This window comes from Mycobacteroides franklinii, assembly GCF_002013895.1.
Taxonomy (GTDB): Bacteria; Actinomycetota; Actinomycetes; order Mycobacteriales; family Mycobacteriaceae; genus Mycobacterium; species Mycobacterium franklinii.
The window spans coordinates 1-115343 of the sequence record NZ_MAFQ01000011.1; the positions used below are offsets into that span (position 1 = coordinate 1).

At 64.4% G+C, this 115343-nt stretch carries 111 protein-coding genes, 2 pseudogenes and 1 riboswitch (1 of these 114 running past the window's edge); of the genes and pseudogenes, 35 read left to right on the forward strand and 78 right to left on the reverse strand.

Translation table 11 applies throughout. The features are described 5' to 3' along the window. Positions 1-280 (forward strand): annotated as a pseudogene (locus B4393_RS18905) (DUF6498-containing protein); the annotation flags it as partial. 7 nt (positions 281-287) lie between these two features. Here the strand turns inward: B4393_RS18905 and B4393_RS18910 are convergent. Continuing rightward, a pseudogene (locus B4393_RS18910) lies at positions 288-705 on the reverse strand (DUF5313 domain-containing protein). Between the two features lie 171 nt (positions 706-876). Between B4393_RS18910 and B4393_RS18915 the strand changes: the two are divergent. Then, on the forward strand, positions 877-1212 hold the full coding sequence (locus B4393_RS18915; protein ID WP_078335549.1) for an ArsR/SmtB family transcription factor: 336 nt from the start codon (positions 877-879) through the stop codon (positions 1210-1212). Here the strand turns inward: B4393_RS18915 and dnaE are convergent. From dnaE to lspA, 5 genes are all read right to left on the reverse strand, one after another. Further along, positions 1209-4760, reverse strand: coding sequence for a DNA polymerase III subunit alpha (gene dnaE, locus B4393_RS18920; protein ID WP_070939646.1), 3552 nt, complete (start codon positions 4758-4760; stop codon positions 1209-1211). The genes B4393_RS18915 and dnaE overlap by 4 nt on opposite strands. 155 nt (positions 4761-4915) lie before the next feature. Next, positions 4916-5464 (reverse strand): lipoprotein LpqH, encoded by a 549-nt coding sequence (locus B4393_RS18925; RefSeq protein ID WP_078335403.1) that lies wholly within the window; start codon positions 5462-5464, stop codon positions 4916-4918. A gap of 12 nt (positions 5465-5476) precedes the next feature. After that, positions 5477-6442 carry an EamA family transporter RarD gene (gene rarD / locus B4393_RS18930; RefSeq protein WP_078335404.1) on the reverse strand — a complete coding sequence of 322 codons (966 nt, stop codon included), beginning with the start codon at positions 6440-6442 and terminating at the stop codon, positions 5477-5479. Next, positions 6439-7356, reverse strand: coding sequence for an RluA family pseudouridine synthase (locus tag B4393_RS18935; protein ID WP_078335405.1), 918 nt, complete (start codon positions 7354-7356; stop codon positions 6439-6441). The genes rarD and B4393_RS18935 overlap by 4 nt, the downstream gene beginning before the upstream one ends. Beyond that, positions 7353-7985: a signal peptidase II gene (gene lspA / locus B4393_RS18940; RefSeq protein WP_078335406.1), complete on the reverse strand. Its 633-nt coding sequence runs from the start codon at positions 7983-7985 to the stop codon at positions 7353-7355. Before lspA ends, B4393_RS18935 begins: the two co-directional genes overlap by 4 nt. A gap of 98 nt (positions 7986-8083) precedes the next feature. Here lspA and B4393_RS18945 point away from each other — a divergent pair, with 98 nt between their 5' ends. Beyond that, a complete protein-coding gene (locus B4393_RS18945; protein ID WP_191986952.1) occupies positions 8084-9001 on the forward strand; it encodes an asparaginase in 918 nt (305 codons plus the stop codon). Here B4393_RS18945 and B4393_RS18950 read toward each other — a convergent pair. Further along, entirely contained in the window at positions 8954-10333 is a 1380-nt protein-coding gene (locus B4393_RS18950; protein WP_078335408.1) for a DNA polymerase IV, read from the reverse strand. The genes B4393_RS18945 and B4393_RS18950 overlap by 48 nt on opposite strands. Positions 10334-10492: 159 nt before the next feature. On the opposite strand from B4393_RS18950, the gene B4393_RS18955 reads away from it, so the two are divergent. Next, a complete protein-coding gene (locus tag B4393_RS18955) occupies positions 10493-11062 on the forward strand; it encodes a class I SAM-dependent methyltransferase (protein ID WP_191986953.1) in 570 nt (189 codons plus the stop codon). A gap of 114 nt (positions 11063-11176) precedes the next feature. Here the strand turns inward: B4393_RS18955 and ileS are convergent, their stop codons facing one another. Next, positions 11177-14395 (reverse strand): isoleucine--tRNA ligase, encoded by a 3219-nt coding sequence (ileS, locus tag B4393_RS18960; protein ID WP_078335410.1) that lies wholly within the window; start codon positions 14393-14395, stop codon positions 11177-11179. Between the two features lie 218 nt (positions 14396-14613). Then, the gene (locus tag B4393_RS18965) at positions 14614-15870 is read right to left on the reverse strand and encodes an MFS transporter (protein WP_078335411.1); all 1257 of its coding nucleotides are present in this window, start codon (positions 15868-15870) and stop codon (positions 14614-14616) included. Positions 15871-15961: 91 nt separating this feature from the next. Between B4393_RS18965 and B4393_RS18970 the strand changes: the two genes are divergently transcribed. Then, on the forward strand, positions 15962-16834 hold the full coding sequence (locus B4393_RS18970; protein WP_078335412.1) for a LysR family transcriptional regulator: 873 nt from the start codon (positions 15962-15964) through the stop codon (positions 16832-16834). A 15-nt stretch (positions 16835-16849) separates the two neighbouring features. Next, positions 16850-17899: a putative nucleotidyltransferase substrate binding domain-containing protein gene (locus B4393_RS18975; protein ID WP_078335413.1), complete on the forward strand. Its 1050-nt coding sequence runs from the start codon at positions 16850-16852 to the stop codon at positions 17897-17899. On the opposite strand, the gene B4393_RS18980 is transcribed toward B4393_RS18975, so the two are convergent. The 4 genes from B4393_RS18980 to mutA form a co-directional block, all read right to left on the reverse strand. Next, positions 17888-18436 (reverse strand): 3'-5' exonuclease family protein, encoded by a 549-nt coding sequence (locus B4393_RS18980; protein WP_078335414.1) that lies wholly within the window; start codon positions 18434-18436, stop codon positions 17888-17890. The two genes, B4393_RS18975 and B4393_RS18980, sit on opposite strands and share 12 nt — an antisense overlap. Positions 18437-18512: 76 nt before the next feature. Further along, positions 18513-19493, reverse strand: coding sequence for a methylmalonyl Co-A mutase-associated GTPase MeaB (gene meaB, locus B4393_RS18985; RefSeq protein ID WP_078335415.1), 981 nt, complete (start codon positions 19491-19493; stop codon positions 18513-18515). Further along, positions 19493-21772: a methylmalonyl-CoA mutase gene (scpA, locus tag B4393_RS18990; protein ID WP_078335416.1), complete on the reverse strand. Its 2280-nt coding sequence runs from the start codon at positions 21770-21772 to the stop codon at positions 19493-19495. Before scpA ends, meaB begins: the two co-directional genes overlap by 1 nt. A gap of 1 nt (position 21773) precedes the next feature. After that, positions 21774-23597, reverse strand: coding sequence for a methylmalonyl-CoA mutase small subunit (gene mutA, locus B4393_RS18995; RefSeq protein WP_078335417.1), 1824 nt, complete (start codon positions 23595-23597; stop codon positions 21774-21776). Between the two features lie 182 nt (positions 23598-23779). Here mutA and B4393_RS19000 point away from each other — a divergent pair, with 182 nt between their 5' ends. Then, positions 23780-24511 (forward strand): TVP38/TMEM64 family protein, encoded by a 732-nt coding sequence (locus B4393_RS19000; RefSeq protein ID WP_078335418.1) that lies wholly within the window; start codon positions 23780-23782, stop codon positions 24509-24511. 2 nt (positions 24512-24513) lie between these two features. On the opposite strand, the gene B4393_RS19005 is transcribed toward B4393_RS19000, so the two are convergent. The 7 genes from B4393_RS19005 to B4393_RS19025 all read right to left on the reverse strand — a co-directional run bounded on the left by B4393_RS19005 (position 24514) and on the right by B4393_RS19025 (position 30532). Further along, positions 24514-24903 (reverse strand): DoxX family protein, encoded by a 390-nt coding sequence (locus B4393_RS19005; protein ID WP_078335419.1) that lies wholly within the window; start codon positions 24901-24903, stop codon positions 24514-24516. Positions 24904-24956: 53 nt separating this feature from the next. Next, positions 24957-25088, reverse strand: a complete 132-nt coding sequence (locus tag B4393_RS28295) for a hypothetical protein (protein WP_269087571.1) — start codon at positions 25086-25088, stop codon at positions 24957-24959. A 100-nt stretch (positions 25089-25188) separates the two neighbouring features. Further along, positions 25189-26907: an Nramp family divalent metal transporter gene (locus B4393_RS19010; RefSeq protein WP_078335420.1), complete on the reverse strand. Its 1719-nt coding sequence runs from the start codon at positions 26905-26907 to the stop codon at positions 25189-25191. Then, positions 26904-28208: a magnesium transporter MgtE N-terminal domain-containing protein gene (locus tag B4393_RS19015; protein WP_078335421.1), complete on the reverse strand. Its 1305-nt coding sequence runs from the start codon at positions 28206-28208 to the stop codon at positions 26904-26906. Before B4393_RS19015 ends, B4393_RS19010 begins: the two co-directional genes overlap by 4 nt. Before the next feature lie 136 nt (positions 28209-28344). Next, positions 28345-28482 (reverse strand): hypothetical protein, encoded by a 138-nt coding sequence (locus B4393_RS27860; protein ID WP_164911120.1) that lies wholly within the window; start codon positions 28480-28482, stop codon positions 28345-28347. A 233-nt stretch (positions 28483-28715) separates the two neighbouring features. Next, positions 28716-28884, reverse strand: a riboswitch (M-box (ykoK) riboswitch). Positions 28885-28939: 55 nt separating this feature from the next. Further along, complete coding sequence (locus tag B4393_RS19020; protein WP_078277847.1) at positions 28940-30082, reverse strand: SPFH domain-containing protein; 1143 nt, start codon at positions 30080-30082, stop codon at positions 28940-28942. A gap of 24 nt (positions 30083-30106) precedes the next feature. Next, complete coding sequence (locus B4393_RS19025; RefSeq protein WP_078277848.1) at positions 30107-30532, reverse strand: NfeD family protein; 426 nt, start codon at positions 30530-30532, stop codon at positions 30107-30109. Positions 30533-30597: 65 nt separating this feature from the next. On the opposite strand from B4393_RS19025, the gene B4393_RS19030 reads away from it, so the two are divergent. Continuing rightward, positions 30598-31425: a hypothetical protein gene (locus B4393_RS19030; RefSeq protein ID WP_078335550.1), complete on the forward strand. Its 828-nt coding sequence runs from the start codon at positions 30598-30600 to the stop codon at positions 31423-31425. On the opposite strand, the gene B4393_RS19035 is transcribed toward B4393_RS19030, so the two are convergent. The 9 genes from B4393_RS19035 to B4393_RS19075 form a co-directional block, all read right to left on the reverse strand. After that, a complete protein-coding gene (locus B4393_RS19035; RefSeq protein ID WP_078335422.1) occupies positions 31422-32444 on the reverse strand; it encodes a ferrochelatase in 1023 nt (340 codons plus the stop codon). The two genes, B4393_RS19030 and B4393_RS19035, sit on opposite strands and share 4 nt — an antisense overlap. A gap of 9 nt (positions 32445-32453) precedes the next feature. Beyond that, positions 32454-33263, reverse strand: a complete 810-nt coding sequence (gene inhA, locus B4393_RS19040) for an NADH-dependent enoyl-ACP reductase InhA (RefSeq protein WP_078277850.1) — start codon at positions 33261-33263, stop codon at positions 32454-32456. A 74-nt stretch (positions 33264-33337) separates the two neighbouring features. Then, complete coding sequence (gene fabG1, locus B4393_RS19045; protein ID WP_078335423.1) at positions 33338-34084, reverse strand: 3-oxoacyl-ACP reductase FabG1; 747 nt, start codon at positions 34082-34084, stop codon at positions 33338-33340. 88 nt (positions 34085-34172) lie between these two features. Beyond that, positions 34173-35183: a VWA domain-containing protein gene (locus tag B4393_RS19050; protein WP_070939622.1), complete on the reverse strand. Its 1011-nt coding sequence runs from the start codon at positions 35181-35183 to the stop codon at positions 34173-34175. Further along, on the reverse strand, positions 35180-36151 hold the full coding sequence (locus B4393_RS19055; RefSeq protein ID WP_070939621.1) for a DUF58 domain-containing protein: 972 nt from the start codon (positions 36149-36151) through the stop codon (positions 35180-35182). The genes B4393_RS19050 and B4393_RS19055 overlap by 4 nt, the downstream gene beginning before the upstream one ends. Continuing rightward, positions 36148-37293, reverse strand: coding sequence for a chaperone MoxR1 (gene moxR1, locus B4393_RS19060; protein ID WP_078335424.1), 1146 nt, complete (start codon positions 37291-37293; stop codon positions 36148-36150). Before moxR1 ends, B4393_RS19055 begins: the two co-directional genes overlap by 4 nt. A 174-nt stretch (positions 37294-37467) precedes the next feature. After that, positions 37468-38220 (reverse strand): NlpC/P60 family protein, encoded by a 753-nt coding sequence (locus B4393_RS19065; RefSeq protein ID WP_078335425.1) that lies wholly within the window; start codon positions 38218-38220, stop codon positions 37468-37470. After that, positions 38214-39647, reverse strand: a complete 1434-nt coding sequence (locus B4393_RS19070) for an NlpC/P60 family protein (protein WP_078335426.1) — start codon at positions 39645-39647, stop codon at positions 38214-38216. The genes B4393_RS19065 and B4393_RS19070 overlap by 7 nt, the downstream gene beginning before the upstream one ends. A 317-nt stretch (positions 39648-39964) precedes the next feature. Then, positions 39965-40522 carry an Rv1476 family membrane protein gene (locus B4393_RS19075; protein ID WP_078335427.1) on the reverse strand — a complete coding sequence of 186 codons (558 nt, stop codon included), beginning with the start codon at positions 40520-40522 and terminating at the stop codon, positions 39965-39967. 281 nt (positions 40523-40803) lie between these two features. On the opposite strand from B4393_RS19075, the gene acnA reads away from it, so the two are divergent. From acnA to B4393_RS19090, 3 genes are read left to right on the forward strand one after another with little or no spacing between them, the layout of a single operon-like run. After that, positions 40804-43593, forward strand: a complete 2790-nt coding sequence (acnA, locus tag B4393_RS19080; RefSeq protein WP_078335428.1) for an aconitate hydratase AcnA — start codon at positions 40804-40806, stop codon at positions 43591-43593. A 26-nt stretch (positions 43594-43619) separates the two neighbouring features. Next, positions 43620-44192 (forward strand): TetR/AcrR family transcriptional regulator, encoded by a 573-nt coding sequence (locus tag B4393_RS19085; protein WP_064633723.1) that lies wholly within the window; start codon positions 43620-43622, stop codon positions 44190-44192. Next, the gene (locus B4393_RS19090) at positions 44176-44706 is read left to right on the forward strand and encodes a DinB family protein (protein WP_078335429.1); all 531 of its coding nucleotides are present in this window, start codon (positions 44176-44178) and stop codon (positions 44704-44706) included. Before B4393_RS19085 ends, B4393_RS19090 begins: the two co-directional genes overlap by 17 nt. Here B4393_RS19090 and B4393_RS19095 read toward each other — a convergent pair. From B4393_RS19095 to B4393_RS19130, 8 genes are all read right to left on the reverse strand, one after another. Then, positions 44703-45314 carry a hypothetical protein gene (locus B4393_RS19095; RefSeq protein ID WP_078335430.1) on the reverse strand — a complete coding sequence of 204 codons (612 nt, stop codon included), beginning with the start codon at positions 45312-45314 and terminating at the stop codon, positions 44703-44705. The two genes, B4393_RS19090 and B4393_RS19095, sit on opposite strands and share 4 nt — an antisense overlap. A 37-nt stretch (positions 45315-45351) precedes the next feature. Further along, positions 45352-45996, reverse strand: coding sequence for an AMIN-like domain-containing (lipo)protein (locus tag B4393_RS19100; RefSeq protein ID WP_078335431.1), 645 nt, complete (start codon positions 45994-45996; stop codon positions 45352-45354). A 61-nt stretch (positions 45997-46057) separates the two neighbouring features. After that, positions 46058-46243: a helix-turn-helix domain-containing protein gene (locus B4393_RS19105; protein WP_070939612.1), complete on the reverse strand. Its 186-nt coding sequence runs from the start codon at positions 46241-46243 to the stop codon at positions 46058-46060. 116 nt (positions 46244-46359) lie between these two features. Then, complete coding sequence (locus B4393_RS19110; RefSeq protein WP_078335432.1) at positions 46360-47988, reverse strand: ABC-F family ATP-binding cassette domain-containing protein; 1629 nt, start codon at positions 47986-47988, stop codon at positions 46360-46362. A 38-nt stretch (positions 47989-48026) separates the two neighbouring features. After that, positions 48027-48836, reverse strand: a complete 810-nt coding sequence (locus B4393_RS19115) for an enoyl-CoA hydratase (RefSeq protein ID WP_078335433.1) — start codon at positions 48834-48836, stop codon at positions 48027-48029. A 76-nt stretch (positions 48837-48912) separates the two neighbouring features. Next, positions 48913-49659, reverse strand: a complete 747-nt coding sequence (locus B4393_RS19120) for a VC0807 family protein (protein WP_078335434.1) — start codon at positions 49657-49659, stop codon at positions 48913-48915. A gap of 51 nt (positions 49660-49710) precedes the next feature. Further along, complete coding sequence (gene trxA, locus B4393_RS19125) at positions 49711-50064, reverse strand: thioredoxin (protein WP_070939608.1); 354 nt, start codon at positions 50062-50064, stop codon at positions 49711-49713. Between the two features lie 43 nt (positions 50065-50107). Continuing rightward, a complete protein-coding gene (locus tag B4393_RS19130) occupies positions 50108-51235 on the reverse strand; it encodes an NADH:flavin oxidoreductase (protein ID WP_078335435.1) in 1128 nt (375 codons plus the stop codon). A gap of 181 nt (positions 51236-51416) precedes the next feature. Between B4393_RS19130 and B4393_RS19135 the strand changes: the two genes are divergently transcribed. After that, positions 51417-52046, forward strand: coding sequence for a DUF5666 domain-containing protein (locus tag B4393_RS19135; RefSeq protein ID WP_078335436.1), 630 nt, complete (start codon positions 51417-51419; stop codon positions 52044-52046). Between the two features lie 122 nt (positions 52047-52168). Next, positions 52169-52945 (forward strand): DUF5666 domain-containing protein, encoded by a 777-nt coding sequence (locus B4393_RS19140; RefSeq protein WP_078335437.1) that lies wholly within the window; start codon positions 52169-52171, stop codon positions 52943-52945. On the opposite strand, the gene B4393_RS19145 is transcribed toward B4393_RS19140, so the two are convergent. The 7 genes from B4393_RS19145 to B4393_RS19175 are packed head-to-tail and all read right to left on the reverse strand — an operon-like array spanning position 52942 to position 59207. Beyond that, positions 52942-53286, reverse strand: a complete 345-nt coding sequence (locus B4393_RS19145; protein ID WP_070939604.1) for a metal-sulfur cluster assembly factor — start codon at positions 53284-53286, stop codon at positions 52942-52944. The two genes, B4393_RS19140 and B4393_RS19145, sit on opposite strands and share 4 nt — an antisense overlap. After that, positions 53283-53735, reverse strand: coding sequence for a Fe-S cluster assembly sulfur transfer protein SufU (sufU, locus tag B4393_RS19150; protein WP_078335438.1), 453 nt, complete (start codon positions 53733-53735; stop codon positions 53283-53285). The genes B4393_RS19145 and sufU overlap by 4 nt, the downstream gene beginning before the upstream one ends. Further along, on the reverse strand, positions 53732-54985 hold the full coding sequence (locus tag B4393_RS19155) for a cysteine desulfurase (protein ID WP_078335439.1): 1254 nt from the start codon (positions 54983-54985) through the stop codon (positions 53732-53734). Before B4393_RS19155 ends, sufU begins: the two co-directional genes overlap by 4 nt. A gap of 2 nt (positions 54986-54987) precedes the next feature. Further along, a complete protein-coding gene (gene sufC / locus B4393_RS19160; RefSeq protein WP_070939601.1) occupies positions 54988-55752 on the reverse strand; it encodes a Fe-S cluster assembly ATPase SufC in 765 nt (254 codons plus the stop codon). A gap of 16 nt (positions 55753-55768) precedes the next feature. Further along, positions 55769-56929 carry a Fe-S cluster assembly protein SufD gene (gene sufD / locus B4393_RS19165; RefSeq protein WP_078335440.1) on the reverse strand — a complete coding sequence of 387 codons (1161 nt, stop codon included), beginning with the start codon at positions 56927-56929 and terminating at the stop codon, positions 55769-55771. Positions 56930-56931: 2 nt separating this feature from the next. Further along, the gene (gene sufB, locus B4393_RS19170) at positions 56932-58338 is read right to left on the reverse strand and encodes a Fe-S cluster assembly protein SufB (protein ID WP_070940034.1); all 1407 of its coding nucleotides are present in this window, start codon (positions 58336-58338) and stop codon (positions 56932-56934) included. Between the two features lie 32 nt (positions 58339-58370). Further along, complete coding sequence (locus B4393_RS19175) at positions 58371-59207, reverse strand: helix-turn-helix transcriptional regulator (RefSeq protein ID WP_078335441.1); 837 nt, start codon at positions 59205-59207, stop codon at positions 58371-58373. Positions 59208-59340: 133 nt separating this feature from the next. Here B4393_RS19175 and mptB point away from each other — a divergent pair, with 133 nt between their 5' ends. The 4 genes from mptB (at position 59341) to B4393_RS19195 (ending at position 63855) form a co-directional block, all read left to right on the forward strand. Next, positions 59341-61158 carry a polyprenol phosphomannose-dependent alpha 1,6 mannosyltransferase MptB gene (gene mptB, locus B4393_RS19180; RefSeq protein WP_078335551.1) on the forward strand — a complete coding sequence of 606 codons (1818 nt, stop codon included), beginning with the start codon at positions 59341-59343 and terminating at the stop codon, positions 61156-61158. Continuing rightward, positions 61088-61999 carry an ABC transporter ATP-binding protein gene (locus B4393_RS19185; RefSeq protein WP_078335442.1) on the forward strand — a complete coding sequence of 304 codons (912 nt, stop codon included), beginning with the start codon at positions 61088-61090 and terminating at the stop codon, positions 61997-61999. Before mptB ends, B4393_RS19185 begins: the two co-directional genes overlap by 71 nt. Next, a complete protein-coding gene (locus B4393_RS19190; RefSeq protein WP_070939597.1) occupies positions 61996-62793 on the forward strand; it encodes an ABC transporter permease in 798 nt (265 codons plus the stop codon). The genes B4393_RS19185 and B4393_RS19190 overlap by 4 nt, the downstream gene beginning before the upstream one ends. 75 nt (positions 62794-62868) lie before the next feature. Further along, positions 62869-63855, forward strand: a complete 987-nt coding sequence (locus B4393_RS19195) for a COX15/CtaA family protein (RefSeq protein WP_078335443.1) — start codon at positions 62869-62871, stop codon at positions 63853-63855. Here the strand turns inward: B4393_RS19195 and B4393_RS19200 are convergent. Both B4393_RS19200 and B4393_RS19205 read right to left on the reverse strand, forming a co-directional pair. Continuing rightward, positions 63808-64773, reverse strand: coding sequence for an ATP-grasp domain-containing protein (locus B4393_RS19200; protein ID WP_078335444.1), 966 nt, complete (start codon positions 64771-64773; stop codon positions 63808-63810). The two genes, B4393_RS19195 and B4393_RS19200, sit on opposite strands and share 48 nt — an antisense overlap. Next, positions 64755-65087, reverse strand: a complete 333-nt coding sequence (locus B4393_RS19205) for a hypothetical protein (RefSeq protein ID WP_070939591.1) — start codon at positions 65085-65087, stop codon at positions 64755-64757. Before B4393_RS19205 ends, B4393_RS19200 begins: the two co-directional genes overlap by 19 nt. Before the next feature lie 34 nt (positions 65088-65121). Here B4393_RS19205 and B4393_RS19210 point away from each other — a divergent pair, with 34 nt between their 5' ends. Then, a complete protein-coding gene (locus B4393_RS19210) occupies positions 65122-66108 on the forward strand; it encodes a quinone oxidoreductase family protein (protein WP_078335445.1) in 987 nt (328 codons plus the stop codon). A 29-nt stretch (positions 66109-66137) separates the two neighbouring features. Here the strand turns inward: B4393_RS19210 and B4393_RS19215 are convergent, their stop codons facing one another. Beyond that, complete coding sequence (locus B4393_RS19215; protein WP_078335446.1) at positions 66138-67073, reverse strand: heme o synthase; 936 nt, start codon at positions 67071-67073, stop codon at positions 66138-66140. Between the two features lie 227 nt (positions 67074-67300). On the opposite strand from B4393_RS19215, the gene tkt reads away from it, so the two are divergent. From tkt to B4393_RS19255, 8 genes are all read left to right on the forward strand, one after another. After that, on the forward strand, positions 67301-69418 hold the full coding sequence (tkt, locus tag B4393_RS19220) for a transketolase (RefSeq protein ID WP_078335447.1): 2118 nt from the start codon (positions 67301-67303) through the stop codon (positions 69416-69418). A 26-nt stretch (positions 69419-69444) separates the two neighbouring features. Beyond that, positions 69445-70590: a transaldolase gene (gene tal / locus B4393_RS19225; protein ID WP_078335552.1), complete on the forward strand. Its 1146-nt coding sequence runs from the start codon at positions 69445-69447 to the stop codon at positions 70588-70590. Between the two features lie 35 nt (positions 70591-70625). Next, on the forward strand, positions 70626-72176 hold the full coding sequence (zwf, locus tag B4393_RS19230; RefSeq protein WP_078335553.1) for a glucose-6-phosphate dehydrogenase: 1551 nt from the start codon (positions 70626-70628) through the stop codon (positions 72174-72176). After that, complete coding sequence (gene opcA, locus B4393_RS19235) at positions 72173-73081, forward strand: glucose-6-phosphate dehydrogenase assembly protein OpcA (RefSeq protein ID WP_078335554.1); 909 nt, start codon at positions 72173-72175, stop codon at positions 73079-73081. Before zwf ends, opcA begins: the two co-directional genes overlap by 4 nt. Then, positions 73078-73821 (forward strand): 6-phosphogluconolactonase, encoded by a 744-nt coding sequence (gene pgl / locus B4393_RS19240; RefSeq protein ID WP_078335448.1) that lies wholly within the window; start codon positions 73078-73080, stop codon positions 73819-73821. Before opcA ends, pgl begins: the two co-directional genes overlap by 4 nt. A gap of 439 nt (positions 73822-74260) precedes the next feature. Continuing rightward, positions 74261-74827 (forward strand): hypothetical protein, encoded by a 567-nt coding sequence (locus tag B4393_RS19245; protein WP_078335555.1) that lies wholly within the window; start codon positions 74261-74263, stop codon positions 74825-74827. Beyond that, positions 74824-75423 (forward strand): cytochrome c oxidase subunit 3, encoded by a 600-nt coding sequence (locus B4393_RS19250; protein WP_078335449.1) that lies wholly within the window; start codon positions 74824-74826, stop codon positions 75421-75423. Before B4393_RS19245 ends, B4393_RS19250 begins: the two co-directional genes overlap by 4 nt. 14 nt (positions 75424-75437) lie before the next feature. After that, positions 75438-75719, forward strand: coding sequence for a cytochrome C oxidase subunit IV family protein (locus tag B4393_RS19255; RefSeq protein ID WP_078335450.1), 282 nt, complete (start codon positions 75438-75440; stop codon positions 75717-75719). Here the strand turns inward: B4393_RS19255 and B4393_RS19260 are convergent. The 5 genes from B4393_RS19260 to B4393_RS19280 form a co-directional block, all read right to left on the reverse strand. Continuing rightward, positions 75716-76468, reverse strand: a complete 753-nt coding sequence (locus tag B4393_RS19260; protein ID WP_078335451.1) for a hypothetical protein — start codon at positions 76466-76468, stop codon at positions 75716-75718. The two genes, B4393_RS19255 and B4393_RS19260, sit on opposite strands and share 4 nt — an antisense overlap. Continuing rightward, complete coding sequence (locus B4393_RS19265; protein ID WP_070939583.1) at positions 76455-76790, reverse strand: hypothetical protein; 336 nt, start codon at positions 76788-76790, stop codon at positions 76455-76457. The genes B4393_RS19260 and B4393_RS19265 overlap by 14 nt, the downstream gene beginning before the upstream one ends. Beyond that, positions 76787-77173: a hypothetical protein gene (locus tag B4393_RS19270; protein ID WP_078335452.1), complete on the reverse strand. Its 387-nt coding sequence runs from the start codon at positions 77171-77173 to the stop codon at positions 76787-76789. Before B4393_RS19270 ends, B4393_RS19265 begins: the two co-directional genes overlap by 4 nt. 264 nt (positions 77174-77437) lie before the next feature. After that, a complete protein-coding gene (secG, locus tag B4393_RS19275) occupies positions 77438-77674 on the reverse strand; it encodes a preprotein translocase subunit SecG (RefSeq protein WP_005076011.1) in 237 nt (78 codons plus the stop codon). Between the two features lie 58 nt (positions 77675-77732). Next, entirely contained in the window at positions 77733-78881 is a 1149-nt protein-coding gene (locus B4393_RS19280; protein ID WP_078335556.1) for a neutral zinc metallopeptidase, read from the reverse strand. Positions 78882-78959: 78 nt separating this feature from the next. Between B4393_RS19280 and B4393_RS19285 the strand changes: the two genes are divergently transcribed. Beyond that, positions 78960-80636: a DUF2207 family protein gene (locus tag B4393_RS19285; protein ID WP_078335453.1), complete on the forward strand. Its 1677-nt coding sequence runs from the start codon at positions 78960-78962 to the stop codon at positions 80634-80636. A gap of 1 nt (position 80637) precedes the next feature. Here B4393_RS19285 and tpiA read toward each other — a convergent pair whose 3' ends face one another. The 11 genes from tpiA to B4393_RS19340 all read right to left on the reverse strand — a co-directional run bounded on the left by tpiA (position 80638) and on the right by B4393_RS19340 (position 93337). Continuing rightward, positions 80638-81423 carry a triose-phosphate isomerase gene (tpiA, locus tag B4393_RS19290; protein ID WP_070939580.1) on the reverse strand — a complete coding sequence of 262 codons (786 nt, stop codon included), beginning with the start codon at positions 81421-81423 and terminating at the stop codon, positions 80638-80640. A gap of 11 nt (positions 81424-81434) precedes the next feature. Next, positions 81435-82673: a phosphoglycerate kinase gene (locus tag B4393_RS19295; protein WP_078335454.1), complete on the reverse strand. Its 1239-nt coding sequence runs from the start codon at positions 82671-82673 to the stop codon at positions 81435-81437. Between the two features lie 4 nt (positions 82674-82677). Beyond that, the gene (gene gap, locus B4393_RS19300) at positions 82678-83700 is read right to left on the reverse strand and encodes a type I glyceraldehyde-3-phosphate dehydrogenase (protein ID WP_078277882.1); all 1023 of its coding nucleotides are present in this window, start codon (positions 83698-83700) and stop codon (positions 82678-82680) included. A 56-nt stretch (positions 83701-83756) separates the two neighbouring features. Continuing rightward, on the reverse strand, positions 83757-84980 hold the full coding sequence (locus B4393_RS19305) for an MFS transporter (protein WP_078335455.1): 1224 nt from the start codon (positions 84978-84980) through the stop codon (positions 83757-83759). Between the two features lie 167 nt (positions 84981-85147). Continuing rightward, positions 85148-86146 (reverse strand): phospholipase D-like domain-containing protein, encoded by a 999-nt coding sequence (locus B4393_RS19310; protein WP_078335456.1) that lies wholly within the window; start codon positions 86144-86146, stop codon positions 85148-85150. Continuing rightward, positions 86143-87966, reverse strand: a complete 1824-nt coding sequence (locus B4393_RS19315; protein WP_236743194.1) for an ABC transporter ATP-binding protein — start codon at positions 87964-87966, stop codon at positions 86143-86145. Before B4393_RS19315 ends, B4393_RS19310 begins: the two co-directional genes overlap by 4 nt. Before the next feature lie 47 nt (positions 87967-88013). After that, the gene (gene whiA, locus B4393_RS19320) at positions 88014-88991 is read right to left on the reverse strand and encodes a DNA-binding protein WhiA (RefSeq protein WP_109420967.1); all 978 of its coding nucleotides are present in this window, start codon (positions 88989-88991) and stop codon (positions 88014-88016) included. Next, positions 88988-90082 carry a gluconeogenesis factor YvcK family protein gene (locus B4393_RS19325; protein WP_078335457.1) on the reverse strand — a complete coding sequence of 365 codons (1095 nt, stop codon included), beginning with the start codon at positions 90080-90082 and terminating at the stop codon, positions 88988-88990. Before B4393_RS19325 ends, whiA begins: the two co-directional genes overlap by 4 nt. Next, on the reverse strand, positions 90079-90993 hold the full coding sequence (gene rapZ, locus B4393_RS19330; RefSeq protein WP_078335458.1) for an RNase adapter RapZ: 915 nt from the start codon (positions 90991-90993) through the stop codon (positions 90079-90081). The genes B4393_RS19325 and rapZ overlap by 4 nt, the downstream gene beginning before the upstream one ends. Continuing rightward, on the reverse strand, positions 90965-92995 hold the full coding sequence (uvrC, locus tag B4393_RS19335; RefSeq protein WP_078335459.1) for an excinuclease ABC subunit UvrC: 2031 nt from the start codon (positions 92993-92995) through the stop codon (positions 90965-90967). The genes rapZ and uvrC overlap by 29 nt, the downstream gene beginning before the upstream one ends. Positions 92996-93088: 93 nt before the next feature. Then, complete coding sequence (locus B4393_RS19340; protein WP_133052573.1) at positions 93089-93337, reverse strand: hypothetical protein; 249 nt, start codon at positions 93335-93337, stop codon at positions 93089-93091. 471 nt (positions 93338-93808) lie between these two features. Here B4393_RS19340 and B4393_RS19345 point away from each other — a divergent pair, with 471 nt between their 5' ends. Both B4393_RS19345 and B4393_RS19350 read left to right on the forward strand, forming a co-directional pair. Then, positions 93809-94123, forward strand: coding sequence for a hypothetical protein (locus B4393_RS19345; RefSeq protein ID WP_109558448.1), 315 nt, complete (start codon positions 93809-93811; stop codon positions 94121-94123). Positions 94124-94141: 18 nt separating this feature from the next. Continuing rightward, on the forward strand, positions 94142-94774 hold the full coding sequence (locus tag B4393_RS19350) for a hypothetical protein (RefSeq protein WP_078335461.1): 633 nt from the start codon (positions 94142-94144) through the stop codon (positions 94772-94774). 24 nt (positions 94775-94798) lie between these two features. On the opposite strand, the gene B4393_RS19355 is transcribed toward B4393_RS19350, so the two are convergent. After that, positions 94799-95635 (reverse strand): extracellular solute-binding protein, encoded by an 837-nt coding sequence (locus tag B4393_RS19355; RefSeq protein WP_078335462.1) that lies wholly within the window; start codon positions 95633-95635, stop codon positions 94799-94801. Between the two features lie 60 nt (positions 95636-95695). Here B4393_RS19355 and B4393_RS19360 point away from each other — a divergent pair, with 60 nt between their 5' ends. Further along, entirely contained in the window at positions 95696-97639 is a 1944-nt protein-coding gene (locus tag B4393_RS19360) for a gamma-glutamyltransferase family protein (protein WP_078335463.1), read from the forward strand. Between the two features lie 8 nt (positions 97640-97647). Here B4393_RS19360 and eutC read toward each other — a convergent pair whose 3' ends face one another. The 10 genes from eutC to B4393_RS19415 form a co-directional block, all read right to left on the reverse strand. Continuing rightward, positions 97648-98421 (reverse strand): ethanolamine ammonia-lyase subunit EutC, encoded by a 774-nt coding sequence (eutC, locus tag B4393_RS19365; protein WP_078335464.1) that lies wholly within the window; start codon positions 98419-98421, stop codon positions 97648-97650. Next, on the reverse strand, positions 98418-99833 hold the full coding sequence (locus B4393_RS19370) for an ethanolamine ammonia-lyase subunit EutB (protein WP_078335465.1): 1416 nt from the start codon (positions 99831-99833) through the stop codon (positions 98418-98420). The genes eutC and B4393_RS19370 overlap by 4 nt, the downstream gene beginning before the upstream one ends. Continuing rightward, positions 99830-101257 carry an ethanolamine permease gene (gene eat, locus B4393_RS19375; RefSeq protein WP_078335466.1) on the reverse strand — a complete coding sequence of 476 codons (1428 nt, stop codon included), beginning with the start codon at positions 101255-101257 and terminating at the stop codon, positions 99830-99832. Before eat ends, B4393_RS19370 begins: the two co-directional genes overlap by 4 nt. 74 nt (positions 101258-101331) lie before the next feature. Beyond that, complete coding sequence (gene exaC, locus B4393_RS19380) at positions 101332-102855, reverse strand: acetaldehyde dehydrogenase ExaC (RefSeq protein WP_078335467.1); 1524 nt, start codon at positions 102853-102855, stop codon at positions 101332-101334. A gap of 106 nt (positions 102856-102961) precedes the next feature. Next, positions 102962-104245, reverse strand: a complete 1284-nt coding sequence (locus B4393_RS19385) for a helix-turn-helix domain-containing protein (RefSeq protein ID WP_078335468.1) — start codon at positions 104243-104245, stop codon at positions 102962-102964. 145 nt (positions 104246-104390) lie between these two features. Continuing rightward, entirely contained in the window at positions 104391-104834 is a 444-nt protein-coding gene (locus tag B4393_RS19395) for a PH domain-containing protein (protein WP_078335470.1), read from the reverse strand. 3 nt (positions 104835-104837) lie between these two features. Beyond that, the gene (ribH, locus tag B4393_RS19400; protein ID WP_078277897.1) at positions 104838-105320 is read right to left on the reverse strand and encodes a 6,7-dimethyl-8-ribityllumazine synthase; all 483 of its coding nucleotides are present in this window, start codon (positions 105318-105320) and stop codon (positions 104838-104840) included. Next, the gene (locus B4393_RS19405; protein WP_070939561.1) at positions 105317-106570 is read right to left on the reverse strand and encodes a bifunctional 3,4-dihydroxy-2-butanone-4-phosphate synthase/GTP cyclohydrolase II; all 1254 of its coding nucleotides are present in this window, start codon (positions 106568-106570) and stop codon (positions 105317-105319) included. Before B4393_RS19405 ends, ribH begins: the two co-directional genes overlap by 4 nt. 134 nt (positions 106571-106704) lie before the next feature. Beyond that, on the reverse strand, positions 106705-107298 hold the full coding sequence (locus B4393_RS19410; RefSeq protein WP_078335471.1) for a riboflavin synthase: 594 nt from the start codon (positions 107296-107298) through the stop codon (positions 106705-106707). A 57-nt stretch (positions 107299-107355) separates the two neighbouring features. Next, positions 107356-107958, reverse strand: a complete 603-nt coding sequence (locus tag B4393_RS19415; RefSeq protein WP_078335472.1) for a hypothetical protein — start codon at positions 107956-107958, stop codon at positions 107356-107358. 483 nt (positions 107959-108441) lie between these two features. On the opposite strand from B4393_RS19415, the gene B4393_RS19420 reads away from it, so the two are divergent. The 3 genes from B4393_RS19420 (at position 108442) to B4393_RS19430 (ending at position 110692) form a co-directional block, all read left to right on the forward strand. Beyond that, the gene (locus B4393_RS19420; RefSeq protein ID WP_078335473.1) at positions 108442-109116 is read left to right on the forward strand and encodes an MspA family porin; all 675 of its coding nucleotides are present in this window, start codon (positions 108442-108444) and stop codon (positions 109114-109116) included. A gap of 57 nt (positions 109117-109173) precedes the next feature. Then, on the forward strand, positions 109174-109857 hold the full coding sequence (locus B4393_RS19425; protein ID WP_078335558.1) for an MspA family porin: 684 nt from the start codon (positions 109174-109176) through the stop codon (positions 109855-109857). Positions 109858-109972: 115 nt separating this feature from the next. Next, positions 109973-110692 carry a hypothetical protein gene (locus B4393_RS19430; RefSeq protein ID WP_078335474.1) on the forward strand — a complete coding sequence of 240 codons (720 nt, stop codon included), beginning with the start codon at positions 109973-109975 and terminating at the stop codon, positions 110690-110692. Here the strand turns inward: B4393_RS19430 and B4393_RS19435 are convergent, their stop codons facing one another. The 4 genes from B4393_RS19435 to B4393_RS19450 form a co-directional block, all read right to left on the reverse strand. Further along, on the reverse strand, positions 110693-111355 hold the full coding sequence (locus tag B4393_RS19435) for a methionine ABC transporter permease (protein ID WP_078335475.1): 663 nt from the start codon (positions 111353-111355) through the stop codon (positions 110693-110695). Beyond that, on the reverse strand, positions 111352-112383 hold the full coding sequence (locus B4393_RS19440) for a methionine ABC transporter ATP-binding protein (protein ID WP_078335476.1): 1032 nt from the start codon (positions 112381-112383) through the stop codon (positions 111352-111354). The genes B4393_RS19435 and B4393_RS19440 overlap by 4 nt, the downstream gene beginning before the upstream one ends. Before the next feature lie 8 nt (positions 112384-112391). After that, positions 112392-113258: a MetQ/NlpA family ABC transporter substrate-binding protein gene (locus B4393_RS19445; RefSeq protein ID WP_078335477.1), complete on the reverse strand. Its 867-nt coding sequence runs from the start codon at positions 113256-113258 to the stop codon at positions 112392-112394. Positions 113259-113414: 156 nt separating this feature from the next. Continuing rightward, positions 113415-114146 (reverse strand): Rv1815 family serine proteinase, encoded by a 732-nt coding sequence (locus B4393_RS19450; protein ID WP_078335559.1) that lies wholly within the window; start codon positions 114144-114146, stop codon positions 113415-113417. Between the two features lie 171 nt (positions 114147-114317). Between B4393_RS19450 and B4393_RS19455 the strand changes: the two genes are divergently transcribed. Together B4393_RS19455 and B4393_RS19460 are read left to right on the forward strand one after the other, a co-directional pair. After that, a complete protein-coding gene (locus B4393_RS19455) occupies positions 114318-114992 on the forward strand; it encodes an LppX_LprAFG lipoprotein (protein ID WP_078335478.1) in 675 nt (224 codons plus the stop codon). After that, on the forward strand, positions 114989-115343 hold the 5' portion of the coding sequence (locus B4393_RS19460; RefSeq protein WP_078335479.1) for an MFS transporter. The gene runs 1184 nt beyond the window's last position; 355 of the gene's 1539 nt are visible here — the first part of the coding sequence; the start codon lies at positions 114989-114991; the stop codon falls past the right edge of the window. The genes B4393_RS19455 and B4393_RS19460 overlap by 4 nt, the downstream gene beginning before the upstream one ends.

Sequence of the window (115343 nt, forward strand, 5' to 3'; positions counted from 1 at the left end):
GCACCTCACCCTGATCTTGGGGATGTTCGCGGTCGCGGTCACCGATGCGCCCTCCGCCCTATTCGGAGTGTTCGTTGCCCTGAAGACCATGTACTCGTTGAGCGCCACCTTCCCGCAATGGGAGCCGGCCACCCCGCCGCGCTGGCTCAGTCGAGCGATGAATCGCATTCCCGGCGCACGCCCCGGGCTGACCTTCGAGGAGCAGTGGGCCAAGGATCGGCGCGATGAAGCCGCGCGACGCAAGAAAAACGAAGAACCGTGGTCTGCGGTGAGGCGTTAACCGTCTATCAGATGGGATCGCTACTGGAGTAGGTGTCGTTCGACTCAGGACGGGCACCGTAGCGCTGGGCGTACGCCTCGTGCTTGCGCGCGTGCTTCTCGCGGTTGCCGATGTCCGCGAGTTTCGGATCCAGATCGTGCTGGGCCAACCGGTAACGGCGCCAGATCTTGTTGAGGGCGTGGGTCATCAGAATTGCCCAGACGTAGATGGGCAGGGTAATCGCCACGTGCAGGAGCCATTCCCCCGGGCAGAAGCCAGAAGGGCGCCAGGATGAAGTGCGGCGGGATCACGTACCGGATCATGTGCCGGCGGACGGCGCCCGGCCCGGACAGATCGTTGGCCACCCAATCCCGCATCGAGTCCGGTAAGCGCCGTCCATAGGCGTAGGTGATGAACTGCCCGATGCTGGGCCGGTCGGTCGTCATACAAAGCTCCTGGGCGCTAGACGGCTCTCGCCGGAGTGGGCAGCAGACAGCCCTGCTGAATACAGGTAAGGCCCCGGCGAGAGCCGTCAGGAACTATAGACGTGCCCCTGTCCAGCACTGTTGCCGGGTTGCTAATCTTTGCAAGTTGTCATGTGGTGGGATGGACTCGATATGGATGCACGTCAGCCGCTGTATCGGATGAAGGCGGATTTCTTCAAGACGCTGGGCCATCCGGTGCGCATACGCGTACTGGAACTGCTCAGCGAGCGCGATCAGGCCGTGTCGGAGATGCTGCCCGAAGTCGGCATCGAGGCAGCCAACCTCTCACAACAGCTGGCCGTGCTGCGCCGCGCAGGCCTGGTGACTGCCCGGCGCGAGGGGCAGTCGGTGCTCTATACCTTGACCTCGCCCCGTGTGGCAGAACTGCTGGTGACCGCGCGCAAGATCCTCACCGGTGTCGTGGCCGATCAAGCCGAATGGCTCGACGGCACCGACGCAGCGAGCTAACCCCCGAGACAGCCAGGCCCGAGTAGGGCCTTGAGGTCCCCCATCAGTGCCGAGGACGGGGTCACCCGGAGCGACTGATCGAGCTCCAGCGTGGTGACGCGTTCGCCGCTGATCAACCGTAGATGCACCTGATTGGTACCGGGATGGCGTGCCAACACCTGCTTGAGTGCCGTCACCTTATCGATGGTGCACTGCCGCGTGGGCAGTGTCACGGCAACGGGACGGTCATCGGATGCCTGCGAAAAATCAGGCACCACAAGGTCATTGGCGATCAGGGAGATCCGGTCATCACGGATCGCCACCTTCGCGTTGACCAAAACTACGGCATCATCCGCTATCTCGGCGCCGTACACCGAGTAGGCCTGCGGAAAGAACAGCACCTCGATACCACCCGTGAGGTCCTCGAGCTGAGCCGAGGCCCAGGGCATGCCGTTCTTGTTGACGCGGCGGTTGACCGAGGCCAGGATGCCGCCCACCCGCACCTGGGTGTCGTTGGCGATATCGCCCTCGAGGATCGTGGGAATCTGCGTGTCCGTCTGACGGCCCAGCAGGTGCGCCACCCCATTGAGCGGATGCCCGGACACGTACAGGCCCAGCATCTCTCGCTCCAGGGCGAGTTTGTGCTTTTCTTCCCACTCGTCGTCGGGAACCTTGATGGCGAAGACTTCCGAGGTGGCCGGGTCGTCCCCGCCCCCGAACAGATCGAATTGCCCCATGGCTTCGGCCTTCTTGGTGCCGAGCACCGAATCGACCGCGTCGGACTGCACAAGGAAAAGCCCCTTGCGGGGATGCCCGAGTGAGTCGAAGGCACCCGCCTTCACCAGCGATTCAGTGACCTTCTTGTTGCAGGCCGCGATATCGATCTTGTGCAGGTAATCCGAGAAGTCGGTGAAGGCACCCTTTTCCTCGCGCGTGGCGATGAGCGATTGCACCACGTTGGCACCGACATTTCGCACACCGCCGAGTCCGTAGCGGATGTCCTCCCCCACAGAGGCAAAGTTATGCACGGATTCGTTGACATCCGGAGGCAGCACGGTGATGCCCAGACGACGGCAATCGGCCAGGTAGACGGCGGCCTTGTCCTTATCGTCGCCGACAGACGTGAGTAGGCCCGCCATGTATTCGCCCGGGTAGTTGGCCTTGAGGTAGGCCGTCCAGAAAGACACCAGACCATAACCGGCGGCGTGCGATTTGTTGAACGCGTAACCGGCGAACGGAAGAATGGTGTCCCACAACGCCTTCACGGCCTTCTCGGAGAAACCGTTGTTGGTCATGCCCTCATAGAAACCCTTGTACTCGGCCTCCAGCACTTCGAGCTTCTTTTTACCCATGGCCTTACGGAGCGCGTCGGCCTTACCCATCGAGTACGAGGCGACCTTCTGGGCGATGAACATGATCTGCTCTTGGTAAACGATCAAGCCGTAGGTTTCGGACAAGATCTCCTTGAGCGGCTCCTCAAGCTCCGGGTGGATGGGCTTGATCGGCTGGCGACCGTTCTTACGGTCGGCGTAGTCGTTGTGCGCATTCATGCCCATCGGGCCCGGGCGATACAGGGCCAGCACGGCGACGATGTCGTTGAACCCGGTGGGCTGCATGCGCCGCAGCAAGTCTCGCATCGGCCCGCCATCGAGCTGGAACACGCCGAGAGTGTCACCCCGAGAAAGCAATTCGTAGGTTGCCGGGTCGTCGAGCGGCAGATGATCCAGGTCCAGATCGATGCCGCGATTGGCCTTGATGTTGTCCAGTGCGTCCCCGATGACGGTGAGGTTGCGCAGGCCCAGAAAGTCCATCTTCAGCAGGCCGATGGCCTCACACGAGGGATAGTCCCAGCCGGTGATGATGGCGCCGTCCTGGGCGCGCTTCCAGAGCGGGATGGCCTCGGTCAGCGGCTCCGAGCTCATGATGACCGCGCAGGCGTGCACGCCGGCGTTGCGGATCAAGCCCTCGAGGCCGAGCGCTGTCTGGTAGATGTTGCGCACATCCGGATCGGTATCGATCAGGGTGCGGACCTCGGCGGCCTCCTTGTACCGCTCGTGCTCGGGGTTGGTGATACCCCACACCGGGATGTCCTTGGCCATGATCGGCGGCGGAAGTGCCTTGGTGATGCGGTCCGCGATCGCGAAACCAGGCTGCCCGTAGTGGATTCGCGCCGAATCCTTCAGGGCCGCCTTGGTCTTGATGGTGCCGAAAGTGATGACCTGCGCGACCCGGTCGCTACCCCACTTATCCGTGGCGTAGCGCACCATCTCACCGCGGCGGCGGTCGTCGAAGTCGATATCGATATCGGGAGCCGACGGCCGCTCCGGGTTGAGGAATCGCTCGAACAGCAGGCCGTGTGGAATGGGGTCGATATTGGTGATACCCAGCGCGTAGGCCACGAGCGAACCCGCGGCCGAACCACGGCCCGGGCCGACACGGATGCCGACCTCCTTCGCATGCGAGACGAGGTCACCGACGACGAGAAAGTATGCGGGGAAGCCCTTTTGCTTGATGACATCCAGCTCGTAATGAGCACGGGTGAAGTACTCATCGGGCACTCCCCCCGGAACCCCCTCGAAACGGCGCTCCAGTCCACGGTCCACTTCCTTGCGCAGCCAGGAATCTTGATCCTCGCCCTCGGGTACCGGGAAGACCGGCATCCGGTCCTTGAAGTTCCAGACATCCTCGTACGACTGCACGCGTTCGGCGATCAGCAACGTGTTATCGCAGGCTCCGGGGACCGCGTCATCCCACAGCTCCCGCATCTCGGACGCGGGTTTGAGGAAGTAGCCGTCGCCGTCGAACTTGAAACGGGTGGGATCCGACAGCGTCTTGCCGGTCTGCACACACAACAACGCCTCGTGGTTGTGTGCATGGTCCTTGGTGACGTAGTGACAGTCGTTGGTGGCCAGTGGCGGGATGCCGAGTTTCTTGCCGACCTCCAGCAGACCCTCGCGCACCCGGCGTTCGATGGACAGCCCGTGGTCCATCAACTCCAGGAAAAAGTTGTCCTTGCCGAAGATCTCCTGCCACTTGGCCGCCGCGGCCACTGCCTCGTTCTCCTGCCCGAGGCGAAGCCTGGTCTGCACCTCACCGGACGGACATCCCGTGGTGGCGATGACACCGCTGGCGTGTTCGGCGATGAGCTCGGCGTCCATGCGCGCCCACTTGCCCAGCTGACCCTCGAAGGAGGCCAGCGAAGACAGCTTGAACAGGTTGCGCAAGCCCGTCGCGTTCTCGGCCACCATCGTCATGTGGGTGTAGGAGCCCGAACCGGACACGTCATCGGATTTCTGGCCGGGATCACCCCAAAACACGCGCTTGGTGTCGAACCGCGACGCCGGGGCGATGTAGGCCTCGATACCGATGATCGGTTTGACCCCGGTGGCGGTGGCGACGTTGTAGAACTCGCTGGCGCCGTACATGTTGCCGTGGTCGGTCATACCGACCGCCGTCATGCCCAGGCGCTCCACCTCGGCAAGCATCGGCTTGATCTTCGCCGCACCGTCGAGCATCGAGTACTCGGTGTGGTTGTGCAGGTGCACGAACGAAGAATTCGAGGAGCTCACACGTGCCTTTCGTACCGACCCACGATGGGGGCGTCAATCGCTAGAGGGGTCAGTTTATTGCGAGGGTCCGACAGACCCGGGCGTGTCGGGGGTGTGTCGTCGCGCTCATCCAGCAACCCGATTCACAGCGGTCACAAAAGCCCCGCCAGCAACGGTTATGCCGAGGCCCAGCCCGGCGCGCAGTCGACGTCGACCACGTAGGTCATGGTCTTCTCGACACCGCTGTCGTGGCCGGAGCCTTCCCCCTCGATATGAAAGCTGTCGTCGCTCCTGGTCGCCGTGATCTGCTCACCGACGTTGTCTTCCTGGTTAAGCAGAATGATGAGTTCGGCTGTCTGAATATCGAACATCTGGACCGCCAGCGAATTCGAATCAAGCTTCACCATCGCGTGCCCCCCGGAGACCTTCTTCGGTCCGACGTTGATGAGCAGCTGGGTCACACCTTGGTGGGTAAAGCAGTAGACCGGGCCCGGCATGTCCAATAACGTGCCGTCGACCGTGACCCTGGCCGTGCCCGACTGGATGATGTTCGGGTGCCCGCCGCCGGTCCTCAGCGCTTTCACCGTTCTCTGCGGCGGCATCGCGCCCGCGGCGGCAACGGCGATGTTCGCGTCCGCGGCCCTCAATTCCTCTGCGCTCGGCTGCCCCGTGGCCGAAGCACAGCCGGCCAGCGCCATGCCGATCGCTGCCGCCCCGATGATCATGTGTCGCAACACTCAATCCCTCCCGTTGATCGATGCCATATCGCTCTGCGAAACGGTAGCCTGCCGGCCCGCCGGGCGCCGCGAGATCAGCGAGCCGCGCACGGTGTCGACCGTGAAGATCGCCAGCGCCACCCAAATCAGGACGAAGCCTGCCCAGCGCTCCGGCGACATCGCCTCATGCTTGACCAACACACCCCACAGCATCTGCAACGTCGGCGTCAGGTACTGCAGTAGCCCGAGGGTCACCAGCGGAATGCGTTGTGCCGCTAGGCCGAATAACAGTAACGGGAGAGCCGTCACCACGCCGCTGAGCACCATCAGCGCGGTATGACCGTGGGTGTAGCCGAGGAAGTGCTGCTGCCCGGTCGCGCCCAGGAACACCAGGTAGGAGATCGCGAACGGTGCGGCGACGATCCCCTCGGCGGTCAGACTCACCCGCGGGTCGACGGTGACGGTTTTCTTGATGGCGCCGTATCCCGCGAACGAAACAGCAAGTATCAAGGTGATGACGGGTAGCTGCCCGTAATTGACGGTCAGCACCGCAACCGCGGTGAAGGCCAGCACGAGAGCCACCATCTGCCATCGGCTCAATGGCTCCCGGAAAATCAGCACACCCAACAACACGGTCACCAGCGGATTGATGAAGTACCCGAGTGCGGCGTCCAGCACATGCCCGGAGTTGACGGCGTAGATGTAGACACCCCAGTTGAGGGCGATCAGCACCGAGGCACCGACAAGTAGCCCCCCGTTGCGTGTGCCCATGGTGACCAGATCACGCAGCCGCCGAGAAACGGCAACGACAATCACCATCAGCAGCAGGGTCCAGATCATGCGATGCGCCAGGATCTCCACCGCGCTCGCCGGTTGCAACAGAGGGAAGAACGCCGGGAACAATCCCCACATCAAGTAGGCCGCAGCGCCGAACAGATAGCCCGACTTCAGACGACGGTTCTGCTCAGGAGTGGTAGCCCCACTCATCGCAAAACGTCGAGCGCGTGGGCCAGATCCTCCGGGTATTCGCTGGTGATCTCCATCCAGCGCCCGTCTGTCGGGTGGGCGAAAGCCAACGATTTGGCATGCAGCCATTGACGTTCCAACCCGAGCTTGGCGGCCAGCGTTGGATCCGCACCGTAGGTCAGGTCCCCGCAGCAGGGATGTTTGATGGCCGAGAAGTGCACCCGGATCTGGTGGGTGCGACCGGTTTCCAGGTGTACATCGAGCAAGCTGGCCGCGACAAACGCCTCGAGCGTGTCGTAGTGGGTAATGGAGTGCCGACCGTCTTCGACGACGGCGAATTTCCAGTCGTGCCCGCGATGCCTGCCAATGGGGGCGTCGATAGTGCCGCTGGATGGATCCGGATGTCCTTGCACGAGAGCGTGATACCGCTTCTCGACGCGCCGGTACTTGAAGGCGCGCTTGAGCTCGGTGTACGCCTTCTCCGACAGCGCCACGACCATCACCCCGGATGTTCCGACATCCAGACGGTGCACGATCCCCTTGCGTTCGGGAACACCGGAGGTGGTCATCCGGAACCCGGCGGCGGCGAGCCCACCGAGCACAGTGGGGCCGGTCCAGCCGACCGAGGCGTGGGCGGCGACACCTGCCGGCTTGTCGACGGCAACCAGGTCGTCATCGGCGTAGAGGATCTTCATGCCCTCGATGGCCTCGACCCGGTTCTCCGGAGGGGCCTTGGGTTCGGGCAGCGTGACCTCCAGCCAGGTGCCCGCGGTCAGCTTCTCGGATTTGGCGACAACGACGCCGTCCAGGAGCACGGCACCTTCCTCGGCGAGGGTCGCCGCGGCGGTCCGTGAAAGTCCCAGGAGCCTAGCCAATCCTGCGTCGACGCGCATACCGGACAAGCCATCGGGAACGGGCAGGGAACGCGAGGTCATGACGGCTTGGTCTGGGAAGACTGCGCGTCCGCGCTCTCGGCATCCTTATGGTCCGGATTCACGTCGTGGTCCGGAGTCGCGTCCTCGCTGCTCGATCCCTGCGGCTGCGAGCGTCCTTCCCGGTCGTAGTCGTAGCCGAATAGCGACAGCGCCACCAGCAGGATCGCTCCACCCACCACCGACGGGTCGGCGACGTTGAAGACCGGCCACCAGCCCACCGACAGAAAATCGACCACATGGCCGCGCAGCGGCCCGGGTCCGCGGAAGAACCGGTCGACCAGATTGCCCAACGCCCCGCCAAGAATCATGCCCAAGCCGATCGCCCACCACGTCGAGACCAACCGGCGACCGATGAACAGGATTCCCGCCACAACCGAAATGGCGATGAGGGTCAGAACCCAGGTGTAGCCCGTCGCGAACGAGAACGCCGCACCCGAATTGCGCACCAGAGTCCAGCTGACGGTGTCGCCGAAGATGGGCACGGGTTTGCCCGGTTGTAACAGCCTGACGGCAATCACCTTGGAGACGACATCCAGCACAAGCACCACCGCCGCCACGATGAGCAGCAGTTTTATCCGCCGCTTGGGCTTCGGGGCGGTCTCGGGCTCATCACTCACGTCCCCCATCATCCCTTACTCGGCCGGGCGCTTTGCGCAGCGTGTCTGCGATGATCGCGGCTGTGTCCCCTGCTCTTGGCCCAAAAGCCTCATCACCGACTCTCGTGCTGTTGACGACTGGCGGAACCATCGCGACCGAGGTGGACGGTGACGGCATCGCCCGGCACGCCAGTTCCGGGGACGATCTGCTGGCGGCGAGCGGTTACGGGGAGGTCCTGGTCGATGACCTGATGACGATCGACAGCGCAGAGATGACACCGCAGCGCTGGCAGCAGATCGCCGCTTCCGTTCGTGGGCATGTGGCGCGCGGCGCGACCGGAATCGTCATCGCGCACGGCACCGACACCCTCGAGGAAACAGCTTTGTGGCTCGCGCTGACGTGCGCGGTGCCGGTACCCGTGGTGCTCACCGGGGCGCAGCGCAGCGGCGACCACCCCGAATCCGACGGTCCGGGCAATCTGCGTGATGCCTTGACGGTGGCCGCGAGCGGCGAGGCGCTGGGCGTCGTGGTGTGCTTCGCCGGACAGGTGTACCCGGCCGTGGGCATCCGCAAGGTCGATCTGACCGCCCCGAACGGGTTCGCCGGCGTGTCCCCCGTCGGGCAGGTACGCGACGGCCAGTTCGTACGTCTCGCCGACTCGCCCTCGGCATTTCTGGGCACCGTGACCCGCCCGGCCCTGCCACGCGTTGATGTCGTGAGCCTCTATCCCGGCACCGATGGCGTGGCGCTGGACGCCTACGCACGGGCCGGCGCGCAGGGCCTGGTGTTGGAGTCCATGGGGGCAGGAAATGCCAATGACGTTGTCATCGAATCGGTTTCCCGCCACATCGAGAATGGCATCCGCGTCGTGGTGACTACCCGTGTACCGGGTGGCGCACTGGCTGCAGGCTACGCACCGGGGCAGAAACTGGTCGATTCCGGCGCGGTGATGGTGCCTCACCTACGCGCCGGGCAGGCACGCGTGCTGTTGATGGCGGCGCTAGCCACCGGCTCCGATCTCGTCTCCGTCATCGAGCGGCTCGGCTGACTCCCCCGGCCAATCCAGACTCGCCACCGGGTCGGCGCGGGTGACACCGGGATCGTCTACCGCGAAGGTACGTGCGATACCCGGCCCACTACTGCGTGTCTCGAATCTCACCGTCATCACGCCATGGCCAGTGCCCTGTATCCAGCCGTGGCCAAATTCGTGATGATCCACATCGTCGCCTACGCCCCAACTGGCTTTGCCTGGAGCAGATTTCGCCATAGACGGCGCCTCGTCGGTTTCGGCAACGGGCTCGGTCTGATCCAAATCGGGGAACAGCGAAGTCTGCTGCACATCCGAGAATCCCGAAAATCCGACGCCGACAAGACGGATGGGACCGATCTCTACGGGGTCGAGCAGCAGCCTGCGGGCCGCCGACATCAGCACAGCGCGTTCCGTGGTGGCGTACGGCATGGTCGCCGACCTGGTGAGGATGCTCATATCCGAGCGCCGCAGTTTCACGGTGACGGTGCGTACAGCACGACCGTGCTTGATGAGGCGCTGATGGGCGTGCAGACCGATCGGTTCGATGGCCTCGCGCAGTTGATCCAGGGTCGTCAGATCATCCGGGAAGGTGGACTCCGCGCTGATCTGTTTGGTTTCGGCACGTTCGGCCACCGGACGTTCGTCGATACCGCGCGCAAGCTGGTGCAGCGCAGGGCCGATCGTGCCGCCCAATACCGAGGCGGCCTCGCTGGTCTGCAATGCGGCAAACTGACCAATGGTGTTGATTCCCAGCCTGCTCAGGCGCTCTTCGGCAACTGGACCGATGCCCCACAACTTACGCACCGGAAGGTCATCGAGCAGCGACCGTTCCTCATCCGGTGCGATGATCCGCATGCCGTCAGGTTTGGCCAGTCCCGAGGCGATCTTGGCGATCTGTTTCCCCGAACCCGCTCCAACCGATGCGGTGAGCCCGGTCTCGCTGAGCACACGCGAGCGAAGCTCCTCGATGTATTCCGCAACTGAACTTGTTGCGGCACCGGCCAATTCGGCAGGCTCTCCGAACGCCTCGTCGAAGGAAAGCTGCTCCAGAATGGGGATCATCGACCGCACCGTCGCGAATACCCGCCTGCTGGCCACTCCGTATACCGAGCCCCGGGGCGGCAAGACAACGGCGTTGATGCCCACCAGGCGACGCGCCTGGTGCATCGGCATGGCCGACCGGGCCCCGAACACCCGGGCCTCATAGCTCGCGCCGGCGACAACGCCGCGGCCTCCGGCACCGCCGACGAGAACCGGCCGGTCACGCAGGGTGGGCCTGGTCAACTGCTCGACAGAGGCGAAGAAGGCATCCATGTCGAGGTGCAGAACCCATCGACCGGCAGCACACACGCGATCATCGTATTGCGGGCTACTGACCGGTCAGAACTCTCCGTGAACGGGATACGGCGGCACGATCGCGGATGCCGTTCCATCCAGTCTGTCGGAAGCTCGATATGGATTGGCCGAATCCCAGTAGTCGCACACCTGCAAGCCTCTTAGCCTGGGGTTATGGCAATGAATTTGGTGCACCGGTGGTGTTGTAGCTCGGATATGTGGGCACGCAAGACCGAGTCGCAGCTCCTCCCGTGGGCGCTGCAGGGGGTTGAGCTCGGTGCGGACACTCTGGAGATCGGTCCCGGTTATGGCGCGAATCTGCGGGTGCTGACGAAGCGCACTCCGCAGCTCACCGCGGTGGAGATCGATGAAACCATGGCGTCGCGGCTCCAGCGGCTCTACGGCGGCCAGGCGACCGTGATCCAAGGCGATGGCACCCGGCTGGGGTTCGATAACGACCGCTTCAGCTCCGTGGTGTGTTTCACCATGTTGCATCATGTGCCGACGTCTGATCTGCAGGATCAGCTGTTTGCACAGGCGCATAGGGTGCTGGCCCCGGGCGGTGTCTTCGCCGGTAGCGATGGCGTGCACTCCACGTTCTTCCGGCTGCTGCACATCGGCGACACCTACAATCCGGTGCCGACCACATCGTTGCCGGATCGCCTGCGCGCCGCGGGCTTCACCGATATCGAGCATCATCTCGACGGCGGCAATCAGCGCTGGCGCGCGGTCAAGGCCGCATAGAACCGGGGGCTTGGCGCAGAGGTTGCCAGGGTGCCCGGCTGGGAGCGACCAACGCGTTGGCGTCGCATCGTTGTCGCTCCCAGCCGGGCACAGGAGGCATCAACCGGAGCGGGCCTAACCCGCCGCCTTCTTCAAGGACACCCGGACCCCGTCACCGAGATCGGTAGCGGGCGTCCGCACATTCTGAGCGGCTTCACCGATTTCCAGTGTGGTGGCCAAGATTTCGCCCGCGATCAGATCGCGGTGGCGTTCCGCCCAGGCGCGATGCTCGGCAGGCACGTCGAGGACGACCTCGATGCGGTCCGACACCTCCAGGCCGGTGGACTTGCGTAGGTCCTGCAGCTCGCGGATGAGATCGCGCGCCCAGCCCTCTGCTTCCAATTCCTCGGTGACGGTGTCATCGAGGATGACCAGTCCCCCGCCTTCGGGAAGCGCTGCTGTCGAATCCGGCTCAGCGGCAACCAGTTTTGAATCGAACTCGCCTTCCTGCAGGGTGATACCCGCAGCGACAACGGTGCCGTCGCTGCGTTGTTCCCAGTCGCCGGACTTGACCGCGCGAATGACCGTCTGCACGTCCTTGCCCAACCGCGGGCCTGCGGCGCGTGCGTTGACCGTCAGCTCGAACTTGCCGTAGGCAGCGATGTCATCGGTCAGCTCAACGGATTTCACATTGAGCTCGTCGGCGATGAGTGCGGTGTACGGCTCCAAACGCTTCGGATCGGGTACCGCCACCGTGAGCTTGCGCAGTGGCAGCCGAACCCGCAACTTCTTGGCCTTACGCAAGGAAGACCCGGTGGAGGCGACCTTTCTCACCTCGTCCATGGCTGCCACCAGATCCGGATCAGCGGGCAGTACGGATTCGGGCACCCAATCGGTCAGATGCACCGACCGCTCCCCCGTCAATCCCCGCCAGATGACCTCGGTGGTCAGCGGCAACAGCGGCGCGGCCAGGCGGCAGATCGTCTCCAGCACGGTGTGCAGGGTGTCGATTGCATCGGCATCCTCATCCCAGAACCGCGATCGCGACCGTCGCACATACCAATTGGTGAGGGCGTCGGTGAATTGCCGTAAATGTTCGCAGGCGCCCGAGACATCGCAGTCATCCATGGCCTTGGTCAGGTCATCACGCAGCTGAGCCAACTTGGCCAGAATGTACTTATCGAGGACCTGCGTCGAATCGGTACGCCAGGTCCCGGGTTTGGGTGCGTACAACTGCAGGAAGCTCCACGCGTTCCACAGCGGCAGCAGGACCTGCCGTACGCCTTCTCGGATGCCCTGCTCGGTGACGATCAGATTGCCGCCGCGCAGGATGGGCGAGGCCATGAGGAACCAGCGCATCGCATCGGATCCGTCACGGTCGAACACCTCGTTGACGTCTGGATAGTTGCGTAGCGACTTGCTCATCTTCTGGCCGTCGTTGCCCAGGACAATGCCATGGGACACACAGGTTCTGAACGCCGGACGGTCGAAGATCGCGGTCGCCAACACATGCATGACGTAGAACCAGCCACGAGTCTGGCCGATGTACTCCACGATGAAATCGGCCGGGAAATGATTCTCGAACCACTCGGCGTTCTCGAATGGGTAGTGCACCTGCGCGTAAGGCATTGAACCCGAGTCGAACCAGACGTCGAAGATGTCCGGGATGCGGCGCATGACGGACTTGCCGGTCGGGTCATCGGGATTGGGCCGGGTCAGCTCGTCGATGTACGGCCGGTGCAGGTTGGTCGGCCGAACCCCGAAGTCGCGTTCCAGTTCATCGAGGCTGCCGTAGACGTCGATCCGCGGATACGCCGGATCGTCGGACTTCCACACCGGAATGGGGCTGCCCCAGTAGCGGTTACGAGAGACCGACCAGTCGCGCGCGCCTTCTAGCCACTTACCGAACTGGCCGTGCTTGACGTGCTCCGGATACCAGGTGATCTGCTCATTGAGCTCGACCATCCGATCCCGGAACTCCGTCACCTTGATGAACCAGGATGACACCGCCCGGTAGATCAGCGGGTTGCGGCAGCGCCAGCAGTGCGGATACGAGTGGTCATAGGTCTCATGGCGCAACAGCACCGCGCCATTGGCGGCAGCGGCCCCGGTCCCCTGCTTGAGGTCCTTGATGATCTGCGCATTGGCATCGAATACCTGTTGCCCCTGGTAGTCGGGCACTGTGGCATCGAATCGGCCCTTGGAGTCCACGGGGGTGACCGGAGTGATCCCCGCCTTGTCGGTGACGTTCTTGTCCTCTTCACCGTAGGCGGGCGCCATGTGCACAATGCCCGTGCCATCGTCCGTGGTGACGTAGTCGGCGGGCAACACGGTAAAAGCCGTGGGCGCGTTGCCTTCCTGGAAGTACGGAAACGGCGGAAGGTACCGCAGACCCAGTAGGTCCTCACCGGTATAGGTGTCCAACACGGTGGGCTCCTCGCCCAGTTCCCGCGCGTACGCGCCAACCCGTGCCTGCGCCAACACGTAACGGTCCGTAGTGCCATCACGACCCTCGGTCGCCACGACCACGTAGGTCACCTCGGGGTTCACCGCGACCGCCAAGTTGGATGGCAGCGTCCAGGGCGTTGTGGTCCAAATCAGCAGCCGCGCCCCGTCGAGGGGGGCCCACCGTGTGCCCTCGTTGCCGGCAATCCGGTAGCCGACGGTGACGGCGGGATCCTGACGACTCTGGTACACATCGTCGTCCATGCGCAGTTCGTGGTTGGACAGCGGCGTCTCATCGCGCCAGCAGTACGGCAACACGCGGTAGCCCTCGTAGGCCAAGCCCTTGTCCCACAACTGTTTGAACGCCCAGATGACCGATTCCATGAAGGTCGGGTCCAGCGTCTTGTAATCATTGTCGAAGTCCACCCAGCGCGCCTGCCGAGTCACATACTCGCGCCATTCCTTGGTGTAGCGCAGCACCGATTCGCGGCAGGCCTCGTTGAACTCGGCGATACCCATCGAATCGATCTGGGACTTGTCGGTGATGCCCAGTTGTCGTTCGACTTCCAGTTCGGCGGGCAAACCATGTGTGTCCCAACCGAATCGGCGATCCACCTGATATCCGCGCATGGTCTGGTAGCGCGGGACGATGTCTTTGACGTAGCCGGTGAGCAGGTGCCCGTAATGTGGCAGCCCGTTGGCGAACGGCGGCCCGTCGTAGAAGACGTATTCCAGGGATCCGTCCCGGTTCTCGATGCTGGCGCGGAACGTGTCGTCCTCGTCCCAGTAGCGCAACACCTGCTTTTCCAGCTCGGGAAGATTCGGCGATCCGCTGCGCTGATCAGCGCCTAGCTCGGTCCGCGGGTACGCGTCTGTGGATGAGCCGCTTGCGCGAAGACCATCAGACATATCGGTACATCTCCCTGTGCTCGCTGGCACGGGGACGATGGGACGCCGTCGGCGTACCTCCGCGGTACCACCCCGCTTGCCCCGACCTGCGCGGGGCCTCTCGCAACGGCTGTGACGGGCCTACCCGTCCGGTTCTACTGGGTTATCCGCGCTCGGCGCGGAACTTTTCTTCCGGAGACTCCCCGGTGATGGCCGGATCGGTGTCTGTGACGGCAATTCTATTCGGGTGCGCTGATATGGACAAACCGGTTTCGAAGCATCATCACGGCGGCCAAGACCAGGGCCATTGCCAACAGCGCGCCCACGAAGAGCACCGTGAGCCCCCACCCACCAGCCTGGTACGCCAGTCCACCCGCCGCGCCTGCCACCGAGCTGCCCAGGTAGTAGCTGAACAAGTACAGGGCCGACGCCTCGGCCCGGTCACGCTGCGCAACGGCGCCAACCCATCCACTCGCGACGGTATGGGCGGCGAAGAAGCCGGCGGTGAACACACCCACGCCGATGATCACGGTGACCAGTGAATCCGGGATGGTCAGCGCGAGCCCGACGGCAGTGATGACGACCGCGCAAATGAGGACCAGTCCCCGGCCACGGCGGTCCGCCAGCCGACCGGCCACCGCCGACGACGCGGTTCCGGCCAGGTAGAGCAGGAAGAGCAGCCCGGCTATGGCCGTCGGTAACCCGAAGGGCGGCGCGACGAGGCGATAGCCCAGGTAGTTGTACACGGTGACGAACCCACCCATGAGCACGAATGCCAGTCCGAACATGATGAGCAGGACCGGGTTTCGCAGGTGTACGCCGAGGATCCGCATCGTGGTGCCGACCCTGACCTTTTTCGGCACGAAGAACTGCGACTTCGGAAGCAGCACCGCGAACAGCACAGTGCACACCAAAGTCATTGCACCGCTGCCCAGTAATGCGATCCGCCAGTTGCTCACATCGAGCACCGAGGACGCCACCAGCCGTCCGGCGAGCCCACCCACCGTCGTGCCCGCGATGTATCTGCCCATCGCCGAGCCGAGCGATCCAGGGTGGACCTCCTCGGCCAGGAATGCCATCGCCACTGCCGGAATTCCGGCCAGGGCAACACCTTCGGCCGCGCGGCCGATCAGCAGCACCGCGAAAGTGGGGCTGGCCGGAAGCAGCAGCCCGATGATGGTGGTGGCGATAGCCGAAACCAGCATGACGCGGGTGCGGCCGAACCGCTCCGAGAGCGCGCTGGCCGGAATGATGGACAGCGCGAGCATTCCGGTGGTCACCGAGACCGTCAAGGCAGCGGCCGCGGGGCTGACCCCCATGTCCGCGGAGAGCGCCGGCAGCACTGCCTGCGTTCCGTAGAGCGCCGCGAACGTCGCAAGCCCCGCGGCGAAGAGCGCACCGGTCAGACGGCGATATCCGGCAGTGCCCGTCTGGTGCGGCACCGGGTCTGCGCCGCAGATCGCCGGAGTGCCCTGGGTAATCGGAGCCATCGCCATGGGTCTCAATGTTGCTCCGAACCCTGCATATTGCGGAAATGAGCAATTTATCGCTTTATAATTCATAAAAGACATAAATGGAGGTGACGGCATGGCAGACGGAGACTACGAGTGGTACATCACACTCGCCGAGCTACAAAACGTCACCACCGCCGCCCACCAGCTCCAGATCGCACAACCGACGCTCACCCGAATGCTGGCCCGTCTGGAACACCGCCTCAACGTGCAGCTCTTCGACCGACACGGCAAGCGGATCACCTTGAATCCGTTTGGGCGGATCTTCTATCAGCACGCCCGGCGCGCCCAAATGGAGCTGGACTCCGCGCGCCGCACCATCGACGACCTCGCGAACCCCGCAGAGGGTGAGATCCGCCTCGGGTTCCTGCACACCTTCGGCCCCACGCTGGTCGCTGGGTTGATCGCGGGATTCGCGGCGACGTCACCGCATGTGCGGTTCGTACTGGAGCAGGGCGCCGCGGGCAGCCTCGATGATCTCGTCGCGAACGGCGATCTTGACGTCGCGATCGTCTCTCCTCGCCCTCGTCGCGCAAATCTTGGGTGGCGCAACCTCTTCCGGCAGCGTCTCGGTGTCGCCGTACCCACCGATCATCGTCTGGCGCAGGCCGAAGACGTGTCCATGGCCGATCTTGCCGACGAACCGTTTGTCGCGATGCCTCCGGGATTCGGTATGCGCCGCCTACTCGAAGAGCTCTGCGCCGCTGTGCAATTCCAGCCACGCATCGTGCTCGAATCAAGCAATTTGACGACGGTCGCGGGCCTGGTGGCGGCGGGCCTGGGCATCACCGTGCTCCCTGTCGATGCCACCACGTACCCGTCGGACCTGCAGATGTTGCGTCTCGTCGATGCCGACGCGCACCGGGATGTCGGCATCATCTGGAGCTCCGGGCAGCCGCTGTCACGGCCCGTCCGAGATTTCATATCCCACGCCGTTGCGTCCACGTAGGCAACAATCATCTGCATGTCTGCCGAGGTGCCGCCCGAGAATGGGATAGCCCATGCCATCGGGCAGATCGACACCGCCGCCGATGAATCGGCGTTCCACGCGGCGGTGGGGGCGGCCCGGACGGTGATAGCGCGCGAGGCCAGGGCACGCACCCCTGAGGCGGCACTTGCCGCCGCATGGTCGGAGGCATTGCGGCACAGCGTCCGGACGGCGGCACAACTACTCACCGATGAGGTGAACCCGGGCTGGACCTGGTTCGTTTCGGGAAGTGTGGCCCGCGGCGAGGCCGCACCTGGTTCCGATATCGAAACCCTGCTCGCCGTTGACGACGAGGTCGACGGCGACGGGAAAGCTCGCCTCATGGAACTGGCGGCCCAGGTCCACGCGATGCTCGAACGCGCCGGCATCGGCAGCGATTCCAACGGGGTCCTGGCAAGTCGTGGCCGATTCTGTCGCCGAACCACCAACTGGTACGAGGGAATCGAACGCTGGTGCGCCAATCCGCCGGAAGACCGGGGAGTCGTCATGACGGGGTTGCTGGCCGATTCTCAAGGAGTGGGAACAGGGGCGTTGTTACCTGACAACGCCCTTCGCCACGAGAACGCCCGCTGCGCACAGCGCCACTACCCCATCCGGCTGGCCATGTTGCAGGACGCGGTGGCGGTGCGCGCCGGATTCCCTTCGCGATTAAGGATATTCGCCACACAATCCGACACCGTGGATCTCAAGGTCGCCGCGATCGACCCGGTGGTCAAGATCGCGCGCTGGGCTGCGTTGTCGGCCGGTTCGGACGCGCTCGCCACACCGGCTCGGCTGGATGCGGCGGCAGCAGCCGACGTTCTGGATCCGGATGACGCCTCGACGCTGCACGATTGTTTCGACTGGCTACTGCGATTTCGGTGGCGCTCTGGTGCGGCGTCATTACACGGACAGCAGACGTCCGACACTGTCTCGCTGTCTGCCCTGGCCCCGCAGGAACGTGCGGTGTTGCGGGGTATCGCGCGCGAGATCGCCGGCATCAGGCGCAAACTCATCTACCTGTCGTCGACATCCTCATTCCGATAGGCGGTCGTACCACCGCATCGCCCACTGAGCATCTCCCAGGGCCGTATGCCGCTGGCCGGCACTCGGGGTTTTCACACCGAATTGCAATGAGAGATTGGAATAGTCGGCATCCGGTATCAACCCGCGTTCCCGGATCCGTGCCGCGGTGGCAGTGACGACATCGACGAGCTCCGGATTCCATGCCGGACTGACGCCATGGGACAGAAACATCTGGGTCAAACACTCGGTATCGAACGTTGGGATCACCCCGACAATGGTGGCCCCGGATGTCCATTCCTCGATGAGTGAAACAGCCTCGACGGCACGGAAAACACGTGGGAATTGCAATGGCCTCAGGCGAACCTGCGGATGACGCTTGTGAAAGCCGCTGATTTCCAGCCCCGCCGGATCGGCCGAATCCAGATCCAGGTCTTGGACGTCGATACACAGGTGCAGTTGCCGCTGCCCCTCATCGGTCCGCCGGATGATCGCGATTTCCCACGGCTGGCGCTCGCGATGAAGCCCGGTGGTCTCGGTATCGAGAAAAACCAGCGCCATGAAGACATCCTCTCGCGCCCGACACCTTACCTACCCACATACCGGTGGGTGTGCATACGCAACCTGGCGTTCGGGCCTATCGGCTGAGGTCGAGTAGCCGCTCGGCAGCCAGCGCCGGAGTCAGGGTGCCCTCGCGCACCTGCTGCTCGATATCCGCCCGCGACGCCTTCACATCGGGTGCGTTGAGCACCCGATCCAGGACGGCATCGCGCACCATCGCCCACATCCAGTCCACTTGCTGACGGCGGCGCTTGGCCTCAAACTCCCCCGCCTCGGTCAGCACCGCGCGATGCTTCAGCACCGTGCCCCACATCTCGGAGACCCCGCTGTTCTCCAACGCACTCATGGTGAGAACCGGTGGGCGCCATAGGGTGTCGTGCGGGTAGATCAGGCGCAGCGCACCCGACAACTCTCGCGCCGCCTTCTGCGCCTCGATGGCATGCGCACCATCGGCCTTGTTCACCACCACGATGTCGGCGAGCTCAAGCACACCCTTCTTGATGCCCTGCAGCTGATCTCCGGTGCGCGCCAGCGTCAAGAAGACAAAGGTGTCGACCATGTTCGCGACGGTGACCTCTGACTGCCCCACTCCGACGGTCTCGATCAGGATGACGTCGAACCCGGCCGATTCCAGCAGCACCACCGTCTCCCGGGTCGCCCTGGCCACCCCGCCCAACGTGCCCGACGTCGGCGATGGCCGGATGTACGCGTCGGGATGTACCGAGAGCCGGCCCATTCGCGTCTTGTCGCCCAGGATCGATCCGCCGGTGCGCGTCGATGAGGGGTCCACCGCCAGCACGGCCACCCGATGCCCCTGCTCGATGAGATACATCCCGAGTGCCTCGATGGTGGTCGACTTGCCCACCCCAGGCACGCCGGTGATCCCCACGCGCAGCGCGTTTCCGCCCTCGGGCGACAGTTCCAGCAGCAACTGCTGGGCCTGCGCTCGGTGGTCTTGGCGCGTCGACTCGACCAGCGTGATCGCTCGGGCGAGCGCCGAACGATCCCCCGATCGAATCAGAGCCGCCGAATCATCAGATGACTGTTTTTCCGGCATCAGGATAGGTCGTAGCCGAGCCGCTCAGCCAACTTGTGCAACAAGCCAATGGCGGCCTCCGAAATCACCGTTCCCGGAGGGAAGATGGCCGCGGCGCCCGCCTCATACAGCTCATCGAAATCGCCGGGCGGAATCACGCCACCCACCACGATCATGATGTCCGGGCGGCCCACCCCGGTCAGCGCCTCGCGCAGCGCCGGCACCAAGGTGAGGTGACCCGCCGCCAGCGAGGACACCCCGACCACGTGCACATCGTTGTCGGCAGCCTGCCGCGCGACTTCCTCGGGTGTCTGGAACAGTGGACCCACATCAACGTCGAAACCGATGTCGGCGAAGGCCGTTGCGATCACTTTCTGTCCGCGGTCGTGTCCGTCCTGACCCATCTTGGCGACCAGCACACGGGGCCGGCGGCCATCGGCGTCGGCGAACTTCTGCACGAGCTCGGTAGCTTGAACGACAGCTCCGACAGGACCGTCACGCCCTACCTCGTCCCGATACACCCCGCTGATGGTACGGATTTCGGCCTGATGCCGCCCGTAGACCTTCTCCAACGCGTCGGAGATCTCTCCCACGGTGGCTTTGTGCCGCGCGGCGTCGATGGCCAGCGCCATCAGGTTGTTACCCAAGCCGTCTTCTCCGACGCGACTCGAATCGGCTGCCGCCCGGGTCAATTCATCGAGTGCGCGCTGCACTGCTTGGTTGTCGCGTTCGGCACGCAGTTGCTGCAACTTGGCCAGCTGCTCGGCGCGCACGCGGGAATTCTCGACCTTGAGGACTTCGATCTGCTGGTCCTCAGTGACCTGATACTTGTTGACGCCGATCACCGGCTGACGGCCCGAGTCGATCCGTGCCTGGGTGCGTGCGGCGGCCTCTTCGATGCGAAGCTTCGGAATGCCCTGATCGATGGCCTGCGCCATCCCGCCGGCCTCGGTGACCTCACGGATGTGTTCGCGGGCGCGGGAAGCGAGCTGGTGGGTAAGCCATTCCACGTAATAGGAGCCACCCCACGGATCAATCGGGCGGCAGGTACCCGACTCCTGCTGGATGAGCAGCTGGGTGTTACGAGCGATGCGTGCCGAGAAGTCTGTGGGCAGCGCCAACGCTTCGTCGAGGGCGTTGGTATGCAGCGATTGGGTGTGTCCCTGGGTCGCGGCCATCGCCTCGATGCAGGTGCGGGCCACGTTGTTGAAGACATCCTGCGCCGTCAGTGACCACCCGGAGGTCTGCGAATGCGTGCGCAGGGACTGCGATTTGGAGCTCTTCGGGTCGAACTGCGCGACGAGCTCGCTCCACAGCAGACGCCCGGCCCGCAGCTTCGCGACCTCCATGAAGAAGTTCATCCCGATGGCCCAGAAGAACGACAGACGGGGGGCGAATACGTCGATGTCCAGGCCACCCTCCAGGCCTGCCTTGATGTACTCGACTCCGTCGGCCAGGGTGTACGCGAGCTCCAAATCGGCTGTGGCACCGGCCTCTTGGATGTGGTAACCGGAGATCGAGATGGAGTTGAACTTCGGCATCTTGGCACTGGTGTAGGAGAAGATGTCCGAGATGATCCGCATCGACGGCTTCGGCGGATAGATGTAGGTGTTGCGGACCATGAACTCTTTGAGGATGTCGTTCTGGATGGTCCCCGCCAACTGCTGTGGCGAGACGCCCTGCTCCTCGGCGGCCACCACATACAAGGCCAAGATCGGGAGCACCGCGCCGTTCATGGTCATCGATACCGACACCGAGCCCAGGTCGATACCGTCGAACAGCTGACGCATGTCGAGGATGGAGTCGATGGCCACGCCGGCCATTCCCACATCACCCTGCACCCGCGGGTGGTCCGAGTCGTACCCACGGTGAGTCGCCAGGTCGAAGGCGACCGACAGACCCTTCTGGCCGGCAGCGAGGTTGCGGCGGTAGAACGCATTGGATTCGGCGGCCGTGGAGAAGCCGGCGTACTGGCGAATGGTCCACGGTTGGTTCACGTACATCGTCGGGTACGGCCCGCGCAGGAAAGGCACCTGGCCCGGGAACGTATCCAACGGATATCCCTGCGCCCGCACCGCTTCACGGTCGGCGGCGGTGTAGATCGGCTTGACGGTGATCGCCTCCGGCGTCTCCCAGTCAAGCTGCTCGGGGGTGTATCCGTGGGCGTCCGCTGCCTCACTCACCGCCGCCGCCACGGCTGCGGCATCCGGTGTGACTGATGCGCGGTCACCATGGAGCGGCACGTCGGCGAAGCTGCCCAGAACAGCCTCGGATACCGAAAGATCCGTGAGGTCAGTCATGTCACGCCCCCAACTTGGTCAGCATGGCCGAAAGCGTTTCGACTGCATTGATTTTCATGGTCAGGTAGCCGTCGGGCCGTGAAGCCTCCGCGACCTCGGCAACGGCCTTCTCCGGCCCGGCGAGGTAGATATCGGTGACGCCTGCCGCCCGAGCCGCGTCCACGACGGCACCCACTTCGGCGGCGTACCGGGCATCGGTGCCGCAGATCACGGCGATGCGTGCCCCCGCATCCGCCACCGCGCCGGCGACGGTGCCGGCATCCAGCACACCGGGATTGACGGTCTCGATACCGCCGGAGGCCAACAGGTTCGAGGCGAAGGTGGTGCGCACATTGTGCTCGGACAGCGGGCCCAATGGAAGGAGCAATGCTGCCGGACGCGCACCCGAGGAAGCCAAGTAGGCGTCCGAGCGGTCCCGTAGCGCCTCGAAATCGGCGGCGTACCGGTAGCCCGTGCTGGGATGCGGCGGCAGCGGCTCCTCCCCCAAGTTCGGGAACTCGTTCACCCCCGTCACCGAGGTGCGCCGATGGGCGATGTCATCGGCGCGCGAGGCACGGGTCGCGGCAACGCGTTCCCGGATCAGCGCGCCGGCGGATTCGAATCCACCCGCGCCCTCGATCTCCGTGAACAGAGACCACGCTTGCTGCGCAAGGGTTTCCGTCAGGTCCTCGATGAACCATGAGCCGCCGCCGGGATCGAGCACCCGCCCCACATGCGACTCCTCGATGAGCAGCAGCTGCGTGTTGCGTGCGATACGGGCAGAGAACGCAGGCGACACCGAACTCAGACCGCCGGGAATCGCGTCATCGAACTGGCGAACCCGAACGCTGTCCGCGCCACCGACTCCGGCGCCGAAGGCAGCCAAGGTGGTACGTAGCATGTTCACCCACGGATCACGCTGAGCCATCATCGGTTCGGAGGTCACCGCGTGCACCACGGCGCCACCAGCATCCGGCACGCCCGCCACCTCGGCCACCCGTGCCCACAGCACCCGCGCGGCCCGGAACTTGGCGATGGACAGGAACTGATCATCGGTTGCGGCGAATCGGAAGCTGATCTGCTGCAGCGCTTCCGCCACGCTCAGGCCCGCGTTCTGCAACACCCGCAGATACGCGACTCCGGCGGCCACCGCCACCCCGAGTTCCTGGCTGTCACTGGCACCCAAATCGTGCGCAACCGTACCGTCGACGGTAATGGCGCGGATCCGCTCGGTGCGCGCCATCGCCTGCCGTGCCAACGCAACAGCCTCGTCAACCGAAACGCCGGCGCGGTCGGCGAAGGCATCACCCAGCGGGTCGGCACCGAGGTCGACCACAACCCCGGCGGCGTTTCCTTCATAGTCATCAAGGGTCGCCAGAATGGCCGCGGCCACCGCGGTCAGCTCGGCGCCGGCCTCCACCTGGATGGGCGCCAAGTCCAAGTAGACACCCTGCAGGGCCCGTTCCACCGCCGCCGGCTGCACGCCGGCCAGCACGATGGCGCTGGTCCCCTGCCCCAGCGCGTCCAGGATGCTCTCATTCACCAGCGCGGCGTCGGCCGCGCCGCCGAACACCTCCGCCACCTTCCACCCGCTGTTCACGTCGCGGCGCGGATCTCCACCACGTACGAACGGCCACTGCCCGGGCAGCGAGGGTTCGGGAAGCTCATCGAGTGCCGTGTACAACGGGCGAATCGCGATCCCGTCGTATGTGGGCGAGTCGAGCAGGCGCTCCGGGGCAGCGGGCAGATCCTCGACCGCCTTGCGGGAGGACTTCGCCAGCACGCCGGCTACACCCTGCTGCCATCGCGCGAAGTCACGCCGAATTTCGGGTACCTCAACAGTCACAGAACTGCTCCCAGCTGCTCGTCATCGAGCGACACATATGGCACTCCATGCCGAAATGCCTATCACACTTACTCATCAGGCTAAATGACGCCGTCTACTACTGCCCAGTACGGGGGCGGCGCCACCGCGGCCTCCGCGTCCTGATGTCCACCATTCACGCAGGCTCCGTAGGCTTGCGCACCATGGGGATCCGGCAGATAGGGAGAACGGGAGCCGCGGCACTGCGACGGCTCCCGCGCCGTCAGCTGCTGTGGACCGGTGTGGCCGTTCTTATTGTGACTGCGGCCCTGCTGTTCCTGCCGCTGCCGACCGCCCTCCAGATGCGGGATTGGGCCGGTGACCTCGGTCCGTGGTTCCCACTTGCTTTCCTGGCGGCACACACGATCGTGACGGTGCTGCCCTTCCCGCGGACCGCGTTCACCCTCGCCGCCGGATTGCTGTTCGGAACCCAGCTCGGCGTGCTGCTGGCCGTCGTCGCGAGCACCGCGAGCGCCGTGTTGGCCCTGTGGGGCGTGCGGGCGTTGGGATGGAAACTCAGCACGCTGCACCACCGCCCCGGTGTGAAAAATGTCGACGATCAATTGCGCCGCCGCGGGTGGATCGCGGTGATGTCGATGAGGCTCATCCCGGCGGTGCCGTTCTCGGTTCTCAACTACGCGGCAGGAGCCTCCGCGGTGCGCGTCGTGCCGTACACGTTGGCCACCTTCGCGGGTCTGCTTCCGGGCACGCTGGCGGTCGTCGTACTCGGCGATGCACTCACCGGACACATCAGTGGCACGCTCTTCGCGGTCTCCCTGACCACCTCGGCGCTCGGAGTGCTGGGAATCCTTTACGAGATCCGGCGCTACAAACGTACCCACACCGAGATCGCGGGCCCGGAAATCTCCGACGAGCCCGAACGCGTCGGCAGCTAGGCCTACGAGGGGTTCCGTTCGTCGAATCCCTTGCTCGCCAGCACGGCGAACAGGGTGAGCAGACCCGCCGCCGGCAGGGCATGCAGCACCTTGTCGTGTACCCGCACATGCGCACCGACCGCCAAGGTGAAGTAGACGGCCAACATGAATGTCGTCAGCCGACCCAATGCCGACCACCGGATTCCACCGAGGAGTCCCACTGCTGACGCCGTTTTCACGACGGGAAGCACCCACCAGATGCGTTGTGGCAGACCGACTGTCTCCAGCGATTCTTTGACAGGCTTGATCGGACCGACGCATGCCGCCGCGTCGGCGACCTGCATGGCTGCCAGCGCCGCCAGGACCTTAGGGTTGGCCAAAACTCGGGGAGATACCAAAGCGTCATTGCTCATCACTCCAGTGAACCACTACTGCGCCGGGCCGACGATGGCACGACCGATTCCCGCTAGTGCGGCGCGTGCGCACCCAAAGACGCAGAGATGACGGCCAACGGTGACAGAGCCAGCTGCATGTTGGCGCGCTCTTGTGGGGTAAGCCGACGACGTTCCCAGAAACGTCGCAACGCGCGAATACTCATGTCTCCATTGGACGCGGCCGCGCCGACATTAACCAGCGCGGCCGCGATATCCCAACGAATTCAATACGCATTCTCATCACGGCCATCCGGAGAGGTTCGATCAACTCCCGTGTGCGAGTTGAATTGCCTTCACCACCAACAGAATGGCACCGACAACCAGATAGCCGCGAAGAGCGAGCATGCCCAGTTTGGTTCCCGGACTCCATTTGACCGGTTCGAGCAAGGCGAGGGGCGGCATGCGCCAGGTGCGCGCATCGACGCCTTCGAGAGCCTTGTTCAGTGCGGCGACCGCCGGATCCGTGCGTTGCCTGCTCGAAACCCACCACAGGCCGATCCCGATCAGTATCGCGAGAATTGTGACAACCACCGCCAGATAACCGGAGACCTCCACGACATCCAAATCCGGGAACAACGTGGTGGCCATCAGGATGCCGGAAAGAAAGAGCAGCACACCGACGATGAGCCCGGCGACGATGTTGAGCCAGGTCTTGTTGACCCACGGGCCCAACACCGCTTTGTCGTTGCACAGCAACAGCAGGAACACACTGGCGCTGGGCAACAGCAGACCCGCCAGTGCCTGCACCGCTGTGGTCATGAGCCCCAGCGGCGCATTCGGGATCAGCACGATGGCGGCGCCTACTCCGACCATCACGGTGTAGGACAGATAGAACGGCTTGGCGTCCTTGAAGCTGCGGTGCAAGGAGTGCTTGAGCCCGAAGGTGTCACCGAACGCATAGCTGGTGGCCAGGGTGACGGCAGCAGCGCCGATGATCGACGCGTCCAGCAGGACGATTGCGAAGACCTTGCCCAGCAGCGGCTCAACCTGTCCCAGCCAATGGGCGATCATGCCGGCGTCGCCATCGTCGCCCCACTTGTCCGGCCCGGAGTTGCCCGTCGCACGTGCGGCGTAGTCGGCGGTCATCACCAATGCAGCGGCACCGATCACCACGACGAGCGAACCGATGACGGTGTCGGCGCGTTCGTACCCGATGAACCGCGGCGTGATGCGCTTGTCGACGATATTGGACTGCTGGAAGAACAGTTGCCACGGCGCGACGGTGGTTCCCACCATGGCGATAATCAGCAACACCGCACCCGAGGTGATGCCGCCGTCGATGCCCGGAATCACGAAATCATGTGCGGCCCTGCCCCACTGTGGATCTGACATCAAGAACATCGGGATCTGCAGCAGCGTGATCGCAATGAACACGAACATGGCGCGCTCCCAGCGCCGGAAGCTCCCGGTGGCCATGATCAAAATCAGCGCGATCGCCGCGAAGGGCACCGTGTAGTACTTCGAGATTCCCAGATACTCGGAAGCCAGTGCGACACCGATGAACTCGGTGACCAGAGTCAGGAAGTTCAGGATGAACAAGTCGCCGACGGAGAACCAGCCCCAGCCGCGGCCGAACCGCTCGTTGATCAACCGGGCATGCCCAACCCCGGTGACGGCGCCGAGCCGAACCACCATCTCCTGGTTCACGATCAGAACGGGAATGAGTAGCAACAACACCCACAGCAGGCTGTACCCGTAGCTCTGACCGGCTTGAGCGTAGGTGGCGACACCACCCGCATCGTTGTCGCCGACCATGACGATGATGCCCGGCCCAAGAATGGCGGCCATCGTCGCCATCCGCGTCTTGAAAGTGCGCGCCTGGCCGGGATCGCTCACGCTGATCTTGCCGAATGCACCTTCGATGTCACCCAGATGCGCCGAATCAAGTACAGCGCTCTTTGGTGGTGGGGGTGCCGCTTTAAGCGGCGTGGCCACAGTTTCCGTCCCGTTCACGGGACCGCCGGCGATTCCGTTTTCACTCATGGCGTGACCCCGTCTGGGCCCGACGCGACCTGGCGCACCGGACGAGGCGCCGGCTCACGACGGCGCCAATCCTCGGGAATGAGCGCAGCCAGCACATCGTCGTAGGTCACTACGCCAAGTACCTTTTCGCCTTCGTCGACGACCGGAATGAGAGCCAGGTTGTAGTCGGCCATCAGCAGGGCGACGTCGGTGAGATCGGCCTCCGGCGCTACCCGCACCGGGTCGTCATCCATGATCGATTCCACAACGGCGGCCTGGTCGGCCTGCAGCAGCCGGATCACCGACACCACACCCACCAGTTCGCCATTGTCAGCGAGCACATGCACCTTCAGCAGCGCCTCCGGTTGCAGGGACTTCGCCGCCGAAATCACCCCAATCGCATCGCCAACGGTGCTGCCGAGCACACAGGACACGATGTCGACATTCATCAGGCCGCCGGCCGATTCGGGGCTGAACCCCATCAAGGTGACCACCTTGGTGCGTTGCGGTGCCGGCATCAGGTCCAGCACCGCACGGCGACGAGACTGCCGCAGGTCGAAGATGGCATCTGCCGCGTCATCCGCACGCATGCGGCCCAGGAGGGCCGCGACATCTGCGTCCGACATGTCTTCGAACAACTTGCTGGCCTTCTCCGAGTCGAGTTCCTCGAACACATCGGCCTCAAGCTCGGGGTTGGCGCGAACGCGATCGAGGATCTCGCCGCCCTCTTCCTTGGTGGCCTCCTCCAGCAGATCCGCGATCTCGGCGGGCTTGAGCGTGTTCACTCGTCCCCCGACACGGCGCGCCAACAGCGACCCGCCATGACCGATCATCGGCTCGAATGCCTTCCAGTCCCTGCCTGCCTGGCCCGCGCCGGCCTTGATCAGACCGAAAAACCTTGCGGGACGCCGGGTATCGAGGCGGGCCAGAACCCACCCCTCAGCCGATTCCACCAGCTCGATGTCATAGGCATGCACCAATTCGGCGTTGTCCACATCGATGAACCGGTGGTCGAGCACGTCCTCGTCGAGCAGGTACTCGCCATCCCGACGCTCGAAGCCCCGGAGGTCAACCTTGTTCTTGCTCAACTCAATACGATGCGGCCCCACCGCGGACACCACATCGGAGGAGACAAAGACGGTGCGCCCACCCATGTCCACCACGTATCCCGTGACGATCGGATACTCATCCGATCCACGGAGCCGAACGATCACATCCTCCAACCGGCCAATGGTGTCGCCGGAACGCGCGACGACCGGAGCTTTCAATAGATCCGAGAATTGAATTACTCGCGGCTTAGCCGCCTTATTGGAAGTAGCCATGCCGACTCCTCAGCGTTTGAACCAATACGCTCCGTCCGCCCGGTTGGGCGGGCGAAGCGTATTGGCCTCGAATGAATTCCGAATGACCACCCACTGTGAATCAGCTGTGCGTGGTCGCGATGGTGAATCCGCCGGATTACCGCGGCGGGTGCGCCCCGAGCGATGCCGAAACAACGGCAAGCGGTGAGTACGCCAGTTGCAGATTGGCGCGCTCTTGCGGGGTCAGCCGGTGCCGAATCCACATCCGGCGGACTGCGTTAAATGTTGTGGTCATGATGAGGCTCCTTCTGGGGAGAGCCGCATACCCGAGCGCAGGTGTCAAAAACGTTGACTAGAGCGAGGATTCACCCTCGAACAAACGACAAGGTATGCGGCAGCTGTTGTCTATGCGGACTTTCGCCGGATATCACGGGGGTGCCTCACCTCCTTGCCGTCGGGGCGCACGCGGGCGCCAGCTGTAGGAGCAGCGACCACGAGAAGGAATTGCCGGACAGCGACACTGACCGGAGCGCACCCCTCTCGTCAGGGCTTCGGCACTACGTGACGTGTCCGCGGGCGGAAGCCACTTCGGGTCATCCCTTAGTCCGGGAAGACCTGTCCTAACCTTGGGCGTCTCTCGACGTCGTCAGATCAGTGGCCTGTATTCACGTAGGAGCCTCACCTAGCAAGGTGCTGAACCGGTACCCATGATGGGCCTGGGGAATCGCCTTGTCAAGCGGGCAATGCCCGTGTCACGCGTCGGGCAGCTGATGGCGGCTCGCCGGATCGAACTGGCCGATCTCCTGGGCGGCCGACTGTGCCTCGGCGACCGCCGCGGCGACCTCGGGAGTGGTCTTCGTCTCGAACCATCCAGCGACATCCGCAGAGTCGTCCTCTGGACGCTCCGCCGGTTCGTCGGCCGGAGACGGTTGGTAGCGGAATACACCGTCTTCCCCTGGCGCGCCCAGCAGCTTGGTGAATCCCTGCAGAGCAGAACCGAAGTCACTCGGAATAAGCCAGACCTTGTTCGCCTCACCCTGGGCCATCTTGGGCAACGTCTGCAAATACTGATAGGCCAACAACTCTGGCGTGGGTTTACCGGATTTCACTGCGGCGAAGACCTTTTCGATGGCCTTCGCCTGACCCTGTGCTTGCAGATACTGTGCGGCCCGCTCGCCCTCAGCACGCAGGATGCGGGACTGGCGTTCACCTTCGGCAGCCAAGATCGCAGATTGTCTGGAACCTTCCGCGGCGAGGATCTGCGCCTGCTTCTGCCCCTGAGCCGAGAGAATCGCCGCCTGCCTGGCACCTTCGGCCGACAGAATCATGGCGCGCTTCTCACGGTCGGCCTTCATCTGCTTCTCCATCGACTCCTGCACCGAGGGCGGTGGATCGATCGACCGCAGCTCCACGCGAGCCACCCGCAGCCCCCAGCGGCCGGTGGCCTCGTCGAGCACCCCACGCAGCTGACCGTTGATCTGATCACGCGACGTGAGGGTCTGCTCCAGGGTCATGCCACCCACGACGTTGCGCAGCGTGGTGGTGGTGAGCTGCTCGACACCCACGATGTAGTTGCTGATCTCATACACCGCCGCCTGCGGGCTGGTGACCTGGAAATAGACAACGGTGTCGATGTTGACCGTCAGGTTGTCCTCGGTGATCACCGGTTGCGGCGGAAAAGACACGACGCGTTCACGCAGATCAACCTTGGCCCGGATGCGGTCGACGAACGGCACCAGAATGGTCAATTGCCCACTCACGGTCTTGGAATACCGGCCCAACCGCTCGATGACCGCAGCCTCTGCCTGCGGAACGAGTGCCACAGATTTCAGCACAATGGTGACGCCCAGGATGATCAATACGATCAGCACGAAGGCTCCGGCCGCTACTCCCATATCCGTACTCCCTTGGTGAGATTCTCAGATCTTCTCGACAACCGCCGTGGCGCCGTCGATTTGGACAACTGTCACCGTCTCGCCCTGTTCGAATCGACCCGACTTCTCCAGGCTGCGGGCAGACCACATCTCCCCTCCCAGCCGAATCAGCCCGTGGATATCGTCGACGGGTTCAATCACAATGGCGCTCTTACCCTCCAACGCCCTGGCGTTGGTATGCAGAATCGGGCCGGATGTCAGCCGCTTGCGCAGCGCGGGCCGCACACCGACCAGCAAAACCACCGAGCTGATGACGAAGACCAGCCCCTCGGCCCACAGCGGCATGCCGAAGACCCACCCGACACCCGCCGTAACCAGGGCCGATCCGCCCAGCATCAAGAGGAACATGTCCCCTGTCATCAGCTCGGCAGCCGCGAGCAAGATGCCTGCCACGAGCCACACAATCGGCATGTATCCACACTAGCCCGCGTGGGCAACTGGTGGGGGCGGATGCGGCGCCTTACACTGCGATCATCATGGCGAATCCGAGTGTGTCCCTGGCAGTGTGGGCAAGCGCGTGGCTGGCGGGCCGCGCGGCGCCCGATGATGTCATTGACGCGCTCATTGCCTGGGCACCAAGGCATTTAGTCACGGCCTATGATGCGGTCGCGGCGGGCCACACCGGACTCTCCTGGCCGGATATGGACGACAACGGCCCCATCGGCCTACTTCAGACCATCCGCACCGCAACCGGTCAACCACACGGTATACCCGATATCCATGTGATCCTGCCCGCACCCGGTGACCCCCGGGGCTTGCCCGCCGGAACCCAGTTCCAGCGCGACGCGCTCGAGGCCAGCGAGGCGATTGTGCTCAGCGATCGCCAGAATGATTCCACAGCAATAGGATTGGTTCCCGCGGTAGAGTACGACGAGGACCGTGATGAAACCGTCGGACTGTCCTGGACGGTGTATTCGCTGCCCGCACAGATCCCCTTACAACCCGGGCCGGACCTCGGTGAGGCAGAGTTCCAACTGCGTCAAGCGGTTCGTTCGGCTACCTCAACGCTCAATCGCCTGGACCGGGCCGTGGGCGCAATCGAGGCCGATCCCCGCGCGTTGGTCGAAGAGGTGCTGTCCACGCTGCGCGGACACTGCCTGCCGGATTACGCACCGCACCGGGCCATCAGGGTGCTCGACTCGGCCAATCAGGTGGAAGCGATAGCGACGGCGGCAGCCGAGATCATGGAGCTACCCGGCGCCCTCGACGATGGCGCCGTAAGCGACGCGTTGCGGCCCCTCGTCGTCGTGGTACGTGAGGCACGGATGGCGGCCGCGGCCGCCATCATCGAGGCCGCGCGCTAAATCTCCAGCCGACCGCAGCACAGGGGTGAACACGGAGCGCCGTTCACGCTGAATCCGTACCCGGGGACCGGATTTACCCCGTCGGCCCGTAGCGGGGATCTACCTTCCACGACCTCTGCGATCAGGTCCACCGCGAGGCGCGCGAAGCGCTCATCGGCACCAGGGGTTGCCGCGCGCGTGAACTCGATATCGTGCTCGGCCGCGAACTCACGAGCCTCGTTGTCCAAGTCCCACACCACCTCCAGGTGGTCCGCGACGAACCCGATGGGGGCAACTACCACAGATCGGATACCCCGATCCCGCAGAGCAGCAAGATGGTCCACGATGTCCGGTTCGAGCCACGGAACCTGGGGCGGGCCCGAGCGCGACTGCCACACCATGTCGTAATCCTGGTGACCGATTGCGGCGGCGACCAATTGCGCAAGATAGTGCACCTGACGGCTATAGAGCTCCGGACCGTGTCTCCGGTCCGCCGCGATGGGAATGGAGTGTGCGGTGAACACCAGTCGCGGCTCCCCCCGCAGGCCAGACATTGCGGCCAACACGGCGTCGGCGTACAGCTGCACCAGTGCCGGATGGTCGAAGTACTGGCGAAGCTTCACCAGCTCCGGCGCGCCGTCACCCACCGCAGCGCGCGCACGGGCAATGTCCTCCACGTACTGTGTACAGCCCGAGTAGCCACCCCACGCCGAGGTGGTGAACACGGCAGCACGCCGAATTCCCTTGTCCCGCATGTCGGCGACGGTATCTTCCACCATGGGGTACCAGTTTCGGTTGCCGAAGAACACCGGCAGCGGATGCCCGGTCAATTCGAGCTGGCGCGAGATCTGATCGACCAGCGCCCGGTTGATGCCGTTGATCGGAGAGACTCCGCCGAAATGGAAATAGTGTCCGGCGACCTCATCGAGCCGTTCGGGCGGAATCCCGCGGCCACGCGTCACATTCTCCAGAAACGGCCGAACCTCCTGCGGCCCTTCGGGTCCACCGAAGGACAGCAGGAGCACCGCGTCAAATAACACAGAAGTCCGCTAGAGGAGCTGGGTGTGCGCGCCGCCGTCGGCGAAGATGATGTCGCCGGTGGTGGCGGGCAGCCAATCGGAAAGCAGCGCGCACACCGTCTTGGCGACCGGAGTCGGATCCTTCATATCCCAGCCGATCGGGGCACGCTGATCCCAGCCATCCTCCAGCACACTCATCTGCTGGCCGGCTTCTTCGCCCAGTGCACCACCGACGATGGCGCTCATCGCCAGCGTCCGGATGGGACCGGCCGCAACGAGGTTCGAACGAACACCGGCAGCACCCGCCTCACGCGCCACGAACCGGTTGACCGACTCGAGTGCGCTCTTGGCCACCGTCATCCAGTTGTAGAACGGCATCGCCCGGGTCGGGTCGAAGTCCATGCCCACGATGCTGCCGCCCGGATTCATGATGGGCAGCAATGCCTTGGCCAGCGACGCATACGAGAACGCCGAGATGTGGAAGCCCTTGGCCACATCCTCAAAGGGGGCCTCGAAGAACGGGTTGAGCCCCATACCGGTCTGCGGCATGAAGCCGATCGAGTGGACGACCCCGTCGAGCTTGTTGCCCTCCCCGATCACCTCGGAGACCCGACCGGCCAGGCTGGCCAGGTGCTCCTCGTCCTGCACGTTCAGCTCCAGCAGCGGCGCCGGCTGCGGCAGGCGCTGGGTGATGCGCTCGATCAGGCGCAACCGGTCGAACCCGGTGAGTACCAGCTGCGCGCCCTGCTCCTGCGCGACCTTCGCGATGTGGAAGGCGATGGACGAATCGGTGATGATGCCCGTCACCAGGATGCGCTTGCCCTCAAGTAGTCCTGCCACGATTCTCCTTAGGTAATTCGCCTGCGCTCGTGCGCACGCTGGGGGACGTTCGACAAAGTTCCTAGTGGGGGGTTCTAGTGGCCCATGCCCATGCCGCCATCAACCGGGATCACTGCACCGGAGATGTAACTGGCATCTTCGGAAGCCAGGAAGCTGACCACCCCGGCGACCTCGGCGGCCGTGCCCACCCGCTTCGCCGGGATGAACTCCAGCGCGCCCTCCTGGACCCTCTCGTCGAGCGCGCGAGTCATCTCGGTGTCGATGAAACCCGGAGCGACCACGTTGGCGGTGACACCCGCCTTGGAGAGCTCGCGGGCAATCGAGCGCGCCAAGCCGATGACCCCGGCCTTGGAGGCCGCGTAGTTGGCCTGGTTGCCGATTCCCCAGGTACCGGAGACCGAACCGATGAATATCATCCGGCCGAAACGCTTGCGCTGCATGCTGCGCGAGGCCCGCTGAGCCACCCGGAACGCCCCGGTCAGGTTGGCATTGATGACTTGCTCGAACTTCTCCTCCGTCATGCGCATCAGGAACGCGTCCTGCGCGATGCCGGCATTGGACACCAACACCTCGACGGCGCCCTGGTGCTCCTCGACCTCTTTGAAGGCCCGGTCGACGGCGTCGTTATCGGTGACATCGCACTCCACGCCGAACAAGCCCTCCGGCACACCGGACCCACGGTGGGTGACTGCCACCTTGTGCCCGTCGGCGGCAAGACGTTGCGCGATCGCAAGGCCAATACCCCGGTTGCCACCGGTGACCAGAACAGAGCGAGAGACAAAGTCGGGACGGGCGACGCTAGCGCCCAGAGCATCAGACATAGGAGTCAACTTATCGTCTTCTTAGACTTTGGCCTAACCGACTGGCCCAAACATAAAGGCTCAACGAACCCGCCGACCAGGTACCGAATCAGTTGGGCAGGCGCCGGTTGATGACCAGGCCGACGAAGGCCGCCGCCAACACCAACAGCGCACCCAGGCGCAGCCACCCGACGCTTGCGTCACCGCGGATCGTCTCGTATCCGATCTGCTGCTGCAGATTGGCGTACACCTCTTTGAGCTGCCCCAAAGTAGACGCCGTGTACGTCTCCCCGCCCGAGAGCTTGGCCACCTTCTCCATCATGTCGGGGGCATACGGAACGTTCTGACGCTGCCCGTTGATCTCGACGTACCCGTCCTTGGTGCCGAACGCGATCGTCGAAATGGGCACCTGCTGATCCTTGGCCGTGCGCGCCGCGGTGTAGGCACCCTTCGGGTTATCAGGGTTCGACGGCACCGTCTCCTTACCGTCGGACATCAAGACGATGCGCGCCGGAGGCGGCTTGTCACCGCCCCCGATGACCGCACCCACCGTGGCGATGGCCTGCAGCGCCGTGAAGATGCCCTCACCGGTGGCGGTGCGATCCGCAAGCTGCAGGTTATCCAGGGCATTGACGGTGGCGTCCCGGTTCGTGGTCGGCGAGACCAGCACCGTCGCGGTGCCCGCGTAGGCGATGAGACCCAGGTTGATACCCGGCGTGAGATTGCGCGCGAACTCCTTACCGGCTTCCTTCGCGGCGCCCAATCGGCTGGGCGCCACATCGGTCGACTCCATGGACCGCGAGACGTCGACGACGAGCATCACGACGGCACGGTTACGCGGAATCCGCACGTCATGTGTCGGGCCGGCCAAGGCGATGGTCAAAACCATGAGACCCACCACCAGCAATGCCGTCGCGGCATGGCGCCACGTGCGGGGCCGTGTCGGGGCCACCGAGTCCAGCAGTTCGGTGTTCGCGAACCGCAGTACCCGCTTCTGGCGCAGATACTGAGCCACCACGTAGAGGGCGACCAGGCCCACCACCAGCAGTAGCACCAGGAAGAACCACGGGTGGGCGAAGCCCGTCAGAGTCATCGGCCCGAAGAATGGCACGTCGTTCATCGCGTCGCCGCCCCTGTTCCAGCCACCGCACCGCGGCGCTGTTGAGAGACGAATCTCACGATGTCACTGATCCAGTCACGGTCGGTCCGCAAGCTCAAAATCGGTGCACCGCAACGACGTAATGTGCGTGCCACCTCTTCATGATGCCTTGCCGCCGCTTGTTCGAAATCACGGCGCAGGTTCTCGTCGATCCGGTACTCCTTGGTGACGCCGGTCTCGGCATCCTGTAACAGCACCTCGCCGACGTCCGGAAGTTCCACATCGCGCGGATCGAGCACCTCGATACCCAGCACCTCGTGCCGGCCGCCGATCGCACGCAACGGCCGCATCCAGTTGATGGGGCCAAGAAAGTCACTGATGATCACGGCCATGCCACGACGGCGTTCCGGTCGGCGCAACGCGTCGATGGCTACCGACAGATCGCCGCGCACCCCCTGGGGCGCCTTGGGCATGGTCGCGATGCTGCGCAGAATGTCCTGCTCATGGGCGCGACCCGAGCGAGCAGGCAACCGAACAATCTTGTCCCCGTTGGCGATGATCGCACCAAGCCGGTTTCCGCCACCGCTGTTGAGGAAGATGATCGCCGCTGCCGCCGCCACCGCGAGATCACGCTTCTCACAGTTGGTGGTGCCGAAGTCCAGGCTCGCCGACATGTCGACCACCAGCCACGTCTCCAGCTCGCGATCGGCGATCATCTGTCGGACGTGCGGACTGGTCGTCCGCGCCGTCACCGACCAGTCCATCCGGCGCACATCGTCGCCGGGCTGATACAGCCGCGACTCCCCCGGCTCCGATCCCGGTCCAGGTATCAAGCCGAGGTGGTTGCCGTGCAGCACCCCGTCAAGCTTGCGTCGGATCTTCAGTTCCAGCGTCCGCAGTGCCGCCGACAGCTGCGGATCACGGATCTCGCCACGACGCAGTGACGGGATGTCCACCGGCCGGCCGTTGGCCGGACTTGGCGTGCTCACCTGGGTGCGGCGTTATGGGCGGCCGGGACCGGATTGTTGGTCCCAACCATCGCAGGCGGCACCGAATTTCCTTGTTGCGGAACAGCATTCACCTGCGGTAGGCCTACTGTCTGCAGAATCCGGTTGATCGCGGTGTCGGCGGAAACCTCGTCCGCCAGGGCGTCGTAGCTCATCACCAGACGGTGCCGAAGCACATCCGGAATGACCTCGATGACGTCCTGAGGAATCACGTAATCACGCCCGCGCACCAGAGCCAGCGCACGCGCCGACGCGATGATGCCCAGCGACGCGCGGGGGCTGGCTCCGTAGGAGATCCAGTTCGCAACGTCGCCGAGGCCGAACTGAGCCGGATTACGGGTCGCCGAGATGACCCGGACCACGTAGTCGACGAGTGCGTGGTGCACGAAGTTGTTGGCAGCCAGGTCCTGCAGGCGCAGCAGTGCTTCGGCCGACAGAATCTGCTTGGGCTCCGGCGGCGTGACACCCATGCGGTAAATGATCTCCCGCTCTTCTTCGACCGTCGGGTAGTCCACATTGATCTTGAACAGGAAGCGGTCGCGCTGCGCTTCCGGCAGCGGGTACACGCCCTCGTTCTCGATGGGGTTCTGGGTCGCCATCACCAGGAACGGCTTGGGCATCGGGTACGTCTTGCCGCCGATGGAGACATGCCGTTCGGCCATGACTTCGAGCAATGCGGACTGCACCTTGGCCGGCGCACGGTTGATCTCGTCGGCCAGCAGGAAGTTCGCGACCACCGGACCGAGCTCGATATCGAACTCTTCCTTGCCCTGGCGGTAGATGCGGGTACCGATGATGTCGGTGGGCACCAGGTCAGGGGTGAACTGGACACGCGAGAACGAGCCACCCACGACCTTGGCGAAGGTCTCGACCGCCAGCGTCTTGGCGACACCGGGCACACCTTCGAGCAACACGTGCCCCTTGGCGAGCAGGCCGACCAGAATTCGCTCGACGAGCCGGTCCTGGCCCACGATGACGCGCTTGACTTCGAAGATGGCGCGCTCAAGGTTCTGTACCTCTGCGGCCAGGGCCGGTGACGTCGCACCCTGCGGGGCGTGCGGCACGGGGCCGGCGCTTCCGCCGGAGTACCCGGCACCTCCCCCTGGTTGCCCTGGTGATGACATCAACTTCCCTCCGGCTCTGCCTGACGATTTCATGCCATGTTGGTGGCGCGGTTCATACGAGCGGCACCCAACCCTGGGCGGCGCCTTCGGTCCACTATTCCAGCATCCCGGGATTTGGTCCACGTACCCGTTCGCTGGCGCGCCGCTTCTAGCTGACCCGCAGGATCAGAAGAGCTACCACGCGATGATACGAACCGCGTAAGGAGTCATACCGCCCGTGCGCACCGGAGACACCGTCACCTTCGCCGCACTGCCGCTGGCTTCCAGCATCTGACCATTGCCGAGGTAGATCACCACGTGCTGCGAACCACCAGGCCCGTAGAAGAGAAGGTCTCCGCGTTTGGCCTGCGAGACCGGAACCTTCTGGCCGGAGTTGTATTGGTCACCGGAGTACTTCGGCAGCTTCACGCCCGCGGCCGCATAGGAGAACATCGTGAAACCCGAGCAGTCGAAGCCGACCTTGCCAGAGTCGTAGTCCACGCCACCGCTCGGTCCGCGCACCGTGCCACCACCCCAGGAGTACGGCACACCCAGTTGGGTGCCGCCGCGCTGGATCACGCGTTCCACGGCAGCGCGGCCGTACACCAGCGGACGCCCCGCACCCGCGGACGCACCGCCGATTCCTAACGCACCCAGCGCGGTCTGGCCGACCCCCATGACACCGTTCATGATCTTCGTGGGATCCGCACCCTGGCTCGGGCCGGAGAACGGCAACGTGTTGTCGTATTGGCCGCCCGTCGGGTTCAGACCGAGCGCGTTGAGGAAGGCCGTTCCGACATTGGGTCCAAGCGGGTTGTCATCGGCGGTGGCCCGCGGGACACCCATGAACAAGACCAACGCGATCGCGATGGTCACTGCGATGGCCGACCGTAATAGGAAGAGCCCCTGCGCTTTTAGCACCTTTGCCGCTTTCACCACTTCTACCACTCAATCATCCGGGTTACATAGGGCGTCATGCCGCTGGTGCGGACCGGCGACACCTTGACCACGTCGCCGGTGTTCGGCGCTTCGAGCATCTGGCCGTTGCCCAGGTACAGCGCAACGTGCTGGCTTGCGTTGGGGCCGTAGAAGATCATGTCGCCGCGCTTCATCTCGGCACTGGGTACCTTGCGCCCGGAGTTGTACTGGTAACCGGTGTAGTGCCGCAGCCTGATGCCGACCGCGGCGAAGCCGTACATCATCAGCCCGGAGCAGTCGTAGCCGACAGTTCCTGCGCCGGAATCGATTCCGCGCGTCGGGCCATTGTATGAACCACCGCCCCAGGAGTACGGCGTGCCCATCGCGCTGCCGGCACGGGCGATGACTCGCTCCACGTTCTCCCGGCCGTAGACCTTCGGGAGGTACTCGCCACCTTCGCCGGAAGATGCCGCCGCCGGGGCAGCCTTGGGGCAGAAGATGCCGATCACACCACACACCGCGGACTGGCCGACATTGGCCGCGGTGTTGCCGATGCCCAACACCATATTGATCGTCTGCGTCGGGTCGGTAGGAACGTTGGCGCTGGCGATCATCGGAAGGGTCGTGTCCCATTCGCCGCCGGCCGACGCCACCGGCGCCGGGCCCTCGGTCCATTCATTGCCGTTACCCGCGATGGCGGCACTGGGGTTGATCACCCGCGCCGTCGCTGTCGAGGCGGCGTAGGCGGGGCCGCGTGCCGCGGCGAGCTGCGCCTCCGCGCTCTTCTTCTTGGCAGCCAGATCCGAGGCCATACCGCGCTGCGACTCCAGCTTCGTCTGCACGTCCTTCATCGCCGACACCAAGTCGTCCTGCTGCCGCTGCGCATCCGCGGCGGCCTGGTCGGCCTTGTCCTTGATGGCGCGCGCCTGCGACTCCTTGTTGACCTGCTCGGTACGGGCCCGGCGCAAGTTATCCATGACGGTCTGCGAGCTCGCCTCGACGCTCTTGGTCACGGAGGCCAGCCGCACGACGTCGTCGGGGTTGGTCGCGGTCAGGTATGAGGTCGACGGGCCTGCCATATAGGTTGCCGCGGCCATCCGGTCGAACTTGCCCTGCGCTTCAGTGATGGCACCGTTGGCGATATCGACAGCGCGCTGCCCCTCGTCCACCGCCGCGGCGGCGCTGGACGCGTTGTCGCGGGCGGCCTGCAGATCGACCAATCCCTTATTGATGGACTCCTGCTGGGTCTGGACATCGGCGGTGAGCTGCTCGATCTGCTGATTGGTATCGGCCAGCTGGGTGATCAACGAGGCCATGTCGTTCGGCTCGGCAGACGTGACGGCAATGGTCGGGGGCACCATCATCAGGCTGGCGGCCAGCAGCGGCGGCACCACCAGCGCGGCCACCATGGTTCGTTTGCCAGCGACCGCGAAACTCTGCGGGAATGTCCGCTTCATCGCTTCTGCCGCCTCCTCAATCCTCGGCGCTCGTCGAGCCTTCTCGGTCATCAGCGGCCCTTCCCCGACGCGCTCCCAGTAGTCACATCAGACGCACTAACAACATTGGCGCCACTTGCACCGTACGTCACTTTTGCACCTAATGAAACTTTAGTCACAAATTACATATGTGTAATTAATTGCCCTCTGACAGACAATTCCACAGACGTCTTCTGGCGGTTAATTGACCTGAATTGAATACCGGCAGTTCATCCGGGTTCTATAGTGCGCGCGGCTATTTCGCGGTGGAACGGGATGTGCGAATGGTTTGCAAAACGTTACTTAACCGAGTCATTCGCGAACCGGCCGCGAACGAGGGTAATTCCGGCGCAAACGGCCGCGACGAGCAAGACGAGTGCAATGGTCAGCGTGGTCCACGAGAAGTGCTCACGCCCTAGTTCGTCCACGAAGTTATTGGCCGAGAGCACGGGGTTTCCCGTCTTTGCGACGTCCTGACCCGCCTCCAGCGTCACCCTGTCGTATGTGGCGCTGTAGGTACCCGCGTACGACGGGCTGATGACAAGGATGGTCGAGTCCGGGTGATCCTTGCCGATCTCGGTGGCGATATCGCGCAGCGGGGTGTCAATCCAGGGATTGCCGGGAAGTGCGATGACCTTCAGATCGATGTTCTTGGCGTGCGCCTTCGCGACGACGTCCTTCAGGCCGGGGACGTCGGCCGGCTGAGCTGCGATCCCGTCTTTGTTGACATCCGCGCGCGCCATCTCCAGACACTTGGCCGACCACCCCATGGGATCGGTTCCCGCCGTCTGGATTGACACACCCACCGCCTGGCACAACTCAGCGGGGATGAAGGTCGGCAGGTGCTGCGGCGTCACGCGATCAATCTAACCCGCCCCGAGCGCCGCGTTGTGCACCCGGACACGCCCTATTTGACGTGCATAACGCCGCCTTCTCCGAGAGTGGCGAATGCCACCGTGGAAATGGCGAGTGAAATTTGGACATCCCCCTTATTACGGGACAAGCGTACTGTTAGACTAGCGATGGAAGGCAGCCATCTGCGGTGGCGCCTCCGGAACCCCGCCTGGCACAGCCCGCCGGCGGGTGACCTTCGAGCTTTGGAGCTGATGTGACTAGCAGTCCTAACAAGACAGAATCGGTGAATTCCTTCGGCGCGCGCGGCACTCTGCAGGTTGGCGATGAGTCGTACGAGATCTTCCGCCTCAACGCCGTGCCGGGTACCGAGAAACTGCCCTACAGCCTGAAGGTGTTGGCGGAGAACCTATTACGCACCGAAGACGGTGCGAACATCACCAAGGACCATGTCCTGGCGCTCGCCAACTGGGACCCTTCGGCCGAGCCGAGTGTCGAGATCCAGTTCACCCCGGCCCGCGTGGTGATGCAGGACTTCACGGGTGTGCCCTGTGTGGTCGACCTGGCCACCATGCGCGAAGCGGTCGCGGCCCTCGGTGGCGACCCCGACAAGGTGAACCCGCTGTCCCCCGCCGAAATGGTCATCGACCACTCAGTGATTCTCGACGTCTTCGGCACCGCCGACGCGTTCGAGCGCAACGTCGAGCTCGAGTACGAGCGCAACGCCGAGCGCTACCAGTTCTTGCGTTGGGGCCAAGGCGCTTTCGACGACTTCAAGGTGGTCCCCCCGGGCACCGGCATCGTGCACCAGGTCAACATCGAGTACCTGGCCCGCACCATCTTCACCCGGAACGGCCAGGCGTACCCCGACACGTGCGTGGGCACCGACTCGCACACCACGATGGTCAACGGCCTCGGCGTCCTCGGTTGGGGTGTCGGCGGTATCGAGGCGGAGGCCGCCATGCTCGGCCAGCCGGTGTCGATGCTGATCCCTCGCGTCGTCGGCTTCAAGCTCACCGGTGAGATCCAGCCCGGCGTCACCGCCACAGACGTGGTGTTGACCGTCACCGACATGCTGCGCAAGCACGGTGTGGTGGGCAAGTTCGTCGAGTTCTACGGCAAGGGCGTCGCCGAGGTGCCACTGGCAAACCGCGCCACGCTGGGCAACATGAGCCCCGAATTCGGTTCTACCGCAGCGATTTTCCCGATCGATGACGAGACCATCAACTACCTGCGCCTGACCGGTCGCGACGACCAGCAGCTGGCGCTTGTCGAGGCCTACGCCAAGGAACAGGGCATGTGGCACGACGCTGACCACGAGCCCGCCTTCTCGGAGTACCTGGAACTCGACCTCTCCACCGTCGTGCCGTCGATCGCCGGGCCCAAGCGGCCCCAGGATCGCATCGAGCTGTCGGACGCGAAGAACGCCTTCCGCAAGGACATCCACAACTACGTGGAAGAGAACCACCCGGCACCGCACACGAACCTCGATGAGGCCGTTGAGGAGTCGTTCCCGGCCAGCGATTCCGCCGTGCTGTCTTTCGCCGAGGATGACGCCGTCATCCCGTCCGCGGCCAACGGTGGCGAGGGTCGCCCGTCCAAGCCGGTCAAGGTGCAGTCCGCCGAGCGTGGCAACTTTGTTCTGGACCACGGCGCGGTCGTGGTCGCGGGTATCACCTCCTGCACCAACACCTCCAACCCGTCGGTGATGCTGGGTGCTGCCCTGCTGGCCAAGAAGGCCGTCGAGAAGGGCCTGACCACCAAGCCGTGGGTCAAGACCAACATGGCCCCCGGGTCGCAGGTCGTCACCGACTACTACAACAAGGCCGCACTGTGGCCGTACCTGGAGAAGCTGGGGTACTACCTGGGCGGCTACGGCTGCACCACGTGCATCGGCAACACCGGCCCGCTGCCGGACGAGATCTCCAAGGCCATCAACGACAACGACCTGTCGGTGACCGCGGTGCTCTCCGGTAACCGCAACTTCGAAGGCCGCATCTCCCCCGACGTCAAGATGAACTACCTGGCGTCCCCGCCGCTGGTCATCGCGTACGGCATCGCGGGCACCATGGACTTCGACTTCGACACCGACCCGCTGGGCAAGGACCACGACGGCAACGACGTGTTCCTCAAGGACATCTGGCCCACGGCGTCCGAGATCGAGGAGACCATCGCGTCGTCGATCAACCGCCAGATGTTCACCGACTCCTACGCCGATGTCTTCAAGGGCGACGAGCGCTGGCGCGGCCTGCCCACTCCGGAGGGCAATACCTTCGAGTGGGTCGACACGTCCACCTACGTGCGTAAGGCTCCGTACTTCGACGGGATGCCGCTGGAGCCGACGGCCGTCACCGATATCAAGGGTGCCCGCGTGCTGGCGCTGCTCGGGGACTCGGTGACCACCGACCACATCTCGCCGGCCGGTTCCATCAAGTCCGGCACGCCCGCCGCGCAGTACCTCGACGAGCACGGTGTGGCCCGCAAGGACTACAACTCGCTGGGCTCGCGTCGCGGTAACCATGAGGTGATGGTGCGCGGCACCTTCGCGAACATCCGGCTGCGCAACCAGCTGCTGGACGACGTGTCGGGCGGTTACACCCGCGACTTCACCCAGGAGGGTGGCCCCCAGTCGTTCATCTACGACGCCTCGGTCAACTACCAGAAGGCCGGCATCCCGCTGGTGGTGCTGGGCGGCAAGGAGTACGGCTCCGGCTCATCCCGCGACTGGGCCGCCAAGGGCACACGTCTGCTGGGCGTGAAGGCCGTCATCACCGAGTCCTTCGAGCGCATCCACCGGTCGAATCTGATTGGTATGGGCGTCATTCCGCTGCAGTTCCCGGCCGGGGAGTCGGCGGCCTCGCTCAAGCTCGACGGCACCGAGACCTTCGACATCAGTGGTATCGAGAAGCTCAACGAGGGCACGACGCCGAAGACCGTGCACGTGACGGCCACCAAGCAGGACGGGTCTCGTACCGAGTTCGACGCGGTGGTCCGGATCGACACCCCCGGTGAAGCCGACTACTACCGCAATGGCGGCATCCTGCAGTACGTGCTGCGGAACATGCTGGCCGGCTAACTCCGCCAGGACTAGGGGCCAACACAGTGCCGCGCGTTAGCGAGGACCACCTCGCGGCTCGTCGCCGCCAGATCCTCGATGGCGCGCGGCGCTGTTTTGCCGAATACGGGTACGACGGCGCCACCGTGCGCCGCCTGGAGCACACCATCGGCATGTCGCGGGGAGCCATCTTCCACCATTTCCGCGACAAGGACACCCTGTTCTTCGCGCTGGCGCGCGAGGATGCCGAGCGGATGGCCAATGTCGCCAGCCGCGAGGGTCTGGTGCAGGTGATGCGCGACATGCTCGCCGATCCCAATCAATTCGATTGGCTGGCAACCCGTTTGGAGATCGCCCGCAAGCTGCGCAACGATCCGGAGTTCCGGCGGGGCTGGAATCAGCGTTCCGAAGAGCTCAACACCGCCACCCTGGCCCGGCTGCAACGCCAGAAGAAGGCCGGCCGGTTGCGTGAGGACGTGCCCAGCGAGGTCATCCTGGGATATCTGGATTTGGTCCTCGATGGCCTGGTGGCCCGCTTGGCCGCCGGTGAGTCGACCGAAAGCCTCAGCCGCGTGCTTGATCTCGTGGAGGACTCGGTGCGCCGTGCCGATCACGCCTGATACCAAAGACTGGACCTGGGTTCTTGACAACCGGTGCGGCGAATGCGGATTTGATCCCGCCGCAACATCATTCGATCAGATACCGCACATCGTGCGGCAGAATCTAGCGGCCTGGCAGCCGGTGCTGGCCCGCCCCGAGGTGCGCTCGCGCCCCGATGAGCAGACCTGGTCGCCACTGGAATACGGCGCGCACGTCCGCGATGTGTTTCGCCTCTTCCGGACCCGACTACACCTGATGCTCGACGAGGACGACCCCCTGTTCGAAAACTGGGACCAGGACAAGACGGCCGATGAGGATCACTACGGCCAGCAAGACCCCGCGACGGTTGCCGCCGAACTCGCGTCGGCCGGCGAAGCCATTGCCAACGACTTCGCCCAGGTGCCGCGGAGCGCGCTAGAACGTCGCGGAAGGCGAAGTAACGATTCGGTTTTCACCGTCGCCACGCTCGGGCTGTACTTCGTGCACGACCCGGTGCACCATCTGCACGATGTTTCGCGCCAGCCGGCCGATTAGTGCGGGAAGTCGATCACGGCCCGTGAGGGCGTGTCGTCGACATAGGCCACCGGGCACTTGGACGCTTGCGCGGCGACCTTCCACGCCATCACGCCATTCTTGTCTTTGAAAATATCGGGGTCCTGCAGAAGACGGGCCGATCGCACCACCGGGGAGCCGGCCGGTGCCCCGAATTCGTCGGGCTGCGGAAACGACTTCACCAGCTTGTTCTCCGGGCGATCGAAGGTCCCCATCACGGTGTTGTGTGCCGCGGCGCCGCGGAAGGCCACCGCGTATCCCCCGTCCACCGGTGTTACCGAGAAGGGCGGTGCCTGCCAGTAGGTCACCGGCCCCACCGGCGGTGCCAGCCTGTCGGGCCCGAAGGTGAACGTGACCCTGTCGAGGTCATCGAAGGATTCGATGCGCACATCATGCAGGATGTTGGCGTAATTCTCGGCGCCGCCATCGGTCAACATGGGACACGTCGGCGCGGCCGCCACCTGCGGCACGGGGACCAACGAGCCGACTACTAGTACAAGCGGTACCAGGTATCGATGCATGGTTAGCGAATGTACGGCCTCCGACACCCACCCGCTGGCGTTCGACCAGGGATTGTCTCCGGTGGTCAACCACGTACCGATGCATGGTGATCGGTCACAAGTGTGGCTAGTGCGGTAGATCCACCACAAGACGCGGCGGGTTGGTCAGCGTGCTCACCTGAGGACAGCGCTGCTTATTCAGCCCCAGCGCCCACCGCACCTTTCCTTCGAAATCCTCGCCCTGCTTGGCTTCCGCGAGAATCGGGAAATCCTTCGGCGTGATCTCATTGGGCCCCGGGTAGGACCGGATCGGCTTATCACTCTCGTGCGCAGAGGCGCCGGTGAAGAGCACTCCCAGTAACGCGGTACCGGCAACTACGACGTTGTCCCCCTTGGGACCCGCGGAAACACTCGCCGGGCTGTCCACCGAGTACTTGGGAACGACCAGCTCATCCAGCGGCACCTTGTTCTTGGGGTCGATCTTCGGGTCCGCCCCGAATTCGAAGGTAACCCTGTCGTAGTCGTCCTGCTTTCCCACCCGGACATCGCGCAGCAGTGTGGCCACATTCTTGCCACCACCTCCGCTACTCGTCTCGCAGGCGGTGACACGGAAGGTTTCCGGGGCAGGTGTCGATGTTTGCGGTAGCGCCGTCGTCGTCGCCACCGGCGACACCAACTCACCCAACTGGCGTGCCTCACCGCCACATCCGGATGCCGTCAACGCTGCCAGCGCCAGCACGCCGATGTTCCGGATACCGCCTTGTCCTCGCATCGCACCACGGTAGCAACAATTGTCGCCCGAAAGCTCAACGCGCACACTGCGTGTCGAACGCCTACTCGGCCTTGCGGCTCCGCCGGTTCGGCCCGCCTCGGCCGCGCAGGGCCACACCCGATTCCACGAGAGCGCGATGCACATAGCCATACGAGCGGCCCGTTGCCGCGGCGAGCGTGCGAATGCTCGCACCCTTCTCGTATCCGGCCTTCAGCTCGGCACGCTCCTCGTCGCGCGTTTTGGCCATCGCGACCTCTCTCCCGACTCCACTCCACAGCCCCTATGGGCAACTCGACCCGGTTGCACCATAGCGCAAATGTGATCACGCATGTACACGAGACGCGGAAGGCGGGATAGAAAAGGTTAGGCCAGCTCGATGAGGTCCCGATACTCGTCCGACCAGTAGTCCTCGGTGCCGTCCGGCAACAACACGACGCGTTGCGGATTCAAGGCTTCGGCGGCGCCGGGATCGTGCGTCACGAGAACAACCGCCCCGAGGTAACTACGCAGCGCGTCCAATACCTGCTCACGCGAGGCCGGATCCAAGTTGTTGGTGGGCTCGTCGAGCAGCAACACATTCGCGGTCGAGGCGACCAGTCCGGCAAGGGCCAGGCGGGTCTTTTCACCACCGGATAGCGTCCCTGCCGGCTGCTCCAACTGTGGGCCACTGAACATGAACGCGCCCAGGATTCCGCGCAACTCCTGCTCCCCCGTGTCCGGGGCGGCGTGGCGGATGTTCTCCCAGACCGTCGCGTGATCGTCCAGGGTGTCGTGCTCCTGGGCGAAGTATCCGAGTTTGAGACCGTGGCCCGGTTCCAGCTCTCCGGAGTCTGGAGTCTCCGCGCCCGCCAGTAGCCGCAGCAGCGTCGTCTTGCCCGCACCGTTGAGCCCCAGGACCACGACGCGTGAACCACGATCGATGGCCAGGTCCACCCCGGTGAAAATCTCCAGCGATCCGTAGTTCTTGGTCAATCCCTTGGCCACCAACGGCACTCGCCCACACGCGGCGGGTGTCGGGAACTTGATGCGGGCCACCTTGTCGGCCACGCGTTCCTCATCGAGCCCGGACAACATCTTCTCGGCGCGGCGCAACATATTCTGCGCAGCAACAGCTTTGGTTGCCTTGGCGCCCATCTTGGCCGCCTGAGTGCGCAGGGCCGAGGCCTTTTTCTCCGCGTTGGCACGCTCGCGGCGGCGGCGCTGTTCGTCGAGCGACCGCGCGTCCAAGTACTTCTGCCAACCCATGTTGTAGACGTCGACCTCGCCACGCACCGCGTCCAGGAACCACACCTTGTTCACGACATCGGCCAGCAGATCGACGTTGTGACTGATCACTACCAGTCCGCCGTCATGGTTCTGCAGGAAGCCGCGCAACCAACCGATCGAGTCGGCATCGAGGTGGTTGGTCGGCTCGTCGAGCAGCAACGTCATGCTCGATCCCGCACCCCCCTCGGCCGCACCGAACAGAATCCGCGCCAACTCCACACGTCTGCGCTGACCACCCGACAGTGTCCGCAGCGGTTGGATCAGTACGCGCTCGGGCAAACCGAGGCTCGAACAGATCCGGGCGGCCTCGCTTTCCGCCACGTACCCGCCCAGTGACGAGAAACGCTCCTCCAGCTGTCCGTAGCGGCGCACGGCCTTATCGCGCTGCTCCTCGTCGGCCAGCTCGGCCATCAGCGTCTGCTGCTTCTCCATCTCGCTGATGATGGTGTCGAGGCCGCGGGCCGACAGCACCCGATCGCGGGCCAACAGATCCAAGTTACCTTCCTTGGGATCCTGTGGCAGATAACCGATTTCACCGATCCGAGAAACCGATCCGGCGTATGGCTCACCCTCCCCCGCCAAAATTCTCATCGAGGTGGTCTTGCCTGCCCCGTTACGGCCCACCAACCCGATGCGGTCGCCGGGCTGGATACGTAACGCGGGGCCCGGCGCATAGACGAGCGTGCGGGCGCCGGCGCGGACCTCGAGGTCCGTCGCGGTAATCACTACTTACTCCTTGGATGCTGTGTGCGTGTCTCGCACTTTCAGCGCTTGTCTCTAAAGGTCGCTTTGCGCCGCTCCTTGCGGGCGGCGGTGGCTTCTTCGAAGTTGTCGGTGAGCAGCCGGACATACAGCTGGCCCAGACCCTCTTGGTGCATGTGACTTTCCAGGCTAGCGGCGTCCAGCCCACTCCAAATGGTGCGCTTGGTCAACTCGATTCCTGGACGGGAGAACCCGGCGATGCGTTCCCCGATCGCGTAACACTCTTCCAGCAGCGACTCGGAGGACACCTTCCGGGATACCAAACCGATGCGCTCGGCCTCGTCGGCATCGACGTCGCGGCCGGTCAGCATGATGTCAGAGGCGCGCGAGGTGCCAATGGCGCGCGGCAGCAGATAGCTCAGGCCCAGCTCGCTGGCCGTCAATCCGTTGTTGATGCCGGCCGCCCGGAAGTAGGCGTCATCCGATGCCACCCGGACATCGCATGCCAGCGCCAGGCACAGACCGCCACCGATGGCCGCGCCGTTGATGGCGGCGATCACCGGCTGATGCATCCGGCGCAGGGTGAGGATGACCTCATCGAGCAACTCCATCGACCGCAATGCGATCGTCGGCTGAGTCAGTCCCCCAATATGCGGAATGGGCCCGGCGGATTTCTGATCGGCACCCGAGCAGAAACCCTTACCTGCCCCGGTGATGACGACAGCGCGCACCTCGTTGTCATTGCTGATATCAACGAGCAGCTGCTTGAAGGGCAGCATCACATCGAATGCCATGGCGTTCATCCGCTCGGGCCGGTTCAAAGTGACCAGGGCAATTTCCGGACGCGGACGGTCCACCAGGACGAAACTCATGTGTCCATATAACCGACCGCACGGGGCTGCACCAAATCGTTGCGCCTGGGAGCGTTCAGCCGCCCGATCCGCGTGGTTAGCCTGCCCCCACCGCATGCTCAGCGCCGTCCTCGAGCGCCGCAGCACGCTCGGCCGCCGATTGATCGCGGCGGCGGACGAACTGTTGCAGCAGCGTCACGGCGCTCGCGATCGACACGACCAACAGTGTGGGGCCGATAGCGACTATCAGAATCTGCGAGACATCGACCGACAGCGTGAAGATCAGAAAGATCGCCAGGGCCGGAAACATCCCGCAGAGCAGCCCCAGCCATAGGCAGATCCGGGTGTGCAGCGTGTGCCAGTCCGTGACGTCCTGCTCGGTCCACCCGCGCCGGGGCAATGCCCCATCCGCGAGATTCGGCGAGATCGCGCTCGCGAACTTCTTCGAGGCGGGCCTGCGCAGAAGCGCACTCACCACCAGGGACCACACAATCAAGGACACCGGGATGAGCTCGGTGACCTGCACTATGCGGGGATTCTTTGTGGTGAACGCGACGGTCAGCGAACAGGCCGCGGCGACGATCACCACGCCGTTCACGGGCTCGAACTTGCGCTTGATCACCATGTTCAAGATCCCCTGCACGACGGCCGTGATGATCGCGCCGGCCAGGGCCAGGTAGGGCGTCACCCCGAACGCGCGAAGCGCGTAGTACGCGATAAGCGGGGGCAGCGTATTTATCGCGGTGGTCCTGACGTACTCCCTCAGGCTGGTCGGCGCCTCAACACCTTCGTCAACACCTTCGCCCAAGGAGTCAGCGCCATCGACAGGAATATGCTCAGCCACGACACCTAAGCCTAGCCTAGGCTTACCTGCCACGTGCCCCTCGGGTGCGGGCTAGACCTCTTGTTCGCGCAGTGCCGCTTCGACGTCGAGATCGCGGACCTGCTGCAGTAAGTCCGCCAATGAGGCCGGGGGCAGCGCACCGGCCTGGTTGAACACCAGCTGGCCTTGCTTGAAGACCATCAACGTAGGAATCGAGCGGACATTGGCCGCCGATGCCAGAGCCTGCTCCGCCTCGGTGTCCACCTTGGCGTGAACCACATCGGGGTTCGCTTCCGAGGACGCCTCGAAGACCGGACCGAACTGACGGCACGGCCCGCACCACGACGCCCAGAAGTCGACCAGCACGATGTCGTTGTCGTGGATCAAGTCATTGAATGCGTCTGCACTGATGTCACGTGTAGCCATGTCGTCCTCAACGTTGCCGGGATGCGCGATGTTCCGTTGGTTCTCAGTAGAGCGCGGACAGCGCCTTGCCCATATTGAATCCGACGAACTCGTCCTGCCGGCCAAACCGCAGCTTATTGACCCATTCGGGATCAGACAGCAGGGCACGACCTACCGCGATGACGTCGAATTCGCTGTTGGCGAACTGGCGCAACACCGCTTCCACCGGCGCGGGCTCGATATCGCGAACCTCGGAGGGCTTGAACTCGGTCTGCAACCCCACCGAACCGACGGCGATGGCCGGCAGCCCCGTGACACGTTTGGTCCAACCCGCCAGGCTCAGTTGCCCGTCGGCTCCCTCCAGATCCGGGAACGCCGGCACATAGTGCCGCCGCGTGGACGGATGGAAGACGTCCACACCCGCCTCGACAAGAGGCGCGAGCAGATCTTCCAACTCCGCTGGAGTATTGGCGAGCGTGGCCGCGTAATCGGCCTGCTTCCACTGCGAGAACCGGTACAAGATAGGGAAATCCGGCCCGACAGCGGCGCGTACCGCGCGCACCACCTCGACCGGGAACCGCACCCGATCGGTCGCCGAGCCTCCGTAGCCATCGGCCCGAACATTGGTGCGCTCCCACAAGAACTGGTCGAGCAGGTAGCCGTGGGCGCCGTGCAACTCGACGGCATCGAAGCCCGCATTCCGCGCGTTGAGGGCCGCCGTCCCGTACTGCTCGGCAAGCGGGGCCAGCTCACCGGTCTGCAACGCGCGGCCGCGCGGAGATGCGTCACCGGCCAAACCCGAAGGGCTCACCGACTCCACGTCTGGATTGAATTCCGGATCGACGCCGCGCTCCACACCCTGATGCCAGAGCTGCGCGGCGATCGCCGATCCTTCCTGGTGCACCGCGTCGGTGACCGAGGACCAACCTGCCAGCGAATCATCGCCGGTCAACCGGGGAACACTGGACTGTCCACCGGCGGCATCATGAGGAATGAAGATGCCCTCGGTGATGATCAGCCCCACGCCTCCGGCCGCGCGGCGGCGGTAGTACGCCGCCACATTCTCACCGGGCACCCCACCGGGCGAGGCCGACCGCGTCATCGGCGCCATCGCGAACCGATTGGGAGCCGTCAGCGATTTGACGGTGAAGGGCTCGAAGAGCGGTGCTACGTCTGGTCTCACGTCGGTCACGAGGTGTCAAACTACGCCGAGGCCGCATCCATTCCGGATAACGTGGTCAACCATGTCACCAAATCTCTGGCCCCGGCCCGCGTTACTGGTGATCGCCGGTGCAGTCGTCCTGGCCGGTACGGCATGCGGAGGATCCGCGGACAAACCCACGGCATCATCGCCCGGCCCCGCATCGACGACCGTGACACGGCACGCCGGTGGTAAGGACCGGGCCGGAGGGCTGATCTCCTCGGTGACCGGACACACGGTTCAGGTAAACACCCCGGAAGGCACCGCCGATATCGACTTCAACACCATGACCAAGCTCACCGAGGTGCAGCCCGCGGAGCTTTCGGACGTGATTGTGGGCAGTTGCGTGAGCGTGCTCGCGGCACCGGGTGCGGAGGCATCGGATCAGACCACGGCACAACGCGTGCTGATCAGCGCCGCCGAGAACAACACGTGCGCGGTGGATACGCCCGCCGGGGGCGCACCACCACCGGCCGGTCCCGACGGCCCGCCGCCGCCCGCTGAACCCGGCGCGCCGCCTCCCTTCGGCGGGCCGAACGCGCATGGCGCGGTTGCCTCCGTGAACGGCAACACCATCGTCATCGCCAACACCGACCCCAGCGGCGCAGCGGAGATTCAGACCAATGTGACCGTGACCGCCGACACCAAGTACGACAAGCGCCAGCCCGCAGAGGCCATCGCGATCACCACCGGAAAATGCGCGGATGCCCGCGGCACCAAGGATGCCCAGGGAGTGCTGCAGGCCACCAAGATCGACCTCGGTCCCGCCACTGATGACAAGTGCGGACCGCCGCTACGGTGAGCCTGGATGGACTTGGCGTGAACTTTGCGCAACACACAGCAACTTCGCACACACGCCGGAGCACAACCTCAGCCAACGCGAGCACGCTGAGGTGTCCTATTCGTCGACCATGGAGAACATTGATGTCCCCAACTCAGACACCTGCCCAACCACGATTCGCCCGCGGGGCACTGTTGGCACTCGCCGGACTGACCGCGCTCTCGGTCGCCGCGTGCGGCTCGCACAACGACACCAACGGTGCCTCCACAAGCTCGGCCGCGCCAACGACTTCGGCAGCCCACAACGGCGAGCACGACGGACACGACGGAAAGGACCGGGTCGCGGGACTTATCGCGTCCGTATCGGGTAACACCGTCCAGGTGACCAAGAAGGACGGCAACGCGACCGTCGGCTTCAGCCAGTCCACGAAGGTCTCCGAGATCACGGCCGGACAATTGTCGGATGTCACCGCAGGCAGCTGTATTGCCGCGATGGCGCAACAAGACTCGAACCCACCGACCGCCCGGCGAGTGATGATCTGGCCGGCCAAGGACGGTAACTGCGCGAAGCAACACCCAAAGGAGCAACAGCAGTCCGCATCCCCCACGCCGTCATCCGGTAAACGGCCCGAGCACGAGGCCATTCACGGAACGGTCGCCTCGGTCAGTGGTAACTCCATCACCGTGAGCAGTACCGATCCGAACGGCGGGACGACCGCCCCCATAACCGTGACGGTGAACAACGAGACCGCCTACGCCAAGCGCGCACCGGCGGATCAGAGCGCCATCGTCGCAGGCAAGTGCATCGCCGCTCACGGTGCCAATGACGCATCGGGAAACCTTCAGGCCGCGACAATCACCTTGCGCGCCGCAAAGGATGGCTCATGTGAAGGCGGCCACGAAGGCCATCACCAGCGCTAGACGGTGAAGCCGAGGGCCCGGAGTTGCTCCCGACCATCGTCGGTGATCTTGTCCGGGCCCCACGGCGGCACCCACACCCAATTGATCTTGATTTCTTTGACCAGTCCCGCGCCGACGAGGGCGTTGCGCGACTGATCCTCGATGACATCGGTGAGCGGACACGCCGCCGAGGTGAGCGTCATGTCGATGATGGCGACCTTGCCGCTCTCGCTCTCCTCGACATTGAGCCCGTACACCAGGCCCAGGTCGACCACGTTGATACCGAGCTCGGGGTCAACGACATCGCGCATGGCCTCCTCGAGATCCTCGAGGAGCTTTACTTCTTCTGTTACCTCGGTCATCGGTTCACCTCGTGATGTTCGGTTGCCTGTACCAACGCGTCCTTGAACGCCATCCATCCTAGGAGCGCGCACTTGACGCGGGCGGGATAGCGTGAAACCCCCGCGAAGGCTATGCCGTCGCCGATGATGTCCTCGTCTCCGTCGATGGTGCCGCGCGAAGAGATCATCTCGTTGAACGAGGCCACCGTCTTGAGCGCCTCATCCACCGTCAGCCCGATCACCTGATCCGTCAGCACCGAGGTCGCGGCCTGACTGATGGAACATCCCTGCCCGTCATAGGACACATCGGCAATCGTGTTGTCTTCCAAAGAAATCCGCAGTGTGACCTCATCGCCACAGGTGGGGTTCACATGGTGCACCTCGGCCGCGAACGGCTCACGCAGCCCGCGATGATGCGGATGCTTGTAGTGATCCAGGATGACTTCCTGGTACATCTGCTCGAGCCTCACAAGAAGAACTCCTGTGCATGACGGACGCCGGCCACCAATCGGTCGACTTCGTCCAGGGTGTTGTAGACCGCGAAGGACGCGCGGGCGCTCGCCGCGATACCGAAGCGTCGGTGCAGGGGCCACGCGCAGTGATGCCCGACCCGTATCGCCACACCCCCGTCGTCGAGCACCTGGCCCAGGTCGTGTGCGTGAATGCCGTCCACCACGAAGGAGACTGCGCCTCCACGGTCGATGTTCTCCGTGGGGCCGACGATGCGAACGCCTTCGATACTTCCGAGCCCGCCGAGCGCCGCCTCAACCAACTGATGTTCGTGTGCGGCAACAGCTTCCATACCAATTGCGTTCAGGTAATCCACCGCGGCGCCGAGCCCCACCACCTGGGAGGTCATCGGGACACCAGCCTCGAAACGCTGCGGGGGCGGCGCATAGGTACTGATCTCCATGGTGACGGTCTCGATCATGGAGCCGCCGGTGATGAACGGGGGCATGGCCTCCAGCAGCTCGCGACGGCCATACAGCACGCCGACGCCCGAGGGGCCGAGCATCTTGTGTCCGGAGAACGCCGCGTAATCCACGCCCAGTTCCCGAAAGTTCACCGCCATGTGTGGAACGGACTGGCAGGCATCCAAGACCACCAGAGCACCAACGGATTTAGCGCGACGCACCAGCTCCGCGACGGGAGCTACCGCACCCGTCACATTGGATTGATGGGTGAAGGAAACAACCTTCACGGCCTCGGTGAGATCAAGCGAATCGAGATCGATACGGCCGTCGGCGGTGACGCCATACCAACGCAAAGTGGCACCCGTGCGGCGGCACAGCTCTTGCCAGGGCACCAGATTCGCGTGGTGTTCCAGCTCCGTGATGACGATCTCATCGCCGGGCCCCACCGCACGGTCGAACCGCTCGTCGCCAAGGGTATAGGCCACGAGGTTCAGCGATTCGGTGGCGTTCTTGGTGAAGACGATCTCGCCGTCGTCGACACCCACGAAGCGGGCGATCGCATTGCGCGCGCCCTCGTAGGCGTCGGTGGCTTCCTCTGCCAACTGGTGGGCGCCGCGATGCACCGCAGCGTTGTGCTCGGTGAGGAAACGGCGCTCGGCTTCGAGTACCTGCACGGGGCGCTGCGAAGTGGCCCCGGAATCCAAATACGCCAACGGCTTACCGCCGCGCACCGTCCGGCTCAGGATCGGGAAGTCATCCCTGATCTCCGAGATCCGAGTGGTGTTCAGCGGCACAGTGGCCGTCACGGTCAGGCTCCCACCGTTTGGGTAAAGCGCTCGTAGCCGTTCTCTTCCAGCTCGTCGGCCAGCTCGGGGCCGCCCGACTCGACGATGCGCCCGCCCACGAAGACGTGCACGAACTGCGGCTGGATGTAACGGAGAATCCGGGTGTAGTGGGTGATGAGCAGCACGCCACCGTGCTCACGCTCGGCGTACCGATTCACTCCCTCGGACACGATCCGCAGGGCGTCCACATCAAGACCGGAGTCCGTCTCATCCAGAATGGCGATCTTCGGCTTGAGCAGGCCCAGCTGCAGAATCTCGTGGCGCTTCTTCTCGCCGCCCGAGAATCCCTCGTTGACGCTGCGTTCGGCGAAGGCGGAGTCGATCTCCAACTCCCCCATGGCTTCCTTGACTTCCTTGACCCAGTGGCGCAGCTTGGGAGCCTCACCGCGCACGGCGGTTGCCGCGGTGCGCAGGAAGTTCGACATCGATACCCCGGGCACCTCGATCGGGTACTGCATGGCCAGGAAGAGGCCGGCACGTGCGCGCTCATCGACAGACAGCTCCAGCACATCTTGTCCGTCCAGGGTGATCGACCCGGAGGTCACCTCGTACTTGGGATGGCCGGCGATGGCGTACGACAGCGTGGACTTGCCAGAGCCATTGGGGCCCATTACGGCATGGGTCTCCCCCGAGTTCACGGTGAGGTTGACGCCCTTGAGGATCTCGATGGATTCGCCCTCGTTCGGCGAGATGCTGACGTGCAGATCCTTGATTTCTAGCGTGGTCATGAGTTGCTTTCTCTATCTACGAATTGGTCTGGGCGAGTTCGTGTTCGATGGCTTCGGTGAGCCGGTCGCGTACCGACTCGATCCCGATCCGGCCAATGATGTCCTGGAAGAAACCACGCACCACCAGGCGGCGGGCGTCCTCCTCCGGAATACCGCGCGAGCGCAGGTAGAACAGCTGCTCGTCATCGAATCGACCGGTGGCACTGGCGTGTCCGGCACCGGCGATCTCGCCGGTCTCAATCTCCAGGTTGGGCACCGAGTCCGCCCGTGCCCCGTCGGTGAGGATGAGGTTGCGGTTCAGTTCGAAGGTATCGGTTCCCGTGGCCTCGGCACGGATGAGCACGTCGCCGATCCAGACGGTGTGCGCGTCTGCTCGACCAGATTCGGGGTCTCCCTGCAGCGCACCCTTGTACGTGACGTGCGAACGGCAGTTGGGTTGCGCGTGATCGACCAGCAGCCGATGCTCAAAGAACTGACCGTCATCGGCGTAGTAGAGACCCAGCAGCTCGGCGTCGCCTCCTGGTGCCTCGAACCGGACAGTGCCGGTGAGGCGAACCAGATCGCCACCGAGTGTGACGGCGATATGCCGCAACACCGCATCCTTGCCGAGCTTGGCGTGGTGCGCACTGACATGCACAGCGTCGTCGGCCCAGTCGGCGATCGAGACGACAGTCAAACACGATGCGTCTTCGAGTAGGAATTCCACATTCTCGGCGTATGTTCCGCTGCCGCGGTAGTCGATGACCACCACCGACTCCGATAATTCAGCGGCTCGTACCTGTAGATGTCCGTAGGCAACCGCTCCCTCGCCGGGGCCGGTCACGGCGATCTCGATCGGCTCTGCGACCACTGCCTGCTTACCGACCGAAACCACGGTGGCGGATCCGAACGCGGAGTATGCCTGTGCGGCAACGCGATCCGACGGAACGCCACCCTTTCCGAGCCGTTCGTCGGCGCGATCAACCGTCTCGACCGTGACGCCATCACCAGCGGTGACTCCCACGGCCGGATCTGCCGTGGCGACAGCGGATCCGTCGTGCAGACCGCGCAGGCGGCGCAGCGGGGTGAACCGCCACAACTCGTCACGGCCGCCGGGAACCTCGAAGGCCTCGACGTCGTAGGAGCTGAACAGTTCGCCCTTGTTGGAGCCTTCGACAGCTTGAGTCAACTGCGTCATTACTAACCGACCGCGCCTTCCATTTGCAGTTCGATGAGACGGTTGAGCTCGAGCGCGTACTCCATCGGCAGTTCCTTGGCGATGGGCTCGACGAACCCGCGCACCACCATGGCCATGGCCTCGTCTTCGGTCATGCCGCGGCTCATCAGATAGAACAACTGATCGTCACTGACCTTCGAGACCGTCGCCTCGTGCCCCATCGTGACGTCGTCTTCGCGGATGTCGACGTAGGGATAGGTGTCGCTGCGACTGATCGAGTCGACAAGCAGCGCGTCGCATTTCACCGTCGAGCGGGAGCCGTGTGCCCCCTTGTTGACCTGGACCAGGCCACGGTAAGAGGCACGACCGCCACCACGCGCCACCGACTTGGAAACGATGTTGCTCGACGTGTTCGGCGCCAGGTGCAGCATCTTGGCACCGGTGTCCTGGTGCTGGCCCTCGCCGGCGAACGCCACCGAAAGCACCTCGCCCTTGGCGTGCTCGCCGGTCATCCACACGGCCGGGTACTTCATGGTGACCTTGGAGCCGATGTTGCCGTCGACCCACTCCATGGTGGCCCCCGCTTCGGCGCGGGCCCGCTTGGTCACCAGGTTGAACACGTTGTTCGACCAGTTCTGGATGGTCGTGTAGCGGCAGCGCCCGCCCGGCTTGACGATGATTTCCACCACGGCCGAGTGCAGCGAATCGGACTTGTAGATCGGTGCGGTACATCCCTCGACGTAGTGCACGTAGGCGCCCTCGTCGACGATGATGAGCGTCCGCTCGAACTGTCCCATGTTCTCGGTGTTGATGCGGAAGTAAGCCTGCAGCGGGATATCGACCTTGACGCCCGGCGGCACGTAGATAAACGAGCCACCCGACCACACCGCGGTGTTGAGCGCGGAGAACTTGTTGTCGCCGGCGGGGATGACGCTGCCGAAGTACTCCTTGAAGATCTCCGGGTGCTCACGCAGGCCGGAGTCGGTGTCCAGGAAGATCACGCCCTGGGCCTCAAGGTCCTCGCGGATCGAGTGATAGACGACTTCGGACTCGTACTGTGCGGCGACACCGGACACCAGGCGCTGCTTCTCGGCTTCGGGGATACCGAGGCGATCGTAGGTGTTCTTGATGTCGGCGGGCAGATCGTCCCACGTGGCTGCCTGCTTCTCGCTGGACCGCACGAAGTACTTGATGTTGTCGAAATCGATGCCCTCAAGGTTCGAGCCCCAGTTCGGCATCGGCTTCTTGTCGAAGGTGCGCAGCGCCTTGAGACGGATATCGAGCATCCACTCGGGCTCGCTCTTCTTGGCCGAGATGTCACGGACCACAGCCTCGGACAGACCACGCTGTGCGCTGGCCCCCGCGACGTCGGAGTCCGACCAGCCATAGCCGTACGTGCCCAAAGACGCAATGGTTTCGTCCTGGGTCATGACCTCACGTTCGAGGGTCATCGTGACTCCTTCTACTCGTTAGACATCTGGTGCGGGCTGGGCACCGGGACGGGGCTGCCGTGCAGGGGGGATGTTTCGGGGCTGCCGTGCAGGGGGGATGGATCTGGGCTGCTGTCCGGGGAGGATGTCTGCAGCGGGACGTGGGTGGTGCAGGCGCAGTCGCCGTTGGCGATGGTCGCCAAACGCTGCACATGTGTTCCCAACACCGCGGCGAAGGCTTCCTGTTCCGCCTCGCACAATTCCGGGAACTCGGCGGCGACATGCGACACCGGGCAATGATGTTGGCAGATCTGCACGCCCTGTAAAAACCCAGCGGATCCGCCTACCTTTTGGGTAGAGGCGGCATATCCCGCACGGGTGAGCGCCTCGGCCACCTGGCCGACGGCCGCCGGCAGGTCTTCATCGGCAGCTCCGATCGTCAGATCTCCCAGGATCGCGTCGATGCGGCGCCGCGCGAACGTGCGCACCGCGTCGTCGCCGCCGATCTCGCGCAGTTGGCGCATGGCCGCGGAGGCCAGATCGTCGTAAGCGTGGTTGAGCTTGGCCCGGCCAGCGGCAGTGAGCTGAAAGCGTTTAGCCGGACGTCCCCGTCCGTTGTGCTGCCAAGCCGCCGCGGGATTGGCCACCGCGTCACCGGCATCGATCAGTGCGTCCAGGTGCCGGCGCACACCCGCGGCCGACAGCCCGAGCCGCTCACCGATCTCACCTGCGGTAACGGGCCCGGATTCGAGCAGCAGACGAACCACCGCGGCCCGGGTCTGCCCCTCCGCGGATGCGGCCGGGGCAGCGTCCAGCGGCGGCACTGCCGTGGCGGCAGCCCCAGCTGAGACACCCGAACCGAATTTCACAACACCAGTGTGACGCAATTCGGAATGCCGCGTCTAGCAAGGGTTACCTATGTTGAGCGGCGCCGTGCCGGCCGGACAGGCCCTGCCCGGCCGGTTCCACGGAGCGGGCACGACGGGCCGATACGCTGCTGGCGTGTCGGTACGTGGGCAATGGCTGAGCTCGTCGCTCTCGCATCTGCATGACGACGAGCGTTCGTCGGCTCCCCTCAATGAGCGCGAGCTCACGGCCATGAACCGAACGCGACTGTTCGGTGCCACCGGAACCGCCCTGATGGCCATCGGCGCGCTCGGGGCCGGAGCACGCCCCGTCATCCAGGATCCGATCTTCGGGGTCCGGCTGCTGAACCTGCCGTCGCGGATTCAAACGGTGTCGCTGACGATGACAACCACCGGCGCCGTAATGATGACGCTGGCCTGGCTCATGTTGGGCCGCTTCGCGATCGGCAGCCTGCGCAACAAAGGTCCGGACGGGCGTCCGGATGGGCCCAGAGGTCCGGTACGCAGGATGTCGCGGGGCCAGCTCGACCGGACCCTGCTGCTGTGGATCCTGCCGCTGCTCATCGCGCCGCCGATGTACTCCAAAGACGTGTACTCGTATCTGGCGCAGAGCCAGATCGCGAGGCTGGGCAAGGACCCGTATACCGAGGGGCCTGCGGTCGCCCTTGGCCTTGACCACGTGTTCACGCTGTCGGTGCCGAGCCTGTGGCGAGAAACACCCGCCCCCTACGGTCCGTTGTTCCTGTGGATCGGCAAGGGCATCTCGCGGCTCACCGGCGACGACATCGTCGCGGGGGCGCTCGGTCATCGACTCGTCGAGCTTCTCGGCGTGCTGCTGATCATCTGGGCCACGCCGCGGCTGGCTCAGCGCTGTGGCGTCGCGGAGGTCAGTGCGCTGTGGCTCGGAGCCGCCAATCCGCTGTTGTTGATGCACCTGGTCGCCGGGATTCACAACGAGGCCCTCATGTTGGGCCTGATGCTGGCCGGCACCGAACTGGCCATGCGGGGTATCGATTCCACCCGCTCACTCGCCGGCGTCACGCCCAGGTTGAACCCGCTGCAGCCACGCACCCGCGCGCAGTGGGCCAGCTGGGCGCCAATGGGCAATCTCCTCGCCGGAGCCGTGCTGATCACCGCGTCATCACAGGTCAAACTGCCGTCCCTGTTGGCGCTGGGGTTCGTGGGGATGGCCCTGGCACGCAGGTGGGGTGGCGGGGTTCGCGGCCTCTTCCAAGCCGGAGCGTTGCTGGGCATCATCACCGGTGCCTGCACGGTGCTGATCGGGTGGGCCAGTGGCCTGGGCTTCGGCTGGATTTACACGCTCGGCACCGCCAACGCGGTGCGTAGCTGGATGTCACCGCCGACACTCGTCGCCCTGGGCACCGGACAGGTCGGCATCCTGCTCGGGCTGGGCGATCACACCACCGCCATCCTGTCGCTGACCCGTGGCATCGGCATCGGCATCATCGCCATCGCGGTCTCGTGGCTGCTGTTCGCCGTGTTGCGTGGACGGCTGCACCCCGTCGGCGGGCTGGGCGTCGCCCTCGGCATCACGGTGCTGCTGTTCCCGGTGGTACAGCCCTGGTACCTGCTGTGGGCGATCATCCCGCTGGCAGCCTGGGCCACCCGGCCCGCCTTCCGCGGCACCGCGATCGGGATCACCCTGCTCGTGGGCATTTTCGGGCCCACCGCCAACGGCGACAGGTTCGCTCTGTTCCAGATCATCGACGCCACCGTGGCCAGCGCGATCATCGCCGTCATGCTCATCGCTATCACGCACGACTATCTGCCATGGCGTCGGCTGCCTAACGGTCACCAAGACGCGCCGCTTACTCTGACTGACCGTGACGCAACCACCGACCAGGACAGCACCACCAGTGCGAATGCGGTCAGTGACGAAGCGATACGGGACGGCCACGGCCCCGATCACAGCGTTGGACAACCTCGATCTTGAGGTCCAGGAGGCGCAGGTCTTCGCGCTGCTCGGCCCCAACGGCGCCGGAAAAACCACGACCGTCGAGTTGTGCGAGGGGTTCCTGCATCCCGACGAGGGCACCGTCGAAGTATTGGGGATGGATCCTGTCGCCAAGAACTCAGCGGTGCGCGCACGCATCGGGGTGATGCTGCAGGGCGGCGGCGCCTACCCCACCGCCCGAGCCAGCGAAATGCTCGGACTGGTGGCCTCCTACTCCGCCAATCCCCTTGACCCACAGTGGCTTCTGAACACTCTGGGGCTGACTGACGCTGCCCGCACCCCGTACCGGCGGCTCTCCGGAGGGCAACAACAGCGCCTCGCGCTGGCCTGCGCGCTGGTGGGGCGACCCGAGCTGGTTTTCCTCGACGAGCCGACCGCCGGGATGGACGCACACGCGCGGCTGGTGGTGTGGGAGCTGATCGACTGCCTGCGCCGTGACGGCGTGTCCGTGGTGCTGACCACGCACCACATGAAGGAGGCCGAGGAGTTGGCCGACCAGCTGATGATCATCGACCACGGATCGGTGGTCGCCGCCGGCACACCCGCAGAGCTGATGCAATCCGGCGCGGAGAACCAACTACGCTTCTCCGCGCCACCGCGACTGGACCTGACCCTGCTCACTTCCGCGCTGCCCGAGGGCTACAAGGTTGCCGAGGTGACTCCGGGTGAGTATCGGGTCGAGGGAGTCGTCGACCCACAGGTGCTGGCCACCGTCACCGCGTGGTGCGCACGGATGGATGTGCTGACCACCGATCTGCGCGTGGAAAAGCGCAGCCTTGAGGATGTGTTCCTCGATCTGACCGGCAGGGAATTGCGATGACCGACACCACCACACCCCGCTTCGATCCGGGCACCTTCGCCCCCGATCCCCGGCCAAGCGCCGTGCACACCATGCTCTTCGCGCAGTTCTGGCTGGAACTCAAGCTGCTGCTGCGCAACGGTGAGCAGCTGCTGTTGACCATGTTCATTCCGATAACACTGCTCATCGGATTGACGCTGCTGCCGCTGGGGCAATTTCCCGGCTCGCGCACCGATATCTTCGTGCCCGCCATCATGGCGCTGGCGGTCATTTCCACCGCCTTCACCGGACAGGCCATCGCGGTCGGGTTTGACCGTCGATACGGTGCGCTGAAGCGTTTGGGGGCCACCGCCTTACCGGTGTGGGGAATCATCGCCGGCAAGGCACTGGCCGTGGTCACGGTCGTGGTGTTGCAGGCCGCCGTCATCGGCGCAATCGGTGGCGCACTGGGCTGGCGCCCGCCCCCGGTCGGGCTGCTGCTCGGCGCGGTGGTCATCGCCATCGGCACCGCGACATTCGTCGCGATGGGCCTACTCCTGGGCGGCACGCTGCGTGCGGAAATCGTGCTGGCGCTGGCGAATCTGCTGTGGTTCATCTTCGCCGGGCTGGGCGCTCTGACGCTCGAAGACGGTCGCACCACCGATGCCATTCCGCACGCCGTGGTGCTGTTGGCACGACTGTCCCCCTCCGGCGCCCTCTCTGAGGCGCTGGCCGCCGCGATGACCCTGTCGGTGGACTGGTTCGCCATCGCTGTGCTCGCGGTATGGGGTGCGCTCGCGAGTTACGGCGCACTGCGCTGGTTCAAATTCACCTGAGCCGGGCATCCATTGCCCGCATGTGCCATCGATAACTACTACAGCACGTAGTTGGGCGTGGCATAGACTCAGCACGTGCTATATCGAGCGTTCCTGCGGGTGGTCGATCTGCTGCCGATGCCGAGCCTGCGGACGCAGCGACTCATTGCCGCCGCGGTGGTGCTCACACAAGGTGGCATTGCCGTCACCGGCGCCGTCGTGCGTGTGACCGCATCCGGCCTTGGTTGCCCCACCTGGCCCCAATGCTTCCCGGGGAGCTTCACCCCCGTCGCCGTCGCGGAGGTGCCACGTATCCATCAGGCCGTGGAGTTCGGCAATCGGATGATCAGCTTCCTGGTCGTTATCACCGCGGCGCTGGCGGTGCTCGCGGTCACCCGTGCGCGTCGCCGTCACGAGGTCCTGGTGTACGCCTGGCTGATGCCGGCCTCTACCGTGTTGCAGGCGGTCATCGGCGGTATCACGGTGCGCACCGGACTGCTGTGGTGGACTGTCGCGATCCACCTGCTCGTCTCGATGGGCATGGTGTGGTTGGCAACGCTGCTGTACGTGAAAGTCGGTGAGCCCGATGTTGTTTCCGATCTACCCACCGTGCCACCGCCTCCCGCACCGCTGAGTCGGCTCACCGCGTTGATCGGCGTGACGCTGGCCGGGGTCCTGGTGGCCGGAACGCTGGTCACCGGCGCCGGACCGCATGCCGGAGACAAGAGCATCACCCGCGTGGTTCCGCGGCTGCAGGTCGAGATCACCACGTTGGTGCACCTGCACGGCACCCTGCTCGTCGCCTACCTGGCGCTGCTGCTGGGCCTGGGATTCGGTCTGGCGGCCGTTGGCGTGACCCGAAATGTGTGGGCGCGCTTCACGGTAGTGCTGGCGCTCACCGCGGCGCAGGCGCTGATCGGAATCGTGCAGTTCTACACCGGGGTGCCCGCCGTGCTCGTCGCGGTTCACGTCGCGGGTGCCGCAGCCTGCACCGCCGCCACCGCCGCGCTCTGGGCCGCGCTCACCACTCCGGAGCTAGCCGCGACCGCCCTGCCCCAGCGGGCCGAGACCCAAACGCTCTAACGCCTCCTCGACACCGATCACGAACTTTCGCTGCGCGAGGTCACGTTCCTCGGTCTCCAACTGGCGCCAGCCCAGGGACGGCTCGACCAGCTCGAGCTCCAACAGTCGCGGATCGTTGTCATGCACCCCACCGATCACATCAACGCGTGCGTAGAGCAACTCGCTCATGGCCACACCGGATTTCGTCGCCGCCGCCGCCAGCGCGGTAGCACCAAACTTCCACAGCGCCGACGACGGCTTCACCGGCGCCAACTGTTCGGAATGGAACAGCCCAGAGTCATCGACCTCGGCCGCGGTACCCGGCGGGGGCAACAGCGCACCCTTGGTGAACGCGTGCGAGGGTTCACCGTTGAGGAAGACCAGTGCTGTCTCACCATGCTGATCGACCCGCGGATCGTAGGGCTGGATGAGCACCGTGCGGCCCTCGTCCTGCAGTGCCTCCGCGTGATCGCGCGCGGCCTCCGGGCAGCTGAAGCGGCCCGCACCTCGAGAACCGCCCGCTACCGCAGGCTTGATGACGAGTTCCCCGTCGGGCAGCACGATGGGCTCATCGGGCGCGAAAAACGTGCTCGGCACCGTCGAAACACCCGCGGCAGCAAGATCATTCAAGTAACGCTTGTCGGTATTCCAACGCACCACCGGCAGCGGGTTGAGTACGTTGCGGACCGATCCGGCCCAACGCAGGAATTCATCCAGGCGTTCGGGGTAGTCCCAGGTCGCACGCAAAATCACCAGATCTGCCTGTGCGACCTCCGGGTCGTCCCAGGACAGCCACCGTGCATGCAGATCGCGAACACGCAGCGCGGAAACAAGTTCGGCGTCGTCACCGTCACCGGAGACGAGCTGAGGACAACCGGCCAGAACGATGCGCGGATGGAAGATATCCGGCCGTCCCAGCCTTACGTCCGGGCGACCCACCCGGCCATCTTCTTGGCGTGACCCGGTGCCGGGTTGGCCGTGCTGACCAGTTCACGGTCCCATCCCTCGGCGATCTCGATGCCTTCGACCGCCGCCACGGCAGCATGCGCGGTGGCGAGATCGGCGACAACCTGATCACCGAGGATCCCGTCGGCGCCCACGAGGGTGATCCGGACACCGGCCTCTCCAACCGGCTGCAACACCGCCTTGGTGGGCATGTGGTGCGCCTTCACGAATGCGGTGAGCGCCCGGTGCACGGTGGACGGGACAGACACCTTCCGCTCCTGAGCGGCCGGCTGAGCTTCGTCGGTCATAGGTAGAGCGTACGTGGCCTGGATACTGGTACTTATGCGCGCCATCGAAGTACCTGCGACCGGCGGACCCGACGTCCTCACCCTCGTCGAAAAGGCAGACCCGGTACCGGGTCCCGGCGAGGTGCTGATCGACGTCGAGGCGGTGGGTGTCAACTTCCGCGATGTCTATCTGCGCAACGGCAGCTACGCGGCCCCGCTCCCCCATATCCCCGGGTCGGAGGTCAGCGGTGTGGTGAGCGCGGTCGGGGAAGGCGTCGAGAACCTAGCCCCTGGAGACCGCGTCGCCAGCCCGGTCGCAGCCTGGGGATACGCCGAATTGACCACCGCGCCAGCCGATTTCACCGCCAAGGTGCCCGAGGGACTGTCCGCCGAGGTGGCGGCGAGCGCCCTGCTGCAGGGAATCACCGCGCATTACCTACTCACCTCGGTCTATCCCGTCGCGGCCGGTGACACCGTGCTGGTGCACGCCGGCGCCGGCGGCATGGGCTTGCTGCTGACGCAGTGGGCGACCTATCGCGGTGTCCGGGTCATCACCACGGTGTCGAGCGAGGCCAAGGAGAGACTTTCCCGCGAAGCGGGCGCCGCCGAGGTGCTGCCCTATCCCGATCCTGCCGATCCATCTGAATTCGCTTCACGCATCCTGGAATTGACCTCGGGCGAGGGCGTCGCGGTGGCCTACGACGGCGTCGGCAAGTCGACCTTCGAAGCCAGCTTGGCAGCCGTCCGTGTGCGCGGTCTGATAGCTCTGTACGGCGCCGCCAGCGGTCAGGTGCCGCCCTTCGATCCGCAGCGCCTCACCGCCAAGTCGGCGGTGCTGACGCGTCCCACGATGGGCCATTTCATCCGGACCCCCGAAGAGTTCGCGTGGCGTGCCGATGATGTCCTTGACCTGGTGTCACGCGGCACGTTGAAGATCACCGTCGGCGCCAGCTATCCGTTGGAGCAGGCTGCGCAGGCCCATAGCGACCTCGAGGCACGCAAGACCACCGGCTCGGTGGTTCTGATTCCCCAGGGCCGCTGAGCGTCACGCCCGCGACGGGGACCTGGAATCTAGTAGCCAAGCAGCGTCGGCCAGCCGACAACGGAGTCGACCGCCAGCGCGCAGAAGACGACGGCCAGATAGTTGTTCGACTGCAGGAACAAACGCAGCGGCCTGATGGGCTGACCCTTGCGCACACCCGAGTACAGCTGGTGCGCCATCGCCAGGAACCACACCCCGGCCAGGAACGCGACCACCGCGTAGATGACGCCGGCAGCCAGCGCGAGCGCCAACGTCGCCAGCACCGTGAGCCAGGTGTAGACCAGGATCAGTGTGGTGACCTTCTCCTCGGTGGCGATCACGGGCAGCATCGGGACGCCGGCAGCGCGGTAGTCCTCCTTGTACCGCATCGCGAGAGCCCAGGTGTGCGGCGGCGTCCAGAAGAAGATGATCGCGAACATCACCAATGCCGGCCACTGAATCGTGCCGGTGACCGCCGACCAGCCGATCATCACCGGCATACATCCGGCGGCCCCGCCCCACACCACGTTCTGGGCGGTACGGCGCTTGAGCACCAAGGTGTAGACGAAGACGTAGAACGCGATGGTGGCCACCGCGAGTACGCCCGAAAGCAGGTTCGCGGTCCACCACAGCCATGCGAACGCCCCGACACCGAGCACAACCCCGAAGATCAGGGCGTTGCGAGTGCTCACCGAGGAGGTAGCCAGCGGCCGCCGCGCGGTGCGTTTCATGACCTTGTCAATGTCCGCGTCGGCGACACAGTTCAGGGTGTTGGCGCTGGCCGCGGCCATGATTCCACCGAGCAGCGTATTCAGGATCAGCAGCGGATTCACGTGACCGCGATCGGCCAACAACATCGCCGGGATGGTGGTGACCAGCAACAGCTCGATCACCCGCGGCTTGGTCAGCGCAACATAGGCGAGGATCATGCGGAGAAAGGGCGGTGCGTTACGGCCATGACCCTGCGCGTCTTGCGTCTCTCGCATCCGCACCGCGCTGATCCTCCTGGGTAGCTTTTCTGGTGAGCCAGCCGACCCGCGGCACTGAGCGCTCTACTACACACGATGGTAGACCGCCAGGGTCGGGCGTCGACAACCAAGGTCGGCCCATTGAAGTGAACATAGGTTGTCCACCATCGAACTATCACATTGCTGGCGCGGCGTCACCCGGCCTTGAGGCAGCGGCGGGAAATCGGCAGCACTACGATGGGCCCGTGACCGCGATCTCGCATGAACTGGCGGAAATCCCGACCGATATCCCAACCCTCACCCGGGCCAACCACCCGGATGACTGGACAGAGCTGGACACGCGTGCGGTGGACACCGCGCGGGTGCTCGCGGCCGACGCCGTGCAGAAGGTCGGCAATGGCCACCCCGGCACCGCGATGAGCCTTGCGCCCCTGGCGTACACGCTCTTTCAGCGGCAGCTGCGCCACGACCCCAGTGACACCACCTGGATCGGCCGCGACCGATTCGTGCTGTCCTGCGGGCACAGCAGCCTGACCCTGTACTTGCAGCTGTACTTGGGCGGGTTCGGCCTGGAACTCTCCGACATCGAGGCGCTGCGTACCTGGGGCTCCCTGACTCCCGGTCACCCGGAGTACCACCACACCAAGGGTGTGGAGATCACCACCGGCCCGCTTGGCCAAGGCCTGGCCTCCGCGGTCGGCATGGCGATGGCCTCTCGGTACGAGCGCGGCCTGTTCGATCCCGACGCCGCGCCCGGCACCAGCCCGTTCGACCACTTCATCTACGTCATCGCCTCCGACGGCGATATCGAAGAGGGCGTCACCTCCGAGGCATCTTCCCTGGCGGGTACCCAGCAGCTTGGCAACCTCATCGTCATCTGGGACGACAACAAGATCTCCATCGAGCACGACACCAAGATCGCGCTCAGCGAGGACACCGCAGCCCGTTACGAGGCGTACGGCTGGCACGTGCAGACCGTTGTCGGCGGGGAGAACGTCGCAGGAATTGAAGAAGCCATCGAGGCCGCTAAAGCCGTCACGGACCGTCCGTCGTTCATCGCGCTGCGCACGATCATCGGTTACCCCGCCCCCACCAAGATGAACACCGGTGGCGTGCACGGCTCGGCCCTGGGGGCCGACGAGGTGGCCGCCACCAAGAAGATCCTGGGCTTCGATCCGGAGAAATCCTTCGATGTGGCCCCCGAGGTCATCGCCCACACCCGCGAGCTGGTGCAGCGCGGTAAGGAAGCACACACCGAGTGGGACAAGGGCTTTGACGCCTGGGCCGCCCGCGAGCCCGAGCGCAAGGCACTGCTGGACCGGCTTGAGGCGCGCGCTCTGCCCGAAGGCTGGGACACAGATCTGCCGTCCTGGGAGCCCGGATCCAAGGGCGTCGCCACCCGTGCCGCGTCCGGTGACACCCTCTCCGCGCTCGGGGCCAAGCTACCCGAGCTGTGGGGCGGCTCCGCGGACCTCGCCGGCAGCAACAACACCACCATCAAGGGCGCCGATTCCTTCGGCCCGCGGTCCATCGCGACGTCCGACTGGAATGCCCAGCCATACGGTCGCACACTGCATTTCGGTATCCGCGAGCACGCGATGGGTTCCATTCTGTCCGGCATCGTGTTGCACGGTCCCACCCGCGCCTACGGCGGAACGTTCCTGCAGTTCGCCGACTACATGCGTCCCGCGGTGCGCCTGGCCGCGCTGATGAACATCGACCCGATTTACGTCTGGACGCACGACTCGATCGGTCTCGGCGAGGACGGTCCCACCCACCAGCCGGTGGAGCACCTGGCAGCCCTGCGTGCGATCCCGAATCTGTCGGTGGTCCGCCCCGGTGACGCCAACGAAACGGCCTACGCCTGGGCGACCATCCTCGAGCGTCGTTCCAGCACCGGCCCGGTCGGTCTGGCGTTGACGCGCCAGGGCGTGCCCATCCTGGAGGGCACCAGCCGCGACGGTGTGGCCAAGGGCGGCTATGTGCTGGACGCCGCTGATGGCACTCCCGATGTGGTGCTCATCGGGACCGGCTCGGAACTGCAACTGGCAGTGGAGGCGAAGAAACTTCTCGCCGCCAAGGGAATCTCGGCGTCCGTGGTGTCGTTCCCTTGTGTGGAATGGTTCGAGGCGCAGTCTCAGGAATACCGCGACAGCGTGCTGCCGCCGTCGGTACGCGCGCGTGTCTCGGTGGAAGCCGGAATCGCTCAGGGCTGGTACAAGTTCGTCGGCGACGCCGGCCAGATTGTCTCCCTGGAGCACTTCGGGGCTTCCGCCGACGACAAGACATTGTTCCGCGAGTTCGGCTTCACCCCGGATGCAGTGGCTGCGGCCGCCGAAAGGTCAATCGCAGCAGCTCAATAACCCCGAATCAGGAAGGGATGAATCCCATGAGCACATCTGATCAGAACGCTAATCTCGCCGAACTGAGCGAGGCCGGAGTCGCCGTCTGGCTCGACGATCTCTCCCGGGACCGGCTCAACTCGGGCAACCTTGCCGAGCTGATTGCGACCAGGAGTGTCGTCGGGGTGACCACCAACCCGGCGATCTTCCAGGCCGCCCTGTCCAAGGGACACGCCTACAACGCGCAGATCGCGGAGCTGGCCGAGCGCGGCGCCGACGTCGATTCGGCAATTCGCACCGCCACCACCGACGACGTGCGCGCCGCCTGCGATGTGCTGGCCCCGCAGTACGAGGCCTCCGAGGGTGTGGATGGCCGGGTTTCCATCGAGGTGGACCCCCGTCTGGCTCATGACACCGACAAGACCATCCTGCAGGCGATCGAGTTGTGGAAGATCGTCGACCGGCCGAACGTGCTGATCAAGATTCCGGCGACCAAGGCGGGCCTGCCCGCGATCTCGGCCGTGATCGCCGAGGGCATCTCGGTGAACGTCACCCTGATCTTCTCGGTGGACCGCCACAAGGAAGTCATGGACGCCTACCTGACCGGCCTGGAGGCCGCGAAGGAAGCCGGCCGCGACCTGTCCAAGATCCACTCGGTGGCCTCGTTCTTCGTATCGCGGGTGGACACCGAGATCGACAAGCGTCTCGAAGACATCGGCAGCGGTCAGGCACTCTCGCTACGCGGCCGGGCCGGCGTCGCCAATGCCCGACTGGCCTACCAGGCCTACGAGAAGGTCTTCGACTCGGACCACCACGCTGGACACCGCTTCGCCGCGCTCAAGGGCGCCGGTGCTCGGGTGCAACGTCCGCTATGGGCCTCGACCGGAGTCAAGAACCCCGAGTATGACGACACAATGTATGTCGTGGACCTGGTGGCTCCGCACACGGTGAACACCATGCCCGAGAAGACACTGGAGGCAGTTGCCGATCACGGCATTGTCACCGGTAACACCATTCACGGCACCTATGACGGTGCACACGCGGTGTTCCATGAGCTGACTCGCGCCGGGATCGATCTCGATGACGTGTTCGAGGTGCTCGAAACCGAGGGTGTCGAGAAGTTCGAGGTCGCATGGAACGAGCTCATCGACGCCACCCAAGCCCAACTCGACGCGGTATCCACCAAGGACTGAGCGTGGATGACGGTCTTCACACGAAAGGCTCATCCATGACTGATGTTCTCCCCGCGAACGGCTCGTCCGCGAAAAACCCGTTGCGGGACAAGCGCGATAAGCGATTACCCCGCATTGCGGGACCCTGCTCGCTGGTGATTTTCGGCGTCACCGGCGATCTGGCCCGTAAGAAGCTGATGCCGGCCATCTACGACCTGGCGAATCGGGGGCTCTTGCCTCCGTCGTTCGCCTTGGTTGGATTCGCCCGCCGGGACTGGGCCAACGAGGACTTCGGGCAGATCGTGCTCGACGCCGTCAAGGCACACTCGCGCACGCCGTTCCGTCAGCATGTGTGGGATCGCCTTGCCGAGGGAATCCGTTTTGTGCAAGGCAGTTTCGACGACGACGCGGCCTTCGAACAGCTCAAGAAGACGCTGCAGACACTCGACGAGGAGCGCGGCACCGGCGGCAATCACGCCTTCTATCTGTCGATTCCGCCGAAGGCCTTCCCCACGGTCTGCGAGCAGCTGTCCAAGTCCGGCCTCGCACAGCCAGTAGACGGGGCCTGGCGCCGGGTGGTGATCGAGAAACCCTTCGGCCATGACCTCACGAGCGCCCGCGAGCTGAACGCGGTGGTCAACGAGGTGTTCCCCGAGGAGTCGGTCTTCCGCATCGACCACTACCTCGGCAAGGAGACAGTGCAGAACATTTTGGCGTTGCGTTTCGCGAACCAGTTGTTTGACCCCATCTGGAACGCACACTTCGTCGACCACGTGCAGATCACCATGGCCGAAGACATCGGGCTGGGTGGGCGCGCAGGCTATTACGACGGCATCGGAGCAGCCCGCGATGTCATCCAGAACCATCTGCTGCAGCTGCTGGCCTTCACCGCGATGGAGGAGCCCATCAACTTCTCCCCCGCCGAGCTGCAGGCCGAGAAAATCAAGGTGCTCTCGGCCACGCGACTGGCCGAACCGCTCGCCGAAACCACCGCCCGCGGCCAGTATGGACCGGGATGGCAAGGCAGCCAGCAGGTTCCGGGCCTCTTAGAGGAGGAAGGTTTCTCCAAGACCTCCACCACTGAGACCTTCGCAGCCATCACCCTGGAGGTCGACAGCCGGCGCTGGGCGGGGGTCCCGTTCTACCTGCGCACCGGAAAGCGGTTGGGCCGCAGGGTCACGGAGATCGCGTTGGTGTTCAAGCGGGCGCCGCATCTGCCCTTCGACTCCACGATGACCGAGGAGCTCGGCGCCAATGCGCTGGTCATCCGGGTCCAGCCCGACGAGGGCGTCACACTGCGGTTCGGCTCGAAGGTACCCGGTACCGCCATGGAGGTGCGGGACGTCAACATGGACTTCTCGTACGAACAGGCCTTCACCGAGGAGTCACCGGAGGCCTACGAGCGGTTGATCCTCGACGTGCTGTTGGGAGAACCGTCGCTGTTCCCGGTCAACGCCGAAGTCGAATTGTCCTGGCGGATACTGGATCCCGCGCTGGACTTCTGGGCATCGGAAGGCAAACCGGACACGTACGAATCGGGTACCTGGGGGCCGCAGTCGGCCGTGGAAATGCTGGCCCGCAGTGGCCGGGAATGGAGGCGGCCATGATCATCGACCTACCCAACACCACCACCAACGATGTCAACAAGAAGCTGGTGGAGCTACGCGAGACCGGCGGCGCCGTCACCATGGCCCGCGTGCTGACCCTCGTCGTCATCACCGATGCCGGGGACAACGTCGAAGAGGTGATCGAGGCCGCCAACGGCGCCAGCCATGAGCATCCGTGCCGGGTGATCGTGCTGGAACGCAATCCCCTTGCCCCGGATACCGGATTGAGCGCACAGATCCGTGTCGGCGGCGATGCCGGGGCCGGGGAGGTCGTCGTGTTGCGGCTGCGTGGTCCGCTCGCCGCCCACGAGCACAGTGTGGTGATTCCGTTTCTGCTGCCCGATACCCCGGTGGTGGCGTGGTGGCCCAACCAGGCTCCTGCCATTCCCGCGAAAGATCCGCTGGGCCGTTTGGCGATTCGCCGGATCACCGATGCCACGACCGCACCGGATCCCCTGAACGCCATCAAGAACCGCCTCACCGGCTACACCCCGGGCGACACCGACCTGTCATGGAGCCGCATCACCTACTGGCGGGCCTTGCTCGCCTCGGCGCTGGATCAGCCCCCCTACGAGGGCATCAATTCGGCGGTGGTATCCGGCCTGGCCACCGAACCGGCGTTGGATGTCACCGCGGGATGGCTGGCCTCACGCATCAACGGCCCCGTCACCCGGCTGGTCGGCGACCTGAAGGTAGAGCTACACCGGGATAGCGAGATCGTTACGCTGAGCCGTCCGCAGACCGGAGCCATCGCAACGTTGGCCCGCACCGGACGCCCGTCGGCATCACTTCCGTTGCCGCGCAGGGAGACACGAGATTGTTTGGCCGAGGATCTGCGCCGCCTCGATCCAGACGAGATCTACCGCACGGCGCTTGAGGGAATCGCGAAGGTGCAATACGTATGAGTGAGACGATCATCGAAAAGTATGCGGACACTGACGCTTTGGTGGCCGCAGCCGGTGATCGGCTGGCATTGGCGATCGCCGGTGCCCTCACCGAACGCGGTAAGGCGATGATCGTGCTGACCGGCGGCGGTACCGGCATTGCCCTGCTCAAGCATTTGCGTGATGTCGCCAGCGATCTCGACTGGGACAATGTCCACGTGTTCTGGGGCGATGACCGGTACGTTCCCAAGACCGATCCAGAACGAAACGCCTGGCAGGCGTGGGAGGCCCTGCTGGAGCACGTGGACTTCCCGCTGCGCAACATGCATGCCATGCCCAACAGCGAAAGCGAGTACGGCACCGACCTGGACGCGGCCGCCCTCGCGTACGAACAGCTGCTGGCGGCCAATGCCGAACCCGGCCAGGACTGCCCCGCCTTCGATGTCCACCTGTTGGGCATGGGCGGTGAGGGCCACATCAATTCGTTGTTCCCGCATACCGACGCCGTCAAGGAGACGCAGCGTCTTGTGGTGGCAGTTCCTGACTCCCCCAAGCCGCCGCCGCAGCGGATCACGTTGACATTGCCTGCTATTCAGCGTTCCCGTGAGGTGTGGCTGGTTGTGTCCGGCGAAGCCAAGGCCGAGGCGGTGGCCGCGGCCATCGGCGGCGCCGACCCGATCGACGTACCCGCGGCCGGCGCCCGAGGCATCGAGCGCACGGTGTGGCTGCTCGATGACGCAGCAGCAAGCCAGTTGGACTAGCCCGGGCGACCACACTCGCTGATCGCCCCTCCGCGGAGCAGCCCGCACCGCGCTGAATGCCGGTCCCAGGAGTGCCGTAAGCACGCCCACAGCAGATTTCGCGTCCTCAAATCACCGCAACAGGGTATTGACCTGCCGAAGCCGGGCGGCATATATTACCGGTTGTTCAATTCGCTGTCGCTCCGACGGCGCATTGCGGGCACGGACGCCATCACCGGATCATGCCGGGTCAACAACCGCGCCCATCGCGGCTACCTGGTGAGGAGTTCGACGGATGCAAAACCGGATACTGGAGCGCGCGAGCGCCTGGTCTGGCCTCGTTTACCTGTTTCTATTCGGCACGGGCTGGCTGTTCGTCGCACGTTTCATGCCACCGATTCCTCCCACTGCCGGGCCCGCGGAAGTGGCGTCCCAGTTCGAGCAGCGGCATGTCTGGCTGATGTTGGCGGCAGTGCTGATGATGTGTTCTACGTTTGCCCTGTTCCCGGTCTCGGCACTATTGATAATGATCGCGCGCAGGATCGAGCGCCACGTTGGCATGGTGACCGTGATGATGGGTCTGACTCTGGCGACGTACCTGGTGATGAACTTCTACACGCCGTTCTCGTTCGCCATGGCGGCCTTTCGAACAGAGCGCGACCCGGCGCTTGTGCAGTACGCGAGCGATTACGGTTTTCTCCAGTTCATCGGCGGCATCCCGATGTTTCTGATGGTCTGGGTGCTGACCGCGTACGCCGTCCTCGTACTGAGCCCTCGCCATGATCCCATTGTCCCCCGCTGGTTCGGATACCTGAACCTGTGGATCGCAATCCTTTATCTGCCTGAGCTTTTGGTGTTCTTCTTCCATACCGGCCCGTTCGCGTGGAACGGTGTCGTGGGATTCTGGATTCCCGCGATCCTCTTCATCATCTATTTCGCCGTCTCGCCGGTAATCCTGGTCCCCGCGGTACGGAGGCTGGCGTCCGAGTCGGCAGGAATTGGCCCGGCTGCGGAATACGCTTCGTGACCGTCGAGACCGATCCGCGGGCGTCCACCCACCGGCGCCGCACCGCGGGCCACGTACCCGGCGAAGCCGAACTGTGGATCTTCGTCTTGGGAGACCTCACCGTATTCGGCGTCTTCTTCACGATCTGGGGATGGAACTATGCCCAGAATCCCGCACTGTTCGAACTCGGCCGCGCGAGCATGTCGCAATCAATCGGACTGGCCGAAACCCTCACCCTCATAAGCAGTTCCGCTGCGGTGGTGATCGCCCTCACTCATGCACGATGGGAACAATGGTCCCGCGCGTATCGCAGTTATCTGGCCGCGATCGGATTCGGCGCCGTATTCGTGATCTTGAAAGCCATTGAATACAGTCGCCACCTGAGCGTCGGCTCCCATGCGCTTGCGGGCGAGTTCTTCATGTACTACTTCGTTTTCACCGGAATCCACCTGCTACATGTGCTGGTGGGCCTGCTCGGCTTGAGCGCCGCCGCGCGATCGATGCGCCCCCATGCGCCGCGTCGTTACGGTACTGCCCTGCTGGAACGGATCGGCGTGTATTGGCACATGGTGGATGTGCTGTGGGTCGTGCTGTTCTCGTTGATCTACCTGATCTAGATAGTGAGCAACCAATGATCATCTCTACGCTTACGACACGTATGCGCGGCGTCACACTGCCCACCTGGTTGATATTGGCGGGCTGCACCGTGCTGTCGTGGTCCGAAAGTCCCGCGGGCCGTCCTTCGACTTTGGTGATTCTGATCGTGCTGTCGCTTACCGCAATCAAGGTGGCGCTGATCATCGCGTCCTACATGGAGATCAGCCGTGCCCCGCGGTGGCTGCAAACATTGTGTGCCGCCTGGGGAATCGTCGTCTTCGGAATCCTGACGTACACCCTGTGCGCGGCGATCTAGCTCTCGTTCCCCTGGCCCGCCGCGAACAGCGCATCAGGATCGACGGAAAGACCATGTTCGGTCGGTGCCGTGGCCGGCTGTGAGTGACTGACCGCAGCCACCGGAACCGGAGCGGCAACTGCGGGCCCGGGCGCCGGGGTGCGCAGGCGCTCTACGTTGATCGCGAACTCGGCGACGCCGTCCCGGATCGCGGCGGCGTGCTCGTCAAGACGGTCAAGGAGCTGAGAGAGCGTGCGCCCCATCTTGTTTCCGAGTTCGGAGGCGTCGGCCACGACGGAAGCGATCGTGGTTGCGACGCTGCCGCCCTGGGTGATGGGCGATGCCGCACGAGCTGCGGTGAACTCGGTGATGACGTCATCGACGTAACCTTCAACCCACTGCCCGAGCATGCTTCGAGTGTGGGTGACCAGATCCGTCACCACGTTGATGCGTTGATTGATGTTCGCCGCGACAAGACGCAGCTCCTGCAGAGCATCGTCGATCGGACCAGATGCTTCTCTGAATCCTGTTGCCGCCGCGCCACTGTGGCCGTCGCCGAGCGCACTGAGAACAGCGGAGAGTTCCTGCTGGACGTTGGTGACGTCGGCGATGCAGTATCGCCAGAAGGTTGCTTCGACAGAAGCAGCGGCCGGATCACCGCGTAACGCATCCAGTGGCTCTTCGAGGAACTGCACATGCTCAACCACGAAGCCCAACCCGGCGTCGTACAGGCGAGTGAGCGGTTTCAGCTCGGCATCAAGGGTGTCCACCGAACCCTTCACCAATCTTCGTCATTGCGGCGACCGCCTGATCCTCGTTCTCGGCGATCCGCCGGGCCTGATCGTGCAGACGCTGCCCCGTCTCCACGATGACGTCGCCAAGAGTCCGGATCGCATCGGTCAGCTGGTCAACGCTCCCCCGCACCGACGTCACGAAATCCGACGAGACCGCCCCCAGATCTCGCTCACCGAGCCCCTCTCCGTGATGATCGAGCAGGAACCGCACCGATTCTCCGGCGCTTTCCAGATTCGCCGCCTCACGCAACACCACATCGCGGTCAAACCGGAGAGTTCCACTCGTCTCATCGCTCATGAGGTCGTTCCCAGATGCTCACCCTCCCCAAGGTGCCCCCCGTCCAGGTAGCCCTTGACGTAGTCCATCGCCGGCCCGTCGCCGGTGAGGTCATGCAGTGTGCTGTGTATCTGGCTGGCGGCATTGACCTGCGCCGCGGCAATCGTCTTGGTGATGATGGCCGACAGGTCCCTCGCATCCATCGACAGCGTCGATTCATCCAGGTCCAGTGCCTCGATGCGGCCCCCCGACCCGACGGTCACCGCTACCCCCACGTCATCCTTCGCATGGCCGCGGACCAACCCCACGGTCTGCTGCACATACTGGGCACGTTGCCCAAGAACCTCCAGGCGATCCTGATACTCACGAATCCATTGGCGGGGGTCACCACGGCATTCCGACATGACGAGGGGCTCCTTTCCGGGGACACGATCGGTGAAACGGGAACGTCCCCTCCGCGTCCCCGGTCCACCAATCGCTGATGGCATCTGTCGACTTCTGTGCCATACATAGAGATTGATGGGTCGAGGACGTGAATCGGTTCCATGAATTTTGAAGAAATTTCTCGGCAAATGAATGAAACATCAATTACCTGCAAGAACAGCCGCCACAGAGACAAAACAGCGGACTACCTGTGCAGTAGTCCGCTGTGGTGAAACGTTCTGACGCTATCCGCCGAGCTTGATCTGCAGCCCGACACCGATGATCGAGATCACCCAAATGGCGGTCACGAAGTAGGTGAGCCGGTCCAGGTTCTTCTCCACCACGGTCGAACCGGAGAGGCTGGACTGAACACCGCCACCGAACAGCGTGGACAGACCGCCACCCTTCGCGCGGTGCAACAGCACCAGCAGGACCACCAGCAAGCTCGTGATCACCAGGACGATCTGCAACGCCAATTCCATGGGGGCTAGCCTACCGGCTCCCCGCCGGTCAACCGCGCAGGGATATCACGGCGCCGGGTCAGCTCACCTGGTCGCTCGGCGACATCCAGGTGTTGCACTCCCAATTGCGGTTCTTCATCGCCCCGTGCCACCACCAATCAGAACCGTGCTGGAAGGTGCCGTGATCACGTGGATCCCCCGGACGGTCACCCCGATACTGATCGGCGCCGGCCCGCTGGTACTCGTCCTCGGTGATCGTCCCCCCGCGCCGAGACCCCACAAACATTCCGGAAAAGCACTGAGCCTGCAGTTCCAACCGTCGAGACAGCTCCAGGCCCGCCGGCGAATCAATTCCCGCCGCTCTGCGCCGGCGCCACTGCTCGCCCATCATCCCGCTCAACTCCTGCCCGTGATGTGCGTATTCGTGGGCGTAGGCGGCCAAATAGGGACCATCGTGATTTCCATACCTGCCCGGCGACAGCGCCACAATCGACATGTAGATGGTGTTGTTCGACGAGCAGTAAAAACCCGCCGAACCGCCCGGTTCGAAGGAGTTACCCCCGCAGGGTGAGTCGACGTAGTCACCCTGCGCCACCACGAGGCCCGGCGGTGACCACGGCAGCGTGAGTGCGTCGAGCTGCCGCCGCCACTCCACGTCCAGACAGGCACGCAATTCCCCGTAGAACACCTCACCCTGGGCGGCATTCTGCGGCCATGTGCTGGTCGAGCACGGCGCGTTGGTGAATCCCGCGTCCCGGTCCCGGAACAGCGGGTGATCGCCGAGCGCAAACACCGGCTGCGCGGGCGGAGGCAGCGGTGGCGCCGACTCCGTCGGCGCCACGGTGGGACTGGTCTGCGATGGGGTCCACGCGGATACGCCGCGAGGTGTGGTCGCGGGATATTGCCATGTCGCGGTGGCCCGCACCGGTTGGCGTCTCCCGGAACCCGAATGGAGAGCCCAGACCACCGCCGTTCCCAGCATCAAGACCGCGACCAACACGAAGGCAGCGCCGCCGATAACCAGACCGCGATACGAGCGGCACCGCTCCTTCGGACGCTGCCCGTACGCAACAGGCGGCAGATACACCGGACGCACCGGCGGCGCTGGATATCCGGGCGGCGGACGCCAACCTCGTGGAGGTGGCGTCAGCCGGGTACGGGCGGGCGGTGGCAATGGCGCGGCCCAGGCCGGTACCGGCCTGGGTTGGTAGTACGGCTGCGGCCCCACGTCGTTCACCCCCCGAACACATTCTGTGAATGCGCGCCAGCATATCGACCCTGACCTAGGGTTACCGCCGTGGGAGAGATGAGTCGCGGGGCGGCATTGCGGTGGACGTTGTGTTTATCGGTGTGCGTCGGATGGCTTCTCGCCGCAGCACCTGCGGGCGCGGACGGACCCGAAGGCACCGTCGCTGTCGCGATGGACCTGTCCGACGACGGCACGCTGAATGTCACCGAGACCATTACGCCCGCGAAAGACCATGTGCTGCAACGGCACCTCCCCCTCGATATGCCGGTTGAGGGCACCAGGATTCAGCATTTTGAGGTCGGCGCCGTAGCCAGTACCGGTGACGGGACGGCCGCACTCGCCGGGAACGCGCTGACCATCACCGCCCGCGGACCGGCGACCGTCACATACACGGTTCGCGGCACTGTCGCCGATGCCGCCGATCATCAGCAGGTGGCGTGGCCGTTTGCCTCCGGCTGGGATTCGGGCCTGAAGGACGTCACCGCCTCGTTCGTTTCACCGAGCACCAAACCCAGCTCCCCCACGTGCGCTCTCGGCGCGCCGGGTTCTCAAATACGTTGCACCGCAGCTCAGGTCGATCACACCGGGGTGGTCCGCGTCCAACAGGATGGCCTGCCGCCGCATGCAATCGTCACCTTCACCGTCATGGTTCCAGCCGGAACCGTCCCACCGAGCGCTACGTTCACCGCACTCCCCGGCGCTCAGGGCCCCTTCGCGCTGACAGGTCCGGCGACCGCGGCGCTGGCCGGTCTCGGCGTCATCGCGATCGCGTTGGCAGGATGGGTGCTTATCGCGCGCCGCCGGGACGCGCACGCCGCTGAGATCACTATTACCCCAACCGATCCGCTGGTTCACGACGACAGCGGATCTCGCTTCGCGGCGCCCGACGGGGTTCTTCCCGGGCAGGTGGGCACCGTCGTCGATCTGCACGTCGATGCCGTGGACCTCACCGCGACAGTCGTCGACCTGGCAGTGCGCGGATATCTGTGGATCGCCGAAACCACCGGCCCTGGCGCGCAGCCCGATTGGCAGATATCTCGCCGTGCCGCGGCGGACGGCCTCTTGACCGCCTATGAGACCCGGCTGCTGGGTGTACTGCTTCCCGACGACCGCCCGACAGTGCTCCTGTCCGGCCTCCAAGTACCGGGATCGCGACTGGATCTCAGCAGCATCACCGAGACGATGTATGCCGACGCGCAAATCAATCGATGGTTCCGCCGGGCACCTGAACACCTGGGCACCTTGACCCGCTACGGAATCGGCGTGCTGCTCGCCGGTCTCGTGGTCACCGCCGTGTTGGCACTGAGCATCGGCAACGCCATGATCGGCGTCGCGATGTGTGGAGTGGGCACCGTCTGCGCGCTGGCCGGCATGTTGCTTCCGGTCCGCACCGCACGTGGTCATCTGCTGGTGGCGCACGTGGCCGCGCTGCGCCGCTACCTGGGCGAGCTCAACCTTGACGGCTTGGGGGCCGCCGACCGCGAGATCGTACTGACCCGGGCCGCACCCTATGCCATCGTCCTCGGGCAGCTCGGCCCGTGGCTCCGGGCAATGGAAACGCTAGACAGTGCCGCCGACGGTTCACCCGGAATCGATTGGTACGACATCACTTCCGGCGACGCGGAACGCTCAGCAGACGCCGCCGACATCACGGCGAATCTGCCTGCCTTCCTCACCACACTCGACGGGGTGCTGGCGCGCAGCGCGCACCTACGAAATCTGCCGCACTGCTGAGCTACAGCAGCGGCCCGCCCGCGGCGATCGCGGACATCTGGGCGAACTGCTCACCGTCCAGCGAGGCACCGCCGACCAGCGCGCCGTCGACATCATCCTGCGAGACGATCTCGCCGACGTTCTTGGCATTGGCCGAGCCGCCGTACAGGACTCGCACGGATGCAGCCACATCGGCATTGGCGATCTGTGCCAGCTCCGCCCGGATCGCCGCGCACACTTCCTGGGCGTCGGCTGCGCTGGCCACCCGGCCGGTACCGATGGCCCATACCGGCTCATAGGCAATCACAACCTGCGCGACCTGGTCCGCGCTCAGCCCCGCCAACGACCCGCGCAGTGAGTCCACGTTGTGTTGGACATGGTCTCCGGCTTCGCGGATATCGAGGGCTTCGCCGATGCACACGATCGGTGTCAGACCGTGCTTGAGCGCCGCGGCCGCTTTCGCGGCGACAAGCGCATCATCCTCGGCGTGGTACTGCCGACGCTCGGAATGCCCGACGACGACGTAGGTGACACCCAGCTTGGCCAGGAACGCACCGCTGATCTCACCGGTGTAAGCGCCCGAATCGTGCACCGACAAGTCCTGCGCACCATAGGTAAGACGCAACTTGTCGCCGTCGACCAGGGTCTGCACGCTCCGAATGTCGGTGAACGGCGGAATGACCGTCACGTCCACCTTGTCGAAGTACTTATCCGGCAAGGAAAACGCGATCTTCTGGACCAGCGCGATGGCCTCGAAATGGTTGAGGTTCATCTTCCAGTTACCAGCGATCAGTGGCTTACGGCTCATACGGAGCTCCTCTAGCTTTCGAGTACTTCGATACCCGGAAGCGCTTTGCCCTCAAGGTATTCCAAGGATGCGCCGCCACCGGTGGAGATATGGGAGAAGCCGTCGTCCGGCAGGTCCAGCGCGCGCACCGCGGCGGCCGAATCTCCGCCGCCCACCACGCTGAAGGCACCCTTCTCGGTGGCCGCGATGATCGCCTCGGCGACGCCCCGAGTGCCCGCGGCGAATGCCGGGAACTCGAACACGCCCATGGGGCCGTTCCAGAAGATGGTCTTGGCATTGGACAACACCGCAGCAAATCGTTTGACCGACTCCGGCCCGATGTCCAGGCCCATCTTGCCGTCCGGAATCGCATCGGCAGAAACGATTTCCGAAGGCGAATCAGCAGCGAACGCGTCGGCAGCCACAATGTCCATCGGCAAATGGATGACGTCGGCGTACCTGTCCAGAAGGTCGCGGCAGGTCTCGATCTGTTCGGGCTGCACCAGCGACTTGCCCACCGGCAGCCCTTGTGCGGCCAGGAACGTGAAACACATGCCGCCACCGATCACCAGACTGTCGGCCTTGGTGGCCAACGATTCGATGACAGCCAGCTTGTCGGAGACCTTCGACCCGCCGAGGACCACCGCATACGGCCGCTCGGTACTGGCCGTGAGCACCCGCAGAACTTCCACCTCGGCGGCCACCAGGCCGCCGGCGTAATGCGGCAGTAAGGTCGCCACGTCGTACACGGATGCCTGCTTGCGGTGCACCACCCCGAAACCGTCGGACACGAACGCGCCGCCGGTGCCGGTCGGACCACTGACCAACTCGGCCAGTTCCTGTGCAAGCGCCAGCCGCTGCGCGTCGTCCTTACTGGTCTCGCGAGGATCGAAGCGGATGTTCTCCAACAGCAGCACATCACCGTCGGTCAGACCTTCGGCTCGCGCCAGCGCATCGGTCCCGACGACATCGCCGGCCACCTGCACGTGCTGACCCAGCAGTTCACCCAGCGCGGCCCCGACCGGAGCCAGGGACAGCTTCGGGTCCGGCTTGCCGTCCGGGCGGCCCAGGTGCGCGGTCACGATGACCTTGGCCCCGGCACCCGCGAGTGCGCGGATGGTCGGGACCGAGGCCACGATGCGGCCGGGGTCAGAAATATGGGCGATGTTGCCGTCCAGGTACTCGAGCGGGACGTTCAGGTCCGACCGGACCAGCACGCCCTTGCCCGAAACTCCCTCTGCCAGCAGGTCGTTGAGCGACTTGATGCCCATGCGGCTACAGCGACTTGCCGACCAGGCCGACCAGGTCGACGAGGCGGTTCGAGTAACCCCACTCGTTGTCGTACCAGGAAACCACCTTGGCCTGGTTGTCGATGACTTTGGTCAGGCCCGCGTCGAAGATCGAGCTGTGCGGGTCGGTGACGATATCCGAGGACACGATCGGCGCGTCGTAGTACTTCAGGATGCCCTTGAGCTTGCCCTCCGCGGCGGCCTTCATGGCGGCGTTGATCTCGTCGGCACTGGCTGCCTTGGCGAGTTCGACGGTGAGGTCGGTGGCGGATCCGGTTGGGATCGGGACGCGCAGGGCGTAGCCGTCGAGCTTGCCCTTGAGTTCGGGCAGCACCAGGCCGATGGCCTTGGCAGCACCGGTCGAGGTCGGCACGATGTTCAGGGCCGCGGCGCGGGCGCGACGCAGGTCGCCGTGCGGGCCGTCCTGCAGGTTCTGGTCCTGGGTGTAGGCGTGGATGGTGGTCATCAGGCCCTTGACGATGCCGAACTCGTCGTTGAGCACCTTGGCCAGCGGTCCGAGGCAGTTCGTGGTGCACGAGGCGTTGGAGATGATGTTCTGGCTGCCGTCGTACTTGTCGTCGTTGACGCCCAGCACGATGGTGATGTCTTCGTCGCTGGCCGGCGCGGAGATGATGACCTTCTTGGCCCCCGCATCCAGGTGGCCCTGCGCCTTGTCACGCTTGGTGAAAATGCCGGTCGATTCGACGACGACGTCAACACCCAGGTCGCCCCAGGGCAGTGCCGCCGGGCCCTCGCGGACCTCCAGGGCCTTGATCTTGTGGTCGCCGACAACGATGGTGTCGTCACCCTCCAGGCTGACGTCATAAGGCAGCCGGCCCAGGATGGAGTCAAACTTCAGCAGGTGGGCCAGGGTGGCGTTATCGGTCAGGTCGTTGACCGCGACGATCTCGATGTCGGTGTTGATCCCTTGAGCCTTCTGCGCGTCCAGTGCCCGAAAGAAGTTCCGGCCGATCCGGCCAAACCCGTTTACGCCTACCCGGACAGTCACGTAGCGCTCCCTCTTTGTCGGTGTGAGATGTGGTGTACCCGTTATCGGCACTCACATTAGCCCAGGGGGTGTGCCATTTCGTCCCGGCCCAGTCGCGCGACCATGTGGGCGAGGACCGCCAACACCAGAGGCGCGGCTCCAGCGATGAAGAACACTGTCGTGTTGCCGATGACATGTGCCACGGGAACCACCAGCGCGAAGGACGCGGGCAGACCGACCAGGGACACGAAGAAGTCCATGCTGGCGGCACGACCCAGCATCTCCTCGGGCACCCGGCGCTGCATCAACGTGCCCCAGATGACGTTGGCCGACTGCATGGTGCCGCCCACGATGATCATGGCGGCGGCAATCATCCAGACATGTCCGGTGAATCCGATGAACACCAGGGGTAACGAGCCGGCTCCCCACATCAGGATCATCACCGTCAGGTATCGGCGGGCCAGCGGCAGCGACGACACGATGAACGAACCGACCGCCCCCGCGAGACCGAACAGCGCCAGCACCGTGGCATGGGTGCCGGGGTCACCGCCGTGATCACGGATGACGAACGGCAGCAGGATCTCGATGGGACCGACGACCACCAGCACATAGCCGATCGCGAACAGCAGTGTGGCGAAGAACCAGGTGGTGTTCACCATGTATCGGAACCCCTCTGCCAAATCGGCGAGGGCCCGGCGCAACGGATGCTGGCGCACATCCGCCGACGCCGGTGGCTCGTGCTTCTGCCGAACCAGCAGCAGACAGCACAGTCCCGCGGCGACGAGCATTCCCTCCAGCAGAAATGCCCCACCCGGCGACCACACGCTGACGATGGCCGCACTGACCGCGGGCCCGGCGGCCAACTGCATCACCGGCCGCAGAACACCTTCAATGCCGTTGGCGGCCAACAATTCCTCGGAGGGAAGCAAGCTCGGCAGCAACGCGGTGTAGGCCGGGATGTAGAAGCCCTCGGCGATACCGAACAACAGCGAGTTGAGAGCCAGATGCCAGATGTGCGCCACGCCGGTCAGGGCGAGCGTCGCGGTGGTGAACATCAGCGCGGTCTGCATGGCCAGTGAGCACCGCATCACCCACAGCTTGGGCAGGCGATCGGCCGCCACACCCGCGGGCAGCACGCTGATCAGCAGGCCCACGCTGAACGTGGTCCCGACAACAGCCACCTGCGCCGGCCCCAATCCCATTCGGATGACCTGCCAGACGAGCGCGACCGTCCACATTCCGTTGCCGAGCAGCGTGACCGCCAGGCCCAGCGTCAACAGTCGGTAATCACGGTGCCGCATGGGGCGCAACGCGCGCGGGAGCCGAGACGTCTGATGGTGTGGCTCCTCGCCCGAAGAGCCCTCGGGGGTTTCCCCAAGGACCCCTTCAGTTTTCAACTGCTTGGCGGAGCCCATCAACCCAGCGTACGAAAGCGCTCCGACAATTCGCCAATAGTTTTAGTTGCCGCTCACGCATCGGTGCCCTGGTCGTGCAGGGCGAGCTGGTCGACATCATGCGAATCGCTACCCACCAGGTCGGCGATCAACCCGGCGTCCGACAGATCCATCGGCTCGGAGAACTTCCAGTCGTGGTGCGCCACCTCGTTCAACCGCTTGATCAGGTGGTGGTCGGTCACCTCGATGGCAAGTTCGCGTCGATGGTCGAAACTGCCTGGGGAGAAGTTGATCGAACCCACCACCGCCCGCTCGTGATCGGCGAGGATCATCTTGGCGTGCAGTTTCATGTGCTTGAGGCGGTGGATCTTGATGCCCACATCGTCAAGGATCCGCATCCCACTGACGCCCTCGAGTAGCTTTCCCGACTTCAGGTGATGCGCCGCGCGCGCCATGACATGCACCTTCACCCCGCGATGCGCGGCCCGCACTAGGCGCTCGATAATCACCGGGTCCTGGTAACGCTCGTTCTGCAGGAACAACGTGTGCTTGGCGCTGTCGATGAAATCCGCGATGCGATGCCTGCCGTTGAACGGGCACCAAATCAGGTGCGCCCCGGCGCCCGGATCGAAATCCTCACGCGCCCAATCGGCTTCGAAGCAGTCGACGATCTCCGCGACCTCGTAGGCGCTGGGCGTGACGACGGCGTAGTCGCGGGTGACGGTGAAGTTCTCCTCGGTCCAGTTCAGTGATTCGACGAAAGCATGCTCATCGTCCACGACCATCGATTTCTCGTGCGTCAGATCGAAGGCGGGATTGCTCTCGCGCACATCGATACCGAACTGCTGCAACATATCCCGGGCGGCGTCATTGTCCGTCTCGCCGTCGCGGCGTTCCGGATTGAGCATCACCTTCACATCAACACCGCGCCGGTGGGCCGCGACCACCGCGTCCAACAACGGCAGATGACTGAAGGCGAACATCTTGATGCGCACCGACCGGGTGGAGGCGTGGATCGCGTCGAGAACCGGCTTCGCGGAGTCGTCAGGCAGGATGATCAGCGAACGTGTCACGGCGTTTCGTCCTCGTATTGGATGCGATGCAGGTCAGCGTATCTGCCTCCCGCGGTCAGCAGGTCCTTATGCGTGCCCTGCTCCACGACACGCCCCTCCTCCAATACGACGATCTTGTCCGCCTCGCGAATCGTACTGAGGCGGTGGGCGATCGTGATCACCGTGCGGTCTCGCATCAACCGTTGTAGCGCGGACATGACCAGGCGCTCGGACTCCGCGTCGAGCGCGGCGGTCGGTTCGTCGAGGATGAGGATCGGACTGTCACGGATCAGTGCCCGGGCGATACCGATGCGCTGCCGCTGACCGCCCGAGAGGGTAAGTCCGCGCTCCCCGACCGGGCTGTCATAGCCTTGCGCCATCTCCGAAATGAACTCGTGTGCGTTGGCCAGCTTGGCCATCTCGACGACCTCTTCGTGATCTGCGTCGGGCCGGCCGAAGGCAATGTTGTCGCGGATGGTCCCGCGGAACAGCACCGTGTCCTGCAGTACGTAGGCGATGTGGCGGCGAAGTTCATGAAGCTTGTAGTCGCGCAAGTCGACACCGTCGATCCGCACAGTGCCCATGCTCGGGTCGTAGAAACGGGGAATCAGACTGACCAGACTGGATTTTCCGCTTCCGGTATGTCCGACGACGCCGACCAGCTGGCCGGGTTCCACTTCGAAGGTCACGTCACGCAACACCGGGGTCGCACTGTCGTAGCTGAATGCCACGCGCTCGAAACTGAGCGCGCCTCTGATACGCCCCGGATCGACCGCGTCGGCCTTCTCCTCGATTGCCGTCTCCGCGTTGAGGAGGGCATTGACGCGGTCAACCCCGACCGACGCCATGGCGATGGTGTTGGTGAGCTTGGCCAGGTCCTGCACGGGTTTGAAGAACGACGTCAGATAGGCGATGAACACCGTCAGTGTCCCCGCGGTCATCACCCCTGCCAGGATCAGAGCGGATCCCCGCCACAGCACCAGTGCGGTGCAGGCGGCCACCACGACGGCGACAATGGGCGACACCACCGACTTCACCCGTCGCGCGTTCAGCGCCGCATTCACCGCCTGCTGGCCGACGATGGCCAGCTGACGCTCCTGAAGTTCTTCCCTATCGAATGCCTTGACAACGCGGATGGACTGCAAGCCTTCCTCGGCAACCGCCACAATGTCCGATTCCCGTTGACGCACTTCATGAGTGGCTGCCTTGACGGACTTGCGGATGCGAGACACGAACAACAACAGCAGCGGCGCGACCGCGAGTGCGACGAGGGTGAAATCCCACTGCAGCCACAGCATCAGGACCAACATTCCGGCGATGGTCAGCAGGTCCGTCGCGATGCCGAGCGTGGAGGCCGAGGCGAAGTCCTGGATGGTGTCGACATCATCGGTGAGGGTGCTCAGGATGGGTCCGACGCGGTGGGTGTCGAAGTAGTTCAGCGACAGCTGCTGCAGGTGGTGGTATGCCCGGGTCCGCAGGTCGTTACCGATGCGCTGTCCGACGGTCTCGGTCAGATAGTTGGCCGCGTATGTCGCGATCGCGGCCACCACGGCAATGGCGACCAACATGATCGCGGCCAGCCCGGCGACGTGCATCCGTCCCTCGCCGCCGAGCATCGGCTGCAGGAGGCCGTGCAACCAACCCGGCAGCGGGTGGTTCCCGACCACGCTGTCGAGCACAACCTTCAGTGGCCAGGGAGCCGCCAAGCCCACGGCGATCTGCACCACCAGAACGGCGAAAATCCAGGCAATCAGCCTTCGATAGGGCCGGATCAGTTCCAGGATCAATCTCATCGCGACCGTTGCCTCGTCCCGGGTTTGGCGACCGTTTCGTCGCCACACAGTACAAGATCACGACAGCGCCCGAGGGACACCGAAAAAACAAGCAGTTAGGCGTCTTCCAGCAGTTCCGGGGTGACCGCCGATTCGGTATCGGGGATGCCGTCCGTCTTGGCCTTCCGATCGGCCATGGACAGCAGACGCCGGATCCTGCCGGCGACAGCGTCTTTGGTCATCACCGGCTCGGCGAGGCGACCCAGCTCCTCAAGTGATGCCTGCCGGTGCTCGACGCGCAGTTTCCCGGCGGCCGCCAGATGGTCGGGGACAGTGTCCCCGAGGATTTCCAGCGCGCGCTCCACGCGCGCGGCGGCCGCGACCGCGGCACGCGCAGACCTGCGCAAGTTCGCGTCGTCGAAATTGGCCAGCCGGTTCGCCGTTGCCCGCACCTCGCGGCGCATGCGGCGCTCTTCCCACGTCAGCCGGGTGTCTTGAGCGCCCATCCGGGTAAGCAAGGCGCCAATGGCCTCGCCGTCGCGAACCACCACACGATCGCTCCCCCGCACCTCGCGGGCCTTGGCACTCACGCCGAGCCGTCGGGCCGCGCCCACCAGCGCCAGCGCAGCCTCGGGTCCCGGGCAGCTGACCTCCAGGGCGGAGGACCGGCCGGGTTCCGTCAACGATCCGTGCGCCAGGAACGCTCCGCGCCACGCCGCTTCCGCGTCGGCGACGCTGCCGCCGACCACCTGCGCGGGCAGTCCGCGCACCGGGCGACCCCGTAGATCGAGCAGGCCTGTTTGCCTCGCCAACGCTTCTCCGTCTTTGGCGACACGCACCACATACCGCGTTGTCTTGCGGATACCACCGGCAGACAGCACATGCACCACGGCGTTGTAGCCGTACAGATCGAAGATGTCCTTGCGCAGGCGGCGCGCGATGCTGCCCTGGTCGACCTCCGCCTCGACGACGACGCGGCCACTCACGATATGCAGTCCGCCGGCAAACCGCAGCAGCGACGCAACCTCCGCGCGACGACTACTGACCTGAGTCACCACCAGGCGGCTCAGTTCGTCCTTGACCTCGGCGGTCATCGCCACGTGGCGTCCCCTCTCTGGCTTCCATGCTGTGTGCGTCCGCCACCCGCGGCCAGGCGCACCGTGGATTCGGCATCTGTTCCAGCGGCAGTTCTTGTGCCCACGGCCGCACTACCCATCCGTACCCGATCCAAGACCGCCGCCAGTTTCGCAGGGTCATGTAAATGTGTACCAGGGCGCGACACGTCAGCGAATTGAACCTGCGCATTGAACAAGGCGGCTGCCCTGGTCAGATGATCGCGTTCGGTGTCATCTGCCGATGCGGATTCGACAACGATGTCGTGCACTCCGAACTCGGGAGCGTGTTGCGAGAGTACGTGCAAATGCCGCTCAGCGGAAAAGCCCGCCGTCTCCCCCGGCTCCGGGGCAAGGTTCAAGATCAATGCTTTGCGGGCCTGTGTCTGTTGCAACGCGGCGAAGAGCTCGGGCACCAGGACATGCGGGATCACGCTTGTGAACCAGGATCCCGGCCCCAAAACCACCAGGTCGGCGGCCATGATGGCGTCGATCGCCTGCCGGGTGGCCGGCGGATTGCCCGGATGCAGACGCACCCGGCGTACCTTGCCCGGTGTGGTCGCCAATGCCACCTGGCCGCGAATCACCCGGCTCATCCGCGGGTCGGACTCCAGGCCGGAGACATCGGCCTCGATCTGCAAGGGAATCGGACACATCGGCAGCACCCGCCCGGTGATACCGAGCATGCGCCCCATCTCGTCGAGCGCGGAGACGGGGTCGGCGAGCATGTCGGTGAGACCGGCCAAAATCAAGTTCCCGATGGGGTGCCCGGCCAGGCCGCCGCTGCCGCCCAGCCGGTGTTGAATCGCCGAGGCCCACATCCGCCCACGGGGGCTGTCGGAGGCCAGCGCCGCCAACGCCATCCGCAAATCGCCCGGTGGCACGATTCCCAGCTCGGATCGGATTCTCCCGGATGAACCGCCGTCATCGGAGACCGTGACCACGGCGGTGATGTCGTGGGTGAGCCGCCGCGCCGCTGAAAGCGTCGCGTAGAGACCGTGCCCACCGCCGAGGGCGACGATGCGCGGCTCGCGCCGGGCCAGCTGGGAGTTCTGATCGATATCGGAGCTCATTCGCGCCCCAGGTCGCGATGCAATACACGCACCGACAAGTCATGATCGGGTGCCAACGATGCGGCCAGCGCCTCGGTGATCGCGACACTTCGATGCTTGCCGCCGGTACAGCCCACCGCGATTGTCATGTAGCGCTTTCCCTCTCGCCGGTAGCCGTCGATCACGAGGTTCAGCAGCCGATGGTAAGTGTCCAAGAACTCGTCCGCGCCGGGTTGGCTCAACACGTACTGGCTCACTGACGGATGCTGTCCGGTGTGCGGTCGCAGCTCATCCACCCAGTGCGGGTTCGGTAGGAAACGGACGTCGACGACCATATCCGCGTCCATCGGCAGGCCGTACTTGAAACCAAAAGATTCGACCGTGACGCTGATATGGGCGACGGACTCGCTGCTGAAAGCGCGCTCGATCGCCGCACGCAGCGCCGGGACGGGCAGCGACGAGGTGTCTATCACCAGGTCCGCGGAGGCCCGTATCGAGGAGAGCAAGGCGCGCTCCGCGGCGATGCCCTCCGCGAGGGTCTGACCGCCCTGCAGCGGGTGACTGCGTCGGTTGTTTTCATATCGCCGGACCAGGCTCTCGTCCGATGCTTCCAGGAACAGCACCCGGGGGCTGATTCCGCGCGTGGCCAAATCAGCCCGCACCGACTCCAGGTTGCCGGTGAAGCCCCTGGATCGAACATCCATCACCACGGCGAGCTGGGTGATGCGTGATCCGGCCGCCAGGCCCAGATCGACCATTCGAGTGATCAGTTCCGGCGGAAGGTTGTCGGCGACGTACCACCCGAGGTCCTCGAGCACCTTGGCGGTGGTGCCGCGTCCCGCGCCCGAAAGGCCCGTGACCAGCACGACGTCGATATCGGCGTTTGCGGGTGCGCTGGCGAGATTAGGGGGATCGAGTGTCATCGACTCCATTTTCGACCATGACGGGCAGTGCCGCTTCGGTTGCACCGGAAGTCGCCGCCGAGCTGTCAGTTCCGACGAGCGCATCGCGCACCGCGACGGCGGTAGCTTCGCCGATGCCCGGCACCGCGGTGATCTCTTCCACGCTGGCCTTCTTGAGCTGCGCCACCGAACCGAAATGCGAGACAAGCGCAGCCCGGCGCGCCTCCCCGAGCCCCGGAATGCCATCGAGCACCGAAGCCGTCATCCGCTTGGACCGCTTACTGCGGTGGAACGTGATGGCGAACCGGTGCGCCTCGTCACGCACCCGTTGCAGCAAGTACAGCGCCTCGCTGGTTCTCGGGAGAATGATCGGCTCCGGCACCGATCCCTTTTCCGAAGGTACCCACACCTCTTCGAGTCGCTTGGCCAGACCGATCACCGCGACATCGGTGACTCCCAGCTCACTCAATTCCGCGGCGGCCGCATTGACCTGTGGCGCCCCACCGTCGACAACGAAAAGGTTTGGTGGATAGGCGAACTTACGCGATCTACCTTCTGGAGCCTGTTCGGCAGCATCGAGCTGTGTGTCTTGCACGTGCCGGGCAAATCGGCGCCGAGTGACCTCCGCAATGGAGGCGACGTCATCGGAGCGACCGTCACCGGCGGCCTCCTTGATGCTGTAGTGGCGATAGTCCGATCGCCGGGACAGCCCGTCCTCGAACACCACCAGCGAGGCCACCACGTCGGTGCCCTGGACGTGGCTGATGTCGATGCACTCGATGCGCAGTGGCGCCTGCTCCAAACCGAGTGCGTCCTGAAGCTCCTGCAATGCCGCCGATCTCGTCGTGAGATCTCCCGCGCGCTTGAGCTTGTGCTGCGCCAGTGACTCTTTCGCGTTGCGCTCCACCGTCTCCGCCAGCGCCTTCTTATCGCCGCGCTGCGGCACCCGTAGGGAGACCCGCGAACCCCGCAGCCCGGTCAACCATGAGCCCATCCCGTCGGCATCCCGCGGCAGAACCGGGACCAGGACCTCGCGCGGCACCGGCACCACATCGGCGTCCTTGTCCGCCGCATGGGCGAGGTCGGCCTGATCCCCGTAGAACTGGGTGAGGAACTGCTCAACCAGGCCCTCCAGATCGGAATCGCCCGGATCCCCTGTCTTTTCGACAATCCACCCGCGTTGGCCACGCACCCGGCCTCCGCGCACGTGGAACACCTGGACGGCGGCTTCCAGCTCATCGTCGGCGAAGGCCACCACATCGGCATCGGTGCCATCGCCGAACACCACGGTCTGCCGTTCCAACGCCCGCTGCAGCGCGGAGATGTTGTCGCGCAACCGGGCAGCCCGCTCAAAGTTCAGCTCCTGGGCGGCACGGTTCATCTCACGTTCCATGTCGCGAGCCAGACGATCGGTCTTACCCGATAGGAAATCGCAGAAATCCAGCACGATCTCGCGATGCTCCTCGGCGCTGACCCGCCCCACGCACGGCGCCGAGCACTTGTCGATGTAGCCCAACAAACAGGGGCGGTCAATCTGCTTGTGTCGCTTGAACACTCCATTGGAGCAGGTGCGCGCCGGGAATACCCGGGTGAGCAGATCGAGAGTTTCCCTGATGGCCCACGCATGCGAGTACGGACCGAAGTAGCGCACACCCTTGCGGCGGGGACCGCGGTAGACGAAGAGCCGTGGATACTCCTCATTGAGGGTGACCGCCAGCACCGGATACGACTTGTCATCGCGGTAGCGGACGTTGAAGCGCGGATCGAATTCCTTGATCCAGTTGTATTCGAGCTGCAGGGCCTCGACCTCGGTGCCCACCACGGTCCACTCGACACTGCCCGCAGTGGTGACCATCTGCCGGGTGCGTGGATGCAGGCTGGTGACGTCGGCGAAGTACGAGGTGAGGCGGCTACGAAGACTCTTGGCCTTGCCGACGTAGATGACACGTCCGTGCGGGTCACGGAATCGGTAAACGCCCGGCTCGACGGGTATCGAGCCGGGAGCCGGTCGATAGGTCGAAGGATCGGGCACGTATCCAGGCTAGTCGCGAGGTCCGACGGCGCATGATCTGATGCGCCGTGCCATGGCAACGTCCATCCGGCCGGATCCGGCTTTCCCCAGGGGCTATTTGATTCCGACGGTCGACACAGTTTTTCCGCAGTGGATCTCTACCGACTGCGGATTGGCGCCCCAGGGAACTTCGAACGGAAGCGTGTAGTCCTGGGTGTCACCGGCCCAAATCTGTGGATTGTTGTCGTAGAGCTTCATACCCTTGAGGTCAGGATGCACGGGCACGCTCGAGGTGTTAAGCACCTGATCCTGCGGGATGAACTCTCTGGTGACAACGTCCTTGTTGACGACATGGATGACCACTTCGGTCCATCTGCCGGCAGGTGAGGGCAATCCTTTGGTGCCGAAATCCACCCCGGCCCGGAGGGGATAACTATCGACCCGAACTCCCTGGCATTGAAAGCCGTCACCTCTGACGGGAGTGTTCAACGCCGGGAGATCCCGTGGTCCGGCGCAACCCGCTATTGCGAGCGTTACAGCTAGCGGAACGCCCCATGCCGCCGTCTGCACATGGCGAATACTGCACACTGCGCGATATGTCCGGATAAACAACCTGGCTACCTTCGGTTCCGTGGCATTGGTCGGTGACAGTTACGGTGGCGCGGCCTGATTGGCTCGGTGCGCTCATGATTGCTGCGACATTGCTGGCGGTCAACTGAACGTTCAGTGGCCGACTGGAGTACCGTTCGCTGATCCGAGTAGACAAACACCCGGCGCCACGCGTCAGCATCGGCTAGCCTCGGAGGCATATTTCAACGGAGGGTCGATGGGGCTATGACGGTGCGTAGATTGCCCAGGTGGCCCATTCCTGGCCTGCTTGTCGCGGCAGCCGGCCTATCCCTGATCAGCGCAGGTGACGCACTGGCTCGTCCGTCGAATGATGCCGACGCCGTGATTAACAGCCTGCAGGCCAGCGGCTACCGCGTGACGGTGACGAGGATCGGCTCGGGACATCAGGACAACTGCGTCGTCCAGTCCGTCAATCAGCAGTCGCCCGTATCCAATGTGGCCGGCGCGCGCGATATGCGCAATCGACCGACATCGGTTCCCGTGTCCACCAAGGTCGCTCACGTCACGCTGGCGTGCTGACAGATAAGGACAAGTTGGATGAAACTCGGCGTTGGCTCACTGGCAGTTGCCCTGATCACGATGGGCGGGATTGTCGCGTCCCCCGCGATCGGTTCGGCCGACCCGGAAATCCCCACGCCGGCACCGACATCCGAAACCGCCTCCCGGACAGCGATACTCCCGGTATTTCCGCAGGAAGGTATCCGCGTGAGAACCGGGAAGCCCGGCGAGCTGCTGACGATCCAGTTGCCCGACGACGTTCCGCTGTCGCCCGCACAATGGGGACCCGACGGAGCGGCGACGTATCGGTCGGCGGACACCGATTACACGATCACACCCCTGATCGACGGCGGCGAGTATTTCACCATCGTGAAGAAGAACCCGACCGATTCCTTCGAATACAACCTGCGTCTCGGATTGCCCGCCGGCACCCACTGGGTCCGCTACGGCACCACCTTGCTGATCGAATCCGATGGTGCGGGGGAAAACCCGTCAATGCTGGTGGGAATGTTCGCCTCGCCCAAGGTCACCACCGACCGTGGGGCTGATATCCCCTTGACCGTCAAGATCGATTCCGATGCCGGGGTGAGACTTTCGGCGCGCAGCCCCGAACTCGTCAACACGCCGGTTGAGATCGGTTTCTCCTACCACCCCGTGGACGTCGCGACATAGCCGAGTCCGTCGCGGAAGCGCCGGTCACGGCGCACCGAAACCGAAGCTCGCCATGAACCGGTGGCCGTCGCCGCTGCGCGCTGAGTCGACAAGCTGCTTGGCCCGGTTTTGATTCTCCGACTTGGTGGTGACGGCAATCGAGTACCGCTCCACCGACACCGCGTCACCGGGAAAACTCAGTGTCGTCACGCGGGTGTCGGCGCCCTTGGCGTACGACGAGTAGGTGAGCCCCACGTCGGCCCGCCCCGCAGCTACCGCATCCACCACCGCACTCGCAGTATCCGCTGTCAGCGCCGCAGCGAGCTGAACCGCAAGCGTCGAAGCAACGCGTGCCGTGGCCGCGCCGCAGGCAAGTTCCGGCGCACACACGGCAAGCCGCGTCCCGGGCCGGGCCACGTCGTTGAACGTGGCCACGTGATTCGGATTTCCAGGCGGCGTGACCAGCACCAGTCTGTTGGAGGCGAACGCTGCCGGATCACTCACCTGACCCGCGTGCACCGCCTTGTTCATGTCGGGGTCTTCCACGACAAGCACATCCGGGGCGGGGCCCTGGTCTAGCGCGTCGACAAGTTCTTGCGAGCGTTTGAACGTGAGCTGTATCTGGGTGCCCGGATGGTCGATCTGGAATCGTTTGGCCAGCTCACTGAACACGGCTCGCATCGGCTGGTCGACCGATACCCGCAGCGTCATCGGGACCGCGGCACCGCCGACCTCGCCCGCATCACCGGGGCGCGTGGTTGGGACGGGCGGTGGCGACGAACCACATCCCGCGACGGCGAGAGCCGTCGCCAGCACCGCAGCGATGGACGCTGATCGCTGCCGTCCGAAGAATCCGGATGTCTGGGGCACGCCTCCGAACACGCGCGGAACCTATCACGGAGGTCGACCACTCACCCGGCCATGGCATAACGTGATGGCACTGTGAGAGCCCTGACCAGAGCGCTAGCCATCACCTCGATCGCCCTCCTAGCGTCCGCGGGCTGCGCCAGCGACGTGAAGACCAGGCCGGGTGGCACGACGGAACCCTGCGGGATCAGCGCAAACGGTGTTCCCACCACGAAAACCGGTGCGGCCCAGGCCACTCCCGAACGAGACATCTCCACCAATCCCGAAGTGGCAACCGGCTATCGAACCGGGATGACCGCGGTACGTACCGCGAGTTATGCGGTCGCCACCGCCAACCCGCTGGCCACGCAGGCCGCATGCAAGGTGCTGCGCGATGGAGGGTCGGCCGCCGATGCTGTTATCGCCGCGCAGGCGGTGCTTGGACTGGTTGAACCGCAGTCCTCGGGTATCGGGGGCGGCGGCTTCCTCGTCTACTACGACGCCGGCACCGGAGCCGTGCAGACGTACGACGGTCGGGAGGTCGCGCCGGCCGCCGCGACCGAGAATTATCTGCGGTGGGTTGACGACGCCAACCGGACCCCGCCCAAGCCCGATGTGCGCTCATCGGGGCGTTCGATCGGGGTACCCGGAATCCTTCGGATGCTCCACGACGTGCACGCCGAGCACGGCACCACACCGTGGCGCGACTTGTTCACTCCGGCAGTCCAGTTGGCCGATGATGGTTTCGAGATCAGTCCCCGGCTCGCCGCCGCGATCACAGATTCCGCCGCCAGCCTTGCCTTCGACCCCGAAGCCGACTCGTACTTCCTCAACACCGATGGATCGGCCAAGTCCGCGGGAACGAAAATCACCAATCCCGCATACGCGAAAACCCTTGGCGCCGTTGCTACCAATGGCCCCGACGCCTTCTACAAAGGCGCCATCGCCGAGGGCATCGTCGCCGCGGCGGCAGACACCTCGTCGGGGCGCACCCCGAGCATGATGACTACCGCCGACTTGTCCGGATACACCACCAAGAAGCGGCAAGCGCTGTGCACCACATACCGCGACCATGAAATCTGTGGAATGCCGGCGCCCTCGTCGGGCGGTATCGCGGTAGCCGCGACATTGGGGATCCTGCAGAACTTCCCGATGGCGTCCTTTCGGCCCACCGATATCGACCTCGACGGCGGCAAGCCGACAGTCGACGGGGTGCACTACATCGCCGAGGCCGAACGCCTGGCCTATGCCGACCGCGACAAGTACGTTGCGGACACCGATTTTGTTGCACTGCCCGGTAATTCACCAGCCACGCTACTCAACCCGGCATACCTGGCGGGACGGGCGAAACTGATCTCCGGCGAGAAGACGATGGGTGTGGCCAAGCCTGGTGAATTCGATGTACCGGCATCGGCCGCGGTGTCCACCCCCGAGCACGGCACCAGCCAGGTAACCGTTGTCGATGCCCAGGGCAACGCCGCATCACTCACCACCACAGTGGAATCCGCGTTCGGTTCGTTCCATATGGTCGACGGGTTCTTCCTCAACAACCAACTCACCGACTTCTCGGTCGAGCCCGTGGGCAAGGACGGGCTTCCGGTTGCCAACCGACTGCAACCGGGAAAGCGGCCGCGCAGTTCGATGGCGCCTACCCTGGTTTTCGAACGCACGGAGTCCGGCAAGCGGGGCGCGCTGTTGTTGGCACTCGGATCACCGGGCGGCGCGGTCATCATCCAGTTTGTCGTGAAAACCCTTGTCGGCATTCTTGACTGGGGACTCGATCCTCAACAGGCGGTGTCGATGGTGGATTTCGGCGCCAACAACTCCCCCAAGACCAACGTCGGCGGTGAGCACCCCAATATCGATGCCGATGACGGTGGCGCCAACGATTCACTGGTCCAAGGTCTGCGCGCGCGTGGGCATACCGTCGACGTCGCCGATCAATCCAGCGGTCTGTCCGCGCTGGTGCGGCGGGGGGCCGGCTGGATCGGTGGTGCGGACCCTCGCCGCGAGGGCCTCGTCATGGGAGACACCGGTTAGCGCTCCGATCAGCCCAGCGCGCCCTGCCCGGCGTCGTCGATGGCCGAGGCGCGCGAGGTGTCCTTGAGCGCCACCCCGGAGCGCCCCAGCTGACGTGCGCCGCTGACCAGGCTGGCCGCGATGTGCGCGGCTTCCCGATAGCTGAGCCCGTCGGGTGGGTGGATGTTGGAGATGCAATTGCGGTCCGCATCGGTGCAACCGGGCCGGGGCAGATGCGTGAGGTAGATACCGAGGCTGTCGACAACGCTGAGCCCGGGCCGCTCCCCGATGACGACGATCAGTGTGCGGTACCGACCTTGCGCGGCGATGTGATCGCCCAGCGCGACCCGGGCCTGGGTCGCGATCACCGGTGCGGCCAGCGTGTACGAGTCGCCAAGCCGTAGTACGAGCTCGCGCACCAGCGGAACCCCGTGGCGCATGAGGGCGGTGGGTGAAAGACCATCGGCCAGGACGATTCCGATATCAGCCGCCTGAGGCGGCACCGCAGACAAGTCGGCGGGCAACCGGCCGAGGTCGGGTCTGCGCAAATACTCTGCCCGAGAACGCACTTGGCTGGTGACCACGGCGGGCGTCCCCACGCCGATACCGGCCACCTCGGCAGCGAGGCGCTCGGTGTCCAGCGGCACGTGCACAGCGTCTCGGGCGGTCGCGTGGGCGGCAGCCAAATCCAGCACGTCGCGAGTGTGCAGCGCGTTGCCCGCCCTGTCCAAACCGATCCGGGCCTGGGTGTTCAGTCTCAGCTCTGTCCAAAACCTCTGGCGGTCAACATCACCGGTTGTCATCGAGCGCCCGACATGGTCAGTGCGCGCAACGGTGAGCTGGTCACGTCGAAAGGTGTCAGACGACCGTCATCGTCGACCATTCCGATGGCGTGCAGCCACTGCTCGAACTCTGGTGCCGGGCGCAGGCCCAGCGTCCGGCGCGCCTGCAGGACATCGTGAAACGACAGACTCTGATAGCCCAGCATCACGTCGTCGGCACCCGGAACGGTGATGACAAACGCCACGCCCGCGGCGGCGAGCAGGATCAGCAGCGTGTCCATATCGTTCTGATCGGCCTCGGCATGATTGGTGTAGCAAACGTCGACACCCATCGGCAGGCCCAGGAGCTTGCCGCAAAAATGGTCTTCCAATCCGGCGCGAACGATCTGTTTACCGTCATAGAGGTATTCGGGCCCAATGAATCCGACGACGGTGTTGACCAGGAACGGCTCGAGGTCGCGGGCCACCGCGTACGCGCGAGTCTCCAAGGTCTGCTGGTCGACAGGTTTACCGCCGGTACCCAAGTGGGCGCCTGAACTCAAGGCCGATCCCTGACCGGTTTCGAGATACATGACGTTGTCCCCGACGGTCCCCCGGTGTAGGGCCCTGGTGGCATCACGCCCCTCCCGCAGCAGCGCAATATCCACTCCGAAAGCAGAATTGGCGCCCTCGGTGCCGGCAATCGATTGGAACGTCAAATCCACCGGCGCTCCCCGCTCGATGAGTCCTATCGTCGTCGTGATGTGCGAGAGAACGCATGACTGGGTCGGGATGCCGTAACGCGATCTGATGGAGTCCAGCAGATGAAGCAAATCCGATGTGGCCTCCGGTGAATCGGTCGCCGGGTTGATGCCGATGACGGCGTCACCACATCCCAGAAGTAGCCCGTCCAGCACCGCGGCGGCGACTCCGCGCGGATCGTCGGTGGGGTGGTTCGGTTGCAGTCGGGTGGCCAGCGTGCCCTTTCCGCCGACGGTGGTGCGGAAAGCCGCGCTCACGTGCATGGCGGCGCCCACCGCGACCAGATCCTGATTGCGCATGATCTTGCTGACCGCCGCCGCCATCTCCGGGGTGATTCCCGCGGAGACGGCGGTAATCCGCTCGGCGCCATCATCACGGGATGCGCTGTCCAACAACCAATCCCGAAATCCACCGACCGTCAGGTGCGAGATGGCACCGTAGGCCCGGCGGTCGTGGCTATCGATGATCAGCCTGGTGACCTCATCGCTTTCGTAGGGCACCACCGCCTCGTTGAGAAAGGTGTCGAGCGGCAGGTCCGCGAGAACCCAGGCCGCAGCGGCCCGTTCGGCATCCGAGCCCGCCGCACATCCGGCCAGCTCATCACCCGACCGCAGCGGCGTCGCCTTGGCCATGACATCCACAAGCCCGTCGAAGGCGTAGTTCGCCCCGGCGACCTGCTGCCGGTATTTCACGTGAGCTCGCTTTCCGCCTCCGCCAGCATCGCGAATTCCTCGTCCGGCGAGTTCGCCACCAGCCGATGGCGGCTATAGAGGGCGAAGTACAGCATGAACGCCGCGAACACTGCCAGGCACAGTCCCGCCGCGACCGGATTGACCAGGAATGTCGCGATGACGGCCAACACCGCGACCACGAGGGCGAAGCTGGTGGTCGCGATTCCACCCGGCGTGCGATAGGGCCGCGGCATATTCGGCTCACGCACCCGCAACGCGATATGGCTGACCATCATCAGCACATAGCTGAGGGCGGCACCGAAGACCGCCATGTTCAGCAGCAGGTCACCGTGTCCGGTCAAGGACAACGCGAATCCGACGATGCCGGGGACGATCAGGGCCAGTGTGGGCGCCTTCCGCGAGTTGGTCACCGACAGAACCGTCGGGAGATAACCCGCGCGGGAGAGCGCGAACAGCTGCCGTGAGTATGCGTAGATGATCGAGAAGAAGCTCGCGACGAGCCCGGCCAGCCCTATGTAGTTGACCAGCTTGGCAGCGGTACCGTGACCGAGCGCCTCAACCAGCGGATTGCCCGAATCCGACATCTGCTCCGCACCACCTGCTCCGGTGGTGAGCACCAGCGCCGTCGCACAGGTAACCAATAGCACCGCGATGGCCGCGATAATCCCCCGGGGCACATTGCGTTCCGGGTTGGCCGTCTCCTCGGCGGCCAGCGGAACACCCTCCACCGCGAGGAAGAACCAAATGGCGAACGGAATGGCGGCCCAGATACCCAGGTATCCGTGCGGCAGGATGCTGGAAGCCCCGGCCGCACTTTCGTCCACCGCGATGTTGGTCAGGTTGTGGATATCGAAATGAGCGGCGGCCGCGATCGCGAAGATCAGCAGGCCGAGCAAAGCAATAGCCGTGATGGCGAACATCACCTTCAGCGCCTCGCCGACACCCGACAAATGGATCCCGATGAAAAAGGCGTAGGCGGCCAGGTAGACCCACCATCCGTTGGTGATGCCGAACAGCCCCAGAGATTGCACGTAGGCGCCGATGAAGGTGGCTATGGCGGCCGGGGCGATCGAGTACTCAATGAGAATGGCGGTGCCCGTGGCGAATCCACCCCACGGACCAAGGGCGCGCCGCGCGAACGTGTAGCCGCCGCCGGCAGTCGGTAGCGCCGATGAGAGCTCCGCCATGCCCAGCACCAGTGCCAGGTACATGCCGGCGATCACCACGGTGGCGATGGCCAGCCCACCGAACCCGCCTTGGCCAAGACCGAAGTTCCAGCCCGAATAGTCGCCGGACACCACATAACTCACGCCGAGGCCGGCGAGCAGCAGCCAGCCCGCGCTACCCGATTTGAGTTGGCGCTTGCGTAGATAGTCCGCGCTCTCGAGATGCTCCTCGACGAGGCCGTTCCTGGTGGTCGCCATATTGTTTCCTTGCTCTCTGCACATCAATTCAGGTGGATGACTTCACTTTCCGGCTATATCGCGCATGGCGATCATCAGAAGAATCCCTGGGCCTTGGAGCTGTAGGACACCAGCAGGTTCTTGGTCTGCTGGTAGTGGTCGAGCATCATCTTGTGGTTCTCGCGGCCGATGCCGGACCGCTTGTATCCACCGAAGGCAGCGTGTGCGGGGTACTGGTGATAGCAGTTGGTCCACACGCGGCCCGCCTTGATATCCCGGCCGGCGCGGTAGGCGATGTTGCCGTTGCGGCTCCATACGCCCGCCCCCAGCCCATACGGGGTGTCGTTGGCAATGGCGATGGCATCGTCATAGTCGGCGAACGAGGTCACAGCCAGCACCGGGCCGAAAATCTCCTCCTGGAAGATTCGCATCGAGTTGTTCCCGGCGAAGACCGTCGGCGTGACGTAGTAACCGCCCGCCAGGTCGCCTCCCAGCTCCGCGCGCTCACCGCCGGTGACCAGCCGCGCCCCTTCGGCTTTACCGATATCGATGTAGGACAGGATCTTCTCGAGCTGCTCATGAGAGGCCTGTGCACCCATCATGGTCTCGGTGTCCAGCGGATTGCCCTGACGGATGGCCTTGGTACGGATGGCGGCCAGCCCCAAGAAGTCATCGAAGATGTCGGCCTGGATCACGCTGCGCGAAGGGCAGGTGCACACCTCGCCCTGATTGAACGCGAACATCGTGAACCCCTCCAGGGCTTTGTCCTGGAAATCGTCACTGGCCGACATCACGTCGGAGAAAAACAGATTGGGGCTCTTGCCACCGAGCTCCAGGGTGACCGGTATCAGGTTCTGGCTGGCGTACTGCATGATCAAGCGGCCTGTGCTGGTCTCGCCGGTGAATGCGATCTTGGCGATCCGGCTGCTGGAGGCCAGCGGCTTGCCCGCTTCCACCCCGAATCCGTTGACGATGTTCACCACACCCGGCGGTAGCAGATCGCCGATGAGCGAGAACAAGTAGAGAATCGACGCCGGGGTTTGTTCGGCGGGCTTGAGCACGACCGTGTTGCCCGCGGCAATGGCGGGGGCCAATTTCCAGCTGGCCATCAACAGCGGAAAGTTCCACGGGATGATCTGTCCGACAACGCCGAGGGGCTCGTGGAAATGGTAGGCGACGGTGTCCTCGTCGATCTCCGATAGTGAACCCTCCTGTGCCCGAAGTACACCGGCGAAGTATCGGAAGTGATCGACGGCCAACGGGATATCGGCGTTCAGGGTTTCGCGGATGGGCTTGCCGTTGTCCCACGACTCGGCCACGGCGATGGACTCCAGGTGGGATTCCATTCGGTCGGCGATCCGGTTGAGGATGAGCGCCCTGTCGGCCGGTGAGGTCTTGGCCCAGCCGGGTGCGGCGGCGTGCGCGGCATCGAGCGCCTTCTCCACGTCGGCTTCACCCGAGCGGGGTATCTCGCAGAACACCTCCCCGGTCACCGGGGTGCGGTTCTCGAAGTACCGCCCGTCGGCCGGGGGAACCCATTGCCCGCCAATGAAATTCTCGTAGCGGGACGCGAAAGTCATCAGCGATCCCTGCGCACCCGGGCGGGCATAAACAGTCACGGAGGTCTCCTACCTTCAAGCGACAGATGTGTCGGTGATCACTGAAGGTAGGTTTTGGCCCGTTGCAGCACGGTTGCAACTTTTTAGGCCCGGCTCGGGCCCGCACTCAGGCCAGATCGGAATCCAGGGCGATGAGGTGACCGCGGGCTTCCGACTGCATGATCGCGCCGACGCCGGGATGGTCGTACAACCCCTGCCATCCCTCACGATCATCACGCGCCTCAGGCAGATCGAGCCACCGGCGCAGCAGATGCAGATCACCGCTGACCAGGACGGCGCCGCGCAGGCTCGAACTCAGTTCCAGGCGTAGCCGGCCCACCGCCGGGGCCGCCGAACGCGGCAACAGCTGCCCGGAGTAGTGATCCATGGCCGTGGCGATATCACCGGCCCGGAGCGCCGAGAAGACATCGCCCATATCGCTTCGCACATGCTTGAGCAGCCGATACGGCCGGGACCCGATCAATTCATCGCCCACGATGCGGCGCAGTCGCGACATTTCCGCACGGATGGTCACCACGTCGAGATCGTTCTCGTCGAGCAGCATCGCGAGATGGTCTGCGCTCAGCCCCTCGGGATGCCGGAGCAACAGCGCCAAGATCTCGGCATGACGTCCGGATAGACGATGCGCGTGCCCGCCGTCGGCGATATGCAGAACCGGACGGTTGGCGCCGAGCACGGTCAGCCGGGGGCCGGCCTCGGCCTCTGGGCGGCTGCCTCGGGGATACTCCAGGGCAATAAAATGCTCGACGGCAACCGCGGTGGCGCGCACCAGGGCCAAGGTTTGGGCGGAAGCTACCTCCACGCCGCCCGTCAGATCGAGACTGCCCAGCGGCGTTCCGGTCAGCGGATCATGTATCGGGACCGCGGTGCACGACCACGGCCGGACAAGCCTGCAGAAGTGTTCACTACCGCTGATCTGTACCTCGCGATCCAGCGCCAGGGCGGTACCCGGGGCGTTGGTGCCCACCGCACGTTCACTCCAGTCGGCACCGGGTACAAAGTTCATCGCCGCGGCCTTACGGCCCGCCCCGGAATCACCCTCCACCCAGAGCAGCGCACCGTCGGCAGCAGTGACCCCGACAAGCACACCCGAATCGGTGGCGTGATCCACGAGCAGGCGACGGATGACGGGCAGGGCACCGGCGAGCGGATGACTGCTGCGCAATTCGGTCAGGTGCCTCGCAGCGGCCGCTTCACCAGGCCCGCGATCCGGATCGACCCCGGTCGCAAGGCTGCGCTGCCAGCTCTCGGTCACCAGACGCGGCAGGGGTACCGACTCGAGGTACGAACCATCTACCCGACCCGCCACGAAGAGGTCGTGCGCGTCACGTACGGACGTCAGCGACGCGCGGGCAAACCCACGACGCGCTGTTGTTCTCGTAGTCGCCACGATCTCCAAGCTCTCTGCCGTTGTCATTCTTGCAGGCACGGCCGGTATTCACACGATACTTGGCCCTCGGCGCCGGGAGGGGAAACTGCACGAGATAGCTGATCGGCCGCGGATACGAGAACCTCCGCACAAGGCGGCCGCGAAGCTATCCGCGGTACTTGCTCAGTACTTCCCGGAGGGCATCCATGGCGTCGACAGCTCGTTGCTTGTCGATCGCCTGGATGGCCATCATCGGCTCGTACTCGAAGTCCTCCAAATCCAGGCGCGCCCACTGCGCACCCGGCGGAAACGACACCCCGACCACCTCGGGCCACGGAATGAGCTTGGGCCCCAACACATTGCGTACCTCGATGCCAGGCGCCCCGGCGCGCACACGCGGACGCGCGAACATCAGAACCACACATGCGATGACGATGCCCACCAGGGCAATGCCAACCTGGTCCGAGGTCTTGAAGATCACTCCGCTGGGCGAAATCTTCAACAACACACCTACGGCGATATGCGCCGCCGCGATGATGAAGGCGGCACCGTATACGAAATACGGCGACAAGTGCGGTTTGAGGACGATGTCCCAGTCAGCGTCGGCCACGCCTCACGCCCAGGGCTGACGGAGCCGGCGCAGCGTCAGTGCGGTGTCCAGAGCGGCGGCCGCGGCCTGGGCGCCCTTGTCCTCCGCAGAGCCCGGCAGTCCGGCACGGTCGATCGCCTGCTGTTCGTTGTTCACGGTGAGCACACCGTTGGCGACCGGTGTACTGGTGTCCAAGGAGACTCGTGTCAGACCCGTGGTCACCGCATCGCAGACGTAGCCGAAATGCGGTGTCCCGCCTTGGATCACCACTCCGAGTGCGACCACCGCGTCGTGCGTGCGCGCCAACGCCTGCGCCACCACTGGAATCTCGATGGCGCCCAGCACCCGCACCACGGTCGGCCGGTCGATACCCGCCTCGGTGGCCACCCTCTGTGCGCCCTCGAGCAGCGCGGTGCAGATCTGCTCATGCCACGTGCTGGCCACGATCGCCAGACTGATACCGGACGCGTCACCGACCTTCAGTGACGGGATACCCTCGCCGCTCACGCGCCATCAGCCTCGGGGTGATCGTCAAGATCGGCGAGGTCATGCCCCATCCGGTCCCGCTTGGTGCGCAGATAACGGATGTTCTCCGAGTTCGCCCGCACTGGCAGCGGTACCCGCTCGATGATGTGCAATCCGTAGCCGTCCAGCCCCACACGCTTGGCGGGGTTATTCGTCAACAGCCGCATCGACTTCACGCCTAGGTCGACCAAAATCTGTGCACCCAAACCGTAATCGCGCGCGTCGGCAGGCAGACCGAGCTTCAGATTGGCGTCCACGGTGTCCTCGCCGGCATCCTGCAACTGGTAAGCCTGCAACTTGTGCATGAGGCCGATGCCGCGGCCCTCGTGGCCGCGCATGTACAGCACTATGCCGCGGCCTTCCTTGGCCACCATCTCCATCGCGGCATCCAACTGCGGACCGCAATCGCAACGGCGCGAACCGAATACGTCACCGGTCAAACACTCGGAGTGCACGCGCACCAGCACGTCGTTTCCGTCGCCCTCGGGGCCCGAGATATCTCCGAGCACCAAGGCCACGTGTTCCACGTCGTCATAGATGCTGGTGTATCCCACTGCCCGGAACTCACCGTGTTGGGTGGGGATGCGCGCCTCGGCGATCCGCTCCACGTGCTTCTCGTGCTTGCGCCGCCACTCGATCAGATCGGCGATCGACACCAGCGCCAGGTTGTGTTCGTCGGCAAAGACCCGTAGCTCTTCGGTCTGGGCCATCGCGCCCTCGTCCTTTTGGCTGACGATCTCGCAAATCACCGCGGCCGGACGTAATCCCGCGAGCTTGGCGAGGTCAACCGATGCCTCGGTGTGGCCGGGGCGACGCAGCACCCCACCTTCCTTGGCACGCAACGGAACCACGTGCCCGGGTTTCGTGAAGTCGTCGGGGGCACTTGCGGCATCCGCCAGCAGACGCATGGTGGCCGCGCGGTCGGAAGCCGAAATCCCGGTTCCGATACCGTTTTTCGCGTCAACGGTGACGGTGTAGGCAGTGCCGTGCTTGTCCTGATTCACCGCATATTGGGGCAGCAGGCCGAGGCGATCGCAATCCTCCCCCGCCAGCGGTACGCACAGGTACCCCGAGGTGTACCGCACCATGAAGGCCACCAACTCTGGGGTGGCTTTCTCGGCGGCGAAAATCAGATCGCCTTCGTTCTCCCGATCCTCATCGTCGACGACGACGATGGCCTTACCGGCGGCGATATCGGCGACAGCGCGTTCGATGCTGTCCAACCTGGTCATGGGGACCACTCTCGTTAGGGGCGTGTGGGCATCTCAATTATGAACCACCGCGGTTTCGTCGATTCGCGCGCTGTTCACTCAGTGGAACTAGCAGCGGGCTTGATGCTTTCCGCGTGCGCCGGGGGTTGGGCGCCTCACCGGTGTTCGAGCAGGCGTTCGACGTACTTTGCGATCACATCCACCTCGAGATTGACCGCGGTTCCCACCGCCGCGGCCCCCAGGGTGGTCAAGCCCAGCGTGGTGGGTATGAGGGACACCTCGAACCAGTCCTGCCCCAGCGCCGAGACCGTCAGCGACACCCCGTCCACGGTGATCGAGCCCTTTTCGACGACGTACTTGGCCACCGACTCGGGTAGCGAGACCCGCACTACTTCCCAGTTCTCCGACGGTGTGCGCGACAGCACGTTTGCGGTGCCGTCGACATGCCCCTGGACGATGTGGCCGCCGAGGCGGCTGTTCACCGCCGCCGCCCGTTCCAGATTGACCTTGGCGCCCGTATCGATCTTGTCCAGGCTGGACCGCGACAGCGTCTCGCCCATCACGTCGGTGGTGAACACGCCTCCCTCGCGCACGTCGACCACCGTCAGGCAGACGCCGTTGACGGCGATCGAGTCGCCATGTTTCGCGTCTTCGACGACGAGGGGGCCGAGCACGGTGAGACGGGCAGCGTCGCCTAGATCTTCCCTGCCCAGGATCTCGCCCAGCTCCTCAACGATTCCTGTGAACATTCGACAAGCCTAGCGTTGCCGCCACGCCCCTCTTGATGGCCTTATCGGGCAATCCGTTCAGGCTCGGGTTCCCGCCGCGGCGCAGGCAACCTGCACGTCGTTGGCATCCTTGTTGAGGTCGCCGGCCTTGCCGTTGACCGAGTCCTGCCCAATGCGCAGCCCCATCAGGACCACGAGCTTGTACGCGTCACCGGACCACGCGTGCATGGGTGTCGCAAGCTCTGGAGCCAATCCGGGCGTATTAGCGGCGTCGTTGGCCACCTCTGCGGCCTCACGCACAGCGGTCCGACCGACCACATTCGTATTGGCGGCGATGGCGTTCGAGTAGTCACCCTGAGCTACCGACATCTCGTTAGCGAAATCCGAGTAGTTGGTGGCGGCGTAGGCCATCGCGTTGGACATCTTCGAACACGCGATGACGGCCGCGTCGCTGTCGCCGGCCGGAACCTCAAGAGGCTGCGCGGGAGCTTCGGCGCTGGCCGGTGGCTGCCCCGCGGCGACGGGCTGATCCACCACCTGCGCGGGAGCCGGAGGCGGGATGGGCACACCGGGGCCGGTGTCGTTGGGATCTGCGTAAGAGCCGGGCGCTACAGCAAGACCCGCGGCAAACGCGGCGACGGCGGGAATGGCCAGGTAGCGGCGGATATTTAGTAGCCTCATCAATTCCTCTCCAGATGATCGGCTGCACGAGGGCGGACTCCGCGACACTGCGTGACAGACCAGCGGCCTCGCCGCCCACAGACCATAAGACACATAAGTGGGACCGACGCGATGCCGTTCGGATCTGACTATAGGGAATCCACGGCGCCGTGACTGGCGCTAGCCTGAATGCCAAATTAACAACTGATGGCAGCAAGGATTTCCACTACGCGTTGAAAGTGATCTGCGACTAGCACCCCCAGCGTCCTCAGCAGTCACATTGCTTACAGTGAGGTATCTGTCACCTTGAATACGATTTCCCAGGCAGATGAGTTTTCAACTTCTGATCACGCCGGTTCGAACGGTGTGGGCAGACGTTCGAAATAGATAGACATTGGGCGCTAACTGTTATCTGTCCCTTTACCGTTCCGACATAAAGCCACCCAATCATTCGTCGGGACAGCTCCCATATCGGACAAACGGACCTGAGAGGCCCTATCGCCCATGCTGAAAAGTCTCGTCTCGCTGACTACTGTTTGCGCGCTCGCGCTGACAGCGCCCCTCGCGTTTGCCGATCCCGAAGATCCGGCCCCAGTTCCCGCACAGCCCGTTGCCAATGACGCGCCTCCGCCGCCGGATGGCTTCATTGCTTCTGCCGAGCCAGGAAACTTGATCACCCCCGACGGCTGGACCGTTACCGTTGCCGGAAAGAACGAGACCTTGTTGCCGGTCGCGCCGCTGACCACCGCGCTCTCCTCCCGCGAATACATCGTGGGCGGAAGCTTCATCGGTGCCGTCTCGGGTGCCGGCAAGACCAAGCTTGCCGGCGGATCGCTCGAGGCCGGCTACCAGATCGGCTGCGGCATCATGGGTGGCCCCGTCGAGCTGACCGCCGGTATCGGTCTTTCCGGTGGTTTCGGAACCGGTGGCCTGACCAGCGTTTCCCTCCCTATCAACGGCCTGGTCAAGGTCGACCTCAAGCCGGGACAGGTCACCATCGTTCCGGTCAACAAGAAGACCTTTGAGGGCAAGACCACCCGAACCACCATCACCGGGTTCCGCATCAAGATCGACAGCTGCGTGGGTCAATCCTTCATCCGCTCGTACGCGACGATGACCAGCTCCACCGACAACACCGACGACGTGGTCACCTACATGGGCGTCACCAAGGCTGTCTGACAGATGAACGACACACATCAGAACTCCTCATTCCTGAGCACGAGAGGTGCCACCCCCATGTTGAAGAGCCTTGCCGCCGCCACCGCCGTGTGCGCGCTGGCCGTTACCGCGCCGTTCGCCCTCGCAGACCCCGGCGACCCGCCGGCCCCGGTGCAGCCGGTCGCCGATGCGCCGCCGGCCGACGGTCCGCCACCGGACAACGGCATCGTCGCCTCCGAGGACCCGGGCATCGTCACCACGCCCGACGGCTGGAACCTGAAGGTCGCCGCCAAGGACGAGACCCAGCTGCCGATCCCTCCGCTGACCACCTCGCTGTCCTCGCGTGAGTACCTGGTGGGCGGCACCTTCACCGGGTCGGTGACTGGTGCGGGTAGCACCACCCTGGGTGGCGGCACGCTGGAAGCCGGCTACCAGATCGGTTGCGGTATCAGCCTGGCGTGGGTCAAGCTCAACGGCGGCGCCAGCATCACCCCGGCGATCAGCGCCGCCGGCGTCCCCACACTGAGCGCCGGTATCACCGGTTCCATCGAAGTCCACCCGCAGCCGGGTGAGGTCATCAACGTCAGCGTCGACAAGAAGAAGTACAAGGGCAAGGAAGCCCGCGTCACGCTGAAGGATGTCCACATCAAGATCGATGGTTGCGTCGGGCAGTCCTTCCTGCGTTCCTACGCGGTGATGACCAGCTCATCGAAGGACAACGATGACATCGTCGCCTACTACGGTGTGACAAAGACGTTCTGATACAACGTCTTTCGATTTTCACGGAGAACAAAAGACACAGCGTGTATCGAACCCAGAGGAGAAACCAGTGACGGGCAGTCACCGCCGCTCAGCCAGGAAGTCACCTACCCCACGGATGGCGGCGGGGGCGTTCGCCCTGGGTTCGATATTCGCGTTCCCGGCGGTCGCGTCCGCCGACCCGGCTCCCCCGCCGGCCCCGGTGCCCGGCATGACCGGTACCAGCGATGCTTATTCGCCCGATGTGCCGGCGAATCTGCCGCCGCAACAGGGCCTCTTCTCTCCCCTCGAACAGAGCACCGGCCGCGGCGAGGGGCCTGCCGGCCTGCCGACGCCGCTGCCGGACCTCAAGCAGGGTGCGGTGAACGAATTCGTGCTGGCGCAGAACAGCACCCCGTCCGCACCCGGCACATCGCCCGACACACAACAAGCGCCCAATACGAATGCACTCAACAACCAATACCTGATGCCGCAGAACATCAAGCCCGCGGCGCCCGGGCAGGGACAGCTGTTTGACGTCGAGCCCGGCGAGGAGAATGCCGACCTGACCAAGACCGAGGCCCTCAAGCACCTCTGGCACGGATACCAAAACGGTCAGTATCGAGGCGGCTTCGTCAACCGCGGAAACAAAGAGACACTCAACGAGCCGCTCCCGGGCACCGCCCCACCGCCCGGCACCCGGATTCCGGGCCTCGGCGACGACTCCCAGGCGCCTCCGCCCGAGCAATGGCACTGGACACCCCCCGAGGCTTCCGAGGGAGCGGCTCCAGCGGCTCCAGCTGCACCTGGCACACCCCCGCCTCCCGCGGCGCCTCCAGCGCCGGCGCCTCCCGGGTAACTATCGCCGCAGCGCCTTGCGCGCCAGATAGTTTCCGAGGAACTGGGCCGCCTGGACCAGCACGATGATGATGACGGTCGACACGATCGTCACCTGCCAATTGAAGCGCTGGTAACCCTGCACGATGGCGAAGTCACCGAGGCCGCCGCCGCCGACCAACCCCGCCATCGCGGACATATCGACGATGCCGATCAGCACGAAGGTGTAGCCAAGGATCAACGGCCCCAGTGCTTCCGGCACCAAGAGCGTCAGGATGATGCGCAACGGTCCGGCACCGACGGCGCGAGCCGCTTCGATGACCCCAGGGTCGATGGTCACCAGATTCTGTTCGACGATGCGGGCAATCGCAAAGGATGCCGCGACGATCATCACGAATACCACCGCCGTGGTACCGATCGTCGTCCCCACCACCCCGAGGGTGATGGGACCAAGCGCGGCGATCAGCACCACGAACGGTATGGGCCGGACGATGTTCACCACGACATTGAGCAGGGTGTGTAATACCCGGTTCTGCTGCAGCCCACCGGACCTGGTGGTGTACAACAACATTCCCAGCCCCAAACCGATGAGGCCGCCCACCACCAGGGTGATCGACACCATGTACAAGGTGTCGCCAAACGCCTCGAACAGTTGAGGTCGCAACCGTTCCCAATTCGTCGTCATCGTGCCACCTGTTGAACCGTCGTCACTTCGGATAGGTCCGAAATAACCTGAGCCACTTGATCATCGGCGCCGTCGAGCTCGAGTGTGAGATTGCCGAAGGAGCGAGACTGCAACGTGGTGATGCCGCCGTAGACCACTTCGAAACGCACACCCAGTTCAGTGGCGTGCGCCAGCGCCGGGCCGATGTGCACACCCTCACTGATCTCGACTGATACGATATTTCCCTTGTGCCGCTGTGTTATTCGTTCTACATCGGCACCGCTCGGAGTGTTCTGCAGCACCGTTCCGACGAACCGCTTGCCCGCCTCGCTCTGCGGTGCGGAAAAGACATCGAACACGGTTCCGGTCTCCACCACCCTGCCCTCAGCGAGCACGGCCACACGATCGGCAACGGTGCGAACCACGTCCATTTCATGGGTGATCACCACGATGGTCACCCCGAACTCAGCGTTGACCGCGCGTAGCAGTCGCAGTACGTCGCCGGTGGTTTCCGGGTCCAAGGCACTGGTGGCCTCATCGGCCAACAAAACCGAAGGCGATGTCGCCAGCGCCCGCGCGATGCCGACGCGTTGCTTCTGGCCGCCGGAGAGCTGGTCCGGGTAACTCTTCGCCTTGTCGCCGAGCCCGACGAATTCGAGCAGCTCCGCGACCCGCGCATTGCGCTTCTCGGCGGCCCATCCGGCCACCCGGAGCGGATAGGCGATGTTCCCCGCCACCGTGCGCGACCGGAACAGATTGAACTGTTGAAAGATCATGCCGATATCGCTACGCAGGCGGCGCAATTCACGCTCTCGCAGCGCGCTCACCTCGGCGCCGTCCACGATGACGCGACCCGAGGTGGGCCGCTCCAGCCCATTGATGAGGCGCACCAGCGTGCTCTTTCCCGCCCCTGAGTAGCCGATCATGGCGAACACCTCGCCTCCGGCAATATCGAGGGATACGTCGCCAACCGCGCCCACCGTTTTCTTGCCCACCCGGAAGGTCTTGGTGACATTCTCGAACCGGATGAGCGGTGCGGTGCCGGTCATTTCCCTGATCACTTCTCGCCGCGGATCTGCTGTTCGATCCTTCCCAGGATCGCCGCGCAGTCCGGCCCACTCTTGGTCACCGCCAGTTGAGTTCCCTTGCTTTCCTTGGCGTATGCCTCGGTGACGGCCGGAGAATGGAAGACATCGACAAGTTTCTGATAGGTGGGGTTGTCCTTCTCCTCCGCGCGCGCCACGATGACGTTGATGTAGGGCTCGGCGCCCGGACTTGCTGGATCGTCCGCGTACAGCGCACTCTTCGGATCGATATCCGACTGCGCCAAATAGGTGTTGTTGATGACGGCACCGTCAATCGACTTCAGCGACAACGGTGTCTGGGCCGCGTCGACAAGTGCCACCGTGACCCTCGATGCCCCCTTGTCGATATCGGCGGCACTTGGTGTCGCACGTCCACCCTTGAGAGCGATGAGTCCGGCCGCTTTCAGCACAAACAGCGCGCGGGCCTGATTCGGCGGATCGTTGGGGATCGCAATCTGCCCGCCCTGAGGGATATCAGCGAGTGCCCGGTGCTTTTGCGAATACAGACCAAGCGGCACCACATAGGTGGCACCCACCGGTGCAAGCGTTGCATTACTGGCGACGTTGTATTCACCCAGGAAACGAAGATGCTGAAATAAATTTACATCGATCTGTTTTTGCGTCAGTGCCACGTTGGGCTGGCCATAGTCCGTGAAGTTAGTGGTGACGAGTTTGATTCCCGCCTTCCCTGCCTCATCGACGAAGACGTCCCACGAGTCCTTCCCCGCCTCAGTTGTCCCGATACGCACGATGTTTCCACCGCCTCCATCGCTACCAGAGCACGCGACACCTCCCATGACTGTCGCGAGTGCGGTAAGAAAAATAGCGATGCGCTTCATGTCAGCCTTTCAAATTCAGGGTGATCACAATGGTTGACATTGTGCAATATCTGAAGGCTCAGCAAATTGTTATTTGGCCCCAGAACGGCGCCACAATATCAGAAGGAAAAGCGCAATGCGCCCGACCTGAAGACCGTGAAAACGAGTAGGCGAAACCTACGAAGCCGCGGGGACGGCGGCCGGGGCCGGCGGGGCAGGCAGTTCCGGACCACCGTTGCCAGGCCCGGCGGCCGGCATCTGCGCCACCAATTGCGACTGCATCTGCGCCGATATCGCCGACCACGACATGGCGGCGGGCCTCCCGCCCCAGCGCAGCGAGTAGATACCTACCAACAGCGCCTGGCCGGGTTGGGTGATCGTGTACACGGGCCCGCCTGAATCACCATGCTGCCCACCGACATCCGTCATGGTGAACCAACCGTTGTTGATCGCGTCAACCTTGCCGCAGGTCTCGCCGGACACCGATCCCATCAGACATACCGGCAGGCCGGGCTCGGGACCGGCATTCTGCGCCATCCGCAGCGCCAGTCCGTTGGGCAAGTTGCTGCTCAGCTCCACGCCCGGCGCGAAGGCGATGCCCTCGTAGTCCGAGACGACGTCGCCGGGGCCGATCGCACCACCGGTCGGCAGGTTCCGGCTCATCAGCAGCACCTCGCCGACGCGATTGCCTGCCAGATCGATAATCGATCCGGTGGCATTGCAGTGGCCCGCCGTCAGACCGATCCGGGATACCGGGTCGACATAGCCAAGAGTGCACCGACTGTCCCCCTGAACAATCGACATGCCCGGGAAAGCGACAATCTTGGGAGCAGTTTCAGAGACTGGATCGGCGGCCGAAAGCGCAGGTGAAGCAACAAGAACGCCGGCAACCGCGGCGACAGCGGACACACCACATGCCAGTGCTCTGCTCACGTTTTTCACAACAACCAGCCCTCGGTTGACAATCCCGCCCTGCAAACGAGCATGGCGGCGGATTGCTGGAGTGTCAATTTCATCGCCAGCAACGTCGAGGTGTCACGAGCCTCCCCGGTGTCGCGCTCAGCCTCTACGATCGGACTCATGCGCAACCGCATCCGCCTCGCTCTGATTCCTGTCGCAGTCGCCGCCATCGCATTGGCCGGCTGCTCCAAGACCGACAAGGCCGACCCCAATCTGCCCGAGGCCGCCACGCTACTCAGCGAATCGGCGGCCACCACCAAGACACAGACCAGCACGCACATCGTGCTCAAGGTCACCGGCGACAAGCCCACGCTCAAGCTCTCCGACCTCACCGGCGACCTGACCACCACACCCGCCGTGGCCGCTAAGGGCACCGCCAAGACCGGCGGACTGGAGCTGCCGTTCGTCGTCGTGGACGGCGAGCTGTTCGCCCAGCTCGGCACCGCTTACACCAGCATGGGGCCCGTCAAGGACATCTACGACGTAGGACTGATCCTCGACCCGAACAAGGGCCTGGCCAACCTGCTGTCGAATATCACCAACGCCAAGTCGGAGAAGACCGAAACCATCGACGGTGTCGACTCCGTTCTGGTGAGCGGAACGATGAGCAAGGACGCGCTGAACACCTTCGCCGGCTCCAAGCTCACCGCCGACATTCCCGCGAAAGCTTGGATCGCCAAGGACGGCAACCACGCGCTGACCAAGATCAGCGTCGACACCTCCCCGGGCAACACCATCGAGATGTCGCTGTCCGACTGGGGTAAGCCGGTCACTGTCGACAAGCCCGTCTCGTGACGGCCACAGCCCAGGACACCGCGCTCCCGCTGCGGCATCGCAGCATCGCAATAGGCGCCGGAAGCCTGGCGGTGCTGTTGGGCGCCCTCGACACGTACGTCGTGGTCAGCGTCATCACCGACATCATGACCACCGTCGGTATCGCGCTCAACAACATCCAACAGGTCACCCCGATCGTCACGGGCTATCTGCTCGGGTACATCGCCGCGATGCCGCTACTCGGACAAGCCTCCGACCGATTCGGTCGACGGCTGATCCTGCAACTGGCACTGGCCGGCTTCGCGATCGGTTCCGTCGTCACCGCCATGTCCACCGATCTGACGATGCTGGTCACCGGCCGCGTCATCCAAG

Coding starts and splice junctions, on each gene's coding strand:
- B4393_RS18915 (WP_078335549.1), top strand. CDS start 877: ATGGATGCACGTCAGCCGCTGTATCGGATGAAGGCGGATTTCTTCAAG.
- B4393_RS18925 (WP_078335403.1), bottom strand. CDS start 5,464: ATGATCATCGGGGCGGCAGCGATCGGCATGGCGCTGGCCGGCTGTGCT.
- rarD (WP_078335404.1), bottom strand. CDS start 6,442: ATGAGTGGGGCTACCACTCCTGAGCAGAACCGTCGTCTGAAGTCGGGC.
- B4393_RS18935 (WP_078335405.1), bottom strand. CDS start 7,356: ATGACCTCGCGTTCCCTGCCCGTTCCCGATGGCTTGTCCGGTATGCGC.
- lspA (WP_078335406.1), bottom strand. CDS start 7,985: ATGATGGGGGACGTGAGTGATGAGCCCGAGACCGCCCCGAAGCCCAAG.
- B4393_RS18955 (WP_191986953.1), top strand. CDS start 10,493: ATGGCAATGAATTTGGTGCACCGGTGGTGTTGTAGCTCGGATATGTGG.
- ileS (WP_078335410.1), bottom strand. CDS start 14,395: ATGTCTGATGGTCTTCGCGCAAGCGGCTCATCCACAGACGCGTACCCG.
- B4393_RS18965 (WP_078335411.1), bottom strand. CDS start 15,870: ATGGCGATGGCTCCGATTACCCAGGGCACTCCGGCGATCTGCGGCGCA.
- B4393_RS18970 (WP_078335412.1), top strand. CDS start 15,962: ATGGCAGACGGAGACTACGAGTGGTACATCACACTCGCCGAGCTACAA.
- B4393_RS18975 (WP_078335413.1), top strand. CDS start 16,850: ATGTCTGCCGAGGTGCCGCCCGAGAATGGGATAGCCCATGCCATCGGG.
- B4393_RS18980 (WP_078335414.1), bottom strand. CDS start 18,436: ATGGCGCTGGTTTTTCTCGATACCGAGACCACCGGGCTTCATCGCGAG.
- meaB (WP_078335415.1), bottom strand. CDS start 19,493: ATGCCGGAAAAACAGTCATCTGATGATTCGGCGGCTCTGATTCGATCG.
- scpA (WP_078335416.1), bottom strand. CDS start 21,772: ATGACTGACCTCACGGATCTTTCGGTATCCGAGGCTGTTCTGGGCAGC.
- B4393_RS19000 (WP_078335418.1), top strand. CDS start 23,780: ATGGGGATCCGGCAGATAGGGAGAACGGGAGCCGCGGCACTGCGACGG.
- B4393_RS19005 (WP_078335419.1), bottom strand. CDS start 24,903: ATGAGCAATGACGCTTTGGTATCTCCCCGAGTTTTGGCCAACCCTAAG.
- B4393_RS28295 (WP_269087571.1), bottom strand. CDS start 25,088: ATGAGTATTCGCGCGTTGCGACGTTTCTGGGAACGTCGTCGGCTTACC.
- B4393_RS19010 (WP_078335420.1), bottom strand. CDS start 26,907: ATGAGTGAAAACGGAATCGCCGGCGGTCCCGTGAACGGGACGGAAACT.
- B4393_RS19015 (WP_078335421.1), bottom strand. CDS start 28,208: ATGGCTACTTCCAATAAGGCGGCTAAGCCGCGAGTAATTCAATTCTCG.
- B4393_RS27860 (WP_164911120.1), bottom strand. CDS start 28,482: ATGACCACAACATTTAACGCAGTCCGCCGGATGTGGATTCGGCACCGG.
- B4393_RS19020 (WP_078277847.1), bottom strand. CDS start 30,082: ATGGGAGTAGCGGCCGGAGCCTTCGTGCTGATCGTATTGATCATCCTG.
- B4393_RS19025 (WP_078277848.1), bottom strand. CDS start 30,532: ATGCCGATTGTGTGGCTCGTGGCAGGCATCTTGCTCGCGGCTGCCGAG.
- B4393_RS19030 (WP_078335550.1), top strand. CDS start 30,598: ATGGCGAATCCGAGTGTGTCCCTGGCAGTGTGGGCAAGCGCGTGGCTG.
- fabG1 (WP_078335423.1), bottom strand. CDS start 34,084: ATGTCTGATGCTCTGGGCGCTAGCGTCGCCCGTCCCGACTTTGTCTCT.
- B4393_RS19050 (WP_070939622.1), bottom strand. CDS start 35,183: ATGAACGACGTGCCATTCTTCGGGCCGATGACTCTGACGGGCTTCGCC.
- moxR1 (WP_078335424.1), bottom strand. CDS start 37,293: ATGTCATCACCAGGGCAACCAGGGGGAGGTGCCGGGTACTCCGGCGGA.
- B4393_RS19070 (WP_078335426.1), bottom strand. CDS start 39,647: ATGAAGCGGACATTCCCGCAGAGTTTCGCGGTCGCTGGCAAACGAACC.
- B4393_RS19100 (WP_078335431.1), bottom strand. CDS start 45,996: ATGCGAGGACAAGGCGGTATCCGGAACATCGGCGTGCTGGCGCTGGCA.
- B4393_RS19105 (WP_070939612.1), bottom strand. CDS start 46,243: ATGGCCAAAACGCGCGACGAGGAGCGTGCCGAGCTGAAGGCCGGATAC.
- B4393_RS19115 (WP_078335433.1), bottom strand. CDS start 48,836: ATGAGTTTCGTCCTGGTGGACCGTCCGCGTCCGGAAATTGCCCTGGTC.
- trxA (WP_070939608.1), bottom strand. CDS start 50,064: ATGGCTACACGTGACATCAGTGCAGACGCATTCAATGACTTGATCCAC.
- B4393_RS19140 (WP_078335437.1), top strand. CDS start 52,169: ATGTCCCCAACTCAGACACCTGCCCAACCACGATTCGCCCGCGGGGCA.
- B4393_RS19145 (WP_070939604.1), bottom strand. CDS start 53,286: ATGACCGAGGTAACAGAAGAAGTAAAGCTCCTCGAGGATCTCGAGGAG.
- sufC (WP_070939601.1), bottom strand. CDS start 55,752: ATGACCACGCTAGAAATCAAGGATCTGCACGTCAGCATCTCGCCGAAC.
- sufD (WP_078335440.1), bottom strand. CDS start 56,929: ATGACGCAGTTGACTCAAGCTGTCGAAGGCTCCAACAAGGGCGAACTG.
- sufB (WP_070940034.1), bottom strand. CDS start 58,338: ATGACCCAGGACGAAACCATTGCGTCTTTGGGCACGTACGGCTATGGC.
- B4393_RS19185 (WP_078335442.1), top strand. CDS start 61,088: ATGCGGTCAGTGACGAAGCGATACGGGACGGCCACGGCCCCGATCACA.
- B4393_RS19190 (WP_070939597.1), top strand. CDS start 61,996: ATGACCGACACCACCACACCCCGCTTCGATCCGGGCACCTTCGCCCCC.
- B4393_RS19205 (WP_070939591.1), bottom strand. CDS start 65,087: ATGACCGACGAAGCTCAGCCGGCCGCTCAGGAGCGGAAGGTGTCTGTC.
- B4393_RS19210 (WP_078335445.1), top strand. CDS start 65,122: ATGCGCGCCATCGAAGTACCTGCGACCGGCGGACCCGACGTCCTCACC.
- B4393_RS19215 (WP_078335446.1), bottom strand. CDS start 67,073: ATGCGAGAGACGCAAGACGCGCAGGGTCATGGCCGTAACGCACCGCCC.
- tal (WP_078335552.1), top strand. CDS start 69,445: ATGAGCACATCTGATCAGAACGCTAATCTCGCCGAACTGAGCGAGGCC.
- zwf (WP_078335553.1), top strand. CDS start 70,626: ATGACTGATGTTCTCCCCGCGAACGGCTCGTCCGCGAAAAACCCGTTG.
- opcA (WP_078335554.1), top strand. CDS start 72,173: ATGATCATCGACCTACCCAACACCACCACCAACGATGTCAACAAGAAG.
- pgl (WP_078335448.1), top strand. CDS start 73,078: ATGAGTGAGACGATCATCGAAAAGTATGCGGACACTGACGCTTTGGTG.
- B4393_RS19245 (WP_078335555.1), top strand. CDS start 74,261: ATGTTGGCGGCAGTGCTGATGATGTGTTCTACGTTTGCCCTGTTCCCG.
- B4393_RS19255 (WP_078335450.1), top strand. CDS start 75,438: ATGATCATCTCTACGCTTACGACACGTATGCGCGGCGTCACACTGCCC.
- B4393_RS19265 (WP_070939583.1), bottom strand. CDS start 76,790: ATGAGCGATGAGACGAGTGGAACTCTCCGGTTTGACCGCGATGTGGTG.
- B4393_RS19270 (WP_078335452.1), bottom strand. CDS start 77,173: ATGTCGGAATGCCGTGGTGACCCCCGCCAATGGATTCGTGAGTATCAG.
- secG (WP_005076011.1), bottom strand. CDS start 77,674: ATGGAATTGGCGTTGCAGATCGTCCTGGTGATCACGAGCTTGCTGGTG.
- B4393_RS19285 (WP_078335453.1), top strand. CDS start 78,960: ATGAGTCGCGGGGCGGCATTGCGGTGGACGTTGTGTTTATCGGTGTGC.
- tpiA (WP_070939580.1), bottom strand. CDS start 81,423: ATGAGCCGTAAGCCACTGATCGCTGGTAACTGGAAGATGAACCTCAAC.
- B4393_RS19295 (WP_078335454.1), bottom strand. CDS start 82,673: ATGGGCATCAAGTCGCTCAACGACCTGCTGGCAGAGGGAGTTTCGGGC.
- B4393_RS19305 (WP_078335455.1), bottom strand. CDS start 84,980: ATGCGGCACCGTGATTACCGACTGTTGACGCTGGGCCTGGCGGTCACG.
- whiA (WP_109420967.1), bottom strand. CDS start 88,991: ATGACCGCCGAGGTCAAGGACGAACTGAGCCGCCTGGTGGTGACTCAG.
- B4393_RS19325 (WP_078335457.1), bottom strand. CDS start 90,082: ATGAGCTCCGATATCGATCAGAACTCCCAGCTGGCCCGGCGCGAGCCG.
- rapZ (WP_078335458.1), bottom strand. CDS start 90,993: ATGGAGTCGATGACACTCGATCCCCCTAATCTCGCCAGCGCACCCGCA.
- B4393_RS19345 (WP_109558448.1), top strand. CDS start 93,809: ATGACGGTGCGTAGATTGCCCAGGTGGCCCATTCCTGGCCTGCTTGTC.
- B4393_RS19350 (WP_078335461.1), top strand. CDS start 94,142: ATGAAACTCGGCGTTGGCTCACTGGCAGTTGCCCTGATCACGATGGGC.
- eutC (WP_078335464.1), bottom strand. CDS start 98,421: ATGACAACCGGTGATGTTGACCGCCAGAGGTTTTGGACAGAGCTGAGA.
- eat (WP_078335466.1), bottom strand. CDS start 101,257: ATGGCGACCACCAGGAACGGCCTCGTCGAGGAGCATCTCGAGAGCGCG.
- B4393_RS19405 (WP_070939561.1), bottom strand. CDS start 106,570: ATGACCAGGTTGGACAGCATCGAACGCGCTGTCGCCGATATCGCCGCC.
- B4393_RS19410 (WP_078335471.1), bottom strand. CDS start 107,298: ATGTTCACAGGAATCGTTGAGGAGCTGGGCGAGATCCTGGGCAGGGAA.
- B4393_RS19415 (WP_078335472.1), bottom strand. CDS start 107,958: ATGAGGCTACTAAATATCCGCCGCTACCTGGCCATTCCCGCCGTCGCC.
- B4393_RS19420 (WP_078335473.1), top strand. CDS start 108,442: ATGCTGAAAAGTCTCGTCTCGCTGACTACTGTTTGCGCGCTCGCGCTG.
- B4393_RS19425 (WP_078335558.1), top strand. CDS start 109,174: ATGTTGAAGAGCCTTGCCGCCGCCACCGCCGTGTGCGCGCTGGCCGTT.
- B4393_RS19430 (WP_078335474.1), top strand. CDS start 109,973: ATGGCGGCGGGGGCGTTCGCCCTGGGTTCGATATTCGCGTTCCCGGCG.
- B4393_RS19435 (WP_078335475.1), bottom strand. CDS start 111,355: ATGACGACGAATTGGGAACGGTTGCGACCTCAACTGTTCGAGGCGTTT.
- B4393_RS19440 (WP_078335476.1), bottom strand. CDS start 112,383: ATGACCGGCACCGCACCGCTCATCCGGTTCGAGAATGTCACCAAGACC.
- B4393_RS19445 (WP_078335477.1), bottom strand. CDS start 113,258: ATGAAGCGCATCGCTATTTTTCTTACCGCACTCGCGACAGTCATGGGA.
- B4393_RS19455 (WP_078335478.1), top strand. CDS start 114,318: ATGCGCAACCGCATCCGCCTCGCTCTGATTCCTGTCGCAGTCGCCGCC.